This is a genomic window from Klenkia terrae (assembly GCF_037083865.1).
GTDB lineage: Bacteria > Actinomycetota > Actinomycetes > Mycobacteriales > Geodermatophilaceae > Klenkia > Klenkia terrae.
Genome location: NZ_JBAPLV010000009.1, coordinates 55,694 through 157,913 on the forward strand (window position 1 = coordinate 55,694; position 102,220 = coordinate 157,913).

Genomic DNA, 102,220 nt, shown 5'->3' on the forward strand with positions numbered 1-102,220 from the left:
GGAGCTGCTCCACTGTGGCGCAAAGCAGGTCCAGGGAGACGTGGTCCACCCGCCCGGTGACCACGATGGTCGCTGTTTCTGGGTTCACGGTCTGGGTGTAGGTCCACTCACCGGCCCTCCGGTGGCGACGTGTCATCGTCACTGCCGGCTCGTCGCGGCAGCGGCGTGCCCGGTGTCCCAGGGCTTCCTCACCCAGCTGCTGTCAGCGTCTTGGTCACGATCCATGCCGCAGCGCGGACACACCGACGCGGGTGAGGCATCAGCCATCGCCCCACAACCGGGGCACACCAGGGCCAGCCAGCAGGCGGCATCCCCGCCGAGATCCTCGTCCACGATGTTCCCTTCTGAAGACGGTGTGCCCAGCGATGGCACCGGCCCACTGGTGGCCGTGGTGGCAGGCGTGTGGGCGGTCATGTTCGCTGCCTTCCCGGCAGCTGCAACACCTCATCCATCCGGCGCAGCTCATCCCAGTGCAGCGCGCTGAGACGACCGAGGGTCTGCTCACCTACCGCGGTGAGGGTGACACGGACCGCGCGGGCGTCGTCGGGGTCTGGTGTGCGCTGCACCAGTCCTTCCACCTGGGCGCGGTTGACCAGTTCTACGACGCTGTGATGCCGCAACTGAAGCGCGTCGGCGAGCTCTCGGACCACCGCCCATTCCCGGCCTGGGAAACCCTTGACCGCCAGCATCAGCTGGTATTGCTGCGGGGTGATCCCGTGCTGGCGGACGGTCAACTCACTGAATCGCAGGTAGCGGCGAATCCCCGACCGGAAGCGGGCCAGTGCCTCGAAGTCCTGCTTCCGCAGAGCAGCCCGACTCGACACTGCATCGGACAGCGCACCGGTGTCCGCGTCGGCCACTGCGGTGTCCGCGTCGGCCACTGCGGTCCCCCCGTCCTCCATCAACTCAGTCCCTCGTGGAAGCCCATTCCACGACAGTATCGTGTTACGATACTTCTGTCACGGCCGCATACCGCGGTCCGAGGTGTGGCCACCTGAGGAGGTCGGTCGTGCTCAGTGAACGTGAACGCCACGGCATCGGTGCTCTGGACGATCGGTTCCGGTGCTGGCCGCCGCCTGGAGGCGCCACGCCGGTAGGTAGCGAGGTTGCTGAGGCGTGGCCGGAGGACGCCGACCCAGTGCGCAACACAGCCGGCCGACGGACGCCGGGGTCCTCGTCGTGATGGGCTATCTGCTGGTGGGCGTACTGCTGGCTTTGCTGGTCCTGCTCGGTTCCAGCGTCCGCGTCGTGACCCAGTACCAGCGTGGCATCGTCTTCCGGCTCGGCAAGGCTCAGCAGGAGATCCGTCAGCCGGGCGTGGCCATGCTGATGCCACTCGTAGACCGCCTGCACAAAGTCAACATGCAGATCGTCACGATGCCGGTTCCCGCCCAAGAGGGAATTACCCGAGACAACGTCACCGTCCGGGTGGACGCCGTGGTCTATTTCCGAGTGCTGGACCCGATGCGGGTCACCGTCGACGTGCAGAACTACACGGCGGCGATCGCCCAGGTAGCACAGGCTTCGCTCCGCTCGGTCATCGGCAAGAGCGACCTTGATGACCTGCTGTCCAACAGGGAACGGCTCAACCAGGGCCTGGAGTTGATGATCGACAGTCCCGCCGTGGACTGGGGCGTGCACATCGACAGGGTCGAGATCAAGGACGTGGCCCTGCCCGAGACCATGAAGCGTTCGATGTCCAGACAGGCCGAGGCCGAGCGGGAACGCCGCTCCCGGGTGATCATCGCCGAGGGTGAGCTGCAGGCATCGGCGAAGCTGGCCCAGGCCGCGGAGGTCATGGCCGAGCATCCTGCGGCCCTGCAGCTGCGGCTGTTGCAAACCGTCGTGGAGGTCGCCTCGGAAAAGAACTCCACTCTGGTGCTGCCCTTCCCCGTAGAACTGCTGCGCTTCCTGGAGCGGTCCACCGCCGGCGGCGACTCGGCCCAACCAGGCCCCTCCGGCGTCGCGGAGCCGTCGGCGCCCGGCCGAGCACCTGACGCCCCGGTCACTGCACCCGTCGACTCCAGGCCCGAGTCCGGGACGGTCGACGAGGCCACGGGAGCACCGCCGAAACAGGCTCCAGTCCTCGCGCCTGCATTCCCCGCGCTGGTTCCCCCGCCCGCCGCCGCGGCCGCCTTCGGTGCACACGCAGACCAGACATGACCCGACACGCGCCCGCACCGACGGTGGTCGTTGCTGTCGGCCTTAGCGATCGCTCCCTGGCACAGGTGCAGTGGGCCGCCGCGGAGGCCTCTGCCCGGCGCGCGGACCTGCGCATCGTTCACGTCCTGCCCGGATCCCTGGCCTTGGCCCCGCTTGCCCTAGACGGCGGCGCCACCGACGCCGCGGTTCACGCCCACGGCGTTGCCCACGAGCTGCTCCAGCAGGCCACCTTGGCCGCGTGGGCTGTGGCATCCGACCTCGACGTGACCATGGACGTGGTCAACGGGCCCGTCGTGCGAGCACTGCACCGGCACAGCCGCGGGGCGGAACTGCTCGTGATCGGCGAAGGCGGCCGCCCCCGCTCCCGGCGGTGGACACACTGGTCGACCCTCCGGCGGCTCACCGCCACGGTCACCTGCCCCCTGGCCGTTGTGGGGGCGACCCGGCTGACCGTCCCCAGCACCGGGAACGAATCACCCGGGCCGAGCCCCTACGTCGTCGTGAGCGCCGACGTGACCACCCTGGGGAGCGCACTGCAGCTAGCTTTCCCAGCGGCCCGGAGGCGGTGTTTGCCACTAGACGTGGTCTGCGTGGTGACCACCGACAGCCCGGCCGACATGGAAGGGGTATGCGGCTCGGCGGAGGACGCCCAGGAACATGCCAGTCGGTGGTGTCAGCTGGCGGTCGAGCCATGGGTCGCTCGCTACCCAGACGTACCGGTGCGGCTGCGCATCGAGCAGGGCGACCCCGCCTCAGTGCTGCTGTCGGCCACCCGCGGCGCGGCCCTCCTGGTGATCGGCACACGCCAGCACACCCTCACCGGCCACTCGACTGGCCCAACCCATCGAGTGTTGCGAAAAGCCACCTGCCCCTCACTCGTCGCCCCACCACTCCACCTCGACGTCCAACCGCCCCAACGTCGTCTCTTCCGGTTCATCGACGACCCGAAAGCCTCACAGGCCCACCAATAGGTAGCAGTCACCTCAAGAAGCGCGATAATTCGTGCGGTGCCGGGCGCCGCGCCGAAGGCGGCAGAGCTATCCACGAGGTTGGCTGAGGCTCACGATGAGTTCCCGGGGTTGCTTCGGCGGGCGGCAGCGCCCGGGGAGCGGCCAGCCAACCCCGATGCCTTCACTGGCCTGCTGCCGTCACGTCCCCAGACCCCAGGAGCGGAGGCCGAAGCGCCTGCTCAGCGGAGGATGCCCAGGGATTGGGCGCGCGACACAGCCGCGGTCCGGGAGGACACCCCGAGTTTGGTGAAGATGTGGCCGAGGTGGGTTTTCACGGTCGCGTCGGTGATGTGCAGCCGCGCAGCGACGTCTGCGTTGGAGGCGCCGTCGGCAACCAATATCAACACCTCGATCTCGCGGCCGGACAGGCTGACCTGGGGGGCCCGCATCCGCGCCATCAAACGGTCGGCTATGACGGGAGCCAGTGCGCTCTCCCCGGCTGCTGCCGCGCGGACCGCGGCGAGGAGCTGCTCTGGGGGGGCGTCTTTGAGCAGGTACCCGCTGGCGCCGGCTTCGATGGCGGCGAGGATGTCTCCGTCGCTGTCGTAGTTGGTGAGCACCAGCACATGTACCGGTGCCGCCAGCGCCCGGATGAGCCGGGTGGCTTGGGCACCGGTGGCGCCCTCCCCGAACTGAAGGTCCATGAGGACCAGGTCGGGGGCCAGGCGTTCGGCGAGGCTCACCGCATCGTGGGGGGTGGCGGCTTCGGCGACCACGGCGATGTCGTCCGCGGATGCCAGCAGCGCCCGAAGGCCCGCCCGTACGACGGGGTGGTCATCGGCGATGACGAGACGGATCACGGCTCGGTCACCTCCAGCTCCACCGTGATGGTCGTTCCCCTGCCGGGCGTGCTGTCGATGTGGAGCCGACCCCCGAGTTGATCCGCCCGCTCGGACATGGCGCGCAACCCGAAGGAGTCCGATGTGCCGGCTCGGTCACGCTCGACTGCTCGGTCGAAGCCGATCCCGTCATCGACGACGTCGAGGCGAGCGGTTCCTCCCGTGACGGTGAGCCTTAGCTCGATGGTAGAGGCGCCGGCGTGCTGGACGGCGTTGGCGACCGCACCTTGCGCGATACGCAGCAGTGCCGTCTGCGTCTCCATCGACAGGGGTCTGTCCTCCGGCGGGGCGGTGACCGACACGTGTATTCCGTCCCGTTCCCACAGTCTGCCCAGGCGGTGGAGAGCCGCCGCCAGTCCGCGGTCCAAAGCAGGAGGCGCCAGCTCGCGGATGAATCGGCGCGTGTCGGCCAGACCATCGGCTGCGGTAGCGCGAGCGAGCCGTATGTGGTCCAGGCCCGGCCTGCCTTCATCGGCGCGCTCAGCGGCGTGCAGCAGCATCTGGATGCTGGACAACCCCTGGGCGACGGTGTCGTGGATGTCTCGGGCCAGCCGCGCCCGCTCGGCCAGGACACCTTGCTGGTGCTCAGTTGCAGCCAATCGCCCGCGGGTCGCCAACAAGTCGGTGAGCAGCTCCTCGCGTTCGGCGGCCTCCCGCTCGAGGGCTCCGTATCCCAGACCGACCAGCAGCGCGACCCCGGCACCGACAACGGGACCCACCACCCCACCCACGGTGAAGTGGCCGTGCAACCCCAGCGCGATCACCGCGACCGCGGTCGCCACGGCGACCGTGATCGGCCCGACGGCACCAGGCAGGACATGTAGGTACAAGAAGAACAGGGGAAACGCCAGGTAGGCGGCCTCAGGGATCACGATCAGCAAAGCGACCCAGAGAAGGGACAATGCGGCGACCCACGCGGCGCCAGCCTGTGCCCTGTGCCGCCCGGGCAAGCGTGCGATGCCCGCACCGGCGGCGTAGCAACACGCGAACGCGAGTGCGAGAGCCAGCGTCATCAGCACCGCATCGCCTGCGAGGAGGGTGCGGACGACGACGAGGGAAAGCAGAGCAGCGAACAGCACGTGCAATCCGCTGCGGAGCCCCACGAAGACGGGGGTCAGCGTGCTGTGCGGCATGTCTGGTCAGCCTACGGCGACTGCATGGCTACCGAATCGTCGGAAAGTATGACCGCAGGACCAATCGGAACGGCGATGAAGAACGAGGTCGCGACAGCCAGGCTGGGACTGCGCCGCGGAAGTTCTGCGGCGCAGAAAGGAAACCTGTGTTCGTCGCCTGGCGCGACCTGCGCCACGCCCGCGGACGGTTCGTCCTCATCGCCTCCGTCGTCGCACTGATCACCGTGCTGGTCGGGTTCCTGGCCGGGCTCACCGGCGGACTGGCCGCCCAGAACGTCTCCGCCGTCTTGGCCTTGCCCGGCGACCGGCTCGTTCTCCAACAGCCGGCCGAAGGCCGGCCGTCGTTCTCAACCTCCGCGATCGACCAGACCATCGAGCAGGCATGGCGCACCGCCCCGGGAGTGCAGCGGGCCACCCCGATCGGCATCGTCCAGGGTCGGGCAGCAGCAGCGCCGTCCCCCACTGCGGTCCCGGTCGCCTTCTTTGGTCTTCCACACGGATCTTCTGCCTCGCCCGTGGCCGACCTAGCACCGGCCGGCGACGATGAGGTGGGCCTGTCGGCCCAGGCGGCGATCGACCTCGATGTGGGCGTGGGAGACAGCGTTGCCGTCGGCGACGGCACCTACCGGGTGGCGGCCATCGGGGCCGACCTCTGGTACAGCCACACCCCCGCGGTCGTCTTGACACCAACATCGTGGGCCGAAGTCGACCGCAACCTCGGCGGGGACGGCCTACCCACGGTCTTGGCGGTAGCTGGCTCACCGGCGTGGGACTCAGTCGCGGCCGCAACCCACACCTCGGTGAACACACCCTTGCTGAGCCTGACTGCGCTCGAGACGTTCCAATCCGAGATCGGCTCGCTCGCCCTGATGATCGCGATGCTCTTTGGAGTTTCCGCGCTGGTCGTCGGGGCCTTCTTCACCGTGTGGACGATGCAACGCGCCGGTGACATCGCCGTCCTCAAGGCCCTCGGCGCCTCCACCGGTTCCCTCATCCGGGATGCGCTAGGACAGTCGCTAGTCGTCCTAGCAGCCGGCATCGGCCTGGGCCTCGCCGTGGTAGTCGGCGTGGGCATGGCCATCGACGGTGCCCTGCCGTTTCTCCTCAGCCCGCTCACCACACTCCTGCCAGCCCTCGTCATGACCGTTCTGGGTCTGGCCGGCGGCGCATTCGCCCTGCGCACCGTGACCTCCGCCGACCCCCTCACCGCCCTGGGGAGCATTCGATGATCAACCTGCAGGACGTCACGCTGACCTTTCCCGACGGCGACTCGCGCCTGATCGCCGTGGACGACGTGTCCCTGACCGCCCCCGACGGCAAAGTCACCGGAATCACCGGCCCGTCCGGGTCCGGCAAGTCCTCCCTCTTGGCTGTTGCAGCGACCCTGATCCGCCCCGACACCGGACACGTGTGGATCGACGACGTCGACGCTGCCGCCCTCACCCCGACGCAGGCGGCCGCGTTGCGACGTGAGCAGATCGGCATCGTCTTCCAGCAGCCCAACCTCCTCCCCTCTCTGACCGCACGGGAGCAATTGCTCGTCATGGCCGAACTAGGAGACCGAGGACGCCGGCATCGCATGACGGTGCACCGGCGAGCAGACGATCTGCTCGACGCAGTCGGGCTCACCGCCCACGCCCACAAACGACCCGGGCAGCTCTCCGGCGGGCAGCGCCAGCGCATCGCCATCGCGCGAGCCCTTGTGCACGCCCCGTCAGCACTTCTCGTCGATGAACCCACCAGCGCACTGGACCACCAGCGCGGCAGCGACATCATGGGTCTGATCCACCGGCTCACCCATGAGCGCGGCACCGCCACAATGCTGATTACCCACGACCTCGCACACGCGGACGCACTCGACACAGTGACCACCATCAACGACGGGCGCGCCAGCCACTCCGACACAGTCCTGGCCTGATCGGGTTCCGGCGCGGCTCCAAGCTGCCCACGGCCATGGCCGTGATAGCCCGGACACCCCGATCCGCGCTGATGACCTCCCCATTAAACGACCGACGACCAGGGCCGAGCGCCTTCGACTCAACCACCCCTACGTGGGTGATCAACCCCGCCGGGTCAGCACCTGTCGGACCGATCAGACCCGAGCCGACTAACCGGGAACGGGCATCCCCATTGTCACCGGCGAATTAGCTGCTGTCATCGAGACCAGTGGGCGCGGCCGCACGGTCGGGGATGAGACCCCGCGAATTCGGTGGCGGAGCACCCGAGGGCAATACAGTGAAGGACATGAAACCCCTCCCCGGCTTACGGCACGTTTCGGCGCCCCCGGCCCCCACATCGCGCCCGACTGGATACGATCCACGCACCGTGGCCATACGGGAGTACGAGGGCGGCCACGTGGCCGACGACCTGCGTGACCACCCGCGCGCCGTCGAGGCAATCCTGCGATGAGGAAGGCGTCGCTGACCGCTCTGGCCCGTGAGCACCTTGAGGCGGCCGGCCGAAGCACCAACGGTCGGAGCGCACACACTGTCTACGGCGGGCATGAACATGTGCTTCGGCAGACCATCATTGCCATGACGGCGGGGCAAGTGCTCGCCGAGCACGAAAACCCCGGCGAGGCCACCGTGCACGTCCTGCAGGGCCGGGTCCAATTGACCGCCGGCGAGGAAGACTGGAATGGCAGCCCCGGCGACCTCATCACCGTCCCAAGCGCACGGCACTCCCTCACTGCGGTCGAGGATTCAGTCATTCTTCTGACCGTGGCTGTCTCCCGTAGGTGATGCCTTTCGTGCCATCGGCACGTCAGCATTGACTTGGATGAAAAAGCTCGATGCAACCGACCCAAGCCAGCACCGAACGCGCGACTGTCGAGGCGCTCAACCGCGCCGATGTCGCACTTTTCGACGTCGAGATGGCTGAGGAACGCCTGCGCCGGCTGCAGCGTCAGATGGCCACCGTCACCGCTACGGCACCTTGGACGACCGACCGTTGCCACCGTGCCATGCCCGGATGCCACACATGTCCCACTGGCCGACGGTGCACGCGGGACAGCAACGGGGTCTGGGCGGTGGACGGTGCCGACGACCAGGTCGCCCAGCGTCAGACCGCAGCTGTCCGGGGCGGAGTGGACACGCCCCCGGGTTCTCGTGGCCGGGGATCAGCAGCTCCTGCCTGGGCGGGGCGGGTAGAGCCGTATCCTTGAGACAATCTGCACGTCGGTGCCGCACAGGTTGACTGCGAGTTCATCGACCAGGACGCTGCCCTCCTGCTCGTCGGGCTCGGGCAGGCCAAGCTGTCCGCGGTACCGGGCCAGACGGTCAGCGCGTGCACGGCGTGCTCTTCGGGCTGCTGGTGCCGGGCCGGCTCATCGGGCGTCGATCAGGGCTTGCGGTGCGGCGGCCTTCATGCGGATGTGCAGCCCACTAAAGGTCGTCATACGGGACACCTCTACGACCTCTCGGCAGCGGCCGGTCAGGAGGAGCTGACCGGCTCAGCGAGGGCGCGGACGACCGACGAGCGTCCAACCCCCAGCGAGGCTGCAATCTCGTTGAGGGTCAGCCCCTGGGCGCGCATGGCGATCGCCGCTGCTCGGCGCTGGTCAGTCATGACGCTGGGCCGGCCACCCTTTCGGCCGCGAGCTCGCGCCGCGGCGAGGCCGGCCACTGTGCGTTCGCGGATGAGCCGGCGCTCCATCTGCGCGACGGCGGCGAAGACGTGGAAGACGAGCTCACCGCCCACGGTGGTGGTGTCGATGGCCTCGGTGGTCGACCGGAACTGAACGTCGCGCTCGGCCAGGTCGTTGACGATCCGGGTCAGGTCCTCCACCGACCGACCGAGCCGATCGATGCGCCATACCGCGAGGGTGTCGCCAGATCTTAGGTATTCCAGGCAAACAGTTAGCTGAGGTCGCTGGGCGGTGGCACCAGAGGCGAAGTCCGTGAACACCTTCACGGCGCCGGCCGCAGTGAGCGCGTCGTGCTGCAGGGCTGGGTCCTGCTCGAGCGTGGACACCCGCGCGTACCCGACGACCGTCATGCCGGCGACGCTAGCCGAGCTGTCGATTCAAAACACTGCGAGGGTGGGTTTGTGGGCCGTTGATTTCGGAACGGGTTTCGGTCCTGGCTGCAGGACGGGCGACCTGGCGTTTCGTGACCGGCAGCCGACTCGTCCGCTGTCGTGTCACAAACGGGGGTTTCTGGGCCGCAGGCGCAACAAAGTCCGCAGGCGGGCCGCCCCTAGGGATCGCCCGCCTCAGCATGTAGCTCGACCGGACTCTCTTCCTCTACTCTTTGCGTATGCATGCGGATAACGGAGGTCATCGAGCGGTTCTGCCGGTCGAGCAGGTCGACCTGGCGGTCGAGGTGTTCCGGATGCTGTCCGACGCCACCCGTATCCAGCTGCTGTGGGCGCTGATCGACCGGGAGCTGTCGGTCAACGAGCTGGCCGACCACGTCGGGAAGACCCCGGCGTCGGTGTCCCAGCACTTGGCCAAGCTGCGGATGACCCGCTTGGTGCAGACCCGCCGGGAGGGCACGTCGGTGTACTACCGGCTGGAGAACGACCACATCGCCCAGCTGGTTACCGACGCGGTCTACAACGCCGACCACGCCACCGCCGCGGTCCCCGACCACCACCGCCCCAACACCGGCCTCACCGCACTCCCGACCCACCGGGGCGAGGTGGCCCCGTGACCACACCCAGCGAGTACCGCAATGACGGCGCCGAAGAGCCCACCGGCCTCGAGGCGGCCAGCCCGCACGACCACGGGCCCCACGATGACCCGCACGACCACTCCCACGCGCCAGACCACGGCAGGAGCCCAGAGCACCCGCACAACGCTGACGATCACGGTCACCCGCACGGCGGTGGCTCGGACGGACACGGGCACGACCACCCGCACGGGGAGCTCGGCCATGACCACCCGACCGGGCTCAAGGGCTTCGTGATGGGCATCTTCCGCCCGCACAGCCACGACTCGGCCGACTCCGTCGACTCCGCCCTGGAATCCAGCGCCGAGGGGATCCGCGCCCTGAAGATCAGCCTCGTCGTCCTGCTGCTGACCGCGGTCGCTCAGGCCGTCGTCGTGTGGTTCACCGGCTCGGTGGCGCTGCTGGCCGACACCGTGCACAACTTCTCCGACGCGATGACCGCTGTGCCGCTGTGGATCGCGTTCCTGCTCGGCCGGCGGGCGGCATCGCGGCGGTACACCTACGGCTACGACCGGGCCGAGGACCTCGCCGGGGTGTTCATCGTCGCGATGATTGCGCTGTCTGCCGTGCTGGCCGGTTATGAGTCCATTCGCCGACTACTGGACCCCCAGCCCATCACCAACGTCGGTGTGGTCATCGCCGCGGGGCTCATCGGCGCCGCCGGCAATGAACTGGTCGCGCTGTATCGCATCCGCATCGGGCGACGGATCGGGTCAGCGGCGCTGGTCGCCGACGGCCTGCACGCCCGCACCGACGGCTTCACTTCCCTGGCCGTTGTCCTGGGTGCCGTGGGCGTGCTGGCCGGGTTCCCGCTGGCCGACCCTATCGTCGGGCTGGGCATCACCGTGGCGATCCTGCTGGTGCTCAAGAACGCAGCCCGCGACGTCTACCGGCGCCTGATGGATGCCGTGGAACCCGAGGTCCTGGACACCGCCGAGGCCACCATCCGCGCCACCCCGGGCGTCCTGGACGTCGAACGGCTCCGGGTTCGCTGGACCGGACACCGCATCCGGGCCGAGGCCGCCGTGACCGTCGACCCCCATCTGTCGGTCACCGCCGGCCACGACATCGCCGTCGACGTTCACCACCGACTCCTGCACGACGTCCCCAAACTCGTCGATGCCACCGTGCACGTCAGCCCGGCCAGCACCCACGGCGACCCACACCACGCACTCGCCCACCACAACGGGGCCTAGAACGGCCGCTCGGCGGGACGGGAACGGGGAGGGGTGGCGCGGGCCGTCCCCGCACGGGGGGTCGGGGACGGTCCGCGACGTCACGCTAGGCCTGACAGTCGTGTGCGCACCAGAGCTCGACGCGCGGTGCTCGTCGGGCCCAGCCGGCGTCACCGTCAGACCGCCGTAGCTCCTCACGGACAGCCGACCACCTCGGTCCTCGTGCGCCGGGCCCCCGGGACCGTGCCGGCGCAGTCGGGCCCAGCAACGGTGCAAACTGCTGGGTTCGCCGAAGCCGGCCACACTGAGGTCGAGCGTTCTGGCCTGGATTTGATTGGTGGTCGTGACGCGGTAGGGCGGTCATCTGCCTACCCTGGTGGGGTATCCCGGTTCAGTGGTGGAGGTGTCATGCGGGCTCGCCTGCTGTGGACGCTGCTGCTGCTGGCTGCGGTGTTCTCGATGCATGGCCTCAGTTGCGCTGCTGCTGACTCGGCCATGACCGGCACCTCGACCCACACCTCGACGGCCACCGTTCACTCGCCCACCGCGGCTGCAGGCTCCGTCGTGGGGCTGGTCGTCGCGGGTGCGGCGATGTCGGACATGGACGCTGCCCACTCCACCGATCAGACCGGTGGGCACAGCTCCGCAGCGCACGCGCTGATGGTGTGCCTGGCGGTGCTAGCCGGCGGTGTTGGTGCCGTCTTGGCCGCCTTGGCCGTGTGGCTGTCCCGACGTCGACTCGGGACGGTCTACACCCGAGCGGCTGGGCACGTGCGAGTCGTCGTCGACCGCGCTGCAGCCTGCGCACCTACCCCTGAACTCAGTCGCTTGTGCGTGCTGAGGGTCTAGGCCGAACCACCTGACACCGGTGCCCCTGTCGGGGCCCCGCGTCGAGTGCTCGCCCTGCCCTCATCCTTCGCGCCCTGGCCACGCCCGGGCGTCGCACCCTTCAGGAGTTCCTGTGTTCAGCGACCCCACGTTCCTCCGCTCGCCTCGTAGTACTGCACTCGTCGGTGCCCTGATCGCCGGCTCGGTGGCCCTGTCGGCCTGCTCCGGTGGCTCAGACACCGCCACGTCGGAGTCCTCGACGTCGGTCCCGGCCGACGCGACGTTCAACGACGCCGACGTCGAGTTCGCCCAAGGGATGATCCCGCACCACGAGCAGGCGGTGGAGATGGCCGACCTGGTCGCCGACCGCTCCACCGACCCCGACGTCGCCGACCTGGCCGCCCGCATCCAGGCCGCCCAGGGGCCGGAGATCGACACCCTGAACGGCTGGCTGGAGACCTGGGGCGCCGACAGCGCCGCCAGCGCCATGCCCGGCATGGACCACTCGGCCATGGGCGGGATGATGAGCGCGGAGGACATGTCCTCCCTGGAGGCCGCCAGCGGTGTGGAGTTCGACCGCATGTGGCTGCAGATGATGCTCGAGCACCACACCGGCGCTGTGGGCATGGCCCAGACCGAGATCGACAACGGCGAGGACCCCGCGGCGATCGCCTTGGCCCAGGACATCAAGTCCTCCCAGGGCACCGAGATCACCGAGATGGAACAGCTCCTGGAGAGCCTGGCCACCCAGTAACACGCAGCCGGCGGGGAGGCGCAGGCATCACACCTGCGCCTCCTCCCTGGCGCCATTCGGTGATCACCGGGCGCGCACCGCTGCGCCTCCCCGGGCCCGACCGGCCCGGTTTCTTCGACGACACCCTTGGCCGCGGGTACCCCCCGGTGGTATCAAGAAGCCCCTATCCGGGTACCCCCCGGGGGTATGGAGGACATCATGTCGCGCAACGAGCACCACTCGACGATCACCCAGGCCGCCAGCACCTCCCAGCACCAGCTCGACGACCATCCACCCACGCAGCACGCGAACGGACACGGCGGGCACGGCGGCCACGGCGGCCACGGGGGCCACGGGGGCCACGGCGGGCACGTGGCGATGTTCCGGCGGCTGTTCTGGTGGAACCTACTGCTGGCGGTGCCGACGGTGGCCGCCTCAGGCATGTTCGCCTCGATCCTGGGCTACCAGCTCCCCGACGTCGCCGGCTTGTCGTGGGTGTCCCCGGTGCTGGGGACGGTCATCTACCTGTGGGGCGGGCGGCCGTTCCTCACCGGCGCCGTGGACGAGATCACCTCCCGCAAGCCCGGGATGATGCTGCTGGTCGCCCTGGCGATCACGGTGGCGTTCGCGTCGTCGTGGGCCTCGACGCTGGGGCTGGTGCCCCACGGGTTGGACTTCTGGTGGGAGCTGGCCCTGCTGGTGGTCATCATGCTGCTGGGCCACTGGGTGGAGATGCGGTCGCTTGCCCAGACGTCCTCGGCACTGGACTCCCTGGCCGCGCTGCTGCCCGATGAGGCCGAACGCGTCCAAGACGGCCAGATCGTCACCGTCGCACCGGCCGACCTTCAGGTCGGAGACGTCGTCGTCGTCCGGCCCGGTGGCCGGATCCCCGCCGACGGGCAGGTCACCGACGGCTCAGCCGCGGTGGACGAATCGATGATCACCGGGGAGTCCGCGACCGTCACCCGCAGCGTCGGGGACCCGGTCGTCGCCGGCACCGTGGCCACCGACTCCGGGCTCCGCGTCCAGGTCACCGCCACCGGTGAGGACACCACCCTGGCCGGCATCGGCAAGCTCGTCGCCGACGCCCAGGCCTCAGGGTCCCGCGCGCAGCGGCTGGCCGACACCGCGGCGGGCTGGCTGTTCTGGTTCGCCCTGGGCGCCGGGATCCTCACCGCCATCGTGTGGTCGACCATCGGCGCACCGCAGGATGCAGTCATCCGGACCATCACCGTGCTGGTCATCGCCTGCCCGCACGCCCTCGGGCTGGCGATCCCGCTGGTCATCTCCATCGGCACCGAACGCGCCGCCCGCGCCGGGGTGCTGATCAAGGACCGGGTGCAGATGGAGGCCATGCGCACCGTGGACACCGTCCTGTTCGACAAGACCGGCACCCTCACCGTCGGCCGACCCACCCTCACCGACATCCACACCGCAGACCACCCCACCACCGACCCCGGGGAGACCTTCGACGCCGACCGGGTACTCGCGTTGGCCGCGGCCGCCGAGACCGACTCCGAACACCCCCTGGCCCAAGCCATCGTCCGTGCCGCCGCCGACCGCGGCCTCACCGTCCCCGCCGCCGCGGACTTCACCTCCTCCCCCGCCATCGGCGTGCAGGCCACCGTCGAGGGCCGCACCGTCGCCGTCGGCGGACCCGGGCTGCTCGCCCAGGTCGGCGCGGCCGAGCTCCCGGTCGCCGACCAATGGCGCCAGCAAGGGGCGATCATCCTGCACGTCCTGGTCGACCGAGTGGTGATCGGCGCCCTCGCCCTGGCCGACGAGATCCGACCCGAATCCCGCGCGGCGGTAGACCAGCTCCGCGACCGCGGAGCCCAGGTCGTCATGATCACCGGTGACGCCGAAGCCGTCGCCGGCACCGTGGCCGCCCAGCTGGGCATCGACCGGTTCTTCGCCGGCGTCCGCCCCGAGGACAAGTCCGCCACCGTCGCCGACCTGCAGGCCGAGGGACGACGGGTTGCGATGGTCGGTGACGGCGTCAACGATGCCCCCGCCCTGGCCCAGGCAGACGTCGGTATCGCCATCGGTGCGGGCACCGACGTCGCGATCGCTTCCGCCGGCATCGTGCTGGCCTCAGCAGACCCACGCTCTGTGGTGTCGGTGATCGACCTGTCGGCCGCGACCTACCGCAAGAGCGTGCAGAACCTGGCCTGGGGCGCCGGCTACAACCTGATCTCCGTGCCGCTGGCCGCCGGAGTCCTGGCCCCCATCGGGTTCGTCATGCCCATGTCCATCGGCGCGCTGCTGATGTCGGCCTCCACCATCGTCGTCGCCCTCAACGCCCAACTGCTGCGACGCCTCGACCTCCGACCCGGGCCCACAGGGCCAGACCACCACCGCCCAGATCCCGGCGCCTCTACGGCGTCGGCCCACCGGAACGAGGTCAAGGCGTGACCACTCCCAGCGAGTACCGCAACCAGGGCACCCTCAAGCCACGCGGCGATGCGAGCAAGGCACCTGACCACGACGCCATCGCAGGCGAGGCCCAAGCAGATGAAGAGGTAGCGCACGAGCGCCCGACCGGGCTGCGGGCCTTCGTGCGCGGGCTCTTCCGGCTACACGCCTAAAACTCGCTCGACTCCAACAGATTGTCCCGGAGTGGGCTCATCCCCGCGATGGCGGTGATCACTCAGGCTGCGGGCCCGGCCAACATCAAGCCTGCATCCCGGCGTCTTTCGGAACGAGTTGTGGGCCGCAATTCGTCGATCCGTATACGGGGGTTTGTGGGCTGCACGCATTTGGTCTCGATGTGCTGGCCTGCGGCGAGAATTAAGGACACGACTCGGAACAAATCCGGTGATACGTGCTCCATGAACCGACGTTGAAGAACGACCGTTCACCGTGGGTCTAGCGTCGCCCGGTGGGCATCGGTGGCGAAGTGCAGGAGGACCGGGCCGCTCGGAACGTCAGGCAGGCGTTCCGAGGTCGACGGGCGCGGGGGGCGTAGGGGTGGGGGCGTCCTTTGCCTGGGTGCGGCGCTCGCGCAGCCACGGCAGCAGGGCTTGGACCGACATGGGCCGGGCGAGGTGCCAACCCTGGACGACGTGGACGCCAAGCTCGGCGAGCGCGTCCCAGGTCTTCTGGTCCTCCACGCCCTCGGCGACGACGTTCAGGCCAAGGTTGCGGCCCAGGTCGGTGATCGCGCGGACGATGGAGGTGTCGCCGGGCCGGTGGAGCATGTCGGTGACGAAGCTTTTGTCGATCTTGACCTCGTCGATGGGCAGGCGCTGCAGGTAGGACAGCGAGGAGTAGCCCGTGCCGAAGTCGTCGACGGAGAGCCGCACGCCCAGCGCCCGGAGCTCGCGCAGCAGGCTGATCGCCCGCGTCGGGTCGGCCATGACCGAGCCCTCCGTCACCTCGAGCGTGAGCGCGGCGGGCGGCACGTCGTGGTACTGCAGTAGCTGGGCGACCTCGTCGACCAAACCAGGGTCCAGCAGGCTCCGGCTGGACAGGTTGACGGCGATGGACAGGTCCTGACCGCTGCGCCGCCACTGAGCGACGGCGGCCAGGGAGGCGTCGAGGACCAGGGTGGTGAGGGCGCCGATCAGTCCGCTGCGCTCGGCGACCGGGATGAACTCGTCGGGCGAGATGCGGCCGCGAGTTGGGTGGTTCCACCGGACCAGGGCCTCGACGCTGCGCACGCGGCCGTCGTCGGTGTGCGCCTGGGGTTGGACGTGCACCTGGATGTCCTCGGTGGTGAGCGCGGTCCGCAGCTCGGCGACCAGCGCCAGGCGGTTGACGTCGTTGGGGTCCAGGTGCGCCTCGTATAGCCGCAGGCCTTCCCCGGTGCGCTTGGCCTCGTACATGGCCACGTCGGCGCGCTTGAGCAGCGTTGCCGGGTCGGTGGCGTGCTGGGGGGATAGGGCAATCCCCAGCGAGCCGCTGACCTCGACCTCGACGCCGTCAAGGAGCACGGGGGTCCGCAGCTGTCCCAGGATGCGGCGGCCGACCTCCAGGGCGGTTTCCTCGTCGGCGCCATCCAGCAGCACGGCGAACTCGTCGCCGCCGAGCCGGACCACGAGGCCGTCGGCGCCGACGCAGTCGCGCAGCCGGACCCCGACCTCCACCAGCAGCAGGTCGCCCTGGTGGTGGCCAAGGGTGTCGTTCACGTCCTTGAACCCGTTGAGGTCCAGGATGACCACGGCCCCGGCGGGGATCCGGCCGGGGTCCCCGTCGCTCAGCAACGAGGCCAACCTCCGCTGCAGCAGGGCTCGGTTGGGCAGGCCGGTGAGGGCGTCGTGCAGCGCGTCGTGGCGGAGCTGGGAGATGAGCTCTCCGTTCTGCAGCGCCACGTTGGCGTGGGTGGCCACGGTCTCGAGCATGAGGACGTCACCGTCCTCGAAGGTGCGGACCTCGCCCAGCCGGTTAGTGACGACGATGACCCCGAGCACGCCGGCCCCGCTGCGCAGCGGGACGGCGACGGCGTCGCGGGCCCCGTGGACCTCAAGCCAGGAACGCTCGTCGGCGTCCCGGGTCCCCCGGGCCAGCGTCAGGGACGCACCCTCCTCCATGACCTGGTCCAGCAGCCACTGGTCGACCGCGCCGGGAAGGCCCTCCGACCGGGTCAACCGACCGGTGGCGCCGAGCCGGACGCGGGCCAGGGCCCCGCCCTCGGCGCCGACGAAGACGGCCTCGGCGTGCTCGGCGTGCAGCAGGTCCCTCGCCTCGGCTAGGACGCTGCTGAGAACCTCGTCGACCTCGGGGGAGCTCGAGATCGCCTGGGTGAAGCGGTACAGCCGTTCCAGGCTCAAGTGCCGGTCGGACAGCGCCGCGTAGGCCCGGTAGCCGATGAGCAGGCCGGCGCCCATTACCAGGAGCAGGACGACGGCGGCCGGGGTGGCGGCCAGACTGGTCGCGGCGATGAGGCCAAGGGTGACGACCACAGGCGAGGCCAGGTCGCCGGTGGCCACCTCGCGCAGCAGCGGAGTGAGCGGCGGCCTCCCGTCGTAGATCGCCATGACCCCGGCAACGGCCAGCACGCTGACCCGGTTGGCGACCAGGCAGCCCGCGCAGGCCGCGACCCATGCCAGCCAGTGGGTGGCGTTGCCGACGTCGTTGAGGAACCGGAAGATGCCGACGGCCACGACCATCTGCAGGCTGAGTGAAGCCAAGTTCCATAGCGTCTTGAGGACCGACGACCGGCGGTGGACCAGCAGGATGACCGCGGACCCGAGGAGGTTGCCGGCGACTAGGTCGGCGGGTGCTGCATAGAACAGCCCGAGGACCACCACGAGCTCGCTCACCGAGACTGTCTGGGCCTCGCGGCCGGTCTGGATGTGCATGACGCACGCCTCGGTGGCGGCGAACAGCCCAGCCAGCAACCACCAGGGCAGTAGCACCGTGCCGTCGAGGGCGGGGTCCTGGGTGAGGGGGAGACCGAGGGTCACCGCCATACCCGCCATGGCCACGGCCATGCCGGCGACCAGCACCGACCGGGGGTCGACCACGACCCGCCGGAGCCGGGGCGGGGCCGGGAGGGGCCCGGCCATGGTCGTGTCCACGGAGGGTGGAACGGCAGAGCGGGGCGCGGCCTTGAGCCGCGCCCCGCTGCACCTCACCCCGTCGGGGCCCCTCGTCGGGTCATCCCCGCGGCGTCCGCGGACGGGGCACCGGCGGCGTCCTGGGCGGACGCGGGGTGGACCACATGCGGCTCACCTCAGAACCACCCGGCGCTGGAGAACCCGCCGCTGCGCCACATGCGGCCGCTCCACGCGCTGTCGCGCCACATGCGGCCGGCCCACTCGCCGTCCCGCCACATGCGCCCGGCCCACTCCCCGTCGGCCAGTACGGCACCGGCGCTGGTCCAGGTGGCTGTCGGCCAGCTCTTGTGCGCCTCACCGGTGTTGGTCCAGCCCCGGGCGGTCAGGGTGTTGCCCATCCAGGCGCCGTCCCGCCAGGTCTTGCCTTTCTGGGTGTCCCGGGCCCACTGCACGGCGTTCCAGGCCCGGCCGAACACATCGACCTCACCGAGCAACGTGGTCTCCTCCGCGGTTCCGTCCCCCACCACGATGTGGAAGCTGCCCCGCGAGGCCTCGAGCGACCCGGTCCCGGTGCCCCACGGTGCCGGGTCGACGACGGTGCGCGGCACTGACCTCAGTGCCTGGCGGAGGTCGGTGGTCCCCGAACCCTCCATGCGGGCGGACACGTTGTTGAGCCCGCTCGCCGACCCCATGAGGATCTGCTTGACCTGGTCGGGAGTCAGGTTCGGCATGGCCTGCAGCAGCAAGGCGGCCTCGCCGCTGACCACCGCGGCAGCCTGGGACGTCCCCGAACCACGCAGGAACTGGGTCCCCACCCGGGCGCCCGGGTTCTGCGTGTCCGCAGCGCTGGCGGGCGACCGCAGCCCGAGGACGGAGACCCCCGGGGCGGTGACGTCCACGTGCCGGGCGTCGGTGCCGTCGGTGGACCAGGAGGGCACGGTGTCATCGGCGGTCGCGACGGTGCCCGCGGAGTCCATCGCGCCCACCGCCAGCACGTGCGGGTCGGAGGCCGGGTTGGCCAGGTTCGTCGTGCTGTCGCCCTCGTTGCCGCCGGCGACCACGACGACGATCCCGTTGAGCCAGGCCTGCTCGACCGCGTAGGCCAGTGGGTCGACCTGGCTGGGCTGCACGGAATCGGTCCCGTAGGACAGGTTGATGACCCGGATGTTGAGCCCCTCGTCCCTGCGGTGCTCGACGACCCAGTTAATGCCGGCGATGACCTGGCTGACGTCCACGTCGCCGTTGGCCGAGCCGACCTTGACGTTGACCAGGTTCGCATCGGGCGCGATCCCGGTGAACCGGGCCGGGTCGGTGTAGCTGGCCGGGGTCCCGACCGCGGTGCGACCGGCGATGATGCTGGCCAGGTGGGTGCCGTGGCCGAAGCCGTCGACGTTTGACGTGGCCGGGTCCTGGCTGTCGAAGGACAAGTCAGGTCCGTTCACGACGTTCCCGGAGTTCAGCCCGGCGACCCGGGTCACCCCGGTGTCGATGAGCGCGACGCCGACACCGCGGCCGGTGATCCCGAGCCGGTAGGCGTCCAGCGCGCCGACGACGCCCGCGATGTTGTACAGCGATCCCTTGTCCGCCTGGGCGTCGTAGCCCAGCGTCGGGCTGACCGCGGCGTGGGCCGACGTCAGCCCGACGCTGCCGACGAGCACCGCCGATGCGGCGACCACCGCCGACAGGCGGGCCCCCGCCCATCGTGCCCTCGTTGCCATCTGCTCCTGCTCCCTGTTGCACCTGGTCGACCGCCTAGTCTTGACTGGTCTCACGTTGAGTAAGGAGTCAGGTGCGCTCCGTGTCACCACCTAGCGGCCCTAGCTCACCCCATTGGGCGTGACCTGCACTGACCATCTCGCTGACGACGGGTTCCGGACCATGTTTTGAGACGGAATTCGTAGATCCGCATACGGGGGTTTTCGATCCCCACGGTCCGCGTTCGTACCCGTGCCACCGACGTCCAGGAACCAGCATGATCGTGGAGTGACACCTGCCGAGCGAGGTACCCCGTTCATCCGGCGGTCCCCGCCTGGTCGTCCTCGGGACGCCCAGCTGAGCGCACGGCTGATGGCTGTGGCCGTGGACATCGTGGCCCAGGACGGGTGGAACCGGCTGAACGCTGATGCGCTGGCTGCTCGAGCCGGTGCTGGGAAGGCGGGCATCTACCGGCGGTGGCCGTCGATGGCGGCCCTGATGGCTGATGTGTTGTCCCAGCTGGTCCTGGTGGATCCCGATGAGGACACCGGCACGCTGCACGGGGACCTCACCGCGGTGTTGCAGCCGTGGACGCGCCCGTTGAGCGCCGCCGAGCAGGCCGCTGCGGCGTTGGTCGGCACCTGCCACCACGAGCCGGACCTGCGGGAGGCCCTGCATCGAGCCGTCGTCGTGCCCCTGGCCGCTCGGCTGCATCACCTGGCGGTTCGGCACCGTGTACCCGCCGACCGGGAGGTCGTGCTCGTCCTGGTGGCGCAGGCGTTGTGGTGGGAGCGGTACCGCACCGCCCAACCACCCCTCACCGAGGCCGCCGTGCAGCAACTGGCCGATGACGTACTACTGCCCCTCGCGCGGCCAACCCTCCTGCCTACCGACCTGCCCTGACAGCGATAGGTGGCGGCCGACGTCCAAGCAGCGGCGCCGGACACCGGACCACAGCACGCGTCGAGACGCCCAGCTTCGGCGGCTGCGCCTCAGTGCGCGGTGAGCAGATGAAGCAGTCCGCTGGCCTGGAGCGCGCGGCGAGGCGCCCGGTGGCGATCCCCGGTGACCACGACGAGTCGCTGCCCGCCCTCGAGGGCCGTCTGGTGGGCGCGGGCGAGGACCCTGAGCCCGGCTACATTCAGGAAGAACACCTCAGTCAGGTCGACCACCACGTCTGGCCCGTGTGGGCGGAGATGGGTTGTCAGGGCGGCCTGCAGTACCGGGGCGGACCCGTTGTCGATCTCCCCGGCGACAGCCACCGTCACCTGGCTGTCGCCGTTGGCCGGCATGGTGCGCACCTGAAGGTAGGCCTGGCCAGTGAGATGGGGGAACCGGTCGACGGCGCCTGGACCAGCATCGGGGTGCACGTAGTCCTTAGAAGGCATGGAATCCGCTTCCGGCGATCCGTCGCACCGCCCATCAGCGGCCAGCGGGCGCGCTACCGCGCGGCATCAGCCCAACCTTGGACTGCCGAGATCCACGCTAGTCCGCGGAGATCATCCGGGAAAGGGGGCGCACAGCCGAACAGGACGCAACCGATCACGGGGCTAGGGTTCAGCGCAGGTCGCTTCGGCGGCGCTCGTCCAACCCAGGGCGCACCCGCCACACCCCGCTGTGGCCCTCTTCGACGTGACCGCTCCTCGGGCAACGCGTCAGGACAGGTCGTGCTCTGTGTCCACCAAGCCGCCCTCCCCCGGTTCTCCCGACGACGGCGACCCGGCCGCGATGGACCAGGAAGCCCACCGCGCCGCCGACCGCGCGATCCCCTCCCCGCAGCTGGGGTCCTTCGACTCCGAGGGCCTGGACCCCCTAGGTCGGTTGCTGCTGGCATCGGAGTCGGTGGCCTCGGTGCTGCACCGCGCCGCCGCCTACGCCAAAGGCTCCATCCCCGCGGCTCAGGAAGCTTCGGTCACCTTGGCCACCGGGCCCCGGCGAGCGACGGCGGCCTGGACCGGGCTGACGGCCTTCGAGCTCGACGAGTGCCAGTACGGGCTGGGCTACGGGCCGTGCCTGGAGGCCGCCGACACCGGCCACGCGGTGCTCATCGCCGACACCGCCACCGACACCCGCTGGCCCGCTTTCGCCAATCTCGCCGCACGTCAGGGGGTGCGCAGCGTCCTGTCGGTGCCGATCCCGGTCGGGGGTACCGCCCGCGCCGCCCTCAACCTGTACTCCGCCACCGCCGGCGCGTTCAACGACCCGCTCGTGGCGGCCACCGCAGCCCACACGGCCGGGCAGACCGCCGCGGTGATCGCCAACATGCACGACCTGGAGACCGCCCGCACCGAGATCGCCAACCTGCAGCTGGCGTTGGCCTCCCGCGCCGTCATCGAGCAGGCCAAGGGCGTGCTGATGGGCATCCACGGCTACGACGCCGATCAGGCGTTCCAGGTGCTGTCCACCCGGTCCCAGCACACCAACACCAAGGTGCGCGAGATCGCCGCCCAGGTCCTCGCGCACGTACGACGAGCAGGCCCCTCGACGTAGCCGGCGACCGGCCAACGCCAGACGGTCGGCCGGTTCGGGTCAGGGGGCGCCCAGGTCGGGGGCCAACTCCTGGACGGGCAGGAAGCCATCCACAACCAGGTCGGCGATGGTGTCCACGTCGGTGTCGTGGCTGTAGGCGTGTGACCGCAGCACCGCCAAGGCGTCCACGCTGTCGATGTTCAGCCCGGCGTTCACCATGCCCATCGCCTGCCACACCCGGGCCCGCTGCCGCGCCGGTGGCGCCTCCAGCCACGCCGGCCCCGAGGGTCCCCCTCGCGTCGGGCTGATGTGCTCGCTGCTGGCGCCCAGCTGGAACACCCGGGTGACCTCCCCGCTCACCACCAACGCGTCGACCAGCGACAAGTCCCCCACCTGGTTCGGTGCGGCCAGGTACAGGTCCAACACACCGACGCTGGCCAGACCATCGCTCAGCGGCAGCGCGATCACCCCGCGGATGGGGGTCTGGGCCACCAACTCCGCGGTGAACGCCGGCCACCGCGCGGCCAGCTCGGCCTCATCGGCCACCACCGGCCGCTGCTCGGCGTGCGCAGCCAGGCACGGGCCCTCCCCCACGGTGAACTGCAGCCGCTCCGCCGTCCCCGCCATCTCGTCGCTGGCCCCCAACGGCAACCGGCGGCCCGGCGCGAAGTACAGGCTCATCCCTGCCCCGGTCACCGGCAGCACCTGCGCACACGCACCGGCCAGCCGCTGCGGTAGCAGCGCCACCTCGGGCCATTGCTCCGCCGACGCCGCCAACGCAGCACCGAACGCACCCAACACCGGCATACCACCCATTCCCCGAGCGGTGATCTCCAGGCGGTCTGGAGGGTCGGCCGGTTCACTGGGGATCACCTGTTCCCACCCGGACGCGGCGGCAACCCTGGTGCGGCCTACGCCGCAGGGCTCCGGCTGGTGCTGCGGTCCCGGCGCGGTTCCGGCGCAGGGTCAGGGTTTGGCGATGGTGGCCCACACCGTCTTGGTGGGGCCCTCGTAGTGCACCCCGTGGGCAGTGGTCAGCTCGGTGATCACCTACAGCCCGTACCCGCCGGCGCCGGTCGGTCGGTCGGTCGGTCGGTCGGTCGGTCGGTCGGTCGGTCGGTCGGTCGGTCGGTCCAGCACAAACACGCGACGCGCAGGTAGCAACTGTGGGCATCACCTTGTGGCAACTAGGTCGATAGAGCCTCGGGTTCTGGACACGGTTGTGGGCCGGATTCGGTAGGCCCACATACCGGGGTTTTCGAGCTATGCCGACCTGGTCGGTCCGAGTGTGCGGGACCAGTTTGGTGGCTTCCGCGGAGCTGACGAAAGGGGTTTAAACGGCGTCGAATGCAGCCTGGGGACCGGACGGATGGTGGTGCGCCGCCCAGAGATGGTTGAACCCCCCGGGCACCGGGCAGGCCAGGGGAGCGCGAGGAGCGCCGGGAGCCACAGCGGTCGAGCATCGGCCGTGCTCACGCGTCCCGCGATCAATCCCTGGAGGTACCCCCATGCGTGCACTCGTCTACAACGGCCCCCGCGACGTCTCGGTCCAGCAGGTCCCCGACGCAAAGGTCGAGCATCCCACCGACGCCGTCATCCGGGTCACGGCGACCAACATCTGCGGCTCCGACCTGCACATGTACGAGGGCCGCACCGACCTGGAGACCGGCATGGTCATCGGCCACGAGAACCTCGGCGAGGTCGTCGAGGTCGGGGCAGGCGTGACCAAGCTCAGCGTCGGCGACCGCGTCGTGCTGCCGTTCAACATCGGTTGCGGCTTCTGCGAGAACTGCGAGCAGGGTCGCACCGGCTTCTGCCTCACCGTGAACCCCGGCGTCGCCGGCGGCGCCTACGGGTTCGCCGGCATGGGCGGGTACAGCGGTGGCCAGGCCGAGTACCTGCGCGTCCCCTTCGCCGACTTCAACGCCCTCCAGCTCCCCGAGGACAGCGTGGAGAAGGAGAACGACTACGTCATGCTCGCCGACATCTTCCCCACCGGCTGGCACGGCACCCGGCTGGCCAAGGTCGCTCCCGGTGACTCGGTCACCGTCTACGGCGGTGGCCCGGTCGGCCTGATGGCCGGCTACTCAGCGGTGCTCCAGGGCGCCAGCGAGGTCTACGTGATCGACCACCTGGCCGAGCGTCTCGCGCTGGCCGAGGAGTTCGGCGCGATCGGGATCAACTCGAGCACGGGCGACCCGATCGAGCAGATCAAGGACGCCACGAAGGGCCGCGGCACCGACCGCGGCGTGGAGGCGATCGGCTACCAGGCACACGACAGCCAGGGCGTCGAGCAGCCCAACATGACGATGAACGGCCTGGTCGAGGTCGTGAAGGCCACCGGCACCATCGGCGTGGTCGGCCTGTTCCTGCCCGAGGACCCGGGCGCCTCCGACGAGCTCGCCAAGAAGGGCCAGCTGGCCTTCGACTACGGCACGTTCTGGTTCAAGGGCCAGACGATCGGCAACGGCCAGGCCAACGTGAAGAACTACAACCGCGCGCTGGCCCGGCTCATCCACCAGGGCAAGGCCACCCCGGCCCGCCTGGTCAGCCACAACCTGGGTCTGGACGAGGCGCCCGAGGCCTACCGGCACTTCGACGCCCGCGACCAGGGCTGGACGAAGGTCGTCCTCAACCCCACGAAGGGCTGAGACCGCCGACCGGGCGTCGGGTCGAACAAGGACCCGACGCCTGGTTGCCGTCCGCCAGTGTGAGCCGATGGAGCTCATCCGCCACCCCTGGTGGGTACGGCTGCTAGCAAGCCGCCGGGGTCCACACCCCCCCCCGGCGGTTGCACAAGGTCGTGTCAACTGACACCTGAGCGCTTGGTGGTCGTCAGACTGTGCCGCAATGCAGGCCCACCAAGGCGATGCTGGCGGGGGCGCAGTCAGCAGCACGAAGTCGCCGGGGTGGACTCCGCCGCTGCGGGCGGCGCCGTACTCGATCGTCAGAGCGGCGGGCAGGGTTGCCGCACCGGCCGATGCCAGGGTCTCAAGGGACGGCGCACGAGGGGCACCTGATCTTCCTCGCGGTGTTCCCGGCCGGGTTCGTCTACCGGACCCGTATCGCCTGACTCAGTGACTGTCCCGGGACCACCGGCCCTACCCCGCCCGTGTCGCTCAGGTAAGACACCCGCTGAAGCTGGTCCGGGTCCCGCACAAGAGGTGTGACCAAGGGTTGCTGCGATCGCCGCAACCCCAGGAGTGCCTGAGCCCTGGCCAGCAACCGCCAACCGCGTGGTCCCTCAGCTCGATCGCTCAGCAGGCGTCCCTCGTCCTGACTGCGAGGGCATTCACTAGCTTCGGGGGTACCTGTGGTGGTGCGTCCGCCCTCCACAAGCAGGACCACGCCCCTGGCGAAGCCTGCTGGTGGCGGGAATCGACATGCGACCGTGGCGGCGACCTCGGCCAAGTGCCCAGCAGAGCGGATGCAACTGCGTCGTCTCCGTGGTCGACGTCCGGATGCTGAGCTCGGCGCTGCTCAGAACCCGCAGTCGTGATCGACGCGGTAGGAGTGAAGACTTCGGTTCTTGCCTTCGCGGTCGCCCATGGCAGCGCGCCGCGGTGGGACGTTGTCGGCAGGCGCTGAGACATCCGCGAGCCGCCCGCGGCGGGCGAACCCACCGCGGGCGCCGCCTGTTCTATGCGGGCTGCTTCTCGGCGACGACGTCGAGCTGCTCGATCACGGGTGCCTCGAAGAGCACACCCGTGTTCTCGCCGAGCGCCTGTGCTACCGCCCCCGACAGGTGCGCCTGGCGCCCGTCGTCGTCGGGGAAGGCGTCAAAGATCCCGAACGAGGAGGGTCCGAACTGGATGCCGAACCACCTGACGGTCGCGGGTTCCCCCTCGACGATCGACAGCCCCTGGTTCAAGAAAGCGCGGACGTCGTCCTCCCTGCCAGGCAGCGCCTCAAGGCGCACCAGAAGGGCTTTGCTGACTTGTGTCGCCATCTCGGGTTTCTCCTTCGGTGGTTCGCGTTGTCACGATGACCGAAACGCCGCTAGGGCGGAGGATGGACCAACATTCGGGCCGACTTCTCTTGTCCAGCGTGCCGGTCCATTCGACACTGTCATGCCGATCCCCACGGCGTCCATCTGGGGATTCGTCGATGTCGGCGAGGACGCTCGCTCCAGTGACCATTTGCCACCGTGACGACCGTCTCTGCAGGTGGCCCTGGTCTCGAGCTGGTGGTCGGGAGGGCCGAGTCGACGGCCTCAACCGCCGAGGCCTCAACCTCCGAGGCCTCAACCTCCGAGGCCTGATGACTGGAACTGGCAGCCATCAGAGCATCTCGAGCGGCACCTTGCTCGATGGCGGTGGGAACATCCGGTCGAGTTCTTCCAACTCTGCGGTGCTGAAGCTGATCTCCATGGCGGCGCGGTTCTCCGTCACCCGCGCGGGAGAGGAGGCTTTCACGACAGCGAACACCTGGGGGAGTCGCAGCACCCAGGCGAGGGCCAGCTGGGCCGCAGTCGCCCCCTTGGCGCTGGCCATGTCGCGGACCGCGGGGTTCCCGAGCAGCCGACCATGATCGACCGGGGAGTAGGCCATCAGGGGCACGCCGGCCTGGCGGCATCTCGGGAGGAGGTCGTACTCGAGTCCGCGGCGGTTGAGGTTGTAGAGCACCTGATCGGTTTGCACGCGCTCCCCGCCCGGCACCGAGGCCACCTCGTCGAGGTCTCTGACGTCGAAGTTGCTGACACCCCAACCCCTGATCAACCCGGCCTGCACCAGGTCCTCGAACCCCGCCACCGTCTCGGCCAGCGGCACTCGCCCGCGCCAGTGCAGCAGGTACATGTCGAGGTGATCGGTGCCCAATCGCCGCAAGCTGGCCTGGCATGCCTCCACTGTCCCTCGTCGGGTGGCGTGGCTGGGTAGCACCTTGCCGACGAGGTAGACACTGTCCCGCCGCCCCGCGATGGCCTTGCCGACGAGTTCCTCGGCGGCGCCGTCGCCGTACATCTCGTCGGTGTCGATCAGCGTCAAGCCGCAGTCCATGCCCGTGCGCAATGCGGCCACCTCGGTGGCCCGCGTGGCGGACTGCTCACCCATGTACCAAGTGCCCAGGCCAAGTGCCGGGACTGATGCCCCATCGGGCAGGGTCACGGTGCGGATGGTGGGTGCGCTCATCGTGGAGCTCCTCAGGATGGGGGCAGCGGAAGACGCAAGGGTCCGTATGTGCCGAGCGATGCCTGTTCGGGCCGTGGTCGCACGTCGGACCCCAGGGGCGTGACGAGGCCCCGAATGTTCGTCTTTAACGCCTCGTGTATCGGGTAACCATAGATGCGGAAGCAATCCGACCCCGGGCGGCACAAAGCAGTAGGCGCTGGTTTCGGACCACGTTGTGAGCCAAATTTTGTAGGAACGCATACGGGGGTTTAAGGATCGCGGCAGCACGCTGATGTTGGTCAGCGGACCCGCTTGGGCCGGGCCAACCTTGGGCTGCAGACCCCGGCTGACCGCAGCCACACAACAGCCGTAGCGCACCATCTCCGGTCATGAGTCTCGACGACGTCGTCATCTGCTCTCCGCTGCGCACCCCGGTCGGCCGCTTCGGCGGTGTCTTCGCCGGGCTGACCGCCGCCTCGCTCGCGGCCACCGTGCTGCGCGAGCTCGCCGCGCGCAATGGGCTCGGCGAGGGCGATGTGGACGACGTCGTGCTCGGGCAGTGCTACCCCAACGGCGAGGCGCCCGCGATCGGCCGCATCGCGGCGCTGGATGCCGGGCTGGGCACCGGGGTTCCCGGGCTGCAGGTCGACCGGCGCTGCGGCTCGGGCCTGCAGGCGGTGCTCTACGCCTGCATGCAGGTGGCCACCGGCGCGGCGACCACCGTGGTCGCGGGCGGCGTGGAGTCGATGAGCCAGGTCGAGCACTACGCGCTGGGCCTGCGCACCGGCGTCCGCGGCGACGGCACGATGCTGCACGACCGGCTGGCCCGGGCCCGGGAGACCGCCGGCGGTATCCACCACCCGGTGCCCGGCGGGATGCTGGAGACCGCGGAGAACGTCCGTCGCGAGCACGACGTCGACCGGCTGTCCCAGGACGCGTGGGCGCTGCGGTCGCAGCAGCGGGCCGGCGCGGCGATGGCGGGGGGCCGGTTCGCCGACGAGGTGGTCGGGGTCGAGGCGCCCGCCACCCGCAAGGCGCCCGCCCGCACCGTGATCGAGGACGAGCACCCTCGACCGGGGACGACGATGGAGGACCTGGCCGCGCTGCGCCCGGTGATGGGCCGGGCCGACCCGACCGCCACGGTCACCGCCGGCAACGCGTCCGGGCAGAACGACGGCGCGGCGATGTGCCTGGTTACCACCCGCGAGGAGGCCGACCGGCGCGGCTGGGACCCGTTCCTGTCGCTGCGCGGCTGGGCCGTCGCCGGGGTCGCCCCGGAGACCATGGGCATCGGCCCCGTGCCCGCCGTCGCCGCCGCGCTGGCCCGCACCGGCCTGCCCCTGGCCGACATGGACCTGATCGAGCTCAACGAGGCCTTCGCCAGCCAGGTGCTCGCCTGCCTGGCCGCCTGGGAGCTGTCCGAGGCCGACCGGGAGCGGGTCAACGTCAACGGCTCCGGCATCTCGCTGGGCCACCCGGTCGGGGCCACCGGCGCCCGGATCCTGGCCACCATGGCCCACGAGCTGCGCCGCCGCGAGGGCCGCTACGCCCTGGAGACGATGTGCATTGGCGGCGGCCAGGGCCTGGCCGCGGTGTTCGAGCGGGTCAGCTGACCGGGGGCGATGCGGTCGAGCGAATCCTGGTCGCGGCCCGGATCAGTAGAAGCCCTCGTAAGCGGTCGACCGAGTTTGAGCTGGCCCGAAGCCGAGCTCGCTGCTGATCCGGCCCGCGGTCTCCAAGAGGAGTGGGATGACCTCGCGCTGGAGCTCGTCAGGGTTCGAGCGCCCCGTCGAGGTCGATGTGGCCAGCGCGGCCACGACGGTGCCGCTGCGGTCACGCACGGGGGCAGATGCTGAGAGCAGACCGGGCTCCAGTTCTTCGCTCACGATGGACCACCCCTGCTCCCGGACCAGGTGCAGCGCGTCCCGGACGGCGATGCCGTCGGTGATCGTGTTCGCCGTGAGGGCTACTGGAGGTCGCCGGGTGAGTACGTCGTCGACCACGGCCGCAGGTAACCACGCGAGCAGCACCCGGCCCATCGACGTCGCGTGCGCCGGGATCCGCGTACCGATCTGGACGTTGATGCTCATGATCCGCCGCACGGGCACCCGGGCGACGTAGACCACTTCGGCGTCGTCCAGGACCGCCAACGACGCGGATTCCCCAGTGCGCTCGGCCAGCTGGAGCAGGTGGGGCTGTGCGACGCCGATGAGCGCGTGGGACTCGGTGTAGTGCTGCCCGATCAACAGGACGCGAGGGGTGAGGGAGAACCGACCGCCGTGGGCTCGCACGTAGCCCAGCCGCTCGAGGGTGATCAGGAACCGGCGGACCGCCGGGCGGGAGAAGCCGGTCAGCTGGGCGAGCTCGGCCAGGGTGGGGTCGGGGTGCTCCCCGTCGATGGCCAACAGCAGCGCCAGGCCGCGGTCCAGCGACTGGACGTAGTCGCGGTCCGATCCCGCTGCGCCCGTCGTTTCGGTCGCCTGTTCGTCTGGGTCCTTCGCCGCCATGCCCTCAGTCTTTCCCACGTGGTGAGCAGCAAGTGCTTGACGACCGCCGTGACCGGCGGCACACTCCCCTTCACGACGCACTGCGTGCAATATGTACGCACAGCGTTCGGAGGAAGGGAGTGTGCAATGGGGCCCAGAGTCGTCCGGAACGCGTTCGGCAAGTTCGCCACCGGGGTCACCGTCGTGACGTGCGCCAAGGACGACGGCGTCCCGCACGGGGCCACCGTGAACGCCTTCACGGCGGTGTCCCTAAATCCGGCGCTGTGCCAGGTGACGCTGACCCGCCAGTCGAAGGCATGCGCCTACCTGGAGGGCGCGCCGTTCGCGGTCAACGTCCTGTCCGCCGACCAGGTCGACGTGGCCTGGCACTTCGCCGGCCGACCGGCCGACCCCGCACCCGAATGGGCGCAGGGGCCGACGAGCCCGGTCCTGCTCGGCAACGCGGCCACCATCTCCTGCCAGCCGTGGCGCACCTACGACGGCGGCGACCACCTCATCGTCATCGGCGAGGTCACCGACATCGACGTCAGCGACCGGGATCCGCTGCTGTTCTTCGGCGGCAAGTTCCGCGAGCTAGGCCAGCCCCGCCCCAGCGCGCACTGGGGCGCCTCCCTCGACTCTCCCGAGAGTGGCTGGTTCGACGCGGCCACCACCTTCACCGCCCTCCCGGCGCACCGCGACCGAGTCGCCTCCTGATCTGCCAGCCGCAACGGCTGGCCACCGGGAACGAGGCGCGACCGGTCCCCGACCGGAGGCGCTCAGCACGAGCACCACCCCACCGAAAGACCGAACACCCGTCTCCACCGACGAAGAAGGGTTTCCTCGTGACGCTGCAGGAAGACCGCCCGATCGCCCCGACCACGGGCGCCATCGATCTCGACAAGCCCACCGCCACCCGCCCGATGACCGGTGACGAATACATCGAGAGCCTCAAGGACGACCGCGAGGTGTGGATCTACGGCGAGCGGGTCAAGGACGTCACCACCCACCCCGCGTTCCGCAACCCGGTGCGGATGACCGCCCGGCTCTACGACGCCCTGCACGACCCGACGCAAAACCAGAAGCTCACCGTCCCCACCGACACCGGCAACGGTGGGGTCACCCACCCCTTCTTCCGCAGCCCGCACTCGGTGGAGGACCTGCTCGCCGACCGTGACGCCATCGAGGGCTGGGCCCGGATGAGCTACGGGTGGATGGGCCGCAGCCCCGACTACAAGGCCAGCTTCCTGGGCACCCTGGGTGCCAACAGCGAGTTCTACGCACCCTTCGAGGACAACGCGAAGCGCTGGTACAAGGAGTCCCAGGAGAAGGTCCTCTACTGGAACCACGCCATCATCAACCCCCCGGTGGACCGCAACATGTCCCCCGACGAGGTCGGCGACGTGTTCATGCGCGTGGAGAAGGAGACCGACGCCGGCCTCATCGTCTCCGGCGCCAAGGTCGTGGCCACCGGCTCGGCGATCACCAACTACAACTTCATCGCCCACTACGGACTCCCGATCAAGAAGAAGGAGTTCGCCGTCATCTGCACGGTGCCGATGGACGCACCGGGCGTGAAGCTGATCTGCCGCACCTCCTACACCCAGCAGGCCGCGGTCATGGGCAGCCCCTTCGACTACCCGCTGTCCTCCCGCATGGACGAGAACGACACGATCTTCATCTTCGACAAGGTCCTCGTACCTTGGGAGAACGTCTTCCTCTACGGCGATGTCGAGAAGATCAACGGCTTCTTCCCCGTCTCCGGGTTCATCCCCCGGTTTACCTTCCACGGCTGCATCCGCCTGGCCACCAAGATCGACTTCATCGCGGGGTTGCTGCTCAAAGCCCTGGAGATCACCGGCAGCAAGGACTTCCGCGGGGTGCAAACCCGGGTCGGGGAAGTCATCGGCTGGCGTAACACCTTCTACGCCCTGGCCGACGCCATGGCCCGCAACCCCGACAGCTGGGAGAACGGGGCCCTGCTCCCCAAGCTGGACTACGGGTTGACCTACCGGATGCTCATGATTCAGGCCTATCCCCGGATCAAGGAGATCATCGAGTCCGACGTCGCCAGTGGGCTCATCTACCTGAACTCCCACTCGATGGACTTCAAGACCCCCGAGATCCGGCCCTACCTGGACAAGTACGTCCGGGGCTCCAACGGCTACGACGCCGTGGACCGGGTCAAGGTCATGAAGGCCCTGTGGGATGCCGTGGGCAGCGAGTTCGGTGGCCGCCACGAGCTCTACGAGCGCAACTACTCGGGCAACCACGAGAACGTGAAGGCCGAGCTGCTCTTCGCCGCCGAGGCCCAGGGCACCACCGGGGCCATGAAGGGCCTGGCCGAGGCCTGCCTCAACGAGTACGACCTGGACGGCTGGACCGTGCCGGACCTGATCGGCAACGACGACGTCTCCTACTTCAGGAACCGCCGCAACTGACCCACAGCTCGGCACTTCCGCCAGAACCACAGCGCCACAAGCACCCGGGTGATCACCCCCCACCACTCCCGACTGGAGCCTGCAATGACTACCACCGACAACGCCGTCGAGCAGTCGGCCCTCGACCAGAGCGCCGCCGCCACCTCGCCCACCGCCTCGGACTCCGGCGCCTCGGCCAGCGCCTCCTTCCGCTCCACCAGCCAGTACTCCGGCGCCGGTGCCGTCACCAACGCTGCCCGGGTCGATGCCCTTGCCCGCGCTCTGCTGGGAGCAGTGCACCAGGTGATCCTCGACCACGAGGTGACCTACCCGGAGTTCCAGACCGCCAAGAAGTGGCTGATGGATGTCGGTGACGGCGGAGAATGGCCGCTGTTCCTCGACGTGTTCGTCGAACATGCCGTTGAGGAGGTCGCCTCCCGCACCCAGACCGGTACCAAGGGCACGATCCTTGGGCCCTACTACCTGCCCGAGCAGGTGCAGCTGACCTCCCCGGCCACGCTGCCGGCCCGCCCGGACGAGCAGGGCACCCCACTGCTGTTCCGCGGGCAGGTCACCGACACCGACGGGACGCCGGTCCCCCACGCTGTCCTCGACATCTGGCAGGCCGACGAGAAGGGCTACTACTCCGGGTTCGCCCCCGACATCCCCAGCGGCAACCTGCGGGGCGTGGTCACCACCGACGACAGGGGCGTCTTCGAGATCTCCACCATCCAGCCCGCCCCCTACCAGGTGCCCACCGACGGCCCCACCGGCGCGCTGATCTCCGCCGCCGGCTGGCACCCCTGGCGCCCGGCCCACCTCCACCTGCTTGTCAGCGCCGAGGGCCACCGCACGGTGACCACCCAGCTGTACTTCGCCGGCGGGGAGTACCTGGACTCCGACGTCGCCGAGGCCACCAAGCCCGAGCTGATCCTGGACCCCACCGACGTCGGTGACGGCACCCGCCAGGTCACCTACGACTTCGTGCTCGAGCGCAACTGACCCTCGAAAGATCTGCGGGGCACCCGGCCGGCCGGCCGGGTGCCCCGCGCCAGCGCTGAGGAGACCCTTCATGCACGACCTGACCATCGACCGCGTCGAGACCGCCATCCTGGACGTGCCCCTCGTGCGCCCGCACCGCTTCGCGCGCACCGGCATGACCGCCCAGCCCCTGCTGCTGGTCACCATCCGCACTGCTGGCGGCGCCAGCGGCGTCGGTGAGGGTGTCGTCCCCGGCGGTCCCTGGTGGGGCGGGGAGTCGGTGGAGACCATGCAGGTCATCATCGAGAACTACCTCATCCCTCAGCTGATCGGCCGACGAGTCGATGACATTGCCGGGATCTACCAGGCCATGGACGACGTGGTGGCCAACAACCTCTACGCCAAAGCAGCTGTCGAGGTCGCACTACACGACGCATGGGGTCGGGCGTTGGGCGTCCCCGTCCACACCCTGCTGGGCGGACTGGCCCGCACCGCCATCCCGGTCACCTGGGCGTTGGGCACCGAGTCGGCCAGCGAAGTCATCGCCGAAGCCCAGGCCAAGCTCGACGCCGGCCTGCACACCTCCTTCAAGCTGAAGATGGGCGCTCAGGAACCTGCCCAAGACGTCGCCCGCATCGTCGAAGTCACCGAGAAGCTGCGCGGCAGCGCCGGCGTGCGGGTCGACATCAACGCCCGCTGGGATCTGCAGACCTCCCTACGATGGCTACCCCACCTCGCCGACGCCGGCGTCGAGCTGATCGAGCAGCCGGTGCCAGGCCCGGAGTTCGAGTGGCTCGCCGAGATCAACGCCGCCCTGCCCATCCCCGTCATGGCTGATGAGAGCCTGCGGACCCCCGGCGACGCGCTCCGCCTGGTCAAGCACCGAGCGGCCGACGTGTTCAGCCTGAAGACCACCAAGTCCGGTGGCCTGCGACGCACCGCAGCCATCGCCTCGATCGCCGCCGCCGCCGGTGTGCCCTGCCACGGCGGAACCTCCATCGAGGGCCCAATCGGCACCACCGCCTCCCTGCACCTGGCCTGCGCGTCCCCCGCGGTCACCGCCGGCAGCGAGCTGTTCGGCCCGCTGCTGATGAGCGAAGGGCTGCTCACCGAACCGCTGCGCTACAGCGACGGGCAGCTGCACCTACCCGAAGGCCCCGGACTCGGCGTGGACCTCGACCCCGCTGCGGTCGCCCGGTTCACCCGGGCGTGACCCTCCAGCCGACCGACGCCCAGGAGGCATCGTGCTCTTCCACGTCCGGATGGACGTCGCCATCCCCCGCGACCTCGACCCCGACGAGCGCACCGAGCTCGTGACCACCGAGAAGGCCCGCGCCCTGCAGCTGCAGCGCGAGGGCACTTGGGTCCACCTGTGGCGGGTGGTGGGCCAGTACTCCAACATCTCGATCTTCGACGTTCCCGACTCCACCGCCATGCACAACCTGCTGTGGTCCCTGCCGCTGTTCCCGTTCATGACCGTTCAGGTCACCGCCCTCACCGAGCACCCCTCGGCGCTGTCGGCCAACCCGTCCCCATGACCTCCGCCCACCCCGAGCACCCCCCGGCCATCCACGACGCCGACAAGTCCCCGGCGAATCTGTGGTGGGGGCTGAACGACATCCCCGCCGACTGGGGCCCGTGCGTGGTCACCGTCGGCGTCTTCGACGGTGTGCACACCGGCCACCAACAGCTGCTGCGCACCGCAGCCGCACACGGAGACCGGTTGGGCCTGCCCGTCGTCCTGCTGACCTTCGACCCCCACCCCGCCCGGGTAGCCGGCCCCGCCCGGGACACCTCGGCGCTGACCAGCCCCCAGCGGCGCGCCGACCTGGCCGGCGAGAGCGGCATCGACCGGGTCCTCGAACTCGCCTTCGACCAGGATCTCGCCGGGGAGACCGCCGACTCCTTCGCCCGCCGCGTACTGGACGACGGTCTGCACGCGATGTCCATCGTGGTCGGTGAGGACTTCCGGTTCGGCTCCCGAGGACGAGGGGACGTCGCCCTGCTGCGCGCACTGGGCCCCGAACTCGGCTGGACGGTGACCGCGGCCCCGCTGCACCCCCACGCGGGAGTCCGCTGCTCCTCCACCAGGGTCCGACAGGCCCTGGCCGCCGGCGACGTGCTCGGCGCCGCCGACATGCTCGGCCGACCCCACCGCCTGGAAGGCAACCTGCTCGCCGCGGGCGGGACTGCCGGCAGCGTGCTGCACCCCAGCGACCCCACCGCGGCCATCCCGGCCCCCGGCCTCTACCGAGTCGGCGTCACCCGCGCCGTCGCCGGGCCCGGGCCGCTGCTGCTCGTCCAGGTCACCGACCGCGATCAGGTACTGGTCCCCCTCCCCACCCCACGACCGGGCACGGCGTGGTCGGGGCCGGTCGGCCTGGACTTCCTCGAGCCCGCGTGAGCCACACGCCCACGCCGGACTCGATGGCCGACCTCCAGCGCAGGATCGCGGTGCTCGAGGACCGCGAAGCCATCCGCGAGCTCGACGCCCGCTACTGCAGGTACCTCGACCAGGGACAGTGGGACGAGCTCGCCGATTGCTTCACCCCGGACGGCACCTTCGACGGCCTGTCGGTGGTCCGTGGCCGATCCGATCTGGTGCGGTTCTTCGCCGGCCTTGCCGACGGGGGCCTGACCACCTTCTGGCACCACATCTCCAACCTGGAGATCACGGTGCACCCCGGCGCGGACGACGCCCACACGACGTCACTGCTCTGGCAGCCCTGTGTCGTGGACGGCGTCCCGCACGTGGCCGCCGGTCGCTACCAGGACACCCTCACCCGCACACCCAGCGGCTGGCGCTACCAGGTCAAGCAGGTCCGCTTCTCCTACTTTGCCCCCCTTAACCAGGGTTGGGACGACCACCGGTTCACCCTCGACAGCGCCCGGGCCGCCGCACTCCCCCGGCCCAACGCCTTCGGCAGGTCCGGAGCCCGAACATCCGACGGCGCACCGACCCCACCAGCAGAGCCGACACCGACGAGGAACCCATGACCACAGCCCCGCTGCACCACGTCATCGACGGCCCCACACGCGCACCCGTGCTAGTGCTCGGCCCCTCCCTCGGCACCAACCTCCATCTCTTCGACGCCCAGGCCGCAGCCCTGTCCGACCAGTTCCGGGTCGTGCGGTTCGACCTGCGCGGCCACGGCCGCAGCCCCGTCGTCGTTGGGCCCACGACGATGGCCGACCTCACCGGCGACGTCCTGGCCCTCCTCGACCAGCTGGGCGTCGGCACCTTCCACTACGCCGGGGTGTCCGTTGGGGGTGCGATCGGGCTTGAGCTCGCCCTTAACGCCTCCCCCCGCCTGAGCACGCTCACCGTGATCGCCTCAGCCGCCCAGTTCGCCGACCCGCCGTCCTGGCCGGTCCGGGCCGCCAAGGTCCGCGCCGAGGGCACCGAGTTCCTCATCCCGTCGCGGACCGGTGCGTGGTTCACCCAGGATTTTGCCGCGCAGCACCCCGACGAAGCAGGCCGGCTGCTCACCATGCTCCGCGACACCCCACCCGACGGCTACGCCGCCACGTGCGATGCCATCGCGGTCTTCGACGTCCGGGACCGCCTGCACGAGATCACCACCCCCACCCTGGTGATCGCCGGCGCGGAGGACCCGGCCACCCCGCTGCCCATGGTCCGAGCGATCGCCGACGGCATCGAGGGAGCGGCGTTCCAGTCCATCCCCGAGACGTCGCACCTGGTCAGTGCAGAGGCACCCGACGCCGTCACCGGCGTAATCCGTGGCCACCTCCAGGCCAACAGCTGACCCGGTCGGCTGCGACGCCTCACCTTCGATCGCCAAGGCAGGAAGCATGGACAAGGTCGTCGCCAGTGCTGCCGAGGCGTTGGCCGACATCGCCGCTGGCTCGTCGTTGGCCGTGGGCGGTTTCGGGTTGTGCGGGGTGCCGATAGCTGATCGACGCCCTGCTCGCGCAGGGCGCGGACCGGCTGACCACGATCAGCAACAACTGCGGCGTCGACGACGCCGCACTCGGGGTGCTGCTCTACGCCGGCCGGATCACCCGCACCATCTCCTCCTTGGCATGCTGATCGAGGCGCTGATGGACCTACGCGCGTCCCTCACTCGGGATATCGCCGCATCCCAGCGCGCCCTAGCTGGCTCTACCCCTGACTTGCTACACGACTATGCCTCAAAGCCAGCCCCCTGCCACAGGGGTCCTGTCCCACCGAGCCATCACCGCCCTCGGGAGCTTGGTCAGACTGGCGTGACTCTCGGGTGCGTTGCGGGCCGGCTGGCGCGGGACCGCACCCGGAGGTCCCCCGCGGAGGACGCCGTCCCCCGTGCACCAACGTTGGTAGGGGTAGCGCGCTGTGCCGCCGAGGCCGCCCGGGTTGAGATTGACCGCCGGTGCGGTCAGCGGACCAGATGCGACATCATCGCCGTCCCTGCGATGGTGCGTAGCCGTACCGCCGCTGGTGGGCGGCGGCGAAGCGGCTGGCACTGGAGAAGCCCCACCGGGCCGCGACCTCTCCGATCAGCAGCTGACCGTCCTCCTCCAGGTCCCTCCGCGCCCGCTGCAGGCGGACGTCGACGAGGTGCTCAGTAGGTGAGCATCCCATCCAGGATCGGAAGCCCTCCTGCATGCGCCGAACGCTGGTGCCGGCCAGGGCGGCCATCTCGCCCACCGTCCACGCTCGCGCCGGATCCTCGCGGATCGCGTCGACCACGCGCGTGATCGCGCGCGGACGGGCTACTGGGCCCCGCCCCAAGTCGGGGTAGCTGGCCAGCAGAAAGCCGGCAGCCATGGCACCGGCGAGTTGCTGCTGCACCGCTGGCTGCTCGACGAACAAGGTGGGCTCCCGCAGGTGAGCCACGAGGCTGCCTCCTAGCTGCCGCCAACCGTGGGCTGCCCCGTTGTGCAGGTCGAGTTGCTCAGGGAGCACCGCAGCTGCTCGACCCAGACCCGTGCCCAGGACTCGCTCGGCCTCGCGGTCCAACCAATCGCTGTCGAACTTGACCCCCAGGACCGTGCAGGTGGCATCCCAGTGGCTGATCAGCGAGGGCGTATCGGCACGGAAGATGGTCGCTTGACCGGCGACCGAGGTGACTGAGCCGTGCCGCCCGCGGCTGACCAGATGGCCCGTCAGCGGCATGTTGACCTCATAGGCGCCGGGGTATGCGCATTCGATCTGGACGTCGGCTCCCCAGCCCACATGGCCGATGAGCACGGGCCCCAAGTCCAGCGTCTGCAGCGTCAGTCGGCTCTCGATCTGGGCGCCGAGGACCGTCAGCTCATGAGGGAAGTAGGCCGCGGCAACGTCTCGGGAAACACGCTCCCAGTCTCGAGGTGCCGCGCTACGCCGTGCGCGCATGGCGACGACGGTACCTGGACTTACGTGACTTGGATCTCTGTCGCAATCGGTATCGCGCCCGCGTACATCGTGTCGTGAGCTTGTGATCTGCGACTTACGTTCCGGCGAGTTCAAGGCCGAACCGATGAGAAGGGTCAGTCGATGACGACGACCAGTGAGACCACCACTCCCGACCGCTCGTGGATCGCGGACATCACGATGACCGAGCTGGAGCGCAACCCGTACCAGGCCTACGAGCGCCTTCGTCAGGAGGCGCCGCTCGCCTTCGTGCCCGTGCTCGGGTCCTACGTCGCATCCACCGCCGACATCTGCCGCGAGATCGCCACCAGCCCCGACTTCGAGGCTGTGATCACCCCTGCTGGCGGCCGGACCTTCGGGCACCCAGCGATCATCGGCGTGAACGGCGACATCCACAGCGACCTGCGCGGCATGGTCGAACCGCAGCTGCAGCCCGTGGAGGTCGACAGGTGGGTCGATGACCTCGTCCGCCCGATCGCCCGCCGCTACCTCGAGGCCTTCGAAGCCGATGGGCACGCCGACATCGTCACCCAGTTCGCCGAGCCGGTCAGCGTCCGCTCCCTTGGTGACCTGCTGGGCCTGCAGGACGTCTCCTCGGACAAGCTGCGCCAGTGGTTCGGGCAGCTGTCGCGGTCCTTCACCAACGCCGCGATGACCGAGGACGGCGAATTCGTCAACCCCGACGGGTTCGTCGAAGGCGACGTCGCCCGCGCCGAGATCCAGGCGGCAGTCGACCCGCTGATCGACAAGTGGATCGAGGAGCCGGCCGAGACAGCCATCTCCCACTGGCTGCACGACGGCATGCCCCCGGGGAAGACCCGGGACCGGCAGTACATCTACCCCACGATCTACGTGTACCTGCTCGGCGCGATGCAGGAGCCCGGGCACGGGATCGCGTCCACCCTGGTGGGACTCTTCAGCGAGCCCGAGCAGATGGAGGAGGTCGTCGACGACCCGACCCTCATCCCCCGCGCGATCTCCGAAGGCATGCGGTGGACATCCCCGATCTGGTCGGCCACCGCCCGCATCAGCAAGGTCCCGGTGACGATCGCTGGGGTCGACCTCCCTGCCAACACCCCGGTGATCCTGTCCTACGGATCGGCCAACCACGACACGGGTGTCTACGACGCCCCCACCCGGTACGACATCAAGCGCCCCCCACTGCCGCACCTGGCCTTCGGCGCCGGCAACCACGCGTGCGCTGGCATCTACTACGCCAACCACGTCATGCGGATCGCTCTCGAGGAACTCTTCGAGGCCATCCCCAACCTCGAGCGCAACACCTCCACCGATATCGAATTCTGGGGCTGGGGTTTCCGCGGGCCCACGAGCCTGCCCGTCGACTGGGAGGTGTAGTGGCCTTCACCGCAACGGTCGGCAACCAACAGGTCTCCTGCGGTGAAGACCAGTCGATGCTGGACGCCTTCCTCCGAGCCGGCGTCTGGATGCCGAACTCGTGCAACCAGGGCACCTGCGGCACGTGCAAGCTGCGAGTGGTCGACGGAGACGTCGACCACGGGGACTCCCCTGCTGACACGCTGACCGCAGAAGAACGAGAGGCCGGGTTGGCCTTGGCCTGCCAGGCCAGGCTCCGCTCGGACTCGGTCGTCGAGACCCTGGGTGGCGCAGTGGGGGGCGGCATCACGCACCCCCTTCGTGACCTGACGGCCACCGTGCTCAGCAACGACGAGATCGCCCGGGACACCCGGCGTCTGCTTCTCGAGCTGCCCGAGCCCCTCGCCTTCCACCCCGGGCAGTACGTCGAGCTCACCGTGCCCGGCACACAGCTGCGTCGCCAGTACTCACTGGCCAACACCGCCGATGAGGACAAGGTGTTGGAGCTGCACGTCCGCTCGGTCTCCGGCGGCGCTGCAACCGAACGGTGGATCTTCACCAGCATGGCCGTTGGTGACCAGATCCCCGTGACGGGCCCGCTCGGTGACTTCTTCCTACCCGCCGAGGATTCCGACGACGGCGGACCAATGGTGCTCATCGGCGGGGGAACGGGGCTGGCCCCGCTGATCGGGCTGGCCCGCACTGCTCTTTCCCGCGACCCGGGACGGCGTGTCCTGCTCTACCACGGAGTCCGAGGCGTCGACGACCTCTACAACCTCGACCAGATGGCAGAGCTGACCAAGGTCTACCCCGCGTTCACCTTCGTACCGGTGCTGTCACACGAGGCACCGGCCGCGGAATCCGTCCACCGAGAAGGTTTCCCGACCGACCACTTCATCGAGGACGTGGACTCCGCACGGGGATGGTCCGGCTGGCTGTGTGGGCCGCCACCGATGGTGGAGGCCGGAGTCAGAGCATTCAAGCGACGCCGCATGGCCCCCCGCATGATCCACCGGGAGAAGTTCACCCCCGCCACCGACTGACCGGCGTCATCACCTGTGGAGACCCTGGCTCACCGCAGCACCTTCACCGGTGACGATGGATTGGATGCCGACGGCCGACGCCGCCCCCGCCAGACACCCAACGCTGATTGAAGGACAAGATGCACATCCTGACCGTGGCCTACGGGCAGCCGATTGACCCGGCGGCCTTCGACGCCCACTACGAATCCACGCACCTTCCGCTGGCGCAACAGGTGCCCGGCGTGCGCAATCTGCGCGCCCTGCAGGGAGCCTCGCTCGATGACAGCCCTGCGCCCTACCACTTGGTCGTCGAACTCACCTTCGACTCCCTCGAAGATCTCAACGCCGGCCTGTCCTCCCCCCAGGGCCAAGCCGCCGCCGGTGACGTCGCCAACTTCGCCGACGGAGGCGCCACCCTGTTCATCCAGCACGACTGACCTACTCTTCGCCGACGTATCCCGGACCCGAGCCATCGGGTCCGGGATCGACCATGCCCTGAGTTCCCACAAACGGTCCGCATCCAGAACGAGCCGCTAAGACCCCTTGGCGTCACCCACGGCTCGCCAGGGCGGATCACATGAGCACCACTTTCCTGCGCAGCACCTTTGCGCCGCACATGGGCCACCCCCCGCAGAGCCCAGCAATCTGTTGGGTCTCCTTCACATCACGAGGTCGCAAATATGCCGTACGAGGTGCAGGGCGTCGTCGCCCTCAGCAAGGGTGCCCCCGTCTCGCTGGAGACGATCCTGATCCCCGACCCGGGTCCGGGTGAGGCGATCGTCGACGTGCAGGCGTGCGGGGTCTGCCACACCGACCTGCACTACCGGGAGGGCGGGATCAACGACGAGTTCCCGTTCCTGCTCGGCCACGAGGCCGCCGGCGTGGTCTCGGCCGTGGGCGAGGGCGTGGAGAACGTCGCCGTCGGCGACTTCGTGATCCTGAACTGGCGCGCGGTGTGCGGAACGTGCCGGGCGTGTGCGAAGGGCAAGCCCTGGTACTGCTTCGACACCCACAACGCCACCCAGAAGATGACGCTGAAGGACGGCACCGAGCTGTCCCCGGCGCTGGGCATCGGCGCGTTCGCCGAGAAGACCCTCGTCCACTCCGGGCAGTGCACCAAGGTCGACCCGGCCGCCTCCCCGACCGCGGCCGGGCTGCTGGGCTGCGGCGTGATGGCCGGCGTGGGTGCCGCGATCAACACCGGCGGTGTGGGCCGCGGCGACACCGTGGCCGTGTTCGGCTGCGGCGGGGTCGGCGACGCCGCGATCGCCGGCGCCCGGCTGGCCGGCGCGGCGAAGATCATCGCCGTCGACCTGGACGACCGGAAGCTCGAGTGGGCGAAGGGCATGGGCGCCACGCACACGGTGAACTCCCAGGAGACCGACGCGGTCGCCGCGATCAAGGAGCTCACCGGCGGGTTCGGCGTCGACGTCGCCATCGACGCCGTGGGCCATCCGGCGGTCTACCAGCAGGCCTTCGACGCCCGCGACCTGGCCGGCACCGTCGTGCTGGTCGGTGTGCCGAACCCGACGATGGAGATCACGCTGCCGCTGATCGACGTCTTCGGCCGCGGCGGTGCGCTGAAGTCCTCCTGGTACGGCGACTGCCTGCCCAGCCGGGACTTCCCGATGCTGATCGACCTGTACCTGCAGGGCCGCTTCGACCTCGACGCGTTCGTCTCCGAGACCATCGGCATCGGCGACGTCGAGGCCGCGTTCGCCAAGATGCACCACGGCGACGTGCTGCGCTCGGTGGTGGTCCTCTGATGCCGCCCGCAACCTAAGCCGCCGCCAGTTCCGCCTCCCGCCTTCGCCACGCGTGGGTAGCGACGGGGCGGGCTGCGATATCAGCCGTACGACCCAACGGGCTCGACGGGGACCTGTGGACCGTGCAGCAATAGGTGCGACCCGGACCAGGAGCACCGACGTGGCTCTCAGTTTCGGCACGAGTTGTGGGACGAATTCCGTCGACTCATATACCGGGGTTTCTGGTCCGCATCCGAGCGACGACGGTCACCCCGCCGGCATCGACGCGATGCCCACCGCGCTGTCCGACAGACCTACCGTGCGATCTGAGGTCCGTCGGCGTGGATGCACGGACTGCCTGTCGCCGGGCGGCATGTCGCGGGGGTCGTGGACTGCGCCGCCCGCGCAGCCGTGCAATCCGAGGATTTCACCTCGCGGCCTTAGCCTCGTCGAGGGAGGTGAACAGGGCTCGATCGAGCGTCGATCAGCCGGTGAGCAGATGACTGAGGCAGAGATGCCGATGACCGGCGGCCGGATCACCCCTGGGGTGGTGCGGGTAGGTGCGACGGTGCGGCGGCCAACCGGCGCCCACTCCACCTTCGTCCACCAGCTCCTCCTCCGGTACGAGGAGTGCGGATTGACCTGCACCCCGCGCTACCTGGGTATAGACCCCCAGCAGCGGGAGGTGCTGAGCTTCCAGCCCGGTTGGGTGCCAGCTCCCCACCCCACCCGGTCCTGGTCACCCGGTCAGGTGCACGCCGCTGCGCAGCTGCTGCGCCACCTGCACGACGCCACGGCCGGCACGACGCTGGCCGCCGACCACCCGACGGTCTGCCACAACGACTTCGGTCCCCACAACACCGTCTTCACGAGCCCGACCGCGCCCACCCCAGAGGCCGTCGGGTCGCTGCTCCCAGCGTCGGCGATGCCCACCTCCGTCATCGACTTCGACGGCGCCGCCCCCGGCGGCCGCGAGGACGACGTCGCGTACGCAGCCTGGCTCTGGCTGCTAGGAGCCAACGTCGACCACCGGTGGGTCGACCAACTCGTCCTCCTGGGTCAGTTCCTCGACGCCTACGGCAGCTGCGAGCTGGATCTCGCCGGGCTGGGCACCAGAATCGCTGCACGGGTCGCCGACGTACGCCTGATGCACCAGCGCGCAGGACGGCGGATCGCCACCGACTCCTGGCTCAGCGACGACGCCACCTACCTCGCCGACCGAGCCGAGGACATCGATCGATGGGTAACCGACCGACCCTGATGCGCGGGCGACGAGACTGGGCGGAGTGCGCGGGCGGTGCTCAGCGGTGTTCACGACAGAGATCGAGACGCCGTCGGAACCGTTCTGCTGCAGCTGTCGATGCACGCATCCCAGGGCGCCCACCACCGCCTGACACCCTGCGCCGTGACGTCGGAGGACCCCGACAGCCCTACCCGGTACAGGCTCGGCGCGCCGGCTGGAACCGGGAACGGGCGGCGGTCGCGGGCCCGGCTGCGATCCGCGCGTCGCCGTCGGATCGGTGGTGGGGCTGGCTGGCGCGCTCGCACCGTGCGGCGGCGAGCTGGTGCGCCCTCAGGCCAGCCGCCACGCTCACACGTGCCGGTCGAGCGGCACCACCAGGGTCGAGCACGTGCCGCGCCGGAGCACCGCCCCCACCCGGGCGGACAGGTGCGGACGGGTGGACTCGAGCGCCCGTCCGACCACGATCAGGGACACCGAGACGGAGAGCTCCACCAGCATGGAGCCCGGGAGCCCGCGGTGTCGTCGCCGCGTGATGCGGAGATCCGGGTGGGCTGCCCGGAGAGCCAGCAGGGCCTCGCCGACGGCGGCCCAGGAGTCGGGGGCGACCCGGTCCGACGGGCTGTCGTCGACCACGACGAGGTCTCCGCGTCGACCGGCCGACCGGGCGGCGACGTCCAGCAACCGCGCCGTGGCCGGGCCGCCGTCCACCGAGACGGCGACACCACCCACCTCCCCGCCGGCCGGCACGGCGGCGCGGTGGACCAGCACCGGGCACAGCGTCGTACGGGTGATCCCGAGGGCCACCGAGCCGGCCCGAGGTCCTCCCGGGGCGCTCTGGCCCTGGGCCCCGACCACCGTCAGGGCGGCGGTGGCGGTGGCGGCCGTGAGCACCTCGAGGGCGGTCCCGTCGGTCAGCGCACCGGCGGCGGCGGTGGCTGGGTGCACCGCGGCGACGCTGTCGACCAGCCGGAACAGCTCCCCCAGCGCCGATCGTCGGGCGACGACCCGTCCGAGGTCGCCTGCGGGCAGGCCCGGGATGCCGCCGGGCGGCCAGTCGAAGGCCCGGACGAGCTGCAGGCCCAGACCCAGCCGGGCAGCAGCGCGGGCGGCGGCCCAGCTGGCGTCCGCTGCGTGCTGGGATCCGTCGACCCCGCACACCACCCACCCTGCCGGGGGGCGTCCGGCCGCGTGGTCCGACGGGATGGGTGGCACACCCCGACCCTGTCCGCCGACCCCGCCCGACCCGGAGTGCCGCCGGGCCTCGCCCATGGGGTCGCAGGTCCCTTCCCGCTGCGGGCCGCGCAGGTGGGGACCAAGGGCACTGGGGCCGACACGACCCGGCGGCGAAGCTGGAGCCATGTCCTCGCCTGCGGCCGACCCCGACCGCACCGCCTCCCCGGTCGTGGCCGCGGTCGACGGCTCTGCGGCCTCGATGGGCGCCGTGCACGCCGCCGCCGGGAGTGCCCAGCGGCTCGGGGTCCCGCTCGGGCTCGTCCGGGTGGTGCCGCAGCCCGGCGACGACCCGGTCGACCAGCGCGCGGCCCACGTCGAGTTCGAGCGGGCCGTGCAACAGCTGGACGAGGTACGCCGCACCGTGGTGGCCCTGCTGCCTGCGCTGCCGGTCACCGCGGTGGTCCGCCGGGGACGGGCGGCCCACGAGCTCCAGACCGAGTCGGCGGGTGCGGCGCAGGTCGTGCTGGGCGAGCACACCGGCCCGGGCCTGGGCCTCGTCGCCGGCGAGCTCGCCCGCCGGACCGTCTCCCCCCTGCTGCTGCACCGCACGGTCGACCGCCCGACCGGCCCCGTCGTCGTCGGCCTGGACTGCCTGCCCGGCACCGAGACGCTGCTGGAGGTCGCCGCCGAGGAGGCCCACCGGCGCGGCACGGCGCTGCACGTGCTGCACGGCCGGATGTCCCGCACGGCGTCCAGCGTGGTGCTCGCCGCCGAGCAGCGCCTCCTCGAGCGGCTGGCCGACCGGGCCCGCGGCGACCACCACCCGCTGCAGGTGCACGTGCAGGCCGTGGCCACGAACGCCACGACCCTGCTGCTGGCTGCAGCGGCCGACGCCCAGGTGCTGGTGCTGGGACGGCGCACGCCGGGTGCCCGCCGGCGTACCTCGAGCACCGGCTCCTCGGTGCTGCTCCGCGCGGCCTGCCCGGTGCTGCTGGTTCCCGGGCCCCTCCGCGGCGATGACGGCACCCTGCACCCCCGTGCCGTGGCCCACCAGCGGGCGGGGTCGTGGGCGTGAACGAGCGGACCGACGTCCGGTTCCGCGCGGGCGCGCCGGCGCGGGTGGCCGCCGACTGGGACGAGGCCCCCGTCCCGGCAGCCGTCCCGTGCTCGTGGTGGCGCCCCGAGGTCCTCGCCGACATGCCGGCCATCCGGCGGGACTTCCGAGCACTGCTGGACGACGGCGCGCTCGGGACCCCGGAGCTGGGACCCGAGCTGGTCGAGGAGGCCGTGGCCGGGCTCGACGAGTTGGTCTCCAACGCGATCAGGCATGGCCGGGTGCCGGTGGCCGTGTCGGTGTCCCCGCTGGAGGACGGTGTCCTGCTGGTGGTCACCGACCACGCCCCGGAGCGCTCCGTGCACCCCACCTCGACCCGGGACCCCGCCGAGGGCGGCATGGGCATGCGGTTGGTGGCCGCCTCGGCGCGACGGTCGGGGTGGTGGGCCGCCGGCCCGGTGAAGCACGTGTGGGCGGTCGTGCCCGGGAGACCGTGATCCCCTCGCACACGGCGGACCTTCGCCCCTGCTGCGGGCCCCGAGCAGGACGGCAGTGTGCAGGACATGCCCCACGACGCCGATCTCGACCCGCAGGGGACGCCGCAGTCCGTCGCCTCCCTCCTCGACGCGGCCGGCCGGCAGCTCGCGGCGCTGCAGCAGCTGCAGGCCGTGCTGGCCCAGCCTGCACCGCCCCCGACCACCGCCCGCCCGGAGTCGGAGCAGGTGGCGGCGCTGCAGCGCGAGGTCGGGCAGCTCAGGGATGCGCTGGTCTCCCGGGCGGTCATCGAGCGAGCCAAGGGCATGCTCATGCAGGCCCACGGCATGTCCGAGGACCAGTCGTTCCAGCTGCTCACCGCGGTGTCCCAGGCCCACCAGCAGAAGGTGCGGGACGTCGCCGCCGAGCTGACCACCGGCACGGTGGATGCGCACGCCCTGACCGTGCCGGGCCGACCCGGACCGGCCGTGCCCCGGCTCGTGGCCGTCCCGCCGCGACCGGCACGGCTGAGGTCGGTGGACCGACCGGGTCCGCCCGGCTGACCCGACGACCTCAGCGGCGGGGGCCGGTGGTCGCGGCCGCGGCCGTGGGCCAGGGATCCGCGGATGTCACCGGGGCGGCTTCGGGGCGCACCACGAGCACCGGGCACGGTGCGTGTCGGACGCAGTACAGCGCCACCGAGCCCAGCACCAGACCGCGGAGCTCGCCGTGCCCGCGACTGGCCACCACGAGCAGGTCCCCCTCCCCGACCTGCCGGACCAGGAGCGGGCCGGCCTCCCCGCCGACCGCGATGCGGCGGACCCGTCCCTGGTCCACGACGACCCCGGGGGGCAGGCTCCCCAGGTCCCGCTCCAGCGCGGCGAGCTCGGCGGCGTCCCGCCCGGCCCGCGTCGGGGTCACCGCCCGGTGGCCGTCGAGGAACAGGTCGGCCACGCCGTAGACCCGGACCGCCGTGACCGTCCCGTCGGGACCGGCCTCCTCGACGGCCCGGGCGACGGCGGCCGCCGACCGGGCCGAGCCGTCCACCCCGACGACGACCTGCCCGGTGCTCACCGGGTCGTCGCCGGTGCCCGGGTCGGGGACGACCACCACCGGGCAGTCGGCACGGCTCACGCAGTCCAGGGCCACCGACCCCAGGACGGCCTCGGCCACGGCTCCCCGGCCCCGGGTGCCCACCACCAGGAGGTCCACCTGCCCGGAGCGCGCGACGAGCACGTCGGCCGGCGGGCCGGTGGCCACCTCGACGGACACCGCCATGCCGTCGACCGCCGGGCTGGCGCGCCGCACCTGGTCCACCACCGTCCGCGCCCGGACCCAGGCCTCGTCGTGCACCGCCTCCAGGGTGCTCAGGTCGGAGAACTCGGCCGACGACCTCCAGGCGAAGGCGGCGGCCGTGGCGGACGCGATCACCACCTGCACCTGGCCACCGCGCGCGGCCGCCCAGTGCAGGGCCCACCGGAGGGCGGCCGACGACCCGGACGAACCGTCGACCCCGACCAGCACCCGGGGCACGGCGGGATGGGCAGCGGGGCGGGCCGGGTCGGGCGGGGATGCAGCGGACACGGGTGCTCCTGGGGCGTGGCGACCGGCCGGACCGGGGGACAACGACCAGCGTCGTGCCCCGGCCGCCGGGTGGACGCGGCCGGAGTGCCCTCGCCGGTAGGGCCCCAGGTCCCGGGACGGGACCTTCGGCAGCGGGTCCGGGTCCGCCGACCCCGACCAGGTGGTCGCCCACGGGCCCAGGCTGGAACTCCCCACGGCAGGAGCCACCATGGCCGAGTTCGCCCGCACCACCGCGGTGTCCGCCGTCGACGAGTCCTTCGACGCGTGGGCAGCCAGCATCCTGACCGACGCCGTCGACCGCGCCGTGCTCGCACCGTCGGTGCACAACACCCAGCCCTGGTCCTTCCGCATCCACCCCGCTGACCACCCGCGGAAGCTCGACGTCCGCGTCGACCGGACCCGCCAGCTCGGCGCCGTCGACCCGACAGGTCGCGCACTCGTCCAGAGCGTCGGTGCCGCGCTGCTCACCGCGCGGGTCGCGGTCGCCTCGCACGGCTGGGCGACCACCACGCGACGGCTGCCCGACCCGGCAGACCCCGACCTGCTCGCCGTCGTGGAGCTGACCGACGGTCCGGCCGACGCTGCACTGGCAGCTCTCGGCACCGCGGTGACCGCCCGGCACACCAACCGACGCAGCTTCGGCGGCGACGGGCCGGACCTGGCCGAGCAGCAGGTCCTCCGGGCCGCAGCCGTCGCCGAGGGCGCCGACCTGCTGCCGATCACCGGGGGCGAGCAGCACCGGCTGCTGGCCCGGCTGTCGCAGCTGGCCGACGGCCGCCAGCACCAGGACCCGGCGTACCGGGCCGAACTGCGCCGGTGGACCAACCGGCCACCGTCGGCCGGCGACGGGATCGTGCCGACCGCCGTCGCCCGGGTGGTGGGCGCGGCCCGGGAGGACCTCCCGGGCCGGGACTTCGACACCCGCGGGGACGGCGGGCTGCCGCCCTCCAGCGGGGACGGCGCCGAGGTGGGGCTGTTCCTGCTCACCACGGTCGACGACGACGAGGCGGCCTGGCTGCGTTCGGGTGAGGCCCTTCAGCGGGTGCTGCTCGAGCTGACCCGGACCGGGTGGGTGGCCAGCCCGCTGACCCAGGTCCTGGAGGACCCGCAGACCCGGCAGGCCCTCCGGACCCAGGTGTCCTGGGGGTCCTGGCCGCAGAGCCTGCTCCGGGTCGGGCACGCCCCGCCCACCCCGGCGACCCCCCGCCGCCCCCAGGAGGAGGTGGTCGTGGACGACGGGCGCCCGTGATCGACCAGCCACCCACGCCCCGCACGCACGTCCAGGAGGACCACCCATGACCACGCCCACGATCCCTCCCACGCCCACCGTCCTGGTCGGGGTCGACGGCTCGGACGGCGCCGACGCCGCCGCGCGGGCCGCAGCCGAGGCGGCCGCGGCACGGGGGGCGACCCTGTGCGTGCTGCGGGTCGTCGACTGGCCGGAGGCCGGCATCGCCGGGCTCCCGCCGGACCTGGACGGCCGGTCGGCGACCCGGGCGGCAGCCGAGCTGCAGGTCCGCTGGCTCGTGGCCCGCCTGGCCCAGTGGCTCCCCGTCGACCGGATCACCGGGGAGGTGGTCGACGGCGACCCGGTGCACGTCCTCCGCGCCCGCTCGCAGGACCTCGACCTGCTGGTCGTGGGCGCCCACGGCCAGGCCTGGAGCAGCGGCGAGACGCTCGGGTCCATCGCCGCCGGGGTCGTCCGGGGGGCGTCCTGCCCCGTCCTCGTGCACCGGCACGAGCCCGCCCTCGGCGAACCCCACCGAGGGGTCGTCGTGGGCATCGACGGAGGACCCGGCAGCGCGCAGCTGCTGGATGCCGCTGCCGCCGAGGCGCGCCTCCGGGCCACCACGCTGAAGGTGCTGCACACCTGGCCCCAGCTCACCGAGGACGCCGGCACCCCCGTCAAGTGGCGGCTGGACCCCGCGACGACGACCACCGCCGAGCAGGCCGTCGTCGCCGAGCTGGTCGGCGCCCTGCGACTGCGGTCCGACGTCCCCGCCGTCGACGCCGCGGTCGTCGGCGGCCGAGCGGGCAAGGTCCTGGTCTGGGCCAGCCACACCGCGGAGCTGGTCGTCGTGGGCCGGCCCGAGCTCTCCCCGGACCACGAGATGCGGGCCACGACCCGGCAGGTGTCCCAGCGGGCCGGGTGCCCGGTGCTGGTCGTCCCGCTGGCCACCACGGCCGACGTCCCGGTGCCTGCGTGACCCCGTCGCCGGCCGTGTCCCGCCCCCCGCCACCGCACCCGGTCGTGGCGGCCGTCGACGGGTCGCCCGCATCGGGTGCAGCGGCCCACGCGGCGGCCCGGACCGCCCGCCAGCTGGGCGCACGCCTCGAGCTGGTCCGGGTGCTAGCCCTCCCCAGTGAGGACCCGGTGGACGAGCGCGGCAGCGGGGTCGCCCTGCACACCGCCGCCGGCGAGCTCGACGTCCTGCGGCGCGAGCTCGTCGCGGTCGCGCCCGACCTCGCCGTCACCGCCGTGGTGCGGCGCGGGCGGGCCGGGGACGAGCTGGTCGAGGCGTCCAGGACGGCCGAACGCGTCGTGCTCGGTGAGCACGCAGCGGGTCGGGGGCTGGGCTCGGTGATCGACCTGGTGGTCCGGCGGGCGCGCTCCCCCGTCCTCCTCCACCGGCGGGGTCCTCGTCCGGCCGGTGGCGTCGTGGTGGGGGTGGACTGCCTGCCGGGCACCGAGGAGCTGCTGGACGCCGCCGCCGACGAGGCCGTGGCGCGCGGCGCGGTCCTGCACGTGGTGCACGGGAGGACCTCGCGTCGGCCGGGCTCGGGCATCCTGGACGCCGAGCGCGCCCTGCTCGAGGGCCTCGTGTCGCGCGCGCAGCTGCCCCGGCCCGGTCTCGTCGTGCACCTCCAGGTCCGGCACGAGGGAGCGGGTTCCCTGCTGCTCGACGCCGCGGACGGGGCCCAGCTGCTCGTGCTCGGGCGCCGTCCCTCCTCCGCCGAGCGGCGGTCCTCAGGCACCGGGACGACCCTGCTGCTGCGGGCCCCGTGCTCCCTGCTCCTGGTGGCCGTGGAACGTTCCGCTCCACCGGCGGACCGGCCGGACGACCCCGACGGGGTGGGACCTCCGGCCCTGCCGGCGGCGGCCGGCAGGGCCTAGGTTCGGACGATGAGGCGGACCGCACGAGGGACGACGCACCCGTGACCGCGGGTGCCGCGGAGCGCACGGGGCCGGTGCGGGTCTTCCTGCTCGACGACCACGAGGTGGTCCGGCGCGGGATCGCCGCGGTCCTCGCCACCGACCCCGGCATCGAGGTCGTGGGCGAGGGCAGCACCGCGCACGACGCCATGGTGCGGATCCCGGCGCTGCGGCCCGACGTCGCGGTCCTCGACGTGCGCCTCCCCGACGGCGACGGCGTCACCGTCTGCCGTGACCTCCTCTCGACCGTGTCCGGGCTGCGCGTGCTGATGCTGACCAGCTTCAGCGACGACGAGGCGCTCTTCAGCGCCATCCTGGCCGGCGCCTCGGGCTACCTGCTCAAGCAGATCCTCGGCCAGGACCTGGTCGCCGCCGTGCGCACCGTGGCCGCCGGTGGCTCGCTCCTGGACCCGGCTGCCACGGCCGCGGTCCTGGCCCGGATGCGTCGCCCCCCGGCGGCCGCCGGACCGGTCGACCAGCTGTCCGAGCAGGAACGCACGGTGCTCGACCTCATCGGCGAGGGTCTGACGAACCGCCAGATCGGGGCGCGGATGTTCCTCGCCGAGAAGACGGTGAAGAACTACGTCTCCCACCTGCTGGCCAAGTTGGGCATGGAGCGCCGCACCCAGGTCGCCATCCTGGCCACCGAGCTGCGGGCGGCCTCACCCCAGCGGTGAGCTCCAGCGCAGCCGGGTGCCGCCGGTGGCCACGGGGAACAGGTCGAAGGCGCCCCCGCGCGCCCGGGCGCGTGCCGCGAGGTTGGCCAGCCCGCTGCGCGGGGCGGATGCGGCCACCCCGGTCCCGTCGTCGACCACCTCCACGACCACCTCGGCGCCGACCGCCACGGTCACCGTCACCGACCGGGCTGCGGCGTGCCGGGTCACGTTGGAGACCGCCTCGCGCACGACGGCCTCGATGTCGGCGGCCAGCGGCGCGGTGACGAGGGCGTCGACCGGGCCCACGGTGCGCAGGCTGGTGGTCAGGGTCCCGGCGGACTCGGTGAGGGCGTCCAGGACGCGACGGCGGAGGCTGGAGTCCCGGTTGTCCCCGGCGCTGGTGTTCAAGTCGAAGATGGTGGAGCGGATGTCCCGGATGACCACGTCGAGCTGCTCGACCACGTCGAGGACGGGCTGGCGGGCCCGGTCGGCAGCCAGCTGCGGCAGCGTCGCCTGCAGCGTCAGCCCGGCGGCGAACAACCGCTGGATCACGTTGTCGTGCAGGTCGCGGGCGATGCGGTCGCGGTCGGCGTAGAGGTCCAGGCTGCGAGCCAGCCGCTGCCGTGCGGCCATGTCCAGGGCCAGCGCCGCCTGGTCGGTGAAGGACCGGAGGAGCGGGACCAACCCGAGGCCGAAGGGCCGCGACCCGGTCCGCCGGGCCACCACCAGCACGGCCTCGCTGCCGTCGGCGGTGTGCAGCGTGGCACCGAGCAGCGGGCCCCAGTCGACACCGTCGGCCGGGTCGCCCCAGGGCCGGCCACCCAGGTCCTGGACGACGGGTTCGGCGCCCTCGGCACGGACCAGCGCCTCCACCACGGCAGAGGACTCCGGGGTGAGGGGGACACCGGTCATGTCGGCCAGCCCGGGTCCGCTCTGGGCCCGGGTCGTCCAGGTCCTGGGGCTGTCGAGGGGCGCCATGAGGTGGACGGCGTCGGCGTCGGTCAGCTCGCGGACCGCGTCGGTGATCAGCCGCAGCACCTGCTCCGGTGCCGCACCCCCGAGCAGCTGCTCGCGGACGGCGTGCGCCGCCTCGGCCCAGCGCCGCCGCTCCTGCTCGTCGGCGAGCTGCCGGGCGTTGTCGACGGCGATGCCCGCGGCCCCGGCCAGGGCCGTGACCAGCTCCTCGTCCTCGGCGGTGAACGGCCCGCCGTGCTTCTCGGTCAGGTACAGGTTCCCGTACACCTCGCCCCGGACGGCGACGGGGACCCCGAGGAACGTCCGCATGGGCGGGTGGCCGGGCGGCATCCCCACCGAGGCCGGGTGCGCACCGAGCTCGGCGGTCCGCAACGGCACCGGACTCGTCACCAGCTGGCCCAGGACCCCCAGGCCCTGCGGGAGGGACCCGATCCGGGCGACGGCCTCGTCGTCGAGCCCGGCGTGGATGAACCGGGCGAGCCCGCCGCCGGGGTCCAGCACGCCCAACGCCCCGTACCGCGCGTCCACCAGGTCGACCGCGACCTCGACCACCCGGTGCAGGGTGTCGTCGAGGTCGACCCCCTCCTGGACGTCGAGGAAGGCCGTGAGCAGGCTGCGGAGCCGGTGCTGCGCCCGGGCGAGCGCCGCCAGCCGGACGTCGACGTCCGGGCTGGTCCTGGCGTCGTCAGGCATCGGTCGGACGGGTCACCCGGGGGTGCCGGTCCCCGCGCGCACGACCGTCACCGGGCAGTGCGCGTGCTCGACGACCTGGTTGCTGACCGAACCCAGCAGCAGTCCGCGGAACCCACCCTGCCCGCGCGCGCCGACGACGACCAGGTCGGCCGCGTCGGAGGCCTCCACCAGCGCCCGGGACGGCGGTGCGTGCACCACGTGGCTGGTCACGTCGACCCCGGCGGCGGCCACCTCGGCCACGTGCTGCCGGAGCTGGTCGGCGACCGCCTGCTCCCACTCCTCCATCGGGGGGATGAAGCCGCCGGTCGCCGCGGCCGGGCTCGGCGCGGTGGTCAGCGACCACGCCCGCACCACGTGCACCGGCCAGTGCCCCCGCGCCGCCACGCGCAGCGCCCAGGTCAGCGCCTCCTGCGCGCCGGCCGAGCCGTCGTGCCCCACGACCATCCCGCCGGTGACCTCGGCATGCTCACGTACGTCGCCCACGGGTCTCCTCGGATCGCGTCCGGCCCCGGCCAGGGCCCGGCGCCGATCCTCGTCCCGGGGGGACGCCGGCGCCAGGGTCCGAGGTCCCACCCGTGTGCGCGGCCGGCCGCTCAGACCGGGACGGTGGCCGCCAGGTGCGGGTGGGTCACGTGCCCGACCCCCGGGCGGTCGCCCACGCGCTGCAGCAGCACCGGGCACGGGGCGTGCAGGGCGCAGTGCAGCGCCACCGAGCCCAGCACCATCCCCATCAGCTGGCCGGCGCCGTGGCTGCCGACCACGAGCAGGGAGGCACCGGCCGCCCGGGCCACGAGCGCCTGACCGGGCTGCTCGGCCAGCACGTGCAGCTGCACCGGCACCTCCGGCAGATCCGCCTCGGCCGCGGCCGCCCGCACCTCGACCAGCACGCGGTCGGCACCTGCTGCTGCTCGACGCTGCAGGTCCGCGGCCGGCGGTGGCGACACCACGGAACTGGTCCGGGCCAGCCCGTCGTCGAAGGCCACGACGACGTCCACCACCGCGTCGACGCGTCCGGCCGCCGCGATCGCGGCGAGCAGTGCAGCAGCCGAGGTGGGCGAGCCGTCGACGCCGACGACCACCCTGCGGCGGGCCGCGCGCGGGGCGGGGGTGACCGAGGCCGGGACGACGACGAACGGGGAGTGCGCGTGCCCGGCGCAGTGCAACGACACCGAGCCCAGCAGAAGGCTGCGGATCGCGGTCCGGCCGCGGCTGCCCACGACCAGCAGTGCGGCCCCGCGGGACCGCTCGACCAGGTCGATGGCCGGGGAGCCGGCCACGGCGAGCACCTCGACCGGGAGCTCCTCGATCCCCGTCACCCCGGCGGCGACGAGCTCGGCGGTGACCTCCTCCAGCAGACGCCCGGTCTGCCGGGCCGTCTCCTGCCGGATCTCCTCGAACGGGAACGCGGCGGCCATGTACGAGCCGGCCGTGTAGTAGTCGACGGGGAACGAGGTGACCACCTGGACGCACGCCCCGCGGCGGGCCGCCTCGGGGAGACCCCAGGCCAGGGCCGCCCGCGCACCGGGCGAGTCGTCCACGCCGATGACGACGCGGGGCCGGCCCGGGTCGGTACCGGGCGTCGAGGTCACTGCTCCGCCAGGGAGGGGGCCGCGTGCCGGTGGACGTCGTCGTGCCAGTCGGCGGCCAGCGCGGCGAACGCCGCGACCCCCGTCACCACCGGGGCCAGCACGGCGAGGGCAGCAGCCGCGGTGACCGGGACCTCGATGACGGTGTTGCCTGCCTTGTCCTTGACCACGACGCGGCGGACGTTGCCCTGGTGCAGGAGTGCACCCACCCGCTCGGCGAGGACCTCGCCCTTCACCCTCAGGGTCTCGGAGGCCGTACCGGTCGGTGGGGCCGGGCTGTCGGTGGTGGTCACGTCTGCTCCCTCGGATCGCTGGATGTGGCTGCTCCAGTGGCCCGCGGACGCTCGTGCGGCACCAGTGCCGGAAGGCCCGCACGGTCCGGGACTGCGGCACCTCCCCATGCGCCGCCGACGACGCAGACTGACCAGGTGGTCCTGCCCCGTGCGTCGACACCCGCCGCTCCTCCGGCTGCGCTCCCGCTGCCATCGGGCCGGCCGCTGCTCGGTCGCGGCAGGTGATCCGGCTCGCGCCGGCCCTGGGTGCCTCGGCGGCCTGGGCGGGCCTGGTCCGACCCCGGTTGCAGACCTGGGGAGCGACCCCCGTACCGGCACTGGCCCCCGTGCCCGGCGACGACCTGGTGCCGGCCCGGTGGCAGACCACGCGCGGCGTCACGATCGCCGCCCCGGTGGAACGGGTGTGGCCCCTCCTCGTGCAGCTGGGCTGGCAGCGCGCCGGGTGGTACAGCCTGGACGCCCTGGAACGGCTCGTCGGTGCCGGCGACTTCGCCGAGGGTGGGTCCGCCGACGGCGTCCTCCCCAGGTTCCAGGGCCTGGCGGTGGGCGACCCGGTCCCGCTGGGCCCGGGGACAGCACTGACCGCGGTCGTCGTGGACGCACCCCGGGCCCTGGTGCTGCAGATGGCGATGGACCCGGTGCACGGCACCCCCAGCGCCGTCGGCGACCGGGCCCGGTTGGACTGGACCTGGGCTTTCGTGCTGGCGCCCCGCCCGCACGGCAGTCGACTCGTCGTCCGGGTGCGGGCGGCCTGGTCCCCGCGGGTGGTCGGGCTCGCCGTGCCACCGCTGCTGGAGCCGGTGCACCTGCTGATGGAGGCGACGATGCTGCGCGGGATCGCCCGGCGGGCAGCCTCGGCGGGGTGATCAGTGCGCTTGCCGCGAGGCCAGCACGAGGCCCGCGTCCCAACCCGGCGCGCGGCAGCCCGACGGCGGGCGGACCAGCTCGGTGTCCTGGCCGCAGCGGCCCAGCAGCCACGAGGTCAGGGAGTTCGAGTTCCAGACGCCGCCGGTGCACAGGTCGTCGCGGCCCCAGGTCGGGAACGGCACGGTGCGGACGGCGCGCAGGACGAGCGCGGGGTCGGCCGTCGTCGGTCGCGGGCCCCCCAACGCCTCGGCCTCGTCGGGCAGCACCCCACCCGGCCAGCACCTCACCTCGTACCGGAACCAGCGGCTGCGGCCCAGCCAGCGGATCCCGACCGCACCGGTGCCCACGCTGCCGCGCTCCGCGGGCGTGCCGGGCACGTTCCAGACCGGCCCCATCTCGATCACCGATCGAACACCCGCACGGCGCACGACCAGCGCCGAGTGCACCAGGGCCTGCGCCGGTCGCCCGGCCAGCCGGGAGGTGACTGCCTCCAGGACGCGGCCGTTGCGGCGCACCGACCAGCCGCCTGCGCCCAGCGGGAGCCAGAACAGGTCCACGCCCTCACCCGTCACGGCAGCGGGTCGGCGGGCAGCCGGGCCACCGGGAGGTAGACCAGGCGGCCCTGGTGGTCGCGCGCCGGATGCTGGGTCACCGGGTGCAGGGCCAGACGGTACGACCACTCCCCGTCCACGGCGGTGGACAACTCGACCAGGCCGGCCGGCACCTCACCGGGGGGCGACGTCCACTCCAGGCCGTGCCCGGGTCCGCACCAGGCACGGGCCGCGGCCCCGGTGTCGGCGGACGGCTGTGCCGTCGTGCGCCGGGCCGGTCCGGGGCGGCGCCGGGTGCGGACCCGCCTCATGGAGGTGCACCCGGCCCGGTGGGGTGGCGCGTCATCCGGGGGCTCCGGCGCCGACAGCGCCGACGACGCCGTCGGCCCGCAGCCGCCCCGGAGCCCAGGACCGGTTCGTCGGGCGGACGACGAGCACGGGGCACGGTGCGTGCAGGACGCAGTGGAGAGCCACCGACCCCAGCAGCAGACCCCGGAACTCGCCTCGACCTCGGCTGGCGACCACGAGCAGGTCGGCACCTGCCGCCTGGTCGACCAGCGCCGGACCGGCCTCGCCCCCGACCGCGAGCCGGTGCACGTCGGCATGCTCCCCACGCGTGGCCTGCAGCAGCGTGGTCAGGCCCTGCTCCAGCGCAGCCAGCTCGGCGGCGTCCCGCTCGGCCGGGGTCGGGGCGACGGCTGCGTACTGGTCGAACCACAGGTCGGCCACCCCGTAGGCCCGGACAGCGGTGACCTGACCTCGGGGGCCGGCTTCCTCCATCGCCCAGGCGACGGCGGCGGCCGAGCGCTCCGACCCGTCGACCCCGGCGACGACGACCGTCCCCGGGCCGGGATCGGCCCAGCCACCGGGCTCGGGCACCACCACCACCGGGCAGGCCGACGAGCTCACGCAGTGCAGGGCCACCGACCCCAGCACCGCACTGGCCGCGTATCCCCGGCCCCGGGTGCCGACCACCATCAGATCCGCATCGTGGGAGCGGTGGACGAGCAGCTCGGCCGGCGGTCCCGGCTCGACGTGGATCGCGACCGGGACGGAGAGGAGGGCGGCGTCCTCCTCGCGGACCTGGTCCACCGTCTCCCGGGCCGCCGACCAGGTGTCGTCGTGCAGGGCGTCCAGGGCGCTCAGATCGGTCACCTCACCCATCGCCAGCCACCCCATCGAGCCCACCGCCGGGTACGCCGCGACCACCTGCACCTCGGCCGCGTGCCGAGCCGCCCAGTGCAGCGCCCAGCGCACCGCGGCGCGCGAGCCGGTCGACCCGTCCACCCCGACGAGCACCTGCGGCGGCGTCACCAGGTCGGTGGTGGGGTCGGCGTGCCGGTGTCGGGGTGCTGCAGCCACGGGTGCTCCTCGGTCGGGTCCCGGCCGGGCCGGCCGGTACCTGCATCGTCGTCCCCGGGCGCGTGGCCGGACGCGGCCGTCGGACCCCGGACCGCGGGTCGAACGTCCCTCGGGAGGGACCTTCGGCAGCCGCCCCGGGACCGCCGACCCGGTCCCGGCGACCGGATCCGGCAGAGGCTGGGGGCTCCCCACGCCAGGAGCACCGATGGCCCAGCCCACGCACACCAGCACGGCCCCGCCCCCCGGCCGCGACGCCGCGCAGGCACTGACCGACGCCGTCCACCGGGCCGTCCTGGCACCGTCGCTGCACACCAGCCGGCCGTGGTCCCTCCGGCTGCACCCGGTCGACCGGCCACGTCGCATCGACGTCCGGGCCGACCGGGGCCGGCAGCTCACGGCGCTCGACCCGACCGGCCGCGCGCTGGTGCAGAGCGTGGGTGCCGCCCTGTTCACCATGCGGGTCGCCCTGGCGGCCGCCGGCTGGGCGACCAGCACCCGCCGGTGCCCCGACGCGGCCGACCCCGACCTGCTCGCCGTCGTGGACCTCGTCGCCGGGCCGCCCGACGGCGGGATCGCCCCGCTGGTGGACCTGCTCGGCCTGCGCGACACCGACCGCCCCCGCTTCGGGCCCGGCGCCGCAGGCCTGGCCGACATCGCGCTCTTCCGTGCGGCGGCGCTCGCCGAGGACGCCGAATTGGCGCCCGTCGGGCGGGCCGATCTTCACCGACTCGGCCCCGGACCGACGGAGGTGGCTGGGGGTGCGCGGCCGGCCACCGTCCGGGACGGCGCCGAGGCCACCGTGGTTGTGCTGACCACCGCGCGGGACGACGAGCTGGCGTGGTTGCGGGCCGGCGAGGCTCTCCACCGGGTCCTGCTCGAGGTCGCGCGCGCCGAGTGGGTCGCCACCCCCTTCAGCCAGGCCGTCCAGGACCGGCCCACCCGCGACGAGCTGCGCGGCGTGCTGACCGGCCGACGATGGCCGCAGAGCATCCTGCGGGTCGGCCCGGCACCGCTGCAGCGGAGCACGGGGCAGGCGTGACGCTCCCGGTCGCCGTGGGGCGATCAGGACCGGCCCTGGTGCACGCCAGCCGTGCGGCTGAACTGCTGGTCCCGAACCGGTCCGCCGGGCCGCACGTGCTGGTCGCGACCGCCAGCAGGCACGGCGCCACCGCGGGCATCGCCGACCGCCTCGTCCACCTGCTGCAGGTCTCCCCCGCAGGACTGCGGTGCGGGCTGCGCGCGGTGGCGATCCCGGTCGAGCGGCAACCCGATCCCGCGCTGTTCGACGCGGTGGTGCTGGGCAGCGCCGTCTACGCGGGCCGCTGGCTCGAGTCGGCCCGGCACTACGCCACCGAGCACGCCTCCGGCCTGCGCGGGCTGCCGGTGTGGCTGTTCAGCAGCGGCCCCATCGGCCCGCGGCCGTTCCCCCCTGCCGACCCGTACGACGTCGAACCGCTCGCCGCCGTGGTCGGGGCACGGTCACACCGGGTCTTCCCCGGCCGGCTCCACGAGGACCTGCTGGGCCCCGAGGAGCTGGCCGTGGTCATCGCGATGCGCGCACCGACCGGCGACTTCCGCGACTGGCCGGCCGTCGGGAGCTGGGCAGCGGAGATCGCCGAGGACGTGGCCGGTCTTGCCCCCCGGGAGTCAGCCGCCGCGGTCCCCGGGCCGGGCTGACGTCCACCGTGCGGCACCTCCTCGGCGGGCAGGTGGGCCGGCTCGCGCTGACCGTCGCGGTCGTCGTCGTCGTCTTCGCCGGGGTCATGCCCCAGGTGGCGGACTACGGGCAGGCCTGGGGGCTCGTGACGTCCCTGACCGGGTCCGAGGTGGTGCTGCTGACCGTCGTCGGGGTGGTCAACCTGGTGTCGTTCGCCCCGCTGTGGGTGGCCTCCGCGCCGGGCCTCACCTGGGGGCGCGCGCTGCTGGCCGACCAGGCGTCGACCGCCGTCGCCAACGCCGTGCCCGTCGGGTTCGCCTTCGGCGTGGGCACCACGGCGGCCATGTTCTCCTCGTTCGGCTTCTCGCCCGCCGTGACCACGCGTTCCATCGGGCTCACCGGCATCTGGAACAGCCTGGTCAAGCTGACGATGCCGGTGCTCTCCCTGGCCGGAGTCCTGCTGGTCGGCCACCCATCCGGTGGGCTCGCGGTGGCGGCGGTCCTGGGCGGTGCCGCCCTGCTGGCCGGCGTCGGCGTCCTGGTGGCCGCGCTGACCCACCGGCGGTCCGGCGACCGTCTCGCGGGCGGGGCCCAGCGGTTGGCCGGGTGGGCCGCCGGCCGGGTCGGACGCACCGCACCCACCGCCTGGGCCGAACGCCTGGACCGGTTCCGGGTGGATTCCCTGGAGCTGTTGCGACACCGCTGGGGGCGGCTGAGCCTGGCCGCGCTGGGCAGCCACGTCGCCTTGTTCCTCGTCCTGCTGGCGTGCCTGCGCACGATCGGCGGAGCAGCCTCCCAACTGCCCTGGGTGGTGGCGCTGGCGGTCTTCTCGGTGACCCGGCTGGTCACGATCCTGCCCGTCACCCCCGGCGCCCTCGGCGTCGCCGAGCTCAGCTACGTCGCCGGGCTCACCGCGGTCGGGGTCGGCGCCGGCGAGGCGGCGGGGGCCGTGCTGGTCTTCCGCTTCCTGACCTGGTTCGTGTCCATCCCGCTCGGGCTGGCGGCCTGGGTGCTGTGGCGCCACGGCCTCGGGCGGGTGGCTGTCGCCGGCCCCTGAACCGCGTCCCGTCCTCGTCGCCCGTCGCCGCACCGACCGGCCCGTCCACGCGCCGGCGAGGACGTCGGTCACCGGGTGGAGCGGTGGACGACGGAGAACCGGGCTGCCCGGCGGCGGAGGTGCCGGTGCGGGTCGCGCGGCCGGACGGCGGTCGCCCGGCTCGCGGTGGCGTAGAACGCGGCCTTGCCGACCTCGATGAGCAGCAGGTAGCCGACGACGAACCCGACCAGCACCAGGTAGTAGACGGCCGGCAGCGGAGTGAAGCCCAGCGAGCGGGCCAGCGGCGTCGCCGGCAGCACCGCCCCGACCGCGACGACGCCGACGGCGGCCAGCACCAGCGGCAGGGAGGGCCGGCTGCGCCAGAACGGCACCCGGCGGGTGCGGATCGCCAGGACGACCAGGGTCTGGGTGGCCAGGGACTCCACGAACCAGCCGGTGCGGAACTCCGTCGGCCCGGCGTGCAGCACGGTCAGCAGGACGACGAAGGTCAGCGCGTCGAACAGCGAGCTCAGTGGGCCGAAGACCAGCATGAAGCGCCGGATGAAGGCGATGTCCCAGTGCGCCGGCCGCCGGACCTGCTCGTCGTCGGCCCGGTCGGTGGGGATGGCCAGCTGGCTGGTGTCGTAGAGCAGGTTGTTGAGCAGGATCTGGCTGGGCAGCATCGGCAGGAAGCCCAGGAACAGCGACGCCCCGGCCGCCGAGGCCATGTTCCCGACGTTGCTCGAGGTGCCCATCAGCACGTACTTGATGGTGTTGACGAAGATCCGCCGCCCCTCGGTGACGCCGTCGGCCAGCACGCCCAGGTCCTTCTCCAGCAGGATCACGTCGGCGGCGTCCTTGGCCACGTCGGTCGCAGACTCCACGGAGATCCCGACGTCGGCGCCGTGCAGGGCCAGCGCGTCGTTGACCCCGTCGCCGAGGAACGCCACTCCCCCGCCGGTACGGCGCTGCACGGCGACGATGCGGGCCTTGTCCTGCGGGCTGACCCGGGCGAACACGCTGGTGGTGGCCAGCGCTGCGGCCAGCTCGTCGTCGTCGAGCACCGCCAGGTCCGCGCCGGTGAGCACGGTGTCGCCGAGGCCGAGCTGCCGGCAGACGTGCACGGCGACGGGCGCGGCGTCCCCGGTGACCACCTTCACCGTGATACCGAGGTCGGCCAGCCGGCTGAGCGCGTCCGCGGCGTCGTCCTTGGGCGGGTCGCTGGCCACCAGCAGGCCGCGCACCGTGAGGCCGTGCTCGTCGTCGACGGTCAACGCGTGGCCGCCCGGCACCGTCCGGGTGGCGACGGCGACGACCCGGTTGCCGGCCGCGAACTCCGCGGCCAGGGCGTGGGCCACCCCGGAGGGGACGTCGACGCAGCGGTCCAGCACCGCCTCGGGCGCGCCCTTGGTCACCACCACGCAGGTGCCGTCGGCGGTGCGCACGAGGGCCGAGACCAGCCGCCGCTCGTGGTCGAAGGGCAGCAGCGCCAGCCGGACGGCGTCGTCGGACCCGGCCGGCTCGGCCGCCCGCAGCGCCCGGTCCAGGGCGTTGCCCCCGGTGCCGTCGGTGGTCTCCGTGGCCCGCAGCCCCCAGCGGAGCACGTCCTCGGGGCGGTCGTCGCCGGTCGGGACGGCGCGCAGGAACACCGGGCGGCCCTCGGTGAGGGTGCCGGTCTTGTCGGTGAGGAGGACGTCGACATCACCGAGGTCCTCGATGCAGACCAGTCGCTTCACCAGCACGTGCCGTCTGCTCAGCCGCCGCGACCCGGCAGCCAGGCTGCTGGACACCACCGCGGGGAGCAGCTGCGGGGTGATGCCGACGGCGATGGCCAGGGAGAACAGCACCGCGTCCAGCAGCGGGCGGCCGAGGGCGACGTTGACCACCAGCACCGCGGTCGTCAGCACGACGGCGACCCAGGCCAGCAGCACCGAGAAGCTGCGCAGGCCGACCTGGAAGCGCGTGTCCAGCGGGTGGGTGTCCAGGCCGACCGCGACACCGCCGAACTCGGTGGCGGCGCCGGTGGCGACCACGATGCCGTGCCCGCTCCCGGCAGCGACGACGGTGCCCATCAGGGCGCACCCGGTCAGCTCGGCCAGCGGCGTCCCGGCCGGCACCGTCCCGGTGTCCTTGATCGCCGGCACCGACTCCCCGGTCAGCACGGACTCGTCGCACTCCAGGCCGGTCACGTCGAGCAGGCGGAGGTCGGCCGGCACGACGTCCCCGAGCGCGATGTCGACGAGGTCCCCGGGTACCAGCCCGGTCACGTCGACCTCCTGCCGACGGCCGTCGCGCAGCACGACGGTGGTGTGGTGCACCTGGTCGTGCAGCGCCTGCGCCGCCCTCTCCGCCCGGTACTCGTTGCCGAAGCCCAGGCCCACCGACAGCACCACGACCACCGCGATCGTCGCCGCCCCGCCGCGCTCACCGACCGCGGCGGACACCACGGCGGCCACGACGAGCAGACCCAGCAGGGGTGATGCCAGCTGGTGCCCCAGCGCGGGCAGCACCCGGGCCCGGTGCGAGGTGACCGCGTTCGGCCCGGACCGGGCCAGCCGCCCCGCGAGGTCGTCGGTCACCCCGACGGCGGCGTCGACGTGCATCGCGCGCAGGGTCGAGACGGTGTCCCAGGTCGCGGCATCGGCCACGGCCGTGGCGGGGGCGCGCGGGACGGGGGGTGCCAGTGCGGTCATCGACGCTCCTCGCGGCCGTCGGCGGGTGACGACCGCTCCCCAGGTTGGGAGCCCGCGCCCCGGCGGACCAGTGCCCTCCGACCCCACCCCGGCTGCCGACGCATGCCGGACGACCCACGGGTGCGGGACCTGCGACCCCGTCGCCCCTGGACGGCATCGGGCACGGTCGAGGGATGCCCGCCGCCACCGCCGTGCCCGCCGCACTCGCACCCGTCGACCACTACCCGGTCGAGGAGCTCGAGCTGGACCTCCGCTGGTGGGCCGCGGCCAACTACCTGACGGTCGGGCAGATCTACCTCACCGAGAACGCTTTGCTGCAGCGCCCGCTCACCCACGCCGACGTCAAGCCGCGACTGCTGGGCCACTGGGGCACCTCCCCCGGCCTCGCCGCCCTGTACGTGCAGCTGAACCGGCTGATCCGACGCACGGGGCAGGAGGTCCTGTACGTCACGGGACCGGGCCACGGCGGGCCGGCGCTGGTCGCCGCCACCTGGCTGGAGGGCACCTACAGCGAGCTCTACCCCGCCGTCGGGCCCGACGCGGCCGGCGTCCGGGCGCTGTTCCGGCAGTTCTCCACCCCCGGCGGCATCCCGAGCCACGTCGGCGTCCCCACCCCGGGGTCGATCCACGAGGGCGGCGAGCTCGGGTACGCCCTGGTGCACGCCGCCGGGGCCGCCTTCGACCACCCCGACCTGCTGGTCGCCTGCGTGGTCGGCGACGGCGAGGCCGAGACCGGCCCGCTGTCCGGGTCCTGGAAGGTCCCGGCGTTCCTGGACGCCCGCCGGGACGGCGCGGTGCTGCCGGTGCTGCACCTCAACGGCTACAAGATCAGCGGGGCCACCGTGTGGGGCCGCTCCTCCGACGAGGAGGTCTGCGGGTACCTGCGGAGCCAGGGGTGGGCGCCGGTGGTGGTCGCCGGCGACGACCCCCGGCTGGTGTTCACCGACCTGCAGGCCGCTCTGACCGACGCGCACGCCCGGATCAGGCAGATCCAGGACCACGCCCGCAGCGGCGGGGACGACCTCCGCCCGGGGTGGCCGGCGATCGTGCTGCGCACCCCCAAGGGCTGGACCGGCCCGGACGTCGTGGACGGCGTCCAGGTGCAGGGCACCTTCCGCGCCCACCAGGTGCCGCTGTCGGGGGTGCAGACCGACGACGCACACCTCGCGCTGCTGGAGACCTGGCTGCGCAGCTACGAGCCCGACCAGCAGTTCCCCGGCGGCCGGCTGGCCCCCGAGCTCGCCGGGCTCGCACCGGTCGGCGACCTGCGGATGGGGTCCACGCCGTACGCCAACGGTGGCCGGCTCCGTCGTCCACTGGACCTCCCGGCGCTGGCCGGCTACGCCCTCGACGTCCCCTCCCCCGGGACCGTCTCGGCGGAGACCACGCACCCCCTCGGCGAGCTGCTCGCCGAGATCTACCGACGGACGACGACGCCCGACGGCGGCGGGACGTTCCGGCTCTTCAGCCCCGACGAGACCGCCAGCAACCGGCTGCAGTCGGTGTTCGAGGTGACCGACCGCTGCCTGCAGGCGCAGGTGCTGCCCACCGACGACCACCTCTCCCCGCACGGCCGGGTGATGGAGGTGCTCAGCGAGCACCTCTGCGAGGGGTGGCTGGAGGGCTACCTGCTGTCTGGCCGGCACGGGCTGTTCGCCACCTACGAGGCCTTCGCCATGGTCAGCGCCTCGATGGTGGTGCAGCACGTGAAGTGGCTGCAGCACGCGGCCGAGGTGCCGTGGCGGGAGCCGGTGTCCAGCCTGACGATCCTGCTGACCAGCACCTGCTGGCGCAACGACCACAACGGCTTCAGCCACCAGGGCCCCGGGCTGATCGACACGGTGCTGCCGCTGTCGCCCCAGGTGGTGCGGGTCTGGCTGCCGCCGGACGCCAACTGCCTTCTCTCGATCGCCCGGCACTGCCTGCAGAGCACCGACCACGTCAACCTGGTCGTGGCCGACAAGCAGCAGCACCTGCAGTACCTGACCCTGGCTGAGGCCGAGGCGCACTGCGCGGCCGGTGCGTCGGTGTGGGACTGGGCCGGGACCGAGCGCGTCACCGGCGACCCGGACGTCGTCCTCGCGGCGGCCGGGGACGTGCCCACGCTGGAGGTGCTGGCCGCTGCCGAGCTGCTCCGGCACGGCGTGCCCGACCTGGCGCTGCGGGTGGTCAACGTGGTCGACCTGATGGGCCTCCTCCCGTCCGACGTGCACCCGCACGGCTTCTCCGCCGACCACTTCCGCCGGCTGTTCACCGACACCGCCGACGTGGTGGTGGCCTTCCACGGCTACCCGCGGGCCGTGCACCAGCTGCTGCACGGCCGGCCGGGCACCGCCCGCTTCCACGTGCGCGGGTTCGAGGAGCAGGGGACGACGACGACGCCCTTCGACATGGTGGTGCTCAACCGGATGAGCCGGTACCACCTCGTGCTGCTCGCCCTCGCCCACGCCCCGTCGGGCCTCGCCGGCGCCGACGAGCTGGCCGCGACGTGCCGCGACCAGCTCGCCCGGCACCACGCGTACGTGCGCGAGCACTTCGAGGACCTCCCCGAGGTGCGCGACTGGACCTGGACCGGCTGACCGGTGGGCGTCTCCCTGCGCAGTGCCCAGTCGGCCGAAGACGTGGTCGGCGAGCTCGGCACCGACGCCGAGCGGGGCCTGCCGGTGGCCGAGGCAGCCCGGCGGCTCGCCGCGGACGGTCCGAACCTGCTGCCCAGCACTGCGCCCGACAGCCGGTTCGTGCGGGTGCTGCGCCAGCTGTCCAACCCGCTGGTGGTCGTGCTGCTCGTCGCGGGCACGGTCACCCTCGCGCTCGGCGAGTACGTGGACGCCGTCGTCGTGCTCGGTGTGGTCCTGGCCAACACGGTCGTCGGGTACGTGCAGGAGGCCCGGGCGCAGTCCGCGCTGCGGGCGCTGCAGGACCTGGTGTTCACGGACGCCCGGGTGGTGCGGGACGGGGCCACCCGCTCGGTGCCGTCGGCCGACCTCGTCGTCGGGGACCTGGTGCTGGTGGAGGCCGGGGACGCCGTCCCGGCCGACGGCCGACTGCTCCGCTCCCGGGAGCTGCGGGTCGACGAGTCGGCCTTGACCGGTGAGTCCGCACCGGTGGCCAAGGACCCCGCGGTCCTCGCGGTCGGCACGGCCGCCGCCGACCAGCGGAACACGGTGTTCGCCGGCAGCCTGGTCACCGCCGGGGCCGGTGCCTGCGTGGTCACGGCGACCGGCGCCGACACCGAGCTCGGCGGCATCGACGGCCTGGTCAGCGGGGTCGTGTCGCTCGAGACCCCGCTCACCCGTCAGCTCGGTCGCTTCAGCGGGATCCTCACGGTGGTCATCCTCGGCCTGGCCGCGGCGACCTCGGTGGTCGGCGTCCTCCGTGGCCTGGACGCCGGGGAGGTCGTCACCTCGGCCGTCGCGCTCGCCGTGGGTGCCATCCCGGAGGGGCTGCCCGCCGCAGTCACCGTCACCCTTGCCATCGGCGCCGCCCGGATGGCGAAGCGCCGGGCCGTCGTCCGGCAGCTGCCCGCGGTGGAGACCCTGGGCAGCACGACGGTCATCTGCACCGACAAGACCGGCACGCTCACCGAGAACCAGATGACCGTCCGGGTGGTCTGGACCTGCGCCGGTGACCACGAGGTGACCGGTTCGGGGTACGCGCCCACCGGGGACGTGCTCGATCCCGCGGGCACCGTGCTGCTGGGTACGGCCGTGCCCGAGGCGCTGCGCTGGACGCTGCTGGCCGGGGCCGCCTGCAACGACGCGGTGCTGCGCCGCCGGCCCGACGGCGGGGGAACCGAGGTCGTGGGCGACCCCACGGAGGGCGCCCTCCTGGTCTCGGCCGGCAAGGCCGGGATCGACACGGAGGACTTCCCGCGGGTGGACGTCGTCCTGTTCAGCTCCGGACGCCGCTACATGGCCACCCTGCACGACCACGGCGACCACCGGGTGGTGCTGGCCAAGGGCGGCGTCGAGGCGGTCCTGGCCCTCTGTGGGTCCCAGCTCGGGCCCGACGGCGACCGGGTGCCCCTCGACGTCGCCGGCATCGCGCGGGAGTCCGACCGGCTGGCCGCGGCCGGCCTGCGGGTGCTGGCCACCGCCGCGCTGACGGTGGACGCCGACCACCGGCTGGCCGAGGTCGACCTGCCGGGGAGCCTGGTGTTCACCGGCCTGCAGGCCATGCTGGACCCCCCGCGCGCCTCCGCGGTGCACGCCGTCACCAGCTGCCGCACGGCAGGCATCCGGGTCGTGATGATCACCGGCGACCACGCCGCGACCGCGACGGCCATCGCCGTCCAGGTGGGCATCCTCCGGGCACGGTCGGACGGCGACGTGCTGACCGGCGCCGACCTGACCGCCCTGACCGCGTCCTCTCCGACCGCCTTCGACGGGGCCGTCGGCCGGGCCGCGGTGTTCGCCCGGGTGTCCCCCGAGCAGAAGCTGCGGCTGGTGCAGTCCCTCCAGGACGCCGGCGCCGTCGTCGCGATGACCGGTGACGGGGTGAACGACGCCCCGGCCCTGCGCCAGGCCGACATCGGCGTGGCCATGGGGCGCGGCGGCACCGAGGTCGCCAAGGAGGCCGCCGACGTCGTGCTCGCCGACGACGACTTCGGCACCGTCGAGGCCGCGGTCGAGGAGGGCCGCGGCGTCTTCGACAACATCTCGAAGTTCATCGTGTGGACGCTGCCCACCAACGCGGCCGAGGGCCTGGTCATCCTGGTGGCGATCGTCCTCGGGACGGCACTGCCGATCCTGCCCACGCAGATCCTGTGGATCAACATGACCACCGCCGTCCTCCTCGGGCTGACGCTGGCCTTCGAGCCGCACGGGGCCGACACCATGACGCGCCCACCGCGCCGCCCGGGTACACCGTTGCTGACCGCGTCCCTGGTGTCCCGGGTGCTGCTGGTCTCCGCGGTCCTCGTCGCCGGCACCTGGTACCTCTTCCAGCAGCAGGTCGACGCCGGGGCCACGCTGCCTGAGGCCCGCACCGCGGCGATGGACCTGTTCGTCGCGGTGCAGGTGCTCTACCTCTTCAGCTGCCGGTCCCTCGTCGGCCCGTCGTGGCGGGTCGGGCTGCTGACCAACCGGTGGCTCGTCGGCGGCGTGCTGCTGCAGGTGGTCGCCCAGCTCGCCATCACCTACCTGCCGGCCATGAACGACCTGTTCCAGACCGCCCCCGTCGACGCCGGCACCTGGCTGCGCATCGCGGTCCTGGCGACCGTCGCGTGGGCCGTCGTCGCCGTCGACGAGCACGTGCGGGGTCGGCGGCGAGCCGACCGCGGGCCGAACGGCGTCCGGGTCGGGACGTCGGACCCTCCCGGGCCGGCGGCCCGCCCGGCAGCCTCGAGCACATGACCCGGCAGACCGACGACCGACACCGCTGGACCGATCCCCGCACCCGGGCGACCGACTCCCTCGCCACCGGTGAGTCCGCCCCCACCAGCAGCGTCACCCTCACCGGCCCCGACCAGGTGACCGTGGTCAGCGGCGGGGTGACCGTGGCGCAGGCCGACGTCGTCCCGGGCCCGCAGGTCGTGCTCCGCTTTTGGGTGGCCAGCCACTCGCTCACCGCCGACACACGCGCCGAGCTGCTCCGCACCGCCTTCTCCCACGCGGCCCTGGTGCCCCGGCAGCGGGTGCTGGCCACCGTCCCGCACGAGGAGAGCGACCTCGTCGCCGCGCTGCACGATCACCTCACGGTGACCAGCACCCACGTCGCCGGTGCGACCTGCCTCGTCGAGGGGCACGTCACCTGAGCGGGGTCCCACCCACCACGACGACCCGGCAGGAGGAACCGTGCAGGCCATGGACGTCATGACCCGAGAGGTCACGACGGTGGGACCGCAGACCACCGTGCAGGACGCCGGGAGGGCGATCACCGCCCGGGCGGTCGCGGCCCTCCCGGTCGTGGACGCCGACGGGCAGCTGGTCGGCATCGTCGGCGAGGGCGACCTGCTCCGCGACCAGGTGCCCCCCGACCCGCGCCTGCACCTGGGTCGGGACGTGGCCTCCCCCCGACCCCGTCCACGGGTCGTGGCCGACGTGATGACCACCCCGGTGCGCACCGTCGGTCACCACGACGACCTGTCCGACGTCGCCACGCTGCTGGTCGAGGGCCGGTTGCGCAGCGTCCCGGTGATGGCGAACGGCGCGATGGTCGGCATCCTCGGCCGGCGCGACCTGCTGGGCACCCTCATCCGCACTGACGAGTCCGTCCGCGCCGAGGTACTGGACCTGCTGGAGCGCTACACCGGCGAGCGGGACACCTTCGACGTCGAGGTGCTGTCGGGTGCGACCACGGTGGCCCGCACCCGCGGGACCCCGGCCGTCTCGCCGGCGACCGAGCACCGCGCCCTGGACTCCCTGGCCCGCACCGTGCCGGGGGTCCGCGCCGTCGTCGTCCGGTCGTCGGACGACCTCCCCCATCGAGAGGAAGCATCGTGAGAGCCGCCCGCTGGCACGGCCGCAAGGACATCCGGATCGAGGAGGTGCCCGAGCCGCAGCTGCGGCCGGGCACCGTGGCCATCGACATCGCCTGGTGCGGCATCTGCGGCAGCGACCTCCACGAGTACCTGGAGGGCCCGATCTTCATCCCGCCGCACGGCCACCCGCACCCCGTCTCCGGGGAGTCCGCCCCCGTGGTCATGGGCCACGAGTTCTCCGGCACCGTGACCGCCCTCGGCGACGGGGTCGACGACCTGACCGTCGGTGAGTCCGTCGTGGTCGAGCCCTACCTGATCGCCGAGGACGTCGACACCACGCCGGGCCAGCCCTACCAGCTCTCCCACGACATGAACTTCATCGGCCTGGGCGGGGGCGGCGGCGGCCTGAGCGAGAAGGTGGTCGTCCCGCGCCGGTGGGTGCACCCGGTCGAGGACATCCCGCTCGACCAGGCCGCCCTCGTCGAGCCGCTGGCGGTCGGCCACCACGCCTTCGTGCGCAGCGGAGCGGGCGCGGGGGACGTCGCGCTGATCGGTGGTGCCGGCCCGATCGGGCTGCTGCTCGGGGCGCTGCTCACCGCGGAGGGCCTGACGGTGGTCATGACCGAGGTGAGTGCCGCCCGCAAGGCCAAGGCCGTCGAGACCGGCGCCGCCGCCCACGTGCTCGACCCCACCGAGGGCGACGTCGCCGCACGCGTGCGCGAGCTGACCGGCGGGCGGGGTGCCGACGTGGGCTTCGAGTGCTCCAGCGTCGACGCCGTCCTGGACACCCTGCTCGACGCGGTCCGGCCCGGTGGCGTCGTCGTGAACGTCTCCATCTGGGGACACCAGCCGGTGGTGGACCTGCAGAAGCTGGTGCTCAAGGAGATCGACCTGCGCGGCACGATCGCCTACGCCGGCGACCACCCCGCCACGATCGAGCTGGTGCGCAGCGGCCAGGTCGACCTGGCCCCGTTCATCACCGCCCACATCGACCTGGCCGATCTGGTGGAGCAGGGGTTCGAGACCCTCGTGCACCGCAACGACACCCAGGTCAAGATCCTCGTTCGCCCCTGAGGAAGATCTGCGACGGCCACGACCACCCCCGTCCCCGTACCGCTGGTGGGGTGCGCGGTCGATCATCGACGGGCCGCGGGCAGACCGAACCGGTGCCCGCCGACCGACCGCCGCCTTCGGGGCACCGTGGGCGTCCTCACCCCTGTGTTCCTCCAGCTGCAGCGTGCGGAAGGTTCGTCCACCTGGCAGCGTCGAAGGTGGTCCAGAACAGGGCCCGCTGTCGGCAGTGAAGAAGCTCGCTACCGGCAGTCGCCCAGGTTCGGTCATCGCCGCCACCTGGTGCTTCGTCGTCCGGCATCGACCCTCGACCAACACGAAAAGATCCGGTGTGGGAGATGGCTGCGTGGAGGTATCCGTCGCGCTGGGCGCGGGTCACTGCTGGATGAGCCCCTGCGCTCCCGCCCTCGTGACCGGTCTGCCTGACTTGGCGGCCAGGACGATTGGCCGGCAGCGCTGGGTACCTCGATGCTCGGGCCTCATTTCTCGACCTCGCGCGATGGTGGGCAACCGACCGGGTTGCCGCGGGCTCCCAGCGGCGGTGTGCTTCGGACGGCTCCGGCTCCGGCTCCGGCTCCGGCTGCGGGCTCGGATGAGGCGCTGCCGCCTCAGACATCCAGTTGCTCCGCACCGTGCCCTTGTGCACCCACGCCTTCGCACGAAGAACCACATCCGACACACCTCCTGCATCACGGCTGTCCGCACTCGTTGCGACAGGTAAGGCGGCCAACCGTTCCCTGCGCAGGCATGAGTGCGAGCAGCAGGGGTGACCGGCTACAGCCAGGCGGGCCCACAGGACCCGATCAGGCCTGAGCGCCGCCCGGGGAGTCCATCGTTGTCCGGCGGCTCCTGGCTCCGGCTACCGAGCAGAGCCTCATCCAGGCGGGCCTGCCGCGCCCGGCCAGGCCCGCTGGCCCAGGACGGCAGCATCGGCGTCAGCGCATGCCTGGACCGGCTCGCCGAGTCCCGTTGCTGTACCGGTTGCTGTACTCATGCGAGAGGCGAGCCGCCCGCATGGGACGACTCGCCTCTGACCTGCAACTTCTCTGTCGGGCTGACAGGATTTGAACCTGCGACCCCTTGACCCCCAGTCAAGTGCGCTACCAAGCTGCGCTACAGCCCGAGCTCGCGACGCCGTGGCGCCGGTGAGCTGCGTCGAGAAGGTTACCCGACGCCGATCAGCTCCCCCGGGGGTGGGTCACTTCGTGTAGAACTCCTTGGCCTTGGACTCGCGGACCTTCACCGAGACCTCGATCGGGCTGCCCTCGAAGCCCCACTTCTCCCGCAGCTTGCGCTCCAGGAACCGCCGGTAGCCGGCCTCGAGGAACCCGGTGGAGAACACCACGAACCGCGGCGGCCGGACGTCGGCCTGCGTGACGTACTTGATCTTCGGGGCCCGTCCGCTGCGCGGCGGCGGCGGGGTCTCCTGGACCAGGGCCCGCACGTAGTTGTTCAGCTCCGCCGTCGGCACCCGGAACTCCCACGACGCGAGCGCGCCGCGCAGGTGGTCGGCCAGCTTGGTCACGCCGCGACCCTTGAGCGCGGAGATGTTGACCCGGTGCGCCCACTGGATGCGGGCCAGGTCGCGCTCGATCTCCTTCTCCAGCTGGGCGTGGCGGTCCTCGTCGAGGGTGTCCCACTTGTTGATCGCGATGACCAGCGCCCGACCGGCCTCGATCACCTGGGTGATCACCCGCTGGTCCTGCTCGCTGATCACCTCGTCGGCAGCCAGCAGCACGATGGCCACCTCGGCGGCCTCGATCGCGGCCTCGGTGCGCAGGCTGGCGTAGTACTCGGTGCCGCTGGCCGTCCCCACCCGGCGGCGCAGCCCGGCGGTGTCGACGAACTTCCAGTCCTCGCCGTCCAGCCGGACGATCGAGTCGACCGGGTCCACGGTGGTGCCGGCGACGGAGTCGACGACCGAGCGCTCCTCCTTGGACAGCCGGTTGATCAGGCTCGACTTGCCCACGTTGGGCCGGCCCACCAGGGCCACCCGGCGTGGGCCGCCGACCTCGAGGGACTCCCGCGGCGCCTCGGGCATCGCGTCGAGCACCAGGTCCAGGAGGTCACCGGCGGAGCGCCCGTGCAGCGCGCTGACCGAGAACGGCTCCCCCAGGCCCAGCGACCACAGCTCGGCTGCACCGGCCTCGGCGCGCTCGTCGTCGACCTTGTTGGCCACCAGGATCACCGGCGTCTTCGACCGGCGCAGCACGCGCGCGGCGGCCAGGTCGGTCTCGGTGACCCCGACCTGGGCGTCGACGACCAGCACGATGACGTCGGCGGTCTTCATCGCGTACTCGGCCTGCCGGGCGATGGCCGCGGCCATGCCCGACGCCTTGGGCTCCCAGCCGCCGGTGTCGACGACGGTGAAGGTCTTGCCGTTCCACAGCGCCTCATAGGCGATCCGGTCGCGGGTCACCCCGGGGATGTCCTGCACGACGGCGGCGCGGCGGCCGATGAACCGGTTGACCAGGGTGGACTTGCCGACGTTCGGGCGGCCGACGACGGCCACCACGGGCAGCGGTCCGGTGGGTGTGGTGCTCACGTGTTCGCTCTCTCTCGGGCCAGCTCGACGATCGCGGCGATCGTCTGGTGCCGTTCCCAGTGGGTGCTGTCCACGGTGACCGCATCGGTCGCCGGGCGCAGCGGGGAGTCTGCTCGGGTGCTGTCGTGCTCGTCGCGGCGCCGCAGGTCCGCGGCGATGGCGGCGATCTTGGCCGGGTCGGTCACGCCCAGCTGGGCGGCCCGCCGCTGCGCCCGGGCCTCGGGCGCGGCTGTCAGGTAGACCTTGAGCGTGGCGTCGGGCAGGACGACGGTGCCGATGTCGCGGCCCTCGACGACCACGGCGGGGGCGCCGTCCACCAGCGAGCGCTGCGCGTCGACCAGCAGCCGGCGCACCGCCGGCACGGCCGACACCGGGGACACCGCGCGGGTGACCTCGGTGCCGCGGATCCGGTCGGTGACGTCGACGGCGTCCACGGTGACCTGCTCGGCGGCGGCGTCGGTGCCGATGCCGATGGCGGCCTCGCCGACCGCCCGGGTGATGCCGTCGGCGTCGTCCAGGTCGACCCCGGCGTCCAGCACGGCGACCGTGGCCGCCCGGTACATGGCGCCGGTGTCCAGGTAGGCGGCGCCCAGCTCGAGCGCGACGGCGCGGGCGACGCTGGACTTGCCGGTCCCCGACGGTCCGTCGAGCGTGACCTGGCCGCGGAAGCCCGTCACTGCGCGATGTCCTTGCGGAGGGCGACGGCGCCGCGGAGGTAGACGTGCGCCACCTCGGCACGGGGCCGGTCGGTGGCCACGTGCGCCATCAGCCGCAGCACCCGGGGCAGGGCATGCGGGACGGCCATCTCGGTGGCGCACATCAGCGGGACGTCGCCCAGCCCGAGCTCGCGGGCGGCCAGCGCGGGGAACTCGCTGACCAGGTCCGGCGTGGCGGTGAACAGGATGCTGATCAGGTCCTCCGACGTCAGACCGTTGCGGGTCATGACCTCGGCGACCAGCTCGCGGGTCGCGTCCAGCACCTGCTCGCGCTCGTCGGCGTCGACCTGCGTCGCGCCGCGGATGGCTCGGACGGCCACGGGCTCACTCCTGTCCTGTGCGGTCCCTCCCGGGACCTCGATCGGTGGTGTCGGGCGCTCGGTCAGAGGCCGACGAGCTCCTGCAGCTGGCCGACCTCGGCGCGGGTGAGCTTGCGGATGACTCCGGTGCGCATGCGCGCCAGCTCCAGCGTCCCGACCTTGGTGCGGGTCAGCCGGGAGACCGGCAGGCCGACCTCGGCGAGCAGGCGGCGGACGATGTGCTTGCGGCCCTCGTGCAGCACGACCTGGACGACGGACTGCCCGGCGTGCTGGTCCATGAGCTCGAAGTGGTCGACCTTGACCAGGCCGTCCTCCAGCTCGATGCCCTCGCGCATCCGGCGGTCCAGGTCGCGGGCGACCGTGCCCGACACCTGCGCCATGTAGGTCTTGGACACCTCGTAGGAGGGGTGCGCCAGCCGGTGGGCGAGCTCGCCGTCGGTGGTGAGGATCAGCAGACCCTCGGTGTCCTGGTCCAGCCGGCCCACGTGCACCAGGCCCTTGGCCAGGTCGCCGACCATGTCGCCGACGCACGGGCGGCCGCGGTCGTCGCTCATCGCGGTCAGCACGCCGAACGGCTTGTTGAGCGCATAGGTGACCCGGTCGTTGCGGATCTCGATCCGGACGCCGTCCACCGCGATCTGCACGGTGGCCGGGTCGACCCGCATGCCCTGGACGAGGACGACCTTGCCGTCGACGGTGATCCGGCCCTCGGCGATCATGTCCTCGCTGACCCGCCGCGAGCCGACGCCGGCCCGGGCCAGCACCTTCTGCAGCCGCTCGCCCTCGCCCTCGGCCACCGGGGTGGTCTCCCGGTCGCTCGGGTGCGCGGGGGCCAGCTCCATGTCCTCGGACCAGACGCCGTGCTCGTCCCCCTGGCGGGCGGCGGTCTCGTCGGCGGTGCCGTCGGCGGGCTCGTCGGTCGGGGGCGTGCTGTCGGTCATCGGTACCTCAATGCTTCGGATCAGGCTTGTGGTCGTTCGGCGATCACGGCGCGGGTCTCGGGCAGCAGCGGGCCGAGCTCGGGGAGCTCGTCCAGCCCGGTCAGGCCCAGCCGCTCCAGGAAGAGCGGGGTGGTGGCGTACAGCCCGCCACCGCTGTCGGGGTCGGTGCCGCACTCGTACACCAGTCCCCGGGAGGCCAGGGTACGCACCACCGCGTCCACGCCCACCCCGCGGATGGCCGAGACCCGCGCCCGGGTGACCGGCTGGCGGTAGGCGATGACCGCCAGCGTCTCCAGCGCCGCCTGGGTCAACCGGCTCCGCTGGCCCTCCAGCAGGTGCCGCTCGACCACCGCGGCGTGCTCCTCCCGGGTGTAGAGCCGCCACCCCTCCCCCACCCGGCGGAGCACGACGCCGGCCCGCCGATCGTCGTAGTCCCCGCCCAGCGCGGTCAGCGCGGAGCGCACCTGGCCGACCGTGCAGCGCAGCGCCTCGGCCAGCGTCACCTCGTCGACCGGGGAGTCCACGACGAACAGCAGCGCCTCCAGCCCACCGCGCAGCGCGACCGGGTCGGCGACGGGCTCCTCGTCGTCCGGCTCGTCCGCCGGCTCCGGCGCGGCCTCCTCGACCAGGACCTCGTCCAGCGGCCGCAGCGGGACGTCGTCCTCCTGGACCTCCGTGTGCCGGGTGGCCGGTTCTGGGTCCGCGGGCCATCCGACCGGCGTGAGCGGGGCCGGTGCGGGTGCGGGTGCGGGCACCGGGGGGTCGAAGGTCCGGGCCAGGGCGGCGGCGACGGCGTCCCAGTCCTTCGGCGCCGGCTCCTCGGCCGCGCCCTCGGCCTCCTCGACCGCGGCCAGCTCGGCGGCCAGCTGGTCCCAGGAGATGGGCCGGCGCGGCTCGTCGCTCACGCGTACTCCGCGGCCGCGGCCGCCACGGCGTCGTCGTCCTCGCCGGGGAGCCGGCCGTCGACGAGCTCGGGGCCGGTCCAGGAGACGGTGAGCTCGCCGAGCGGGGTCTCCTGGGCGACGTCGACCAGCTGCTGCCGGTAGAGCTCCAGCAGCACCAGGAACCGGGCCACCACCTCGAGGGTGTGCTGGCAGTCGGCGGTCAGCGAGGTGAAGGTGACCCGGCCGCGCTCGGCGACCCGGCGGCGCACGAGCAGCAGCTGCTGGCCGACGTCGACGGCCGAGGTGTGCAGGTGGGTGACGTCGACGGTGGGCGGGGGCTGGGGGGTGAGCGCCTGCCGGGCCAGGTCGGCGAACTGCTCGGGGGTGACGCCCAGCAGCACCTCGGGCAGCAGCGCCGCGAACCGCGGCTCCAGGGCCACCGCGCGGGGGAAGCGGCGGGCCGCCTCGGTCTCCCGCTCCCGCAGGAACCCGACCACCTGCTGGTAGGCCCGGTACTGCAGCAGCCGGGCGAACAGCAGGTCGCGGGCCTCGAGGACGGCGAGGTCGTCCTCGTCCTCCACCTCGGCAGCGGGCAGCAGCCGCGCCGCCTTGAGGTCCAGCAGGGTGGCGGCGACCAGCAAGAACTCCGACGCCTGGTCCAGGTCGAGCTCGTCGCCCAGGGAGTGCAGGTGGGCGATGAAGTCGTCGGTCACCTGGGACAGCGCGATCTCGGTGACGTCGAGCTGGTGCTTGCCGATCAGCTGCAGCAGCAGGTCGAAGGGCCCCTCGAAGTTCGTCAGCCGGACGCGGAACCGCCCGTCACCGGCATCGGCGACGGGCGGTTCGGCGAGGCTGGTCACCAGACAAGATTAGTTCCTGACCTGGCGGTTCGGCCCCGGTGCAGGGTCCCGCGGCGTGCGGAGCACGTCGTGGGGGGCACCGGGGTCCTTCTCCTACTTCTGCAGGTGCTTGACCAGGACGGAGTTCTCGCCGTGGGCGTCGAGGTCGGCCAGCAGGACGGCGATCGCCTCGCGGACGATCCGCCCCCGGTCGGCCACCACGCCGTGGTCGCCGCGCAGGGTGAGCCGCGCCGTCTCCAGGGCGAGGAGCTCCTCGGCCGAGCAGTAGACGGTGATCTTCTCCTCGTGCTTGACCCGGGTGCGCGCACGCGAGCTGTTGGGCAGCGAGCGCATGTTGGCCAGCTCGTCGCGGGACCCGGCGTCGCCGTGGATGAGCTGCAGCGACGTGGTCGGGACGGCGTCCTCGGCCGGCAGCACCGGCTCGGAGGACCGCCGCGAGGAGTTGCCGCGCAGCGACGGGCTGGCCGCGGCGGCCGCCAGCGAGGGCAGCTGCGAGACCGGGGCGGCGGACTCGGCGTCCGACGCGGCGTCGGTGCGCCGGAAGAACAGCTCGCTCGCGCCGGGGAGGACGGGACGACGGGTCACAGTGCGAGGACCTCCTTGGCCAGGTCGCGGTAGGCCTGCGCGCCGACCGACGTCGAGGCCCAGGTCGTGATCGGCTGCCCGGCGACGGTGGTCTCCGGGAACCGCACGGTGCGGGTGATCACGGTCTGGAACACGGTGTCCCCGAACGCCTCGACCACGCGGCTGAACACCTCGCGGGCGTGCACGGTCCGCGAGTCGTACATCGTGGCCAGGATGCCGTCGACCTCCAGGGAGGGGTTGAGCCGCTCCTTGACCTTGTCGATGGTGTCCACCAGCAGCGCGACGCCGCGGAGGGAGAAGAACTCGCACTCCAGCGGGATGATCACGCCCTGCGCGGCGGTCAGCGCGTTGACGGTCAGCAGACCCAGGCTGGGCTGGCAGTCGATGAGCACGTAGTCGTACTCCTGGCGCACCTCGGCCAGCACCCGCAGCAGCGACTGCTCACGGGCGACCTCGCTGACCAGCTGCACCTCGGCGGCGGACAGGTCGATGTTGGACGGCGCCAGGTCCAGCCCGCGCACGTGGCCGACGTTGCGCACGATGACGTCGCGCAGCGTGGTGTGCCGCTCCATGAGCGCGTTGTAGACGGTGCGCTCGAGCTGCTGGGACTGGATGCCCAGCCCGACCGACAGCGCGCCCTGCGGGTCCAGGTCGACCAGCAGCACCCGGCGGCCGTGCTCGACGAGCGCGGCCCCCAGGTTGATCGTGGACGTGGTCTTGCCGACCCCGCCCTTCTGGTTGCACATGGCCACGATGCGGGCGGGGCCGTGCCGGTCCAGCGGCTTGGGCGTGGGCAGCGGGCGCTGCCGGGCCTTGGCCGGGTCGACGCGTCCGGCCGGTACGCCCATCTCCACATCCGCCGCCTCCGCGCGCGGTCGCGCGGTCGCGGTCCTCGTCACGACGGGTGTCGCCATCCTCGGTGCCTCTTCCCTGGTCGAACATCCGGTCCTGGGGCGGTCCCGACCCCGGCGCTTCCCCGGCGCCGTGTCGACTTGTCGCCCTACGACCCATCCATCGGCAGTTGTCGCCGTGGGTGTGACCCCTTCCTGCACCGCCCGTCCCACGAGCGACAAGCACGTGGTCAGCGCAGTGCGCGGGGATGGCTCGTTGCGTAGACCTCGCGCAGCCGGTCGACCGTCACCAGCGTGTAGACCTGGGTCGTGGTCACCGAGGCGTGGCCGAGCAGTTCCTGCACGACCCGGACGTCGGCACCGCCGTCGAGCAGGTGCGTGGCGAACGAGTGCCGCAGCGTGTGCGGGGAGAGGTCGGCCAGGTCGGCCAGCCCGGCCCGCTCGGCCGCGGTCCGCAGGATCGCCCAGGCCGACTGCCGGGACAGCGGCCCGCCCCGGCTGTTGAGGAACAGCGCCCCGCGGACGGCGCGACCGGTGGCCAGCGCCGGCCGGGCCCGCACCAGGTAGTCCTGCACCGCCCGGACGGCGTAGCTGCCCACCGGGACCACCCGCTGCTTGCCGCCCTTGCCGGCCAGCCGGACCACCGAGGAACCGGCGTCCAGGTCGTCCACGGCCAGCCCCACGGCCTCGGAGATGCGGGCGCCGGTGCCATACAGCACCTCCAGCAGCGCCCGGTCCCGCAGCGGCCGCGGGCCCTCGCCGGAGCCGGCGGCGTCCAGCAGCGCCTCGACCTGCTCGACGGTGATCGCCTTGGGCAGCCGGCGCGCGGGGGTGGGCGGGCGCACCTCGGCCGCGACGTCGTCGGGGACCAGCCCGTCGAGCAGGGCGAACCGGTGCAGCCCGCGGACGGCGACCACCGCCCGCGCCGCCGAGGACGCCGACAGCGCCGGGTGCTCGTCGTCCCCACTGCGCAGCGCGACCAGGAACGCGGCGACGTCGGACTCCCCCACCTCGCCGAACCCGCGCACGCCGCCGGCCTCGAGGAAGTCGGCGTAGCGGCGCAGGTCCCGCCGGTAGGAGCTGATCGTGTTGGCCGCCAGCCCGCGCTCGACGGTCAGGTGGTCCAGGTAGCCGCCCACGACGCGCGCCACCGGCGGCCCGGGGGCACGCGCGGTCAGCGAGGTCATCGCCCCACTCCACCCGACCACCGGCGGGTCGTGCACCTGACACGCCGGGCCGGTCCTGGTGATCACCCGGTGCGAGCGGTCCACCACCCGCAGGATCGCCCCCATGCGCCTGTACGCCGACCGCCCGGTCCTCCGCACCCGCCAGCTCACCGCCGACCTGCTCCTGCTGGGCTGGGCGGTGCTGTGGGTGCTGGTCGCCCGGGTCGTGCACGCCGCCGTCCTCGTGCTGGCCGAGCCCGGCGTGCAGCTGGAGTCCCTGGGCCGCTCGATCGGCGAGACGATGGGCGACGCCGCGGGGGTGGCCGGCGACGTCCCGCTGGTCGGGGACGACCTGTCCTCGCCGTTCGAGGCCCTCGGCGAGACCGGGGACGGCGTGGCCGGCGCCGGCCAGGGGCTGCAGGACGCCGTGCACACCCTGGCCTGGGTGCTCGCCGTCGCGCTGGTGGTCATCCCGGTCGGCTGGGCCGTGGTCCGCTGGGCCGGCTGGCGGCTGGGCTGGGCCCGGGAGGCCGCCGCGGCCGACCGGCTGCGGACGCTGGACCCCGACCTCGAGCTGCTGGCCGCCCGGGCCGTGGCCACCGCCCCGCTGCCGGCGCTGGCCGGGCTGCCGGCCGGCACCGGTGCGGCCTGGCGGGCCGGGGAGCCGACCGCCGTCCGCGCGCTGGCCGACCTGGAGCTGCACAGGCTGGGCCTGCGCAGCTCCAGGTCAGAACGCGGTGTCGACCGCGCGCAGCTGCGGTGAGGCCGACCGGTGCGCGGCCGCGGCCAGGATGCCGATGACGGCCAGCGAGTTGCGCACCGTGCCGTCGAAGACCATCTGCAGCGCCCGGTCGAAGGGCACCCGCTCGACGGTCATGTCCAGCTCCTCGTGCTCCACGGTGAACCCCTCCGGCCGGTCCACCGGCGAGAGGCCCTGCGCCAGGTAGAGCCCGACCAGCTCGTCGCAGAACCCCGGGGTGGACAGCGAGGTGGTCAGCAGCTCCCACCGCTCCCCGGCCAGCCCGACCTCCTCGGCCAGCTCCCGCTTCGCGGTCTCCAGCGGCGGCTCGCCGTCGGCGTCCCGGAGCCCGGCCGGCAGCTCCCACAGGTGCTCGCCGATCGCGTGCCGGTACTGCTTGAGCATGACCACCGCGCCGTCGTCGTCCAGCGCCAGGACGCCGACCGCGCCGGGGTGGGTCACGATCTCGCGCACGGACGAGCCGCCCTCGGGCATGGCCACGGTGTCCTTGCGCAACGAGATCACCCGGCCGGTGTAGATCTCCTCGCTGGCGAGGACCTCGTACATCAGATCCCCATCTCGGTGTCGGCGGTGGGCACCGGGATCCGGCCGGACTCCTGCCGGTCGACCGCGGCCTTGACGAACGCGGCGAACAGCGGGTGCGGCCGGGTGGGCCGGCTCTTGAGCTCGGGGTGCGCCTGGGTGCCGACGTAGAACGGGTGCACGTCGGCGGGCAGCTCGACGAACTCCACCAGGGTGCCGTCGGGCGAGGTGCCGGAGATGACCAGGCCGGCCTCGGTGAGCCGGTCGCGGTACCGGTTGGCCACCTCGTAGCGGTGCCGGTGCCTCTCGGTGACCTCGGTGGACCCGTAGGCCGCCGCGGCGACCGAGCCCTTGGTCAGCGCGGCGGGGTAGCTGCCCAGCCGCATCGTGCCGCCGAGGTCGCCGCGGCCGCCGACGATGTCCACCTGGTCGGCCATCGTGGAGATGACGGCGTCCGGGGTCTCCTCGTCGAACTCCGCCGAGTTGGCGTCGGGGATCCCGGCCAGGTTGCGGGCGGTCTCGATGACCATGCACTGCAGGCCCAGGCACAGCCCGAGGGTGGGGATCCCGTTGGTACGGGTGTGCCGCAGCGCGCCGAGCTTGCCCTCGATGCCGCGCACGCCGAAGCCGCCGGGGACGCAGACGGCGTCCACGCCGGCCAGCGCGGTCGCGGCGCCCTCGGGGGTCTTGCACTCGTCGGAGGGCACCCAGCGGATCTGCACCCGGGTGCGGTGGGCGAACCCGCCCGCGCGCAGCGCCTCGGTGACCGAGAGGTAGGCGTCGGGCAGGTCGATGTACTTGCCGACCAGGCCGACGGTGACCGTGTGCTTGGGGTTGTGCACCCGCTCGAGCAGGTCGCCCCAGACGGTCCAGTCGACGTCCCGGAACGGCAGGCCCAGCCGGCGGACGACGTAGGCGTCCAGGCCCTCGGTGTGCAGCACCTTGGGGATGTCGTAGATCGAGGGGGCGTCGGCGCAGGAGATGACGCCCTCGGCCTCGACGTCGCACATCAGGCTGATCTTGCGCTTCATGCCGTCGGGGATCTCGCGGTCCGAGCGGCAGACCAGCGCGTCGGGCTGGATGCCGATGCTGCGCAGCGAGGCCACCGAGTGCTGGGTGGGCTTGGTCTTCAGCTCGCCGGAGGGGGCGATGTAGGGCACCAGCGAGATGTGCAGGAAGAAGCAGTTGTCCCGGCCGATCTCGTGCCGGACCTGGCGGGCCGCCTCGAGGAAGGGCAGCGACTCGATGTCGCCGACCGTGCCGCCGATCTCGGTGATCACCACGTCGACCGGGTCGCCGTCCCGGCCGGCGGCCTGCGCCCCGGCCAGCATCCGGGCCTTGATCTCGTTGGTGATGTGCGGGATGACCTGCACGGTGTCGCCGAGGTACTCCCCGCGGCGCTCCTTGGCGATCACGTCGGAGTAGACCTGGCCGGTGGTCACGTTGGCCCGGCCGGTCAGGTCGTTGTCCAGGAAGCGCTCGTAGTGCCCGATGTCCAGGTCGGTCTCGGCGCCGTCCTCGGTGACGAAGACCTCGCCGTGCTGGAACGGGTTCATCGTCCCCGGGTCCACGTTCAGGTAGGGGTCCAGCTTCTGCATCGTCACCCGCAGACCGCGGGCGGACAGCAGGGCCCCCAGCGAGCTCGCGGTCAGCCCCTTGCCCAGCGAGGAGACGACGCCACCGGTCACGAAGACGAACTTCGTCGGGGCTGAGTTGGCGAGCAGATTCCGAGGTTCAGTCAGTCGACCCACGGGCGCTCACGCTAACACGGTCACCGGAGGCCCCCGGACCGCCGACCGGCGCGGCGACCAGCCACACCAGCAGCGGCACCAGCAGGGTGGCCGACGTGGCCGGCACCGCGACCCCGGAGTCGTTCACCGCGGCGGACACCACCAGGCTCAGCGCCACCGCCAGCAGGCCGGCCCGCAGCACCGCCACCTGGTCGGCCGGCAGTCCCCCGGGCCGCCCGCGGAGCGGTCCGCCCGAGCGCAGCAGCCACAGCGCGGCGACCGCCGCGACCAGCAGCGTGTAGGCCAGCGGGCTGCCGAGCAGGATGCCGAGGTTGGCCTCGGCCTTGCGGCTGACCACCGTCCAGGCCTGGCCGTCCAGCAGCTGGGCGACGAACCGGCCGAGGTGGCTGCGCTCGGACGGCGGCCGGCTCCAGTCCAGCACCGCGACGGCGCCGACGGCGACCACGGCCACCCCGAGGACGACGACCAGCCGGCCGACGGTCACCCGGATGCCGCCCAGCAGCATCGCCAGCAGCAGGAAGCCGGGGACCGCGCCCAGCACGCCGCCGAAGTCCCGGCCCAGGCCCGGCGCGCCGACCAGCGCCACCACCGGGACGCCGACGGCCAGCACGGTCACCAGCGCCCGCCGCTCGCCGCGCCCCTCGGGTGCCCGGCGGGCCGCCCACCAGGCGGCGGCCGCGGCCAGCAGCAGCGCGGCCACCGGCATCAGCCCGAAGGTCAGGTTGCCGAACCCGGTGAACCGGCCGGCCACGATCGCGTCGTAGCCCAGCAGCCCGTCCAGCTCCAGGTGCGACCCGGTGAGCACGTCGACCACCGGCACCAGCGCGGTCACCCCCAGCACCACCAGGGCCGGACCCGTCCGGTGTCGCCGCCAGGGCCCGGCGCCGGCCACCAGGGCGACGACGAGGGTGGCGGCCAGCACCGTGCCGGCCAGCGCGGTGCGCGGCGACCCGCTGGCCTCCCAGGGCACCAGGGAGGCCAGGTAGGTCGCCACCGGCAGCGAGGCGGCCACCAGGCACACCGGGCGCAGGAACCGCCTCGCCCGGCGACGGGTGACCGGACCGGGCCGGTGCCGGGCCGCCCAGCGCCGGACCCGCTCGGGGGTGCGGCGGGGTGCCCGCCACCCACCGACGACCAGCAGGCCCAGGCCCACGACGACGGCCAGCGTCAGCACCAGCGCCCAGAAGAAGTCGCCGGTGCTGCGGTAGTGCACGACCGCGCGGCTGTTGGCGTCCTCCAGCTCGGCCACGGCGGCGGACAGCTCTGCGGGCCGGCCGTGGGCGGTGGACATGGGCTGGCCGTTCATCGACGCGGGCTGGTCCAGGCCCAGGGCGGCCAGCGCGGTCGGTGCGGCATCGATGAGCTGGACGAACGGTGCCCGGCCGGTGCTCGAGGAGGTGAGCCAGCCGCCGTCCAGACCCGGGCCGTGGGCCATCGCCACGTGCAGCTGGGGCCGGCCGTCGTTGACCTCGGAGACGCCCTCCAGCAGCAGCAGGGTGGGTCCGGGGAGCCGGTCCAGCACCGCGCGCAGCGCGGACAGCGAGGTGTCCACCGCGGCGAGCGCGGCGGGCCGGGACAGCGGGTCGGTGCCGGTGTCGGTCTCGTCGACGCCCGGGATGCCCGCGTCGACGAGGGGGTCCAGCGAGATCATCGACAGCGGGCAGTTCTCCAGCAGGTCGGCCGCGGCCGCCGGGTCGGCCGGCAGCTGGTCCAGCTGGGTCAGCAGCGTGTCCGCCCCCGCCGCGGCGACCGTGGCGGCCCGGCCGGCGGTGATGGCGCACCCGACGGTGTCGGCCAGCGCGGCCGGCTGGGCGCCGAACCGCACGGTGGACTCGTCGGCGGCGATGAGGGCGACCGCGGCCTGCGGGTCGGCCAGCCCGACCGCCGCGACCTGCTCCTGCAGCCCGCAGTAGGACAGCGTGGTGTCCTCCGGGACGGTGTCGAACAACCCGGGCGGGTCGGTCGCCGTCCCGGCGCCCTCGGTCTGGTCCTCGGGCAGCGGCACCGGCGGCAGCGGGTCCGCCCGGCCGGCCCACCGGGCCCGGTTGCCGGCCCCCAGCGTCGCCCAGCCGTCGAGCACGCAGGTCGTGGAGCGGGCGGCCCGCACCGACAGCGCGCCGATGGCGGACTCCCCGGCCAGCTGCCACAGCTCCGGGGTGCCGTCGGGGTCGAGGTCGGCCCAGGTCAGGCCGGGGACGCCGACGACGACCACCCGCTCGGCGGTGGCCTGCGGGTCGGTCGCCGCGGCCGGCGCGGTCAGTCCCGCCAGCACGGCGAGGACGGCGACCAGCCCCACCGCGGCCCGGCGCAGCGCCCTCACGCGGCCGGGCCGAGGAGCTCGCGGTAGACGGCGACCAGGGAGCGGGCCGTGGCGGCCTCGTCGGGCCAGGTGGCGGCCCGGGCGACACCGGCCGCGGCCAGCCGTCCCGCGCGCTCGGGGTCGGCGAGGACGGCCTGCACCGCGGCGGACAGCGCGGCGGCGTCGCCTGGCGGCACCAGCTCGGCGGCGTCGCCCACCAGCTCGGGGATCCCGCCCACCCGGGTGGCCACCAGCGGGGTGCCCGAGCGGAGTGCCTCCTGCGCGGTGAGCGACCGGGCCTCCCACCCCGAGGGCAGCACGCACACGTCGGCGGCGGCCAGCAGGTCGGCGATGTCGGTCCGCCGGCCCAGCAGCTGCACCGGCAGCTGCTCGGCGGCGATCCGGGCCGCCAGCTCGGCCCGCTGCGGGCCGTCCCCGGCGATCACCACGGACGGGCCCGAGGACCAGCCGGCCGCGGCGTCCAGCAGGGTGCCGTAGCCCTTCTGCGGGTGCAGCCGGCCCACGGCCACGACCAGCGGGCGGCCCTCGGGCACGCCGAGGTCGGCGCGGACGTCGGCGCGGGAGCGGGCCGCCGGGGGCAGCGGCGGGGCCGAGACCGGCGCGACCCGGACGTCGCGCGCCCCGGCCCGCCAGGCGTTCTCGGCCAGGTCGCCCGAGGCGGCCAGCACCAGGTCGGCGGACCGGATGGTGGCGGCCTCCACCCGGCCCAGCAGCGCCTGGCGGGGTCCGCCGCCGGGCTGCAGCGCGTTGTGCAGGGTCAGCACCAGCGGCGCGGCACCGCTGCCGACCCGGCGGGCCAGGGCGGCCACCAGGCCGGCCCGCAGCCCGTGCGCGTGCACCAGGTCGGCCCCGGCCGTGGCCCGGGCGAGCGCTGCGACGGCGCGCGGGTCGCCGGGCACCGCGGAGATCTGCACCGGGCGGAAGTCGGCGCCGGTGGTCGAGAAGCCGAAGAGCTCGTCGGTGGCGGCCGGCCCGCACACCCGGGTGGCCGCACCGGCCCGCAGCAGCGTGGGCAGCAGGGACCGCACGTGCGTGCCGACGCCCCCGGTGCTGGTGGCCAGCACCTGCGCGACCCGTCGTCCCTGCAGGTCCGCTGCGCTCACCGTGCCTCCTCCGCCGTCGTGGGTCCCGCCGTGGGTTCGTCCGTGGGCTCTGCCGTGGCCGCCGTCCCGTCGTCCGGTCCGCGCAGGCCGGCCACCGCCGCCAGCAGCGGTCCGCGTGCCAGCCCCATCATGACCGCCCCCGCCACGACCAGGACGACGACGCCGGCGAGGACACCGATGCCGATCGCGGCGAGCACCCCACCGGTGGGCACCGGGTCCGACCCCAGCGCCCGGGACACCGCCAGCCCGGCCGCACCGCCCAGCACGGCCGCCAGCACCGCGACCGAGCCCACCCGGGGCAGCCCGGCCAGTGCCCGGCCGCCGACCACCCGGGCGACCACCACCAGCAGTCCGGAACCGGCGACGGTCACCCCGATGGTGTGCCCGAGCGCCAGCGCGACCGCGCGGTCCTCGACCGGCAGCACCTCGGCCAGCACCAGGTCGGCGGCGACCGCGACCAGCCAGCCACCGGCCACGCAGGCCGTCGGCGACCGCCACGACCCGCGGGCGTAGAGCGCCCGGGTGAGCACCGCGACCAGGCCGTAGCCCAGCAGACCGGGCACGAAGGCCACGATCGTCGGGGCCAGCAGGGCCGCCGACCCCGCGTCCGCCGGGGAGGCCAGGTACACCCGGGCCATCGGTCCCGACACCGCCACCAGCCCGGCGGCGGCGACCGCGGACAGCGCCACCACCAGGACGACCACCGGGGCCAGCGCCCGCCGGAACCCTTCGTCGTCCCCGACGGCGGCCCGCTCGGTCAACCCGGGGTAGGCCGAGGTGGCCAGCGGGACGGCCAGCGCCGCCCACGGCAGCAGGAAGAGCGTCATGCCGGCGAAGTAGACGACCTGGGTGCCGTCGGGCACCGCACCCGCGTTGGCCAGCCGGATCGCGACCACGGCGACCAGCTGCTGGCCGGCGAGGGTGAGCACCCCGGCCAGCGCCAGCCGGCGGACCCGGGGTGCCGCGCCGACCGGGAACCGCAGCCGGGGCCGTAGGCCCAGGCCCAGCCCGCGCATCGGCAGCAGCAGGCAGCCGGCGAGGGCGACCACGCCCAGCGTGGTGCCGACCCCGAGCACCAGCTCGGCCGGCCGGGACAGGTCTGCGACGTCCCGGCCGCCGCCGATGCCGGCGAAGGTCAGGTAGGCCCCGGCGACGACGACCGAGGACAGCAGCGGGGCCAGGGCCGGGCCGGCGAACCGGCGGTGGGCCTGCAGCACGCCGGTCAGCACGATGCCGATGCCGTAGAGCACGACCTGGGGGGCGAACACGACCAGGAACCGGGCGGCGAGCTCGACCTTGGCCGGGTCCGCGGCGCCGTCGCCGAGCAGGGCGCCGGCGATCGGGCGGGCCAGCAGCGCCAGGGCGACCGCCAGCGGGGTGAGCACCAGCAGCGACCAGCCCAGCAGCGCCGAGGCGGTCTGCCGGACCTGCTCGCGGTCGCCCGCGGCGATCCCGCCGGCCAGCATCGGCACGACCAGGCTGGCCAGCGCCCCGCCGGCCACGACCTCGAAGACGATGTTGGGCACGTTGTTGGCGGCCAGGTAGGTGTCGCCGGTCGAGCCCGCGCCGACGGTGTTGGTGAACACCACGCTGCGGCCGAACCCGGCGACCCGGGACAGCACCGTGAGCACCGCGATCAGCGCCGCGGCGCCGGCCACCCCCCGGACGACCTGCTGGCGGGTCACCTCAGGGAGTGCGCCGGCCGAGCCGGTCGACCTCGCGCAGCACCGGGGTGGACTCGATGACCCGGGTGAAGCTGACCTTCTCGCTGGCCAGGGTCAGCCCGGTGATCAGCGCCAGCGCCGCCGTCCGGACCGCCCGGGAGCGCCCGGCCGCCAGCCGCAGACCGAGGACGGCGCCCAGGGCGTTGGCCCCGGCGTCGCCGAGCATGACCCGCTCGTCGAGGTCGGTCGGCAGGACGGCGAGGGAGGCACCGAGCGGGCCGGCCACCAGCGGCCCGGCCGGGCCGGCGAGCAGGCCGGCGGCCAGCAGCGACCCGGCCTTGGCCGCGCGGCCGGGGCGCAGGTCGAGCAGGTTCACCAGGTTCGCGGTGCCGGCCACCAGCCCGGTGGTGAGCACGCCGTCGACCACCGCCGTGGTCCCGCTCCCCCGCCGGGTCAGGACGGCGGCGGCGACGCCGGCGGCCCCGATGCCGGCGACCTTGACCGCACCGGCGGAGACCCGACCGGCGCGCAGCGCGGCCAGGTGGCCGGCCAGGCCCTTGTCCCGGGCCTGGTCGGGGCGGGCGCCGGCCAGGTCGTCGTACCCGCCGACCAGCCCAGAGACGGTGCCCACCAGGGCGGCCGCCGGTCCCCAGCCGGCCGGGGCGCCCGCGGCGGACGTCGCCGTCGCGGCGGCGGCGAGCACCGGTCCGCCGAGCAGGGTCAGGGGCCGCCCGGCGTAGTTGGTCCGCCGCCAGCGCGCGGCCGCGGGCCGGTCGGCGACGGCGAGCGCGCCGGCCAGCCCGGCCCGGGCCAGGACCGCCCCCGCGGCGGCGAGGGCGAGCCGGGAGGTCATCAGTTCCCGGCCCCGCTCGCGGCGGCGGCCGGGACCGGCGGGACCGGCTGGGCGTCGTCCCCGGTTCCGTACTTGCCCGAGGTGCCCTCGCCCTCGGCGGACAGGGCCAGCACCGTGCTGATCCGGCCCTCCGGGGCGTTGGCGTTGTCGACGGTGGAGACCCGGGTGGAGGCCTCGGTGTCCGCGCGGATGGTGCCGACCAGGCCGCCGTCGGCCGCGGCACCGGCGTCCCCGGACACCACGGCGCCCGAGCCCTGCTCGTCGAGGGCGACGACCAGCTGGACCAGGGTGGTGTTGCGGTCGACGGCGTCCTCGCCGGTCAGCGAGCCCGACGTCAGCACGACCGCGTAGTCCGCGGGCGCCACGCTCGAGCTGTCCTGGGTGAGCACGCCCAGGGTGGACAGGCCGCCGAGCACCTGGGCGGTCGCGGTGGTGGCGGGGGTCTCCTGCGGCTGGCCCTCGGCGGCCGGCGGGATCATCAGCACCTGGGCCAGCAGGCTGGCGACCAGCTCGCCGGTGTCCGCGGAGCCCTCGGGCAGCGTGACCCCGGGCGGCAGCGCGCCGGGGGTGGTCAGGTAGCCCTGCAGGCTCGAGGAGGTCTCGGGGTCGCTGTAGGCCGGGTTGAGCCGGAGGGTGCCGGTGACCGTCGCGCCGGCGTCGCCCAACAGCGACGTCACCTCGTCGACGGCGTCGGTGTCGACGTCCTCGTTGCCCACCAGCAGCAGCACCGACCGACCGGTCAGGGTGCCGGCGACCAGCGCCGGGCCGACCTCCTCGGCGAAGCCGCCGGTGGAGTCGAGCTGGGCCTGCAGGCCCTGGTTGGTGTCCTCCAGCGACCGCTTGTCCTCCTGGAGCCCGCTGACCTGGGTCTGCAGGTTGTCCAGCAGACCGCCGTTGAGCGCGGTCGTGCCGATCACGATGCCCAGCGCGACGGCGAGGAAGACCGCGATCAGGGAGACGAGGTGGTAGCGGAAGTCGATCACGAGAAGAGGTTCTCCAACCAGAACACGAGGCTTTCCCACTGGTCGACGAGCAGGTCGACGTAGATGCGGCCGGCCGTGGACACCGCGAGCGCGGCGCCGATCGAGACGAAGGCGGCCAGCACCAGCAGGACGAGGGCGAGGGTCGAGATGCGGCTGCGGTACAGCCGGGAGACGCCCTTGGCGTCCACCAGCTTGCCGCCCAGCCGCAGCCGGGTGAGGAAGGTCGAGGCCATGCCGCCGCGGCCCTTGTCCAGGAACTCGACCAGCGTGGCGTGGGTGCCGACGGCGACGATGAGCGTGGCGCCCTTCTCGTCGGCCAGCAGCATCGCGATGTCCTCGCTGGTGGCCGCGGCCGGGAAGGTGATCGCCTCGACGCCGAGGTCCAGCACGCGCTGCAGGCCCGGGGCGCGGCCGTCGGCGTAGGCGTGCACGACCACCTCGGCCCCGCAGCGCAGCACGGAGTCCGAGACGGAGTCCATGTCCCCGATGATCATGTCGGGCTGGTAGCCGGCCTCGATGAGCGCGTCGGCCCCGCCGTCGACCCCGATCAGCACCGGGCGGTAGTCCCGCACGTAGGACCGCAGCGCCGCCAGGTCCTCCTTGTAGTCGTAGCCCCGGACGACGATCAGCACGTGCCGGCCGTCGATCTCGGTCGTGACGTCGGGGACGCCGACGCCGTCGAGCAGGAGGGCCCGCTCGGTCTTCATGTACTCCATGGTGTTGGCGGCGAAGGCCTCCAACTGGGTGGACAGCCCGGCGCGGGCCTCGGTCATCGCCTCGGCGATGGTGGCCTCGGTCTGCTCGGTGCCGGTGGCCACCTCGACGTCGTCGACGTAGAGGGCGTTGCCCTCCAGCCGGGCGGTCGCGCCCTCCTTGACCGCGGCGAAGACCTCGCGGCCGACGCCGTCGACCAGCGGGATGCCGGCGGCGGCCAGGATGCCCGGGCCCAGGTTCGGGTAGCGCCCGGAGGTGCTGGCCGCGGCGTTGACCACGCCGGCGACCTTGCAGGAGACCAGGGAGTCCGCGCTGACCCGGTCGATGTCCACGTGGTCGATCACGGCGATGTCGCCGGGGCGCAGCCGCTTGGTCAGGTTCTTCGTGCGGCGGTCGAGCCGCACGGTCCCGGTGACGCCGGGGGCGGTCTCGGTGGCGCGCCCACGCCGCAGGGAGCCGATACGCATGGTCACGATCGTCGCACGACCCCCCGTGCAGGCCCCCTACCGACGCGCTCCCGGCCACCCCCGGGCGCCGGCGGGAGGGCATGCAACCGGTCACGCATCGTGAGCGACACCGCCGCCCGGAGACTCGCCGAGCGGGGTTGCGACGCCACGTCCGAGCCGGTTCGGCACGGCCTCTAGCGTGGCTCGGGTGACTGGTGGGGCCCGGGCAGGGCGAGCTGCAGCGACTGTCCGGACCGACCCCGCCGGCGACGGGCCCGGTGCAGCCACCGCAGACACCCGCCCCGAGGACGTCGTCGCCGAGCAGGCCCGGGCGCAGGCGCGCGCCGCCGCACCCGACGAGGTCGAGCAGGCCCTGACCGACAACCCGGTCACCCCCGCGGCCCCCGTCCAGGTCGCACCCGCGCCCGTGGCGTCCCAGCCCGCACGTAAGCGGAAGAAGGGCGTCAACCTGCGGGAGGTCCGCCGGCAGCAGACCCGCGAGGCGATCGTGGACGCCGCGGCCGCGCTGTTCGCCGAGCGCGGGTTCGACCACGTCAGCGTGCTGGAGATCGCCCAGCGGGCCGGCGTGGTGGAGAAGACGGTGTTCAACCACTTCCCGGTCAAGGAGGGCCTGGTCTTCGAGGCCGACCCGCCGATGCAGGCCGCGCTGCTGGACGCCGTCCGGCGCCGCCGGGCCGGCGAGTCGGTCGCCGCCGCGGCCGGCACCTTCATCGTCGCGGCGTGCAGCCGGCTCGGGGACCCGGCGGCCGCGCCGACGGTGGCCGAGATGGCCCGGGTCATCCGCGGGTCCCGGACGCTGCAGGTGCGCGAGCGGGAGATCCTCGGCCAGCTGACCGACGCCCTCGCCGAGCAGATCACCCTGGAGACCCGCGCCGCCCCCGGCGAGCTCGAGCCGTGGCTGGCCGCGCACTCGGTGCTGGGGCTGTACCAGTCGCTGCTGGAGATGGCCCGCGACCGCGTGCTGTCCCCCACCGACCCGCCCGGCGACCTGGTGGCCGAGCTGCGGGCCAGCGGCGAGCGCGGGCTGTCCCTGCTGCAGTTCGGCCTGGCCAGCTACTCGAAGCGCCGGGCCTAGCGCGCCTCGGCTGCGTTCTGCAGCAGCTCGCGGGCGTGGGCCTGGCCGGTGTCGCTGTCGGTGAGGCCGGACAGCATCCGGGCGAGCTCCCGGACCCGGTCCTCCCCCGTCACCGCGCGGATGTCGGTGGCGGTGACCCCGGCCCCCGCGTCGGCGTTCTTGTCCACGACGAGGTGGGTGTCGGCGAACGCGGCGACCTGGGCCAGGTGGGTGACCACCACGACCTGGTGCTCCACGGCCAGCCGGGCCAGCCGGCGGCCGATCTCGCCGGCCGCCTGCCCGCCGACCCCGGCGTCGACCTCGTCGAAGACCATGACCGGCACCGGGTCCGCGCCGGCGAAGACCACCTCGATGGCCAGCATCACCCGGGACAGCTCACCGCCGGAGGCGCCCTTGTGCACCGGGCGGGCCGGCGCGCCGGGGTGCGCAGCCAGCAGCAGGGCGACCTCGTCGGCACCCTCGGGGCCGGGGGCCTCCGGGTCGGTCTCCACCGAGAAGGACACCCGGGCGGCGGCCATGGCCAGCCCGGCGAGCTCGCGGCCCACGTCGGCGGCGAAGCCCTCGGCGGCGGCGGTGCGGCCCGCGGTGACCCGGGCCGACAGGTCGCGCAGCGCCTCGCGGGCGGCGTCGCGCTCGGCGGTCAGCTTCTCCAGGGCCTCGTCGGAGACGTCCAGGCGGTCCAGCCGCTCCTCGGCGTCCTGTGCCCAGGCCAGCACCCCGGCCACGCCGCTGCCGGCGTCGGCGTAGGCGCGCACCAGGGCGGTGATGGTGGCCCGGCGGTCGAGCACCTCGGCCAGGCGGGCCGGGTCGGCGTCCAGGTCGGCCACGTAGCCGGCGAGCTCGACCCCGACGTCGCCGACCACCGCGGCGACGTCGGCCAGCCGGCCGGCCAGGGCGCGGAGGTCGGGGTCGCCGGCGGCGGCCAGCGCCCGCTGGCCGGCCGACAGCGCCGTGACGGCGTCCTGCGGTGCGTCGTCGGACCCGCCCAGGTCGCCGGTGGTGTCCCCCACCAGCGCCAACCGGGCCTCGTCCGCGGCCGCGCGCAGCGCGTCGGCGTCGCCCAGCCGGGCCGCCTGCGCGTCGAGCTGGGTGTCCTCGTCGGGCAGCGGCGCGACCGCCGCGATCTCCTCCAGGCCGCGGCGCAGCACCTCGGCGGTCTGGGCCAGCTCGCGGGTCTGCGTCCGGCGGCGCTCCAGGTCCTCGGCCAGCTGCCGCCAGTGGGCATGGGCCTGCCGATGGGCCTCGACGAGCTCCAGCTGCGCGGCACCGGCGTAGCGGTCCAGCGCCCGGCGCTGCTCGGCCGGACGGGTCAGCCGCAGCTGGTCGGTCTGGCCGTGCACGGCCAGCAGGTCCTCGGCGAGCTCGGCGACCACGCCGACCGGCACGCTGCGGCCGCCCAGGTGCGCCCGGGAGCGGCCCTCGGCGCTCACCGTGCGGGCGAGGATGAGGGTGCCGTCCTCGTCGGGCTCGGCGCCGGCGTCCGCGGCCCGGGCCCAGACCGGCGAGTCGGCGGGCAGCGAGAGGCGCCCCTCCACCCCGGCCCGGCCGTTGGCCCGCACCCGGCCCGGGTCGGCCCGCCCGCCGAACAGCAGGGTCAACCCGGTCACGACCATGGTCTTGCCGGCGCCGGTCTCCCCGGTGACGACCGTCAACCCGGGGTCGAGGTCGAGGGTCACGTCGTCGATGGCGCCCAGGCCGTGGATGTGCAGCTCGGTCAGCGCACCGTTGCGGACCGGCCCCGGGGACGACGGCTTGGGTGCGCGCTCGGGCTCACGCCTGGCCACCGGGCACCTCTCCCCCGGGGCCGTCGGCGGTGTCGTCGCGCAGCAGGACGTTGCGGGAGCGCGGCAGCTCCTGGCCCGGGCCGACGTGCCCGCGGGCGCCGCGGAAGCCGCGCACGGGCAGCCCGAACTTGGCCACCAGCCGGTCGCCGAAGCTGCGCGGGTGCACCCGGGCGATCCGCACCGGGCGGTCCGAGCGGCGCACGTCGACCCGGCCGCCGAGCGGGATCTCCACGGTGCGGCGGCCGTCGGCCGAGACGCGGGCGCGGGTGCCGTCGGCCGGCACGCCGATGGTCAACACGGACTCCGGGGAGGTGACCAGCGGGCGGGCGAAGAGCGCATGGGCGTTGGTGGGCACCAGCAGCAGCGCCTCGACGTCGGGCCAGACCACCGGTCCGCCGGCGGAGAACGCATAGGCCGTCGACCCGGTGGGGGTGGCGGCCAGGACGCCGTCGCAGCCGAAGCTCGTCAGCGGGCGGCCGTCGATGGCGATGACCACGTCGAGCACCCGCGAGCGCTCCACCTTCTCCACCGAGGCCTCGTTGAGCGCCCAGGTGCCCCCGGTGCGCACGCCGTCGGCGTCGAACACGTCGACCTGGAGCGTGAGCCGCTCCTCGACCGAGTACTCGCACTGCTCGATGGCCGAGAGGGTCTCCTCGACCGTCTCGGGCTCGGTCTCGGCCAGGAAGCCGACCTTGCCCAGGTTGACGCCGGTGAGCGCGGCGTCGGTGGCCCGGGCCAGCTCGGCGGCGCGCAGGAAGGTGCCGTCGCCGCCCATCACGATGACCACCTCGGCACCCTCGGCCGCGGTCGGCCCGAAGGGGACCACCTCGGCGCCCTCGATGGCGAGGTCGACCGCCTCGTCCTCCAGCAGGCGCACGACCAGGCCGGCCTCGCTCAGCCGCCGGGCCGAGGCCTGGGCGAGGGCGATGATGTCGGCGCGGCCGGTGTGCACCGCGAGGAGCACCCGCCGGACGCCGTCGGCCGGGGTGCAGGCGCTGGTCTCGGGGGGCTGGCTGACGGTCACTGGGGGCCTTCCTGGACTGCTCGGGCGATGGCGTCGGGGTCGGGCGGCGGGGCGGCGGCCCGCAGGTGGAGGAAGAACTCCACGTTGCCCGCCGGTCCTGGCAGCGGGCTGGCCACGACCCCGGCGGTGCCCCACCCCAGGTCGTGAGCGGCCCGGGCGACGGCGGTGACCGCGTCGGCCCGGTGGCCGAGATCGCGGACCACGCCACCGGTGCCCAGCCGTTCCCGGCCGACCTCGAACTGCGGCTTGACCATCGGCAGCAGGTCGCCGTCGGGACGGGTGCAGGCCAGCAGGGCGGGGAGCACCAGCCGCAGCGAGATGAAGGACAGGTCGGCGACCACCAGGTCGACCGGGCCGCCGATCGCCTCGGGGGTCAGCGTGCGGACGTTGGTCCGCTCGTGCACCGCGACCCGGTCGTCGGTGCGCAGCGACCAGGCCAGCTCGCCGTACCCGACGTCGACGGCGACCACCTCGCGGGCGCCCCGGGACAGGCAGACCTCGGTGAACCCGCCGGTGGAGGCGCCGGCGTCGAGCACCCGCCGTCCGGCGACGTCGACGCCCAGGCCGTCCAGGGCGCCGATCAGCTTGTGCGCGCCGCGGGACACCCAGGACGGCTCGTCCGGGTCGGTGCGGACGACGACCGGGGTGCCGGCCTCGACGCCGGTGGCGGGCTTGGTCGCGGCCTGGCCCGCGACGGTGACCCGGCCCTGCGCGATGAGGGCCTGGGCGTGCTCGCGGGAGCGGGCCAGCGACCGGCGGACCAGCTCGGCGTCGAGCCGGGCTCGGCGGGCCATCAGCGCGGCCGGCCGGGGGCGCGGACGGTCACAGCTGGTCGATCGTGGCGAGCAGCCGGTGCAGGCGGTCGTGCTCGTCGGCCAGGACGGCGGCGTGCCCGGACACCGGCAGGTCGCGCAGCGCGGCCGTCAGCGCGGACCCGCCGTCGAGCGCCGGAGCGGGTGCGGCCGGGGCGGCGTCGGGACGCAGCCAGCCGCCCGGGCGCGCTGGGCCGGGCTGCGGTGCCACCGGGGTGCTCACGCGTGCTGCCTCCTCCCGCCGTCGGGTGCTGCCGGTCGACCGGCGGACGTCTGCGAGGTTACCGGCCGCGACCGACGGCGCAGGTCGCCGCAGGGGCCACCGGTAGCGTGCCGGGCGATCCCGCCGTCGGCGGGCCCGACCCCCTGGAGGCGACGGCACGTGGCCACGCTCGAGCAGTGCATGACCGCCCTGGAGGGCTTCGTCGGCGACCTCGCCGCCAATCCCGCGCTCAGCGGGCTGGACCGCACGGTGTCCTGCCGGATCACCGACCTGTCGCAGGTCGTGCAGGGCCGGCTGGCCAACGGCAGCGCGCAGGACATGACCGCGGTGCCCGACGGACCGGCCGTCCCCAAGGCCGACATCCGGATCACCACCTCCAGCGACGACCTGCTGGCCCTCACCGACGGCTCGCTGTCCTTCGGGTCGGCCTGGGCCTCGGGCCGGGTCAAGCTCGAGGCCGGGCTGCGCGACATGCTGCGGCTGCGCTCCCTGCTCTGACCCGGGCGGCCCCGAGCCGAGAGCCCCTCAGCTCTCGGCCAGTCCCCACCGGGACAGGGTGCCGGCGACCTCGGCGCCGCCCCCCGCGGTGACCGCCGGGGCCGCGGAGTCGTCGGGGTGCGCCGCCCAGTGCGCGACGCACAGCGCGCGCAGGCCGTCGAAGCCGTCGTCCTCGGGTCCGTCGTCCGGGCCGTCGTCGGGCCCGGCGCCGTCCTGGCTCAGGCGCAGGCCGTCGTCGCCGGCGACCGCGGTCCACCTCCCGCAGCGCCAGCCGTCGCCCTCGGGCTGCACCGCCGGGTGCACGCGGTTCACCCCCGCCACGTCGGCGGCGACGAGGTCCGGGCGTGCCTGCGGCCCGGCGGCGAGCAGGACCGCGGGGGTGGTGACGCCGGAGAAGACCAGCAGGGTCGGTGCCCCCACCCGCAGGCCGCCCTCGATGTCGGTGTCCAGCCGGTCGCCGACGACCAGCGGGGTGCGCGCGGCGGTGCGCCGGACGCACTCCGCGTGCATCGCCGGGTCGGGCTTGCCGGTCACCACCGGGGCCTGCCCGGTGACCGTGCTGACCACCCCGACCAGCGCGCCGTTGCCGGGCAGCACGCCGCGCGGGGACGGGATGGTGGCGTCGGTGTTCGTCGCCACGTGGGTGGCCCCGGCCCGGACGGCGACCACGGCCTCGGCCAGCTGGGTCCAGCCCACGTCCCGCCCGTAGCCCTGCACCACCGCGACCGGGGAGTCCTCGGCGCGCTCCACCACGCGCAGCCCGGCCGCCTGCAGCGCGGCGGCCACCCCCGGCCCGCCCACCGGCAGCACCGCTGCACCGGCGCCGAACCGCTCGGCGACCACGGTCGCGGCGGCCTGCGAGCTGGTGATGACGTCCTCGGCGGCCGCCCCGATGCCCAGCTCGGTCAGGTGGTCGGCCACCTCCTGCGGGGTGCGGGCGGCGTTGTTGGTGACGAACCCCAACCGCATGCCGGCGCCACGCGCCTCCTCCAGGGCCGGTGCGGCACCGGGCACGGCGTCGGGACCGACGTACAGCACGCCGTCGAGGTCCAGCAGCGCCACGTCGTGCACCTCGCACGGCCGGCGCGGGGCACCGCGGGCGAGCAGGGGCAGGGCGGCGTCGGCGGTCACCGGGTGATCCGACCACAGCGGCCCGGTCGCCAGCACGCCGGGCGACGGGCTCGGTGCCACCTACGATCGCGGGATGCCCTCGTCCAGCGCGGCCGGCTCCGGCCTGCGCGTGCACCCGTTCCGGGCGCTCACCTACGCCGCCCGGAGCCCCGAGCAGCTCGCCCGGGTCAGCTCCCCCGCCTACGACCTGGTCACCGCTGCGGGCCGGAGCCGGCTGGCCGCGGCCGACCCGCACAACGTCGTCCGGCTGATCCTGCCGGCGGTCGAGGACCGGCCCGGCGAGGCACCCGCGGACCGGACGGCCCGCTCGGCCGCCCTGTCCGCGGCCACGCTGCGGGACTGGCAGACCTCCGGCGTGCTCGTGCAGGACGGCACGCCCGCGCTGTGGAGCTACCGGATGAGCGGGCCCGACGGCGCCGCCACCACCGGTTGGCTGGTCGCCGTGGAGCTGCCGCCGGCCGGCTCCCGCGCCGTGCTGCCGCACGAGGACGTGTTCGCCCCCGCGGTGGAGGGCCGCCGGTCGCTGCTGGCCGCGACCGGCACCGACCTGGAACCCATCGTGCTGGCCCACGACCGGTCCGACGCCGTGGCGCGGTGGACCGCCGACGTGCTCGAGCGGCCCGTGGACCTGCAGGTCACCGATGCCGACGGGGTCCGGCACGAGCTGCGGCGGGTCGAGGACCCGGCGGCGCTGGCCGACCTCACCGAGGGGTTCGCCGGGGTGGCGGCGGTCATCGCCGACGGTCACCACCGGTTCGCCGCGGCCCGGGCCCACGCGGGCCCCCACGGGGGGTCGGTGCTGGCGCTGCTGACACCGATGGGTCCCGGCGGCCTCCGGGTGCAGGCGATCCACCGGGTCGTGCCCGGGCTGGACCTGGCGGCGGCCGGCGAGCTGGCCTCCACCGGCTTCCGGGTCACCCGCGTGGACACGACGGCGGTCGAGGGCGGCGCGGCGGCGGTGGCCCGGGACTGGGTGGCCGAGCCCGGGCAGGACTGCTTCCTGGTCACCGACGGCACCGACGTCCTGCTGCTCTCGTCGCCCACGGACGCGGTGCGGGCGCGCATCCCGACCGGCCAGCCGGACAGCTGGCGGTCGCTGGACGTCGTGCTTGCCCACGCCGGGCTGCTCAGCGGCCTGTGGGGGCTGCCCGACGACCCGACGGCGGTGCTGGTCGCCCACGACGTCCCCGAGGCGCTGCGGCTGGCCCGGGAGCGGGACGGGGTGGCCCTGCTGCTGCGGTCGTCGTCCCCGGCCGACGTCGCCGCGGTGGCCCGGGACGGCGCCCGGATGCCGCGCAAGTCGACGCTGTTCGTGCCCAAGCCGCGCACCGGCCTGGTGTTCCGCCCGCACTGAACCGGCTCAGGCATCGGTTGAGGCACCGGCTCGGGCGGGGTCGGCGGCGCGGCGGCTGGCCGGGACCCGGCACTTGCGCACCCGCCGGCAGTCGACCTCGTGGGCGACGGCGGTCCCGCCGGGCGTCCGCCAGAACCTACGGCGCAGCGACCCCTCGACCTCCAGGACGTCGTCGGGCTGCCAGCCGGCCGAGCGGGTGATCAGCGCCGCCGCGAAGGAGACGCAGGTGATCGTGTCCTGACGCGGCTCGCGCGGGCGGGCGCGGGCGGGGTCCGGCGGTGGTCGGCGGACGGTCAGGGAGAAGACGAGCAGGGTGTCGCCGCTGGGCAGCTCCCGCAGCTCGGCCGGGGCGGACAGCCGCCCGCGCAGGGTGATCTCGTTGCGGTCGACCAGGGACAGGCTCATGCAGGCAGCCTCGCCGCGGGCGGGTGCCCCCACCAGGCCCGCCCACGATCTGTGGACGGGCCCGGTGGTTGTGGACGACGGAGGTCAGTCCGTCGGTCGGTCGTGCTCGCTCAGCTCACCGGGCGCGGCGAACAGACCCGACTGGTCGGCCGGCAGCGGCTTGGGCTGCACCTGGGTGACCTGCTCGGCGGGCTGGCCGTCGGAGAACCCGGGGGCCGGGATCTCGCCGAGGAGCTCGGCGACCTCGGACTCGACGTCCTGCTCGTCGGGGTCGTACTCGGTGCCGAGCCCGGCCTCCTCCGGAGACACGTCGTCGTCCTCGTCAGCGTCGTCCTCGTCAGCGTCGTCCTCGACGGCGTCGTCGTCCTCGGCCGCCACCTCGCTGCCGGCGGCGGCGTCCTCGACCACGGGGACCTCCACCGCGTCGCCCTCGGCCTCGTCGTCCTCGGCCTCACCGTCGGCGGAGTCGACGACGCCCTCGTCGTCACCGTCCTCGTCCTCGTCCTCGTCGTAGTCGACGTCGTCGAAGCGGGCAGCCACCCCGGTCTCGTCGTCGGGGTCGGCGGCCATGACGGCCTCGAACCAGGTGTGCGCCTGCTGGTCCTCGCCGCGCGCGACCAGCAGGTCGGCGTAGGCGGTGGCCAGCCGGAGCTGCCCCAGGTCGCCCGAGTCGAGCTGCTCGGGCGTGGGTCGGCCACCCAGCGCGGCCTCGAGCACCAGCGCGGCGGCCGGCAGCTCCCCGAGGTCCTGGCGGGCCCCGGCCTCGACCAGGCGGAGCTCGACGACCTCCTCGGCCGGAGGTCCATCGGTCAGCGCCTCGGCGACCAGGCGCAGGGCCACGTCGGGCCGGCCCAGCGCGCGCTCGCAGTCGGCGAGGACGGCCCGGTAGGAGTCGTCCCCGCTCATCCGGCGGTAGGCACGCAGCTCGCGGGCCGCCTCGGTGAAGTCGCCGGCGTGGTAGGCCGCCACGCCGACGGCCTCGCGGACCACGGCGATGCGGGAGGCCCGCTCGCGTGCGGCCTGGGCGTGCAGGAGCGCAGCGGCCGGGTCCTCGTCGAGCAGGCCGCCGGCGGCGGCCAGGTGCTGGCCGACGACGTCGGCGTTGCGGGACTCCAGGCCGCGCAGTGCCCGGCGGACGGTGCCGTCGAGCTGCTGCGGGTCGGCCCACTCCGGGATCGGCGGCCCGACGGCTCGGCGGGTGTCGCCGGAGTCCCGGGGACCGCTGTCCCGCCGGTCCTGCTGGGGACGGTCGCCACCACGCGCGGGACGGCGGTCGGTCCCGGCCGGTCGACCGCCACCGGAGGACGGGCGACCGCCACCCCGCTGCGGCCGGTCGCCACCAGCGCCTCCGCGGTCCTGCCACGCCGGCCGGTCACCGCCGGCGGGACGGCCACCACCGGCGGGACGGCGGTCCTGCCACTGCGGGCGGTCGCCACCGGAGGGCCGGTCCCCACCGGCCGGACGACGGTCCTGCCACGCGGGGCGGTCACCGCCGGCGGGGCGGTCGCCGGACGGGCGGCGGTCCTGCCGCTGCGGGCGGTCCCCACCGGAGGGTCGGTCACCGCCAGCCGGGCGACGGTCCTGCCACGCCGGGCGGTCGCCACCGGCGGGGCGGCCACCGGACGGGCGACCACCACCCGCGGGGCGGCGGTCCTGCCACTGCGGACGGTCGCCACCGGAGGGCCGGTCCCCACCGGCCGGGCGACGGTCCTGCCACGACGGACGGTCACCACCGGCGGGACGATCGCCGGACGGGCGACGGTCCTGCCACGACGGGCGACCACCGCTGGCACCGTCGCGACCCGGGCGGTCGGCACCGGGGCCGCCGGTGCGGGGCTTGGCGGAGCCGCCGTAGCGCGGCTGCCAGTCCCCGCTCAGCCGGGCACGCTCCCGCGCACCGGGCAGCTGCTCGCCCGAGGGCGACGCCTGCCGCGGGGCAGCGGGCCCACGGGCACCGGCGGAGCGGTCCTGCCAGGCCGGGCGACCGCCGTCGCGCCCACCGGCACCACGGTCCTGCCACTGCGGCCGGTCACCCTGCGGGCGGCCACCCTGGGGACGGCCAGCCTGCGGACGACCCTGGGCACCACCGGCACCGGGTCGACGCTCCTGCCAGTCAACGCGGCCGCCCTGTCCACCGGCCGCGGGCCGACGGTCCTGGCCCGGTCGGCCGGTCGATCCACCACGGGACCCGGACGGCGCACCACGGCCACCCTCGGCCGGTCGCCGGTCCTGCCAGCCGCCGCTCGAGCGCCCGTCCCCGCGGGAGGGACCGCCCTCGCGTCGGGCACCGGGGCCGCCGGCGGAGTCACGACGCGGGCCGGCGCTCCAGCCGCGCGAGTCACCACCGGGTCGACCGCCACGGTCGTCACGTGACGCTGCGCCGCCCTCGGGGCGGGGACGGCCCTGGCCGGCCACACCGCGGCGGTCTCCGCCGGCCGGTCGGCCGGGACGGCCGGCGCCACCGCCGGGGGGACGACCGCTGCCGCCCCTGTCGGATCCGCCGTTGCCGCGTCGCGGTGAAGTCATGGTTCGTCGTACCTCTTGCCCGTCGATGTCGCCACCGGACGAACGTCGCGGTGGTCAGGATCCGGAATGCACACAAACGACGAAGGGGGCCAGAGCCTCAGCTCTGACCCCCTTGTCGGAATGGTGTCCGGCGGCGTCCTACTCTCCCACCCAGTCCCCCGGGCAGTACCATCG

The 102,220-nt window shown here is 73.2% G+C and carries 94 protein-coding genes and 1 tRNA gene; 48 read left to right on the forward strand and 47 right to left on the reverse strand.

Annotated features, from left to right (window positions below; genetic code table 11):
• Positions 1 to 410: 410 nt before the first annotated feature.
• Positions 411 to 881 (reverse strand): MarR family winged helix-turn-helix transcriptional regulator, encoded by a 471-nt coding sequence (locus UXQ13_RS10035; protein WP_225235892.1) that lies wholly within the window; start codon positions 879 to 881, stop codon positions 411 to 413.
• 301 nt (positions 882 to 1,182) lie between these two features.
• Between UXQ13_RS10035 and UXQ13_RS10040 the strand changes: the two genes are divergently transcribed.
• Both UXQ13_RS10040 and UXQ13_RS10045 read left to right on the forward strand, forming a co-directional pair.
• Complete coding sequence (locus tag UXQ13_RS10040; RefSeq protein ID WP_225236115.1) at positions 1,183 to 2,163, forward strand: slipin family protein; 981 nt, start codon at positions 1,183 to 1,185, stop codon at positions 2,161 to 2,163.
• Positions 2,160 to 3,134, forward strand: a complete 975-nt coding sequence (locus UXQ13_RS10045; RefSeq protein WP_225235893.1) for a universal stress protein — start codon at positions 2,160 to 2,162, stop codon at positions 3,132 to 3,134. The genes UXQ13_RS10040 and UXQ13_RS10045 overlap by 4 nt, the downstream gene beginning before the upstream one ends.
• Before the next feature lie 218 nt (positions 3,135 to 3,352).
• Here the strand turns inward: UXQ13_RS10045 and UXQ13_RS10050 are convergent, their stop codons facing one another.
• Positions 3,353 to 3,973, reverse strand: a complete 621-nt coding sequence (locus UXQ13_RS10050; RefSeq protein WP_225235894.1) for a response regulator — start codon at positions 3,971 to 3,973, stop codon at positions 3,353 to 3,355.
• Positions 3,970 to 5,145, reverse strand: coding sequence for a sensor histidine kinase (locus UXQ13_RS10055; protein ID WP_225235895.1), 1,176 nt, complete (start codon positions 5,143 to 5,145; stop codon positions 3,970 to 3,972). The genes UXQ13_RS10050 and UXQ13_RS10055 overlap by 4 nt, the downstream gene beginning before the upstream one ends.
• Before the next feature lie 146 nt (positions 5,146 to 5,291).
• Between UXQ13_RS10055 and UXQ13_RS10060 the strand changes: the two genes are divergently transcribed.
• The 3 genes from UXQ13_RS10060 to UXQ13_RS10070 all read left to right on the forward strand — a co-directional run bounded on the left by UXQ13_RS10060 (position 5,292) and on the right by UXQ13_RS10070 (position 7,886).
• A complete protein-coding gene (locus tag UXQ13_RS10060; RefSeq protein WP_225235896.1) occupies positions 5,292 to 6,374 on the forward strand; it encodes an ABC transporter permease in 1,083 nt (360 codons plus the stop codon).
• Complete coding sequence (locus UXQ13_RS10065; protein WP_225235897.1) at positions 6,371 to 7,063, forward strand: ABC transporter ATP-binding protein; 693 nt, start codon at positions 6,371 to 6,373, stop codon at positions 7,061 to 7,063. Before UXQ13_RS10060 ends, UXQ13_RS10065 begins: the two co-directional genes overlap by 4 nt.
• A 487-nt stretch (positions 7,064 to 7,550) precedes the next feature.
• Positions 7,551 to 7,886 carry a cupin domain-containing protein gene (locus UXQ13_RS10070; RefSeq protein WP_225235898.1) on the forward strand — a complete coding sequence of 112 codons (336 nt, stop codon included), beginning with the start codon at positions 7,551 to 7,553 and terminating at the stop codon, positions 7,884 to 7,886.
• A gap of 691 nt (positions 7,887 to 8,577) precedes the next feature.
• On the opposite strand, the gene UXQ13_RS10075 is transcribed toward UXQ13_RS10070, so the two are convergent.
• Entirely contained in the window at positions 8,578 to 9,141 is a 564-nt protein-coding gene (locus UXQ13_RS10075) for a recombinase family protein (protein WP_225235899.1), read from the reverse strand.
• Between the two features lie 260 nt (positions 9,142 to 9,401).
• On the opposite strand from UXQ13_RS10075, the gene UXQ13_RS10080 reads away from it, so the two are divergent.
• From UXQ13_RS10080 to UXQ13_RS10105, 6 genes are all read left to right on the forward strand, one after another.
• Complete coding sequence (locus UXQ13_RS10080; protein ID WP_225235900.1) at positions 9,402 to 9,797, forward strand: ArsR/SmtB family transcription factor; 396 nt, start codon at positions 9,402 to 9,404, stop codon at positions 9,795 to 9,797.
• Positions 9,798 to 10,051: 254 nt separating this feature from the next.
• The gene (locus tag UXQ13_RS10085) at positions 10,052 to 11,011 is read left to right on the forward strand and encodes a cation diffusion facilitator family transporter (RefSeq protein ID WP_225236116.1); all 960 of its coding nucleotides are present in this window, start codon (positions 10,052 to 10,054) and stop codon (positions 11,009 to 11,011) included.
• Positions 11,012 to 11,398: 387 nt separating this feature from the next.
• The gene (locus UXQ13_RS10090; RefSeq protein ID WP_225235901.1) at positions 11,399 to 11,839 is read left to right on the forward strand and encodes a DUF6153 family protein; all 441 of its coding nucleotides are present in this window, start codon (positions 11,399 to 11,401) and stop codon (positions 11,837 to 11,839) included.
• A 112-nt stretch (positions 11,840 to 11,951) separates the two neighbouring features.
• Positions 11,952 to 12,572 carry a DUF305 domain-containing protein gene (locus UXQ13_RS10095; RefSeq protein WP_225235902.1) on the forward strand — a complete coding sequence of 207 codons (621 nt, stop codon included), beginning with the start codon at positions 11,952 to 11,954 and terminating at the stop codon, positions 12,570 to 12,572.
• Positions 12,573 to 12,770: 198 nt separating this feature from the next.
• Complete coding sequence (locus UXQ13_RS10100) at positions 12,771 to 14,966, forward strand: heavy metal translocating P-type ATPase (RefSeq protein WP_225235903.1); 2,196 nt, start codon at positions 12,771 to 12,773, stop codon at positions 14,964 to 14,966.
• Positions 14,963 to 15,139, forward strand: a complete 177-nt coding sequence (locus UXQ13_RS10105; RefSeq protein WP_225235904.1) for a hypothetical protein — start codon at positions 14,963 to 14,965, stop codon at positions 15,137 to 15,139. The genes UXQ13_RS10100 and UXQ13_RS10105 overlap by 4 nt, the downstream gene beginning before the upstream one ends.
• Before the next feature lie 339 nt (positions 15,140 to 15,478).
• On the opposite strand, the gene UXQ13_RS10110 is transcribed toward UXQ13_RS10105, so the two are convergent.
• Positions 15,479 to 18,061 (reverse strand): putative bifunctional diguanylate cyclase/phosphodiesterase, encoded by a 2,583-nt coding sequence (locus tag UXQ13_RS10110; RefSeq protein WP_336392234.1) that lies wholly within the window; start codon positions 18,059 to 18,061, stop codon positions 15,479 to 15,481.
• 167 nt (positions 18,062 to 18,228) lie between these two features.
• On the reverse strand, positions 18,229 to 19,728 hold the full coding sequence (locus UXQ13_RS10115; RefSeq protein WP_336392235.1) for a S8 family serine peptidase: 1,500 nt from the start codon (positions 19,726 to 19,728) through the stop codon (positions 18,229 to 18,231).
• Between the two features lie 397 nt (positions 19,729 to 20,125).
• Here UXQ13_RS10115 and UXQ13_RS10120 point away from each other — a divergent pair, with 397 nt between their 5' ends.
• Positions 20,126 to 20,650: a TetR-like C-terminal domain-containing protein gene (locus tag UXQ13_RS10120; RefSeq protein ID WP_263639412.1), complete on the forward strand. Its 525-nt coding sequence runs from the start codon at positions 20,126 to 20,128 to the stop codon at positions 20,648 to 20,650.
• Positions 20,651 to 20,739: 89 nt separating this feature from the next.
• Here UXQ13_RS10120 and UXQ13_RS10125 read toward each other — a convergent pair whose 3' ends face one another.
• Positions 20,740 to 21,039 carry an STAS domain-containing protein gene (locus tag UXQ13_RS10125; RefSeq protein WP_225235908.1) on the reverse strand — a complete coding sequence of 100 codons (300 nt, stop codon included), beginning with the start codon at positions 21,037 to 21,039 and terminating at the stop codon, positions 20,740 to 20,742.
• Positions 21,040 to 21,421: 382 nt separating this feature from the next.
• Here UXQ13_RS10125 and UXQ13_RS10130 point away from each other — a divergent pair, with 382 nt between their 5' ends.
• Positions 21,422 to 22,237 (forward strand): GAF and ANTAR domain-containing protein, encoded by an 816-nt coding sequence (locus UXQ13_RS10130; protein WP_225235909.1) that lies wholly within the window; start codon positions 21,422 to 21,424, stop codon positions 22,235 to 22,237.
• Positions 22,238 to 22,276: 39 nt separating this feature from the next.
• Here UXQ13_RS10130 and UXQ13_RS10135 read toward each other — a convergent pair whose 3' ends face one another.
• Positions 22,277 to 22,912, reverse strand: coding sequence for a GAF domain-containing protein (locus tag UXQ13_RS10135; RefSeq protein ID WP_225235910.1), 636 nt, complete (start codon positions 22,910 to 22,912; stop codon positions 22,277 to 22,279).
• 812 nt (positions 22,913 to 23,724) lie between these two features.
• On the opposite strand from UXQ13_RS10135, the gene UXQ13_RS10140 reads away from it, so the two are divergent.
• On the forward strand, positions 23,725 to 24,867 hold the full coding sequence (locus UXQ13_RS10140) for a glutathione-independent formaldehyde dehydrogenase (protein ID WP_225235911.1): 1,143 nt from the start codon (positions 23,725 to 23,727) through the stop codon (positions 24,865 to 24,867).
• A gap of 989 nt (positions 24,868 to 25,856) precedes the next feature.
• Here the strand turns inward: UXQ13_RS10140 and UXQ13_RS10145 are convergent.
• Complete coding sequence (locus UXQ13_RS10145) at positions 25,857 to 26,165, reverse strand: putative quinol monooxygenase (RefSeq protein ID WP_163613160.1); 309 nt, start codon at positions 26,163 to 26,165, stop codon at positions 25,857 to 25,859.
• 331 nt (positions 26,166 to 26,496) lie between these two features.
• Positions 26,497 to 27,345, reverse strand: a complete 849-nt coding sequence (locus UXQ13_RS10150; protein WP_225235912.1) for an aldo/keto reductase — start codon at positions 27,343 to 27,345, stop codon at positions 26,497 to 26,499.
• 368 nt (positions 27,346 to 27,713) lie between these two features.
• Here UXQ13_RS10150 and UXQ13_RS10155 point away from each other — a divergent pair, with 368 nt between their 5' ends.
• Complete coding sequence (locus UXQ13_RS10155; RefSeq protein ID WP_225235913.1) at positions 27,714 to 28,937, forward strand: acetyl-CoA C-acetyltransferase; 1,224 nt, start codon at positions 27,714 to 27,716, stop codon at positions 28,935 to 28,937.
• A gap of 42 nt (positions 28,938 to 28,979) precedes the next feature.
• On the opposite strand, the gene UXQ13_RS10160 is transcribed toward UXQ13_RS10155, so the two are convergent.
• On the reverse strand, positions 28,980 to 29,912 hold the full coding sequence (locus UXQ13_RS10160; RefSeq protein ID WP_225235914.1) for an IclR family transcriptional regulator domain-containing protein: 933 nt from the start codon (positions 29,910 to 29,912) through the stop codon (positions 28,980 to 28,982).
• Positions 29,913 to 29,957: 45 nt separating this feature from the next.
• Between UXQ13_RS10160 and UXQ13_RS10165 the strand changes: the two genes are divergently transcribed.
• The 8 genes from UXQ13_RS10165 to pcaD all read left to right on the forward strand — a co-directional run bounded on the left by UXQ13_RS10165 (position 29,958) and on the right by pcaD (position 36,978).
• A complete protein-coding gene (locus UXQ13_RS10165; protein WP_225235915.1) occupies positions 29,958 to 30,527 on the forward strand; it encodes a flavin reductase family protein in 570 nt (189 codons plus the stop codon).
• A 128-nt stretch (positions 30,528 to 30,655) separates the two neighbouring features.
• The gene (locus UXQ13_RS10170; protein ID WP_225235916.1) at positions 30,656 to 32,251 is read left to right on the forward strand and encodes a 4-hydroxyphenylacetate 3-hydroxylase family protein; all 1,596 of its coding nucleotides are present in this window, start codon (positions 30,656 to 30,658) and stop codon (positions 32,249 to 32,251) included.
• Positions 32,252 to 32,335: 84 nt separating this feature from the next.
• The gene (locus tag UXQ13_RS10175) at positions 32,336 to 33,232 is read left to right on the forward strand and encodes a dioxygenase family protein (RefSeq protein WP_225235917.1); all 897 of its coding nucleotides are present in this window, start codon (positions 32,336 to 32,338) and stop codon (positions 33,230 to 33,232) included.
• Between the two features lie 70 nt (positions 33,233 to 33,302).
• Entirely contained in the window at positions 33,303 to 34,424 is a 1,122-nt protein-coding gene (locus UXQ13_RS10180; RefSeq protein ID WP_225235918.1) for a muconate/chloromuconate family cycloisomerase, read from the forward strand.
• Between the two features lie 31 nt (positions 34,425 to 34,455).
• The gene (locus tag UXQ13_RS10185; RefSeq protein ID WP_336392236.1) at positions 34,456 to 34,749 is read left to right on the forward strand and encodes a muconolactone Delta-isomerase; all 294 of its coding nucleotides are present in this window, start codon (positions 34,456 to 34,458) and stop codon (positions 34,747 to 34,749) included.
• Positions 34,746 to 35,615, forward strand: coding sequence for an adenylyltransferase/cytidyltransferase family protein (locus UXQ13_RS10190; protein WP_336392237.1), 870 nt, complete (start codon positions 34,746 to 34,748; stop codon positions 35,613 to 35,615). The genes UXQ13_RS10185 and UXQ13_RS10190 overlap by 4 nt, the downstream gene beginning before the upstream one ends.
• Positions 35,612 to 36,208 (forward strand): nuclear transport factor 2 family protein, encoded by a 597-nt coding sequence (locus UXQ13_RS10195; RefSeq protein ID WP_225235921.1) that lies wholly within the window; start codon positions 35,612 to 35,614, stop codon positions 36,206 to 36,208. The genes UXQ13_RS10190 and UXQ13_RS10195 overlap by 4 nt, the downstream gene beginning before the upstream one ends.
• A complete protein-coding gene (gene pcaD / locus UXQ13_RS10200; protein WP_225235922.1) occupies positions 36,205 to 36,978 on the forward strand; it encodes a 3-oxoadipate enol-lactonase in 774 nt (257 codons plus the stop codon). Before UXQ13_RS10195 ends, pcaD begins: the two co-directional genes overlap by 4 nt.
• Positions 36,979 to 37,607: 629 nt before the next feature.
• On the opposite strand, the gene UXQ13_RS10205 is transcribed toward pcaD, so the two are convergent.
• Entirely contained in the window at positions 37,608 to 38,546 is a 939-nt protein-coding gene (locus UXQ13_RS10205) for an AraC family transcriptional regulator (RefSeq protein ID WP_225235923.1), read from the reverse strand.
• Positions 38,547 to 38,687: 141 nt separating this feature from the next.
• On the opposite strand from UXQ13_RS10205, the gene UXQ13_RS10210 reads away from it, so the two are divergent.
• From UXQ13_RS10210 to UXQ13_RS10230, 5 genes are all read left to right on the forward strand, one after another.
• Positions 38,688 to 39,920, forward strand: a complete 1,233-nt coding sequence (locus tag UXQ13_RS10210) for a cytochrome P450 (RefSeq protein ID WP_225235924.1) — start codon at positions 38,688 to 38,690, stop codon at positions 39,918 to 39,920.
• Positions 39,920 to 40,942 (forward strand): 2Fe-2S iron-sulfur cluster-binding protein, encoded by a 1,023-nt coding sequence (locus UXQ13_RS10215; RefSeq protein ID WP_225235925.1) that lies wholly within the window; start codon positions 39,920 to 39,922, stop codon positions 40,940 to 40,942. Before UXQ13_RS10210 ends, UXQ13_RS10215 begins: the two co-directional genes overlap by 1 nt.
• A gap of 107 nt (positions 40,943 to 41,049) precedes the next feature.
• Positions 41,050 to 41,358, forward strand: coding sequence for an EthD family reductase (locus UXQ13_RS10220; RefSeq protein WP_225235926.1), 309 nt, complete (start codon positions 41,050 to 41,052; stop codon positions 41,356 to 41,358).
• 243 nt (positions 41,359 to 41,601) lie between these two features.
• A complete protein-coding gene (locus tag UXQ13_RS10225; RefSeq protein ID WP_225235927.1) occupies positions 41,602 to 42,687 on the forward strand; it encodes an S-(hydroxymethyl)mycothiol dehydrogenase in 1,086 nt (361 codons plus the stop codon).
• A gap of 547 nt (positions 42,688 to 43,234) precedes the next feature.
• Entirely contained in the window at positions 43,235 to 43,927 is a 693-nt protein-coding gene (locus UXQ13_RS10230) for an aminoglycoside phosphotransferase/kinase family protein (protein ID WP_336392238.1), read from the forward strand.
• 330 nt (positions 43,928 to 44,257) lie between these two features.
• Here UXQ13_RS10230 and UXQ13_RS10235 read toward each other — a convergent pair whose 3' ends face one another.
• A complete protein-coding gene (locus UXQ13_RS10235) occupies positions 44,258 to 45,067 on the reverse strand; it encodes a universal stress protein (RefSeq protein WP_225235929.1) in 810 nt (269 codons plus the stop codon).
• A gap of 199 nt (positions 45,068 to 45,266) precedes the next feature.
• Between UXQ13_RS10235 and UXQ13_RS10240 the strand changes: the two genes are divergently transcribed.
• The 3 genes from UXQ13_RS10240 to UXQ13_RS10250 all read left to right on the forward strand — a co-directional run bounded on the left by UXQ13_RS10240 (position 45,267) and on the right by UXQ13_RS10250 (position 47,173).
• A complete protein-coding gene (locus UXQ13_RS10240) occupies positions 45,267 to 46,157 on the forward strand; it encodes a universal stress protein (RefSeq protein WP_225235930.1) in 891 nt (296 codons plus the stop codon).
• The gene (locus tag UXQ13_RS10245) at positions 46,154 to 46,633 is read left to right on the forward strand and encodes an ATP-binding protein (RefSeq protein ID WP_225235931.1); all 480 of its coding nucleotides are present in this window, start codon (positions 46,154 to 46,156) and stop codon (positions 46,631 to 46,633) included. The genes UXQ13_RS10240 and UXQ13_RS10245 overlap by 4 nt, the downstream gene beginning before the upstream one ends.
• A 66-nt stretch (positions 46,634 to 46,699) precedes the next feature.
• Positions 46,700 to 47,173: an ANTAR domain-containing response regulator gene (locus UXQ13_RS10250; protein ID WP_225235932.1), complete on the forward strand. Its 474-nt coding sequence runs from the start codon at positions 46,700 to 46,702 to the stop codon at positions 47,171 to 47,173.
• Positions 47,174 to 47,183: 10 nt separating this feature from the next.
• Here the strand turns inward: UXQ13_RS10250 and UXQ13_RS10255 are convergent, their stop codons facing one another.
• Entirely contained in the window at positions 47,184 to 48,194 is a 1,011-nt protein-coding gene (locus tag UXQ13_RS10255) for a universal stress protein (RefSeq protein WP_225235933.1), read from the reverse strand.
• 208 nt (positions 48,195 to 48,402) lie between these two features.
• Here UXQ13_RS10255 and UXQ13_RS10260 point away from each other — a divergent pair, with 208 nt between their 5' ends.
• The 4 genes from UXQ13_RS10260 to UXQ13_RS10275 are packed head-to-tail and all read left to right on the forward strand — an operon-like array spanning position 48,403 to position 52,025.
• On the forward strand, positions 48,403 to 49,443 hold the full coding sequence (locus UXQ13_RS10260; protein WP_336392239.1) for an Acg family FMN-binding oxidoreductase: 1,041 nt from the start codon (positions 48,403 to 48,405) through the stop codon (positions 49,441 to 49,443).
• A gap of 46 nt (positions 49,444 to 49,489) precedes the next feature.
• Complete coding sequence (locus UXQ13_RS10265; RefSeq protein ID WP_336392240.1) at positions 49,490 to 50,401, forward strand: universal stress protein; 912 nt, start codon at positions 49,490 to 49,492, stop codon at positions 50,399 to 50,401.
• Positions 50,398 to 51,309: a universal stress protein gene (locus UXQ13_RS10270; RefSeq protein WP_336392241.1), complete on the forward strand. Its 912-nt coding sequence runs from the start codon at positions 50,398 to 50,400 to the stop codon at positions 51,307 to 51,309. Before UXQ13_RS10265 ends, UXQ13_RS10270 begins: the two co-directional genes overlap by 4 nt.
• 41 nt (positions 51,310 to 51,350) lie before the next feature.
• A complete protein-coding gene (locus UXQ13_RS10275) occupies positions 51,351 to 52,025 on the forward strand; it encodes a response regulator (RefSeq protein WP_318250060.1) in 675 nt (224 codons plus the stop codon).
• Here UXQ13_RS10275 and UXQ13_RS10280 read toward each other — a convergent pair.
• From UXQ13_RS10280 to UXQ13_RS10295, 4 genes are all read right to left on the reverse strand, one after another.
• On the reverse strand, positions 52,011 to 53,672 hold the full coding sequence (locus UXQ13_RS10280; RefSeq protein ID WP_225235936.1) for a GAF domain-containing sensor histidine kinase: 1,662 nt from the start codon (positions 53,670 to 53,672) through the stop codon (positions 52,011 to 52,013). The two genes, UXQ13_RS10275 and UXQ13_RS10280, sit on opposite strands and share 15 nt — an antisense overlap.
• Positions 53,673 to 53,684: 12 nt before the next feature.
• A complete protein-coding gene (locus UXQ13_RS10285) occupies positions 53,685 to 54,155 on the reverse strand; it encodes a universal stress protein (protein ID WP_225235937.1) in 471 nt (156 codons plus the stop codon).
• A gap of 110 nt (positions 54,156 to 54,265) precedes the next feature.
• The gene (locus UXQ13_RS10290) at positions 54,266 to 55,261 is read right to left on the reverse strand and encodes a universal stress protein (RefSeq protein WP_225235938.1); all 996 of its coding nucleotides are present in this window, start codon (positions 55,259 to 55,261) and stop codon (positions 54,266 to 54,268) included.
• Entirely contained in the window at positions 55,258 to 55,551 is a 294-nt protein-coding gene (locus UXQ13_RS10295) for a DUF4342 domain-containing protein (protein WP_225235939.1), read from the reverse strand. Before UXQ13_RS10295 ends, UXQ13_RS10290 begins: the two co-directional genes overlap by 4 nt.
• A gap of 221 nt (positions 55,552 to 55,772) precedes the next feature.
• Here UXQ13_RS10295 and UXQ13_RS10300 point away from each other — a divergent pair, with 221 nt between their 5' ends.
• A complete protein-coding gene (locus tag UXQ13_RS10300; RefSeq protein ID WP_336392242.1) occupies positions 55,773 to 56,417 on the forward strand; it encodes a hypothetical protein in 645 nt (214 codons plus the stop codon).
• Here UXQ13_RS10300 and UXQ13_RS10305 read toward each other — a convergent pair whose 3' ends face one another.
• The 3 genes from UXQ13_RS10305 to UXQ13_RS10315 are packed head-to-tail and all read right to left on the reverse strand — an operon-like array spanning position 56,418 to position 58,331.
• Positions 56,418 to 56,975 (reverse strand): hypothetical protein, encoded by a 558-nt coding sequence (locus tag UXQ13_RS10305; RefSeq protein WP_225235941.1) that lies wholly within the window; start codon positions 56,973 to 56,975, stop codon positions 56,418 to 56,420.
• Positions 56,976 to 56,986: 11 nt separating this feature from the next.
• Positions 56,987 to 57,280, reverse strand: coding sequence for a hypothetical protein (locus UXQ13_RS10310; RefSeq protein ID WP_225235942.1), 294 nt, complete (start codon positions 57,278 to 57,280; stop codon positions 56,987 to 56,989).
• Between the two features lie 31 nt (positions 57,281 to 57,311).
• Entirely contained in the window at positions 57,312 to 58,331 is a 1,020-nt protein-coding gene (locus tag UXQ13_RS10315) for a universal stress protein (RefSeq protein WP_225235943.1), read from the reverse strand.
• 205 nt (positions 58,332 to 58,536) lie between these two features.
• On the opposite strand from UXQ13_RS10315, the gene UXQ13_RS10320 reads away from it, so the two are divergent.
• From UXQ13_RS10320 to UXQ13_RS10330, 3 genes are read left to right on the forward strand one after another with little or no spacing between them, the layout of a single operon-like run.
• Complete coding sequence (locus UXQ13_RS10320; protein ID WP_225235944.1) at positions 58,537 to 59,370, forward strand: nitroreductase family protein; 834 nt, start codon at positions 58,537 to 58,539, stop codon at positions 59,368 to 59,370.
• Positions 59,371 to 59,408: 38 nt separating this feature from the next.
• Entirely contained in the window at positions 59,409 to 60,008 is a 600-nt protein-coding gene (locus UXQ13_RS10325; protein ID WP_225235945.1) for a flavodoxin domain-containing protein, read from the forward strand.
• 8 nt (positions 60,009 to 60,016) lie between these two features.
• Positions 60,017 to 61,045, forward strand: coding sequence for a lysylphosphatidylglycerol synthase domain-containing protein (locus tag UXQ13_RS10330; protein ID WP_225235946.1), 1,029 nt, complete (start codon positions 60,017 to 60,019; stop codon positions 61,043 to 61,045).
• A 68-nt stretch (positions 61,046 to 61,113) separates the two neighbouring features.
• Here UXQ13_RS10330 and mgtA read toward each other — a convergent pair whose 3' ends face one another.
• Positions 61,114 to 63,717: a magnesium-translocating P-type ATPase gene (gene mgtA, locus UXQ13_RS10335; protein WP_225235947.1), complete on the reverse strand. Its 2,604-nt coding sequence runs from the start codon at positions 63,715 to 63,717 to the stop codon at positions 61,114 to 61,116.
• 173 nt (positions 63,718 to 63,890) lie between these two features.
• Between mgtA and UXQ13_RS10340 the strand changes: the two genes are divergently transcribed.
• From UXQ13_RS10340 to UXQ13_RS10360, 5 genes are read left to right on the forward strand one after another with little or no spacing between them, the layout of a single operon-like run.
• Positions 63,891 to 66,296 (forward strand): phosphoketolase family protein, encoded by a 2,406-nt coding sequence (locus UXQ13_RS10340; RefSeq protein ID WP_225235948.1) that lies wholly within the window; start codon positions 63,891 to 63,893, stop codon positions 66,294 to 66,296.
• Positions 66,297 to 66,299: 3 nt separating this feature from the next.
• The gene (locus UXQ13_RS10345; protein ID WP_225235949.1) at positions 66,300 to 69,071 is read left to right on the forward strand and encodes a cation-translocating P-type ATPase; all 2,772 of its coding nucleotides are present in this window, start codon (positions 66,300 to 66,302) and stop codon (positions 69,069 to 69,071) included.
• Positions 69,068 to 69,472 (forward strand): hypothetical protein, encoded by a 405-nt coding sequence (locus UXQ13_RS10350; protein WP_225235950.1) that lies wholly within the window; start codon positions 69,068 to 69,070, stop codon positions 69,470 to 69,472. The genes UXQ13_RS10345 and UXQ13_RS10350 overlap by 4 nt, the downstream gene beginning before the upstream one ends.
• A 58-nt stretch (positions 69,473 to 69,530) precedes the next feature.
• A complete protein-coding gene (locus UXQ13_RS10355; protein ID WP_225235951.1) occupies positions 69,531 to 70,160 on the forward strand; it encodes a CBS domain-containing protein in 630 nt (209 codons plus the stop codon).
• A complete protein-coding gene (locus UXQ13_RS10360) occupies positions 70,157 to 71,212 on the forward strand; it encodes a 2,3-butanediol dehydrogenase (RefSeq protein ID WP_336392243.1) in 1,056 nt (351 codons plus the stop codon). The genes UXQ13_RS10355 and UXQ13_RS10360 overlap by 4 nt, the downstream gene beginning before the upstream one ends.
• Before the next feature lie 1,046 nt (positions 71,213 to 72,258).
• On the opposite strand, the gene UXQ13_RS10365 is transcribed toward UXQ13_RS10360, so the two are convergent.
• The 10 genes from UXQ13_RS10365 to xerD all read right to left on the reverse strand — a co-directional run bounded on the left by UXQ13_RS10365 (position 72,259) and on the right by xerD (position 80,098).
• Positions 72,259 to 72,332, reverse strand: a tRNA-Pro gene (locus UXQ13_RS10365).
• 75 nt (positions 72,333 to 72,407) lie between these two features.
• Positions 72,408 to 73,754 (reverse strand): ribosome biogenesis GTPase Der, encoded by a 1,347-nt coding sequence (gene der / locus UXQ13_RS10370; protein ID WP_225235953.1) that lies wholly within the window; start codon positions 73,752 to 73,754, stop codon positions 72,408 to 72,410.
• On the reverse strand, positions 73,751 to 74,431 hold the full coding sequence (gene cmk / locus UXQ13_RS10375) for a (d)CMP kinase (RefSeq protein WP_225235954.1): 681 nt from the start codon (positions 74,429 to 74,431) through the stop codon (positions 73,751 to 73,753). Before cmk ends, der begins: the two co-directional genes overlap by 4 nt.
• The gene (gene aroH / locus UXQ13_RS10380) at positions 74,428 to 74,790 is read right to left on the reverse strand and encodes a chorismate mutase (RefSeq protein WP_225235955.1); all 363 of its coding nucleotides are present in this window, start codon (positions 74,788 to 74,790) and stop codon (positions 74,428 to 74,430) included. Before aroH ends, cmk begins: the two co-directional genes overlap by 4 nt.
• Before the next feature lie 62 nt (positions 74,791 to 74,852).
• On the reverse strand, positions 74,853 to 75,731 hold the full coding sequence (locus UXQ13_RS10385; RefSeq protein ID WP_225235956.1) for a pseudouridine synthase: 879 nt from the start codon (positions 75,729 to 75,731) through the stop codon (positions 74,853 to 74,855).
• A gap of 20 nt (positions 75,732 to 75,751) precedes the next feature.
• Positions 75,752 to 76,636: an SMC-Scp complex subunit ScpB gene (gene scpB / locus UXQ13_RS10390; RefSeq protein WP_225235957.1), complete on the reverse strand. Its 885-nt coding sequence runs from the start codon at positions 76,634 to 76,636 to the stop codon at positions 75,752 to 75,754.
• Positions 76,633 to 77,475 (reverse strand): segregation and condensation protein A, encoded by an 843-nt coding sequence (locus tag UXQ13_RS10395; protein ID WP_225235958.1) that lies wholly within the window; start codon positions 77,473 to 77,475, stop codon positions 76,633 to 76,635. Before UXQ13_RS10395 ends, scpB begins: the two co-directional genes overlap by 4 nt.
• Before the next feature lie 93 nt (positions 77,476 to 77,568).
• Entirely contained in the window at positions 77,569 to 78,060 is a 492-nt protein-coding gene (locus UXQ13_RS10400) for a hypothetical protein (protein ID WP_225235959.1), read from the reverse strand.
• Positions 78,057 to 78,908 carry a ParA family protein gene (locus UXQ13_RS10405; RefSeq protein ID WP_225236119.1) on the reverse strand — a complete coding sequence of 284 codons (852 nt, stop codon included), beginning with the start codon at positions 78,906 to 78,908 and terminating at the stop codon, positions 78,057 to 78,059. The genes UXQ13_RS10400 and UXQ13_RS10405 overlap by 4 nt, the downstream gene beginning before the upstream one ends.
• A gap of 233 nt (positions 78,909 to 79,141) precedes the next feature.
• Positions 79,142 to 80,098, reverse strand: a complete 957-nt coding sequence (xerD, locus tag UXQ13_RS10410) for a site-specific tyrosine recombinase XerD (RefSeq protein ID WP_225235960.1) — start codon at positions 80,096 to 80,098, stop codon at positions 79,142 to 79,144.
• Positions 80,099 to 80,201: 103 nt separating this feature from the next.
• Here xerD and UXQ13_RS10415 point away from each other — a divergent pair, with 103 nt between their 5' ends.
• The gene (locus tag UXQ13_RS10415; RefSeq protein WP_225235961.1) at positions 80,202 to 80,840 is read left to right on the forward strand and encodes a hypothetical protein; all 639 of its coding nucleotides are present in this window, start codon (positions 80,202 to 80,204) and stop codon (positions 80,838 to 80,840) included.
• Here the strand turns inward: UXQ13_RS10415 and UXQ13_RS10420 are convergent.
• From UXQ13_RS10420 to steA, 8 genes are read right to left on the reverse strand one after another with little or no spacing between them, the layout of a single operon-like run.
• Positions 80,805 to 81,383, reverse strand: a complete 579-nt coding sequence (locus UXQ13_RS10420) for an NUDIX domain-containing protein (protein WP_225235962.1) — start codon at positions 81,381 to 81,383, stop codon at positions 80,805 to 80,807. The genes UXQ13_RS10415 and UXQ13_RS10420 overlap by 36 nt on opposite strands.
• Complete coding sequence (locus UXQ13_RS10425; RefSeq protein WP_263639414.1) at positions 81,383 to 83,110, reverse strand: CTP synthase; 1,728 nt, start codon at positions 83,108 to 83,110, stop codon at positions 81,383 to 81,385. Before UXQ13_RS10425 ends, UXQ13_RS10420 begins: the two co-directional genes overlap by 1 nt.
• Positions 83,094 to 85,430, reverse strand: a complete 2,337-nt coding sequence (locus UXQ13_RS10430) for a hypothetical protein (RefSeq protein WP_225235963.1) — start codon at positions 85,428 to 85,430, stop codon at positions 83,094 to 83,096. The genes UXQ13_RS10425 and UXQ13_RS10430 overlap by 17 nt, the downstream gene beginning before the upstream one ends.
• Complete coding sequence (locus UXQ13_RS10435; protein WP_225236121.1) at positions 85,427 to 86,533, reverse strand: glycosyltransferase family 4 protein; 1,107 nt, start codon at positions 86,531 to 86,533, stop codon at positions 85,427 to 85,429. The genes UXQ13_RS10430 and UXQ13_RS10435 overlap by 4 nt, the downstream gene beginning before the upstream one ends.
• Positions 86,530 to 88,218 carry a murein biosynthesis integral membrane protein MurJ gene (gene murJ / locus UXQ13_RS10440; protein WP_263639415.1) on the reverse strand — a complete coding sequence of 563 codons (1,689 nt, stop codon included), beginning with the start codon at positions 88,216 to 88,218 and terminating at the stop codon, positions 86,530 to 86,532. The genes UXQ13_RS10435 and murJ overlap by 4 nt, the downstream gene beginning before the upstream one ends.
• Position 88,219: 1 nt before the next feature.
• Positions 88,220 to 89,050, reverse strand: coding sequence for a hypothetical protein (locus tag UXQ13_RS10445; RefSeq protein ID WP_225235964.1), 831 nt, complete (start codon positions 89,048 to 89,050; stop codon positions 88,220 to 88,222).
• On the reverse strand, positions 89,050 to 90,033 hold the full coding sequence (locus UXQ13_RS10450) for a copper transporter (protein WP_225235965.1): 984 nt from the start codon (positions 90,031 to 90,033) through the stop codon (positions 89,050 to 89,052). The genes UXQ13_RS10445 and UXQ13_RS10450 overlap by 1 nt, the downstream gene beginning before the upstream one ends.
• Positions 90,030 to 91,214, reverse strand: a complete 1,185-nt coding sequence (gene steA / locus UXQ13_RS10455) for a putative cytokinetic ring protein SteA (RefSeq protein WP_225235966.1) — start codon at positions 91,212 to 91,214, stop codon at positions 90,030 to 90,032. Before steA ends, UXQ13_RS10450 begins: the two co-directional genes overlap by 4 nt.
• A 187-nt stretch (positions 91,215 to 91,401) precedes the next feature.
• On the opposite strand from steA, the gene UXQ13_RS10460 reads away from it, so the two are divergent.
• Positions 91,402 to 92,289, forward strand: coding sequence for a TetR/AcrR family transcriptional regulator (locus UXQ13_RS10460; protein WP_225235967.1), 888 nt, complete (start codon positions 91,402 to 91,404; stop codon positions 92,287 to 92,289).
• On the opposite strand, the gene recN is transcribed toward UXQ13_RS10460, so the two are convergent.
• The 4 genes from recN to UXQ13_RS10480 are packed head-to-tail and all read right to left on the reverse strand — an operon-like array spanning position 92,286 to position 96,132.
• Entirely contained in the window at positions 92,286 to 94,073 is a 1,788-nt protein-coding gene (gene recN, locus UXQ13_RS10465; RefSeq protein ID WP_225235968.1) for a DNA repair protein RecN, read from the reverse strand. The genes UXQ13_RS10460 and recN overlap by 4 nt on opposite strands.
• Positions 94,060 to 95,097: an NAD kinase gene (locus UXQ13_RS10470; RefSeq protein WP_225235969.1), complete on the reverse strand. Its 1,038-nt coding sequence runs from the start codon at positions 95,095 to 95,097 to the stop codon at positions 94,060 to 94,062. Before UXQ13_RS10470 ends, recN begins: the two co-directional genes overlap by 14 nt.
• Positions 95,094 to 95,891, reverse strand: coding sequence for a TlyA family RNA methyltransferase (locus UXQ13_RS10475; RefSeq protein ID WP_225235970.1), 798 nt, complete (start codon positions 95,889 to 95,891; stop codon positions 95,094 to 95,096). The genes UXQ13_RS10470 and UXQ13_RS10475 overlap by 4 nt, the downstream gene beginning before the upstream one ends.
• A gap of 28 nt (positions 95,892 to 95,919) precedes the next feature.
• Positions 95,920 to 96,132, reverse strand: coding sequence for a hypothetical protein (locus tag UXQ13_RS10480; RefSeq protein WP_225235971.1), 213 nt, complete (start codon positions 96,130 to 96,132; stop codon positions 95,920 to 95,922).
• A 180-nt stretch (positions 96,133 to 96,312) separates the two neighbouring features.
• Here UXQ13_RS10480 and UXQ13_RS10485 point away from each other — a divergent pair, with 180 nt between their 5' ends.
• On the forward strand, positions 96,313 to 96,630 hold the full coding sequence (locus tag UXQ13_RS10485; protein WP_225235972.1) for an SCP2 sterol-binding domain-containing protein: 318 nt from the start codon (positions 96,313 to 96,315) through the stop codon (positions 96,628 to 96,630).
• A gap of 27 nt (positions 96,631 to 96,657) precedes the next feature.
• Here UXQ13_RS10485 and UXQ13_RS10490 read toward each other — a convergent pair whose 3' ends face one another.
• Positions 96,658 to 97,761: an HAD-IIA family hydrolase gene (locus UXQ13_RS10490; protein WP_225235973.1), complete on the reverse strand. Its 1,104-nt coding sequence runs from the start codon at positions 97,759 to 97,761 to the stop codon at positions 96,658 to 96,660.
• 73 nt (positions 97,762 to 97,834) lie between these two features.
• On the opposite strand from UXQ13_RS10490, the gene UXQ13_RS10495 reads away from it, so the two are divergent.
• Positions 97,835 to 99,115: a DUF1015 family protein gene (locus UXQ13_RS10495; RefSeq protein WP_225235974.1), complete on the forward strand. Its 1,281-nt coding sequence runs from the start codon at positions 97,835 to 97,837 to the stop codon at positions 99,113 to 99,115.
• Positions 99,116 to 99,121: 6 nt separating this feature from the next.
• Here the strand turns inward: UXQ13_RS10495 and UXQ13_RS10500 are convergent, their stop codons facing one another.
• Both UXQ13_RS10500 and UXQ13_RS10505 read right to left on the reverse strand, forming a co-directional pair.
• Positions 99,122 to 99,520 carry a single-stranded DNA-binding protein gene (locus UXQ13_RS10500; protein WP_225235975.1) on the reverse strand — a complete coding sequence of 133 codons (399 nt, stop codon included), beginning with the start codon at positions 99,518 to 99,520 and terminating at the stop codon, positions 99,122 to 99,124.
• Between the two features lie 84 nt (positions 99,521 to 99,604).
• A complete protein-coding gene (locus tag UXQ13_RS10505; protein ID WP_225235976.1) occupies positions 99,605 to 100,510 on the reverse strand; it encodes a hypothetical protein in 906 nt (301 codons plus the stop codon).
• Between the last annotated feature and the right edge of the window lie 1,710 nt (positions 100,511 to 102,220).

Excerpts from the sequence above, each read along its gene's own strand:
- UXQ13_RS10055 (WP_225235895.1), bottom strand. The coding sequence starts at position 5,145 with ATGCCGCACAGCACGCTGACCCCCGTCTTCGTGGGGCTCCGCAGCGGA.
- UXQ13_RS10075 (WP_225235899.1), bottom strand. The coding sequence starts at position 9,141 with ATGACGGTCGTCGGGTACGCGCGGGTGTCCACGCTCGAGCAGGACCCA.
- UXQ13_RS10350 (WP_225235950.1), top strand. The coding sequence starts at position 69,068 with ATGACCCGGCAGACCGACGACCGACACCGCTGGACCGATCCCCGCACC.
- UXQ13_RS10085 (WP_225236116.1), top strand. The coding sequence starts at position 10,052 with ATGGGCATCTTCCGCCCGCACAGCCACGACTCGGCCGACTCCGTCGAC.
- UXQ13_RS10080 (WP_225235900.1), top strand. The coding sequence starts at position 9,402 with ATGCATGCGGATAACGGAGGTCATCGAGCGGTTCTGCCGGTCGAGCAG.
- UXQ13_RS10175 (WP_225235917.1), top strand. The coding sequence starts at position 32,336 with ATGACTACCACCGACAACGCCGTCGAGCAGTCGGCCCTCGACCAGAGC.
- UXQ13_RS10100 (WP_225235903.1), top strand. The coding sequence starts at position 12,771 with ATGTCGCGCAACGAGCACCACTCGACGATCACCCAGGCCGCCAGCACC.
- UXQ13_RS10065 (WP_225235897.1), top strand. The coding sequence starts at position 6,371 with ATGATCAACCTGCAGGACGTCACGCTGACCTTTCCCGACGGCGACTCG.
- UXQ13_RS10040 (WP_225236115.1), top strand. The coding sequence starts at position 1,183 with ATGGGCTATCTGCTGGTGGGCGTACTGCTGGCTTTGCTGGTCCTGCTC.
- UXQ13_RS10250 (WP_225235932.1), top strand. The coding sequence starts at position 46,700 with ATGCCCCACGACGCCGATCTCGACCCGCAGGGGACGCCGCAGTCCGTC.
- UXQ13_RS10155 (WP_225235913.1), top strand. The coding sequence starts at position 27,714 with ATGAGTCTCGACGACGTCGTCATCTGCTCTCCGCTGCGCACCCCGGTC.
- UXQ13_RS10110 (WP_336392234.1), bottom strand. The coding sequence starts at position 18,061 with ATGGCCGGGCCCCTCCCGGCCCCGCCCCGGCTCCGGCGGGTCGTGGTC.
- UXQ13_RS10415 (WP_225235961.1), top strand. The coding sequence starts at position 80,202 with ATGCGCCTGTACGCCGACCGCCCGGTCCTCCGCACCCGCCAGCTCACC.
- UXQ13_RS10355 (WP_225235951.1), top strand. The coding sequence starts at position 69,531 with ATGACCCGAGAGGTCACGACGGTGGGACCGCAGACCACCGTGCAGGAC.
- UXQ13_RS10045 (WP_225235893.1), top strand. The coding sequence starts at position 2,160 with ATGACCCGACACGCGCCCGCACCGACGGTGGTCGTTGCTGTCGGCCTT.
- UXQ13_RS10240 (WP_225235930.1), top strand. The coding sequence starts at position 45,267 with ATGTCCTCGCCTGCGGCCGACCCCGACCGCACCGCCTCCCCGGTCGTG.
- UXQ13_RS10420 (WP_225235962.1), bottom strand. The coding sequence starts at position 81,383 with ATGTACGAGGTCCTCGCCAGCGAGGAGATCTACACCGGCCGGGTGATC.
- UXQ13_RS10190 (WP_336392237.1), top strand. The coding sequence starts at position 34,746 with ATGACCTCCGCCCACCCCGAGCACCCCCCGGCCATCCACGACGCCGAC.
- UXQ13_RS10140 (WP_225235911.1), top strand. The coding sequence starts at position 23,725 with ATGCGTGCACTCGTCTACAACGGCCCCCGCGACGTCTCGGTCCAGCAG.
- UXQ13_RS10180 (WP_225235918.1), top strand. The coding sequence starts at position 33,303 with ATGCACGACCTGACCATCGACCGCGTCGAGACCGCCATCCTGGACGTG.
- UXQ13_RS10280 (WP_225235936.1), bottom strand. The coding sequence starts at position 53,672 with ATGCCTGACGACGCCAGGACCAGCCCGGACGTCGACGTCCGGCTGGCG.
- UXQ13_RS10205 (WP_225235923.1), bottom strand. The coding sequence starts at position 38,546 with ATGCGCGCACGGCGTAGCGCGGCACCTCGAGACTGGGAGCGTGTTTCC.
- UXQ13_RS10495 (WP_225235974.1), top strand. The coding sequence starts at position 97,835 with ATGCCCTCGTCCAGCGCGGCCGGCTCCGGCCTGCGCGTGCACCCGTTC.
- UXQ13_RS10125 (WP_225235908.1), bottom strand. The coding sequence starts at position 21,039 with ATGCCGGCCAACGGCGACAGCCAGGTGACGGTGGCTGTCGCCGGGGAG.
- UXQ13_RS10485 (WP_225235972.1), top strand. The coding sequence starts at position 96,313 with ATGACCGCCCTGGAGGGCTTCGTCGGCGACCTCGCCGCCAATCCCGCG.
- UXQ13_RS10150 (WP_225235912.1), bottom strand. The coding sequence starts at position 27,345 with ATGAGCGCACCCACCATCCGCACCGTGACCCTGCCCGATGGGGCATCA.
- UXQ13_RS10090 (WP_225235901.1), top strand. The coding sequence starts at position 11,399 with ATGCGGGCTCGCCTGCTGTGGACGCTGCTGCTGCTGGCTGCGGTGTTC.
- UXQ13_RS10445 (WP_225235964.1), bottom strand. The coding sequence starts at position 89,050 with ATGACCTCCCGGCTCGCCCTCGCCGCCGCGGGGGCGGTCCTGGCCCGG.
- UXQ13_RS10385 (WP_225235956.1), bottom strand. The coding sequence starts at position 75,731 with ATGACCGACAGCACGCCCCCGACCGACGAGCCCGCCGACGGCACCGCC.
- UXQ13_RS10165 (WP_225235915.1), top strand. The coding sequence starts at position 29,958 with ATGGGGCCCAGAGTCGTCCGGAACGCGTTCGGCAAGTTCGCCACCGGG.
- UXQ13_RS10265 (WP_336392240.1), top strand. The coding sequence starts at position 49,490 with ATGACCACGCCCACGATCCCTCCCACGCCCACCGTCCTGGTCGGGGTC.
- UXQ13_RS10145 (WP_163613160.1), bottom strand. The coding sequence starts at position 26,165 with ATGGCGACACAAGTCAGCAAAGCCCTTCTGGTGCGCCTTGAGGCGCTG.
- UXQ13_RS10210 (WP_225235924.1), top strand. The coding sequence starts at position 38,688 with ATGACGACGACCAGTGAGACCACCACTCCCGACCGCTCGTGGATCGCG.
- UXQ13_RS10225 (WP_225235927.1), top strand. The coding sequence starts at position 41,602 with ATGCCGTACGAGGTGCAGGGCGTCGTCGCCCTCAGCAAGGGTGCCCCC.
- UXQ13_RS10405 (WP_225236119.1), bottom strand. The coding sequence starts at position 78,908 with ATGGGCGTACCGGCCGGACGCGTCGACCCGGCCAAGGCCCGGCAGCGC.
- UXQ13_RS10500 (WP_225235975.1), bottom strand. The coding sequence starts at position 99,520 with ATGAGCCTGTCCCTGGTCGACCGCAACGAGATCACCCTGCGCGGGCGG.
- steA (WP_225235966.1), bottom strand. The coding sequence starts at position 91,214 with ATGCGTATCGGCTCCCTGCGGCGTGGGCGCGCCACCGAGACCGCCCCC.
- UXQ13_RS10310 (WP_225235942.1), bottom strand. The coding sequence starts at position 57,280 with ATGAGGCGGGTCCGCACCCGGCGCCGCCCCGGACCGGCCCGGCGCACG.
- xerD (WP_225235960.1), bottom strand. The coding sequence starts at position 80,098 with ATGACCTCGCTGACCGCGCGTGCCCCCGGGCCGCCGGTGGCGCGCGTC.
- UXQ13_RS10260 (WP_336392239.1), top strand. The coding sequence starts at position 48,403 with ATGGCCGAGTTCGCCCGCACCACCGCGGTGTCCGCCGTCGACGAGTCC.
- UXQ13_RS10340 (WP_225235948.1), top strand. The coding sequence starts at position 63,891 with ATGCCCGCCGCCACCGCCGTGCCCGCCGCACTCGCACCCGTCGACCAC.
- mgtA (WP_225235947.1), bottom strand. The coding sequence starts at position 63,717 with ATGACCGCACTGGCACCCCCCGTCCCGCGCGCCCCCGCCACGGCCGTG.
- UXQ13_RS10070 (WP_225235898.1), top strand. The coding sequence starts at position 7,551 with ATGAGGAAGGCGTCGCTGACCGCTCTGGCCCGTGAGCACCTTGAGGCG.
- UXQ13_RS10320 (WP_225235944.1), top strand. The coding sequence starts at position 58,537 with ATGGCCCAGCCCACGCACACCAGCACGGCCCCGCCCCCCGGCCGCGAC.
- pcaD (WP_225235922.1), top strand. The coding sequence starts at position 36,205 with ATGACCACAGCCCCGCTGCACCACGTCATCGACGGCCCCACACGCGCA.
- UXQ13_RS10475 (WP_225235970.1), bottom strand. The coding sequence starts at position 95,891 with ATGGCCCGCCGAGCCCGGCTCGACGCCGAGCTGGTCCGCCGGTCGCTG.